General features: G+C 55.1%; 103 protein-coding genes, 2 pseudogenes and 1 riboswitch (2 of these 106 only partly in view). Of the genes and pseudogenes, 71 read left to right on the forward strand and 34 right to left on the reverse strand.

All coding sequences use genetic code 11. From position 1 onward, the window contains the following. On the forward strand, positions 1–819 hold the 3' portion of the coding sequence (locus tag SK3146_RS19505; RefSeq protein WP_249860389.1) for a creatininase family protein. 24 nt of this gene lie to the left of the window's left edge; the window shows 819 of its 843 coding nt (coding positions 25–843); its start codon lies beyond the left edge, outside the window; it ends in the stop codon at positions 817–819. Positions 820–909: 90 nt separating this feature from the next. On the opposite strand, the gene SK3146_RS19510 is transcribed toward SK3146_RS19505, so the two are convergent. Continuing rightward, positions 910–1,299, reverse strand: a complete 390-nt coding sequence (locus SK3146_RS19510; RefSeq protein WP_249860390.1) for a carboxymuconolactone decarboxylase family protein — start codon at positions 1,297–1,299, stop codon at positions 910–912. A 78-nt stretch (positions 1,300–1,377) separates the two neighbouring features. After that, positions 1,378–2,055 carry a Crp/Fnr family transcriptional regulator gene (locus tag SK3146_RS19515; RefSeq protein WP_249860391.1) on the reverse strand — a complete coding sequence of 226 codons (678 nt, stop codon included), beginning with the start codon at positions 2,053–2,055 and terminating at the stop codon, positions 1,378–1,380. A gap of 222 nt (positions 2,056–2,277) precedes the next feature. Here SK3146_RS19515 and selD point away from each other — a divergent pair, with 222 nt between their 5' ends. The 3 genes from selD (at position 2,278) to SK3146_RS19530 (ending at position 6,273) form a co-directional block, all read left to right on the forward strand. Beyond that, positions 2,278–3,327: a selenide, water dikinase SelD gene (gene selD / locus SK3146_RS19520; protein ID WP_249860392.1), complete on the forward strand. Its 1,050-nt coding sequence runs from the start codon at positions 2,278–2,280 to the stop codon at positions 3,325–3,327. Positions 3,328–3,362: 35 nt separating this feature from the next. After that, positions 3,363–4,418, forward strand: a complete 1,056-nt coding sequence (mnmH, locus tag SK3146_RS19525; RefSeq protein ID WP_249860393.1) for a tRNA 2-selenouridine(34) synthase MnmH — start codon at positions 3,363–3,365, stop codon at positions 4,416–4,418. 355 nt (positions 4,419–4,773) lie between these two features. After that, positions 4,774–6,273, forward strand: coding sequence for a malate:quinone oxidoreductase (locus SK3146_RS19530; protein WP_249866368.1), 1,500 nt, complete (start codon positions 4,774–4,776; stop codon positions 6,271–6,273). 71 nt (positions 6,274–6,344) lie between these two features. On the opposite strand, the gene SK3146_RS19535 is transcribed toward SK3146_RS19530, so the two are convergent. The 8 genes from SK3146_RS19535 to SK3146_RS19570 all read right to left on the reverse strand — a co-directional run bounded on the left by SK3146_RS19535 (position 6,345) and on the right by SK3146_RS19570 (position 16,049). Then, positions 6,345–7,655 (reverse strand): ABC transporter substrate-binding protein, encoded by a 1,311-nt coding sequence (locus SK3146_RS19535; protein WP_249860394.1) that lies wholly within the window; start codon positions 7,653–7,655, stop codon positions 6,345–6,347. 72 nt (positions 7,656–7,727) lie between these two features. Continuing rightward, positions 7,728–8,474 carry a Cof-type HAD-IIB family hydrolase gene (locus SK3146_RS19540; protein ID WP_249860395.1) on the reverse strand — a complete coding sequence of 249 codons (747 nt, stop codon included), beginning with the start codon at positions 8,472–8,474 and terminating at the stop codon, positions 7,728–7,730. A gap of 22 nt (positions 8,475–8,496) precedes the next feature. Next, the gene (locus SK3146_RS19545; protein WP_249860396.1) at positions 8,497–9,324 is read right to left on the reverse strand and encodes a carbohydrate ABC transporter permease; all 828 of its coding nucleotides are present in this window, start codon (positions 9,322–9,324) and stop codon (positions 8,497–8,499) included. Then, positions 9,321–10,235 carry a carbohydrate ABC transporter permease gene (locus SK3146_RS19550; RefSeq protein WP_249860397.1) on the reverse strand — a complete coding sequence of 305 codons (915 nt, stop codon included), beginning with the start codon at positions 10,233–10,235 and terminating at the stop codon, positions 9,321–9,323. Before SK3146_RS19550 ends, SK3146_RS19545 begins: the two co-directional genes overlap by 4 nt. Beyond that, positions 10,232–11,059: an endonuclease/exonuclease/phosphatase family protein gene (locus SK3146_RS19555; RefSeq protein ID WP_249860398.1), complete on the reverse strand. Its 828-nt coding sequence runs from the start codon at positions 11,057–11,059 to the stop codon at positions 10,232–10,234. The genes SK3146_RS19550 and SK3146_RS19555 overlap by 4 nt, the downstream gene beginning before the upstream one ends. Positions 11,060–11,074: 15 nt before the next feature. Then, positions 11,075–12,448, reverse strand: a complete 1,374-nt coding sequence (locus tag SK3146_RS19560; protein ID WP_249860399.1) for an ABC transporter substrate-binding protein — start codon at positions 12,446–12,448, stop codon at positions 11,075–11,077. 96 nt (positions 12,449–12,544) lie between these two features. Beyond that, positions 12,545–14,368 carry a sensor histidine kinase gene (locus SK3146_RS19565; RefSeq protein WP_249860400.1) on the reverse strand — a complete coding sequence of 608 codons (1,824 nt, stop codon included), beginning with the start codon at positions 14,366–14,368 and terminating at the stop codon, positions 12,545–12,547. A 46-nt stretch (positions 14,369–14,414) separates the two neighbouring features. Then, positions 14,415–16,049 carry a response regulator gene (locus tag SK3146_RS19570; RefSeq protein WP_249860401.1) on the reverse strand — a complete coding sequence of 545 codons (1,635 nt, stop codon included), beginning with the start codon at positions 16,047–16,049 and terminating at the stop codon, positions 14,415–14,417. 367 nt (positions 16,050–16,416) lie between these two features. On the opposite strand from SK3146_RS19570, the gene SK3146_RS19575 reads away from it, so the two are divergent. Beyond that, on the forward strand, positions 16,417–18,894 hold the full coding sequence (locus tag SK3146_RS19575; RefSeq protein WP_249860402.1) for an S-layer homology domain-containing protein: 2,478 nt from the start codon (positions 16,417–16,419) through the stop codon (positions 18,892–18,894). Positions 18,895–19,179: 285 nt separating this feature from the next. Further along, entirely contained in the window at positions 19,180–20,037 is an 858-nt protein-coding gene (locus tag SK3146_RS19580) for a class II fructose-bisphosphate aldolase (protein ID WP_249860403.1), read from the forward strand. Between the two features lie 137 nt (positions 20,038–20,174). Here SK3146_RS19580 and SK3146_RS19585 read toward each other — a convergent pair whose 3' ends face one another. Together SK3146_RS19585 and SK3146_RS19590 are read right to left on the reverse strand one after the other, a co-directional pair. Continuing rightward, the gene (locus SK3146_RS19585; protein WP_249860404.1) at positions 20,175–22,133 is read right to left on the reverse strand and encodes an FUSC family protein; all 1,959 of its coding nucleotides are present in this window, start codon (positions 22,131–22,133) and stop codon (positions 20,175–20,177) included. A gap of 218 nt (positions 22,134–22,351) precedes the next feature. Next, a complete protein-coding gene (locus SK3146_RS19590; RefSeq protein ID WP_249860405.1) occupies positions 22,352–23,419 on the reverse strand; it encodes an LLM class flavin-dependent oxidoreductase in 1,068 nt (355 codons plus the stop codon). A 158-nt stretch (positions 23,420–23,577) separates the two neighbouring features. Between SK3146_RS19590 and SK3146_RS19595 the strand changes: the two genes are divergently transcribed. Together SK3146_RS19595 and SK3146_RS19600 are read left to right on the forward strand one after the other, a co-directional pair. Next, entirely contained in the window at positions 23,578–23,946 is a 369-nt protein-coding gene (locus tag SK3146_RS19595) for a DUF4180 domain-containing protein (protein WP_249860406.1), read from the forward strand. 62 nt (positions 23,947–24,008) lie between these two features. Further along, positions 24,009–24,347, forward strand: coding sequence for an MGMT family protein (locus SK3146_RS19600; RefSeq protein ID WP_249860407.1), 339 nt, complete (start codon positions 24,009–24,011; stop codon positions 24,345–24,347). 109 nt (positions 24,348–24,456) lie between these two features. Here the strand turns inward: SK3146_RS19600 and SK3146_RS19605 are convergent, their stop codons facing one another. Further along, positions 24,457–25,329 (reverse strand): SDR family oxidoreductase, encoded by an 873-nt coding sequence (locus SK3146_RS19605; RefSeq protein WP_249860408.1) that lies wholly within the window; start codon positions 25,327–25,329, stop codon positions 24,457–24,459. A gap of 67 nt (positions 25,330–25,396) precedes the next feature. Beyond that, complete coding sequence (locus SK3146_RS19610; RefSeq protein WP_249860409.1) at positions 25,397–25,969, reverse strand: TetR/AcrR family transcriptional regulator; 573 nt, start codon at positions 25,967–25,969, stop codon at positions 25,397–25,399. A gap of 261 nt (positions 25,970–26,230) precedes the next feature. Here SK3146_RS19610 and SK3146_RS19615 point away from each other — a divergent pair, with 261 nt between their 5' ends. The 4 genes from SK3146_RS19615 to SK3146_RS19630 all read left to right on the forward strand — a co-directional run bounded on the left by SK3146_RS19615 (position 26,231) and on the right by SK3146_RS19630 (position 31,079). After that, the gene (locus tag SK3146_RS19615) at positions 26,231–28,282 is read left to right on the forward strand and encodes a multicopper oxidase domain-containing protein (RefSeq protein ID WP_249866369.1); all 2,052 of its coding nucleotides are present in this window, start codon (positions 26,231–26,233) and stop codon (positions 28,280–28,282) included. A gap of 160 nt (positions 28,283–28,442) precedes the next feature. Further along, a riboswitch (purine riboswitch) is annotated at positions 28,443–28,546 on the forward strand. Between the two features lie 167 nt (positions 28,547–28,713). Then, positions 28,714–29,328 (forward strand): xanthine phosphoribosyltransferase, encoded by a 615-nt coding sequence (locus SK3146_RS19620; RefSeq protein ID WP_249860410.1) that lies wholly within the window; start codon positions 28,714–28,716, stop codon positions 29,326–29,328. Beyond that, the gene (locus SK3146_RS19625) at positions 29,318–30,610 is read left to right on the forward strand and encodes a nucleobase:cation symporter-2 family protein (protein ID WP_249860411.1); all 1,293 of its coding nucleotides are present in this window, start codon (positions 29,318–29,320) and stop codon (positions 30,608–30,610) included. The genes SK3146_RS19620 and SK3146_RS19625 overlap by 11 nt, the downstream gene beginning before the upstream one ends. A gap of 190 nt (positions 30,611–30,800) precedes the next feature. Beyond that, entirely contained in the window at positions 30,801–31,079 is a 279-nt protein-coding gene (locus tag SK3146_RS19630) for a hypothetical protein (RefSeq protein WP_249860412.1), read from the forward strand. Positions 31,080–31,205: 126 nt separating this feature from the next. Here SK3146_RS19630 and SK3146_RS19635 read toward each other — a convergent pair. Continuing rightward, positions 31,206–31,382 (reverse strand): annotated as a pseudogene (locus tag SK3146_RS19635) (iron chelate uptake ABC transporter family permease subunit); the annotation flags it as partial. A 475-nt stretch (positions 31,383–31,857) separates the two neighbouring features. On the opposite strand from SK3146_RS19635, the gene SK3146_RS19640 reads away from it, so the two are divergent. From SK3146_RS19640 to SK3146_RS19675, 8 genes are all read left to right on the forward strand, one after another. Next, positions 31,858–33,294, forward strand: a complete 1,437-nt coding sequence (locus SK3146_RS19640) for a stalk domain-containing protein (RefSeq protein ID WP_249860413.1) — start codon at positions 31,858–31,860, stop codon at positions 33,292–33,294. Positions 33,295–33,530: 236 nt separating this feature from the next. Continuing rightward, a complete protein-coding gene (locus SK3146_RS19645) occupies positions 33,531–36,605 on the forward strand; it encodes a sensor histidine kinase (RefSeq protein ID WP_249860414.1) in 3,075 nt (1,024 codons plus the stop codon). Then, positions 36,602–37,741: a response regulator gene (locus SK3146_RS19650; protein WP_249860415.1), complete on the forward strand. Its 1,140-nt coding sequence runs from the start codon at positions 36,602–36,604 to the stop codon at positions 37,739–37,741. Before SK3146_RS19645 ends, SK3146_RS19650 begins: the two co-directional genes overlap by 4 nt. Positions 37,742–38,083: 342 nt before the next feature. Next, positions 38,084–39,196, forward strand: coding sequence for a LysM peptidoglycan-binding domain-containing protein (locus tag SK3146_RS19655; RefSeq protein WP_249860416.1), 1,113 nt, complete (start codon positions 38,084–38,086; stop codon positions 39,194–39,196). 38 nt (positions 39,197–39,234) lie between these two features. Further along, a complete protein-coding gene (locus SK3146_RS19660) occupies positions 39,235–39,426 on the forward strand; it encodes a hypothetical protein (RefSeq protein ID WP_249860417.1) in 192 nt (63 codons plus the stop codon). Positions 39,427–39,584: 158 nt separating this feature from the next. After that, the gene (locus tag SK3146_RS19665; RefSeq protein WP_249860418.1) at positions 39,585–41,348 is read left to right on the forward strand and encodes a methyl-accepting chemotaxis protein; all 1,764 of its coding nucleotides are present in this window, start codon (positions 39,585–39,587) and stop codon (positions 41,346–41,348) included. Positions 41,349–41,480: 132 nt separating this feature from the next. Next, complete coding sequence (locus SK3146_RS19670) at positions 41,481–41,987, forward strand: phosphotransferase-like protein (RefSeq protein ID WP_249866370.1); 507 nt, start codon at positions 41,481–41,483, stop codon at positions 41,985–41,987. A gap of 393 nt (positions 41,988–42,380) precedes the next feature. Further along, positions 42,381–42,554, forward strand: coding sequence for a hypothetical protein (locus SK3146_RS19675; RefSeq protein ID WP_249860419.1), 174 nt, complete (start codon positions 42,381–42,383; stop codon positions 42,552–42,554). A 90-nt stretch (positions 42,555–42,644) separates the two neighbouring features. Here the strand turns inward: SK3146_RS19675 and SK3146_RS19680 are convergent, their stop codons facing one another. Further along, entirely contained in the window at positions 42,645–43,694 is a 1,050-nt protein-coding gene (locus SK3146_RS19680; protein ID WP_249860420.1) for an LLM class flavin-dependent oxidoreductase, read from the reverse strand. 334 nt (positions 43,695–44,028) lie between these two features. Here SK3146_RS19680 and SK3146_RS19685 point away from each other — a divergent pair, with 334 nt between their 5' ends. Continuing rightward, positions 44,029–45,054 carry a Delta(5) desaturase DesA gene (locus tag SK3146_RS19685; protein WP_249860421.1) on the forward strand — a complete coding sequence of 342 codons (1,026 nt, stop codon included), beginning with the start codon at positions 44,029–44,031 and terminating at the stop codon, positions 45,052–45,054. Positions 45,055–45,147: 93 nt separating this feature from the next. Here the strand turns inward: SK3146_RS19685 and SK3146_RS19690 are convergent, their stop codons facing one another. Beyond that, positions 45,148–45,894, reverse strand: a complete 747-nt coding sequence (locus SK3146_RS19690) for a MerR family transcriptional regulator (RefSeq protein ID WP_249860422.1) — start codon at positions 45,892–45,894, stop codon at positions 45,148–45,150. A gap of 169 nt (positions 45,895–46,063) precedes the next feature. Here SK3146_RS19690 and SK3146_RS19695 point away from each other — a divergent pair, with 169 nt between their 5' ends. Both SK3146_RS19695 and SK3146_RS35140 read left to right on the forward strand, forming a co-directional pair. Next, positions 46,064–47,071, forward strand: a complete 1,008-nt coding sequence (locus SK3146_RS19695) for an MFS transporter (protein WP_349655152.1) — start codon at positions 46,064–46,066, stop codon at positions 47,069–47,071. Beyond that, a complete protein-coding gene (locus SK3146_RS35140; RefSeq protein WP_349655153.1) occupies positions 47,071–47,286 on the forward strand; it encodes a hypothetical protein in 216 nt (71 codons plus the stop codon). The genes SK3146_RS19695 and SK3146_RS35140 overlap by 1 nt, the downstream gene beginning before the upstream one ends. 398 nt (positions 47,287–47,684) lie before the next feature. Here the strand turns inward: SK3146_RS35140 and SK3146_RS19700 are convergent, their stop codons facing one another. Then, a complete protein-coding gene (locus tag SK3146_RS19700; protein WP_249860423.1) occupies positions 47,685–49,463 on the reverse strand; it encodes a dolichyl pyrophosphate Man9GlcNAc2 alpha-1,3-glucosyltransferase in 1,779 nt (592 codons plus the stop codon). 347 nt (positions 49,464–49,810) lie between these two features. On the opposite strand from SK3146_RS19700, the gene SK3146_RS19705 reads away from it, so the two are divergent. The 8 genes and pseudogenes from SK3146_RS19705 (at position 49,811) to SK3146_RS19740 (ending at position 58,231) form a co-directional block, all read left to right on the forward strand. Beyond that, positions 49,811–50,467, forward strand: a complete 657-nt coding sequence (locus SK3146_RS19705) for a DsbA family oxidoreductase (RefSeq protein ID WP_249860424.1) — start codon at positions 49,811–49,813, stop codon at positions 50,465–50,467. A gap of 140 nt (positions 50,468–50,607) precedes the next feature. Further along, positions 50,608–51,249 (forward strand): NAD(P)-dependent oxidoreductase, encoded by a 642-nt coding sequence (locus SK3146_RS19710; protein ID WP_249860425.1) that lies wholly within the window; start codon positions 50,608–50,610, stop codon positions 51,247–51,249. 514 nt (positions 51,250–51,763) lie between these two features. Then, positions 51,764–52,039 (forward strand): annotated as a pseudogene (locus tag SK3146_RS19715) (response regulator); the annotation flags it as partial. 486 nt (positions 52,040–52,525) lie between these two features. Next, positions 52,526–52,783, forward strand: a complete 258-nt coding sequence (locus tag SK3146_RS19720; protein ID WP_249866371.1) for a helix-turn-helix domain-containing protein — start codon at positions 52,526–52,528, stop codon at positions 52,781–52,783. After that, positions 52,783–54,591 (forward strand): cache domain-containing sensor histidine kinase, encoded by a 1,809-nt coding sequence (locus SK3146_RS19725; protein WP_249860426.1) that lies wholly within the window; start codon positions 52,783–52,785, stop codon positions 54,589–54,591. Before SK3146_RS19720 ends, SK3146_RS19725 begins: the two co-directional genes overlap by 1 nt. 96 nt (positions 54,592–54,687) lie before the next feature. Then, positions 54,688–55,665, forward strand: a complete 978-nt coding sequence (locus SK3146_RS19730) for an ABC transporter permease (protein WP_249860427.1) — start codon at positions 54,688–54,690, stop codon at positions 55,663–55,665. Between the two features lie 15 nt (positions 55,666–55,680). Continuing rightward, complete coding sequence (locus tag SK3146_RS19735) at positions 55,681–56,574, forward strand: carbohydrate ABC transporter permease (RefSeq protein ID WP_249860428.1); 894 nt, start codon at positions 55,681–55,683, stop codon at positions 56,572–56,574. A 13-nt stretch (positions 56,575–56,587) separates the two neighbouring features. Then, positions 56,588–58,231, forward strand: a complete 1,644-nt coding sequence (locus SK3146_RS19740) for an ABC transporter substrate-binding protein (RefSeq protein ID WP_249860429.1) — start codon at positions 56,588–56,590, stop codon at positions 58,229–58,231. A 141-nt stretch (positions 58,232–58,372) separates the two neighbouring features. Here the strand turns inward: SK3146_RS19740 and SK3146_RS19745 are convergent, their stop codons facing one another. Next, entirely contained in the window at positions 58,373–59,191 is an 819-nt protein-coding gene (locus tag SK3146_RS19745; protein ID WP_249860430.1) for a class I SAM-dependent methyltransferase, read from the reverse strand. A gap of 215 nt (positions 59,192–59,406) precedes the next feature. On the opposite strand from SK3146_RS19745, the gene SK3146_RS19750 reads away from it, so the two are divergent. The 4 genes from SK3146_RS19750 to SK3146_RS19765 all read left to right on the forward strand — a co-directional run bounded on the left by SK3146_RS19750 (position 59,407) and on the right by SK3146_RS19765 (position 64,186). Then, complete coding sequence (locus SK3146_RS19750) at positions 59,407–59,982, forward strand: TetR/AcrR family transcriptional regulator (RefSeq protein WP_249860431.1); 576 nt, start codon at positions 59,407–59,409, stop codon at positions 59,980–59,982. Positions 59,983–59,997: 15 nt separating this feature from the next. Beyond that, complete coding sequence (locus SK3146_RS19755) at positions 59,998–62,685, forward strand: phosphoenolpyruvate synthase (protein WP_249860432.1); 2,688 nt, start codon at positions 59,998–60,000, stop codon at positions 62,683–62,685. A gap of 126 nt (positions 62,686–62,811) precedes the next feature. Continuing rightward, positions 62,812–63,720, forward strand: a complete 909-nt coding sequence (locus tag SK3146_RS19760) for an AraC family transcriptional regulator (RefSeq protein WP_249860433.1) — start codon at positions 62,812–62,814, stop codon at positions 63,718–63,720. A 61-nt stretch (positions 63,721–63,781) separates the two neighbouring features. Further along, positions 63,782–64,186: an SRPBCC family protein gene (locus SK3146_RS19765; protein WP_249860434.1), complete on the forward strand. Its 405-nt coding sequence runs from the start codon at positions 63,782–63,784 to the stop codon at positions 64,184–64,186. A 433-nt stretch (positions 64,187–64,619) separates the two neighbouring features. On the opposite strand, the gene SK3146_RS19770 is transcribed toward SK3146_RS19765, so the two are convergent. Next, entirely contained in the window at positions 64,620–66,005 is a 1,386-nt protein-coding gene (locus tag SK3146_RS19770) for an MFS transporter (RefSeq protein ID WP_249860435.1), read from the reverse strand. A 392-nt stretch (positions 66,006–66,397) separates the two neighbouring features. Between SK3146_RS19770 and SK3146_RS19775 the strand changes: the two genes are divergently transcribed. The 7 genes from SK3146_RS19775 to SK3146_RS19800 all read left to right on the forward strand — a co-directional run bounded on the left by SK3146_RS19775 (position 66,398) and on the right by SK3146_RS19800 (position 72,811). Further along, positions 66,398–67,072 (forward strand): response regulator transcription factor, encoded by a 675-nt coding sequence (locus SK3146_RS19775; RefSeq protein ID WP_249860436.1) that lies wholly within the window; start codon positions 66,398–66,400, stop codon positions 67,070–67,072. Further along, positions 67,069–68,871 (forward strand): HAMP domain-containing sensor histidine kinase, encoded by a 1,803-nt coding sequence (locus SK3146_RS19780; protein ID WP_249860437.1) that lies wholly within the window; start codon positions 67,069–67,071, stop codon positions 68,869–68,871. The genes SK3146_RS19775 and SK3146_RS19780 overlap by 4 nt, the downstream gene beginning before the upstream one ends. Positions 68,872–68,974: 103 nt before the next feature. After that, complete coding sequence (locus tag SK3146_RS19785; protein ID WP_249860438.1) at positions 68,975–69,664, forward strand: GDSL-type esterase/lipase family protein; 690 nt, start codon at positions 68,975–68,977, stop codon at positions 69,662–69,664. A gap of 22 nt (positions 69,665–69,686) precedes the next feature. Then, entirely contained in the window at positions 69,687–71,093 is a 1,407-nt protein-coding gene (locus SK3146_RS19790; protein WP_249860439.1) for an MBOAT family O-acyltransferase, read from the forward strand. A gap of 38 nt (positions 71,094–71,131) precedes the next feature. Further along, positions 71,132–72,076 carry a DHHW family protein gene (locus SK3146_RS19795; protein ID WP_349655154.1) on the forward strand — a complete coding sequence of 315 codons (945 nt, stop codon included), beginning with the start codon at positions 71,132–71,134 and terminating at the stop codon, positions 72,074–72,076. After that, positions 72,073–72,273, forward strand: a complete 201-nt coding sequence (locus SK3146_RS35145) for a hypothetical protein (protein ID WP_349655155.1) — start codon at positions 72,073–72,075, stop codon at positions 72,271–72,273. The genes SK3146_RS19795 and SK3146_RS35145 overlap by 4 nt, the downstream gene beginning before the upstream one ends. A 22-nt stretch (positions 72,274–72,295) precedes the next feature. Next, positions 72,296–72,811 (forward strand): DUF4358 domain-containing protein, encoded by a 516-nt coding sequence (locus SK3146_RS19800; protein ID WP_249860440.1) that lies wholly within the window; start codon positions 72,296–72,298, stop codon positions 72,809–72,811. A 114-nt stretch (positions 72,812–72,925) separates the two neighbouring features. Here SK3146_RS19800 and SK3146_RS19805 read toward each other — a convergent pair whose 3' ends face one another. Continuing rightward, a complete protein-coding gene (locus tag SK3146_RS19805) occupies positions 72,926–73,069 on the reverse strand; it encodes a hypothetical protein (RefSeq protein ID WP_249860441.1) in 144 nt (47 codons plus the stop codon). 206 nt (positions 73,070–73,275) lie between these two features. Here SK3146_RS19805 and SK3146_RS19810 point away from each other — a divergent pair, with 206 nt between their 5' ends. From SK3146_RS19810 to SK3146_RS19890, 17 genes are all read left to right on the forward strand, one after another. Continuing rightward, on the forward strand, positions 73,276–73,608 hold the full coding sequence (locus tag SK3146_RS19810; RefSeq protein ID WP_249860442.1) for a darcynin family protein: 333 nt from the start codon (positions 73,276–73,278) through the stop codon (positions 73,606–73,608). Between the two features lie 116 nt (positions 73,609–73,724). Next, positions 73,725–74,516, forward strand: coding sequence for a TrmB family transcriptional regulator (locus tag SK3146_RS19815; RefSeq protein ID WP_249860443.1), 792 nt, complete (start codon positions 73,725–73,727; stop codon positions 74,514–74,516). A 231-nt stretch (positions 74,517–74,747) separates the two neighbouring features. After that, a complete protein-coding gene (locus SK3146_RS19820; RefSeq protein ID WP_249860444.1) occupies positions 74,748–75,461 on the forward strand; it encodes a glycerophosphodiester phosphodiesterase in 714 nt (237 codons plus the stop codon). 290 nt (positions 75,462–75,751) lie between these two features. After that, entirely contained in the window at positions 75,752–76,318 is a 567-nt protein-coding gene (locus SK3146_RS19825) for a nitroreductase family protein (RefSeq protein WP_249860445.1), read from the forward strand. A 14-nt stretch (positions 76,319–76,332) separates the two neighbouring features. After that, positions 76,333–77,286, forward strand: coding sequence for an ABC transporter permease (locus SK3146_RS19830; RefSeq protein ID WP_249860446.1), 954 nt, complete (start codon positions 76,333–76,335; stop codon positions 77,284–77,286). Then, a complete protein-coding gene (locus SK3146_RS19835) occupies positions 77,276–78,223 on the forward strand; it encodes an iron chelate uptake ABC transporter family permease subunit (protein ID WP_249860447.1) in 948 nt (315 codons plus the stop codon). Before SK3146_RS19830 ends, SK3146_RS19835 begins: the two co-directional genes overlap by 11 nt. Next, positions 78,220–78,978, forward strand: a complete 759-nt coding sequence (locus SK3146_RS19840; RefSeq protein ID WP_249860448.1) for an iron ABC transporter ATP-binding protein — start codon at positions 78,220–78,222, stop codon at positions 78,976–78,978. Before SK3146_RS19835 ends, SK3146_RS19840 begins: the two co-directional genes overlap by 4 nt. Positions 78,979–79,026: 48 nt before the next feature. After that, positions 79,027–80,019 carry a siderophore ABC transporter substrate-binding protein gene (locus tag SK3146_RS19845; RefSeq protein WP_249860449.1) on the forward strand — a complete coding sequence of 331 codons (993 nt, stop codon included), beginning with the start codon at positions 79,027–79,029 and terminating at the stop codon, positions 80,017–80,019. Between the two features lie 288 nt (positions 80,020–80,307). Continuing rightward, positions 80,308–80,799, forward strand: coding sequence for a hypothetical protein (locus SK3146_RS19850; RefSeq protein ID WP_249860450.1), 492 nt, complete (start codon positions 80,308–80,310; stop codon positions 80,797–80,799). After that, positions 80,789–82,513 carry a hypothetical protein gene (locus tag SK3146_RS19855; protein WP_249860451.1) on the forward strand — a complete coding sequence of 575 codons (1,725 nt, stop codon included), beginning with the start codon at positions 80,789–80,791 and terminating at the stop codon, positions 82,511–82,513. The genes SK3146_RS19850 and SK3146_RS19855 overlap by 11 nt, the downstream gene beginning before the upstream one ends. 18 nt (positions 82,514–82,531) lie before the next feature. Then, positions 82,532–82,729: a hypothetical protein gene (locus tag SK3146_RS19860; RefSeq protein WP_249860452.1), complete on the forward strand. Its 198-nt coding sequence runs from the start codon at positions 82,532–82,534 to the stop codon at positions 82,727–82,729. Beyond that, positions 82,726–83,271 (forward strand): hypothetical protein, encoded by a 546-nt coding sequence (locus SK3146_RS19865; RefSeq protein ID WP_249860453.1) that lies wholly within the window; start codon positions 82,726–82,728, stop codon positions 83,269–83,271. The genes SK3146_RS19860 and SK3146_RS19865 overlap by 4 nt, the downstream gene beginning before the upstream one ends. A gap of 1 nt (position 83,272) precedes the next feature. Further along, positions 83,273–84,835 (forward strand): AAA family ATPase, encoded by a 1,563-nt coding sequence (locus SK3146_RS19870; RefSeq protein WP_249860454.1) that lies wholly within the window; start codon positions 83,273–83,275, stop codon positions 84,833–84,835. Positions 84,836–85,228: 393 nt separating this feature from the next. Then, positions 85,229–86,152 carry a bile acid:sodium symporter family protein gene (locus SK3146_RS19875; protein WP_249860455.1) on the forward strand — a complete coding sequence of 308 codons (924 nt, stop codon included), beginning with the start codon at positions 85,229–85,231 and terminating at the stop codon, positions 86,150–86,152. Positions 86,153–86,550: 398 nt separating this feature from the next. Then, complete coding sequence (locus SK3146_RS19880; RefSeq protein WP_249860456.1) at positions 86,551–87,588, forward strand: LysR family transcriptional regulator; 1,038 nt, start codon at positions 86,551–86,553, stop codon at positions 87,586–87,588. Between the two features lie 429 nt (positions 87,589–88,017). Next, positions 88,018–89,226 (forward strand): M20 family metallopeptidase, encoded by a 1,209-nt coding sequence (locus SK3146_RS19885; RefSeq protein ID WP_249860457.1) that lies wholly within the window; start codon positions 88,018–88,020, stop codon positions 89,224–89,226. Beyond that, entirely contained in the window at positions 89,219–90,637 is a 1,419-nt protein-coding gene (locus SK3146_RS19890; protein WP_249860458.1) for a YfcC family protein, read from the forward strand. Before SK3146_RS19885 ends, SK3146_RS19890 begins: the two co-directional genes overlap by 8 nt. Positions 90,638–90,752: 115 nt before the next feature. On the opposite strand, the gene SK3146_RS19895 is transcribed toward SK3146_RS19890, so the two are convergent. Then, the gene (locus SK3146_RS19895; RefSeq protein ID WP_375295446.1) at positions 90,753–91,439 is read right to left on the reverse strand and encodes a cell wall hydrolase; all 687 of its coding nucleotides are present in this window, start codon (positions 91,437–91,439) and stop codon (positions 90,753–90,755) included. Between the two features lie 245 nt (positions 91,440–91,684). Between SK3146_RS19895 and SK3146_RS19900 the strand changes: the two genes are divergently transcribed. Together SK3146_RS19900 and SK3146_RS19905 are read left to right on the forward strand one after the other, a co-directional pair. After that, a complete protein-coding gene (locus SK3146_RS19900; RefSeq protein WP_249860459.1) occupies positions 91,685–93,412 on the forward strand; it encodes an ABC transporter ATP-binding protein in 1,728 nt (575 codons plus the stop codon). Continuing rightward, positions 93,409–95,316: an ABC transporter ATP-binding protein gene (locus SK3146_RS19905; RefSeq protein ID WP_249860460.1), complete on the forward strand. Its 1,908-nt coding sequence runs from the start codon at positions 93,409–93,411 to the stop codon at positions 95,314–95,316. The genes SK3146_RS19900 and SK3146_RS19905 overlap by 4 nt, the downstream gene beginning before the upstream one ends. A 322-nt stretch (positions 95,317–95,638) precedes the next feature. On the opposite strand, the gene SK3146_RS19910 is transcribed toward SK3146_RS19905, so the two are convergent. The 6 genes from SK3146_RS19910 to SK3146_RS19935 form a co-directional block, all read right to left on the reverse strand. Beyond that, the gene (locus SK3146_RS19910) at positions 95,639–96,256 is read right to left on the reverse strand and encodes an alpha/beta hydrolase (protein WP_249860461.1); all 618 of its coding nucleotides are present in this window, start codon (positions 96,254–96,256) and stop codon (positions 95,639–95,641) included. Next, a complete protein-coding gene (locus tag SK3146_RS19915; protein ID WP_249860462.1) occupies positions 96,253–97,203 on the reverse strand; it encodes a ring-cleaving dioxygenase in 951 nt (316 codons plus the stop codon). The genes SK3146_RS19910 and SK3146_RS19915 overlap by 4 nt, the downstream gene beginning before the upstream one ends. Positions 97,204–97,247: 44 nt before the next feature. Next, positions 97,248–97,877 (reverse strand): nitroreductase family protein, encoded by a 630-nt coding sequence (locus SK3146_RS19920; protein WP_249860463.1) that lies wholly within the window; start codon positions 97,875–97,877, stop codon positions 97,248–97,250. Between the two features lie 31 nt (positions 97,878–97,908). Continuing rightward, positions 97,909–98,310, reverse strand: coding sequence for a DoxX family protein (locus SK3146_RS19925; RefSeq protein WP_249860464.1), 402 nt, complete (start codon positions 98,308–98,310; stop codon positions 97,909–97,911). A 113-nt stretch (positions 98,311–98,423) separates the two neighbouring features. Further along, a complete protein-coding gene (locus tag SK3146_RS19930; RefSeq protein ID WP_249860465.1) occupies positions 98,424–98,873 on the reverse strand; it encodes a MarR family winged helix-turn-helix transcriptional regulator in 450 nt (149 codons plus the stop codon). Positions 98,874–99,169: 296 nt separating this feature from the next. Further along, entirely contained in the window at positions 99,170–100,105 is a 936-nt protein-coding gene (locus SK3146_RS19935; protein ID WP_249860466.1) for an AraC family transcriptional regulator, read from the reverse strand. A gap of 196 nt (positions 100,106–100,301) precedes the next feature. On the opposite strand from SK3146_RS19935, the gene SK3146_RS19940 reads away from it, so the two are divergent. Then, positions 100,302–101,039, forward strand: coding sequence for an SDR family oxidoreductase (locus SK3146_RS19940; RefSeq protein WP_249866373.1), 738 nt, complete (start codon positions 100,302–100,304; stop codon positions 101,037–101,039). 24 nt (positions 101,040–101,063) lie between these two features. Here the strand turns inward: SK3146_RS19940 and SK3146_RS19945 are convergent, their stop codons facing one another. After that, positions 101,064–101,744, reverse strand: a complete 681-nt coding sequence (locus SK3146_RS19945; protein WP_249860467.1) for an LrgB family protein — start codon at positions 101,742–101,744, stop codon at positions 101,064–101,066. Continuing rightward, complete coding sequence (locus SK3146_RS19950; protein WP_249860468.1) at positions 101,741–102,112, reverse strand: CidA/LrgA family protein; 372 nt, start codon at positions 102,110–102,112, stop codon at positions 101,741–101,743. The genes SK3146_RS19945 and SK3146_RS19950 overlap by 4 nt, the downstream gene beginning before the upstream one ends. A gap of 116 nt (positions 102,113–102,228) precedes the next feature. Between SK3146_RS19950 and cidR the strand changes: the two genes are divergently transcribed. Continuing rightward, positions 102,229–103,140, forward strand: coding sequence for a cidABC operon transcriptional activator CidR (cidR, locus tag SK3146_RS19955; RefSeq protein ID WP_249860469.1), 912 nt, complete (start codon positions 102,229–102,231; stop codon positions 103,138–103,140). Between the two features lie 53 nt (positions 103,141–103,193). Here the strand turns inward: cidR and SK3146_RS19960 are convergent, their stop codons facing one another. The 3 genes from SK3146_RS19960 to SK3146_RS19970 form a co-directional block, all read right to left on the reverse strand. Then, the gene (locus SK3146_RS19960) at positions 103,194–103,469 is read right to left on the reverse strand and encodes a hypothetical protein (protein ID WP_249860470.1); all 276 of its coding nucleotides are present in this window, start codon (positions 103,467–103,469) and stop codon (positions 103,194–103,196) included. A 133-nt stretch (positions 103,470–103,602) separates the two neighbouring features. After that, positions 103,603–104,403 (reverse strand): hybrid sensor histidine kinase/response regulator, encoded by an 801-nt coding sequence (locus SK3146_RS19965; RefSeq protein ID WP_434006804.1) that lies wholly within the window; start codon positions 104,401–104,403, stop codon positions 103,603–103,605. A gap of 496 nt (positions 104,404–104,899) precedes the next feature. After that, a complete protein-coding gene (locus tag SK3146_RS19970; protein ID WP_249860471.1) occupies positions 104,900–105,748 on the reverse strand; it encodes an ABC transporter ATP-binding protein in 849 nt (282 codons plus the stop codon). A gap of 193 nt (positions 105,749–105,941) precedes the next feature. Between SK3146_RS19970 and SK3146_RS19975 the strand changes: the two genes are divergently transcribed. From SK3146_RS19975 to pdaA, 5 genes are all read left to right on the forward strand, one after another. Further along, positions 105,942–107,531 carry an AraC family transcriptional regulator gene (locus SK3146_RS19975; RefSeq protein WP_249860472.1) on the forward strand — a complete coding sequence of 530 codons (1,590 nt, stop codon included), beginning with the start codon at positions 105,942–105,944 and terminating at the stop codon, positions 107,529–107,531. Between the two features lie 338 nt (positions 107,532–107,869). Continuing rightward, complete coding sequence (locus SK3146_RS19980; protein WP_249860473.1) at positions 107,870–109,006, forward strand: MGDG synthase family glycosyltransferase; 1,137 nt, start codon at positions 107,870–107,872, stop codon at positions 109,004–109,006. Positions 109,007–109,106: 100 nt separating this feature from the next. Continuing rightward, complete coding sequence (locus SK3146_RS19985) at positions 109,107–110,258, forward strand: MFS transporter (RefSeq protein ID WP_249860474.1); 1,152 nt, start codon at positions 109,107–109,109, stop codon at positions 110,256–110,258. Positions 110,259–110,273: 15 nt separating this feature from the next. Further along, the gene (locus tag SK3146_RS19990) at positions 110,274–111,581 is read left to right on the forward strand and encodes a polysaccharide deacetylase family protein (RefSeq protein WP_249860475.1); all 1,308 of its coding nucleotides are present in this window, start codon (positions 110,274–110,276) and stop codon (positions 111,579–111,581) included. A gap of 47 nt (positions 111,582–111,628) precedes the next feature. Continuing rightward, positions 111,629–112,417 (forward strand): delta-lactam-biosynthetic de-N-acetylase, encoded by a 789-nt coding sequence (gene pdaA / locus SK3146_RS19995; protein WP_249860476.1) that lies wholly within the window; start codon positions 111,629–111,631, stop codon positions 112,415–112,417. 106 nt (positions 112,418–112,523) lie between these two features. Here the strand turns inward: pdaA and SK3146_RS20000 are convergent, their stop codons facing one another. Then, complete coding sequence (locus SK3146_RS20000; RefSeq protein WP_249860477.1) at positions 112,524–113,204, reverse strand: TetR/AcrR family transcriptional regulator; 681 nt, start codon at positions 113,202–113,204, stop codon at positions 112,524–112,526. A gap of 256 nt (positions 113,205–113,460) precedes the next feature. Here SK3146_RS20000 and SK3146_RS20005 point away from each other — a divergent pair, with 256 nt between their 5' ends. The 3 genes from SK3146_RS20005 to SK3146_RS20015 all read left to right on the forward strand — a co-directional run. Further along, a complete protein-coding gene (locus tag SK3146_RS20005) occupies positions 113,461–114,219 on the forward strand; it encodes an SDR family NAD(P)-dependent oxidoreductase (RefSeq protein ID WP_249860478.1) in 759 nt (252 codons plus the stop codon). 267 nt (positions 114,220–114,486) lie between these two features. Beyond that, positions 114,487–115,326, forward strand: coding sequence for an electron transfer flavoprotein subunit beta/FixA family protein (locus SK3146_RS20010; protein WP_249860479.1), 840 nt, complete (start codon positions 114,487–114,489; stop codon positions 115,324–115,326). Continuing rightward, positions 115,316–115,343, forward strand: the start of a protein-coding gene (locus SK3146_RS20015) for an electron transfer flavoprotein subunit alpha/FixB family protein (RefSeq protein WP_249860480.1). It continues 1,007 nt past the right edge of the window; only the first 28 of its 1,035 coding nucleotides appear in the window; the start codon lies at positions 115,316–115,318; its stop codon lies beyond the right edge, outside the window. Before SK3146_RS20010 ends, SK3146_RS20015 begins: the two co-directional genes overlap by 11 nt.

A 115,343-nucleotide genomic window follows, 5' to 3' on the forward strand; every position in this document is an offset into this window, starting at 1 on the left:
ATGACGAATGGCGAAGCAGAGCAGTATTTAAACCGGAATGATGTGATATATGTTCCTGTCGGAGTCACGGAAACCCACGGAGCTTTGCCGCTGGATGCTGAGACTGTTCTGGCAGAAGCGGTGGCGTATACGATGGCTGAAGCCTCGGACGGGCTGGTGCTGCACAATCTGCCCTATTTCTTTCCTGGCGGAACGATAGTCGCTCGGGGTACGATTCAAATGAGTGTAAAAGACGGAATGTCTTATTTGGATAAGATTGCAAAGTCGCTATTGAAGCAAGGCTTTAGACGGCAAATCTATATTACGGCTCATGGTCCGGCTTATTTAACTGTAAGCGGTATGGCGCGTGACTTCTTTGATGAAACGAAAGTGCCGATCCTGTACATGGACCTGTTAAAAGCGGCAGAAAGCGTAAATTTCGATCTGATAGACCGATTCCACGATATGACGATCGGGGCGTATAAAATGCTGGGCAGATTGGAAGATGTGCCGTTAAATGTACCTGAATCTCATTCCGTTACTTATGATGTTCAACATATGCTGGCGGGAATGAATAAAAATCCGGGCAATGGATTAGGCAAGTATGCGTATCAATCCGGCGCAGTGGGTTCTTACTTTTATGAGCCGTCCGATCATATGGCGACACCGCTTCTGCAAACGCCCGAAGAAAGAGAAGCGCATGCGGACGCAGGGATTCAAGCGATTCATGAGCTTATTCAAGCGCTGGATATGCCAAACATTGTAGATTCGCTTCGTCAAGTAGACGATTATACGAAGGAGACTATTTTACCTAAGTACGGAACGCATCTGCCGGGCTGAGTGACATCATGAGGCTGCCTGCAAGCGTATGAAGACCCCTCACTGAAGGGGTCTTCGTGCGTTGCAAGACTCGAAGAAGGCTTCCTCAGTCTAACAAAAACACTCGGGAGCCGCGCGATCGTCTTCCCTCTTACCGGAATCGGGCAATGGGCCGCTGCGCTCGAAGGAAGCCAGAGCCTGCGTGGCATGGCTGAGCGCGGCTCCGGCTTCCGTAGAAGCTGCAACAAGGACGGCTTCGACGATTTCCTCGCGAGTTCCGCCTAATGCCTTGTATCTTTGTACATGGGTGTCGATACAGTAAGGGCAGCCGGTCACATGCGCGACCGCCACGGCGATAAGCTCTTTGGTCTTGAGCGGGATCGCTCCGGTCGACGTGTAGACCTCTTTTTCAAAGGCGAAAAAGGCCGCTGAAGCTTGCGGGGCCAATTTCACCAGCTCGGGGATTTTTTTCAGGTCGGCATAGCTGTAGTAATGACTCATTGGACATACCTCCTTAAGGCATATTCTGATCTTGCCTTCTCATTGTAGCGGCTTAAGAGGGAGGTTTCCGTGACAAAGTCACTTAAGCGAAAGGTAAGACGATAATCGATGAATATCGGCGACGGCGATTTTGCCTCTGCGCACGATAATCGCGCCTTCTTGTGCGAAGCTTCTCAGCATGCGGCTGACGACTTCGCGGGCGGTGCCGAGGTCCACAGCCATTTGTTCATGAGTCAGCTCGATCCATTCGGAATCACTATCCCGTTCTTCGTGACGCTGCAGAATATATGCGGCGATGCGTTCTTGCACGGAGCCGAAAGCGATTTGTTCCAGCAAGGCGGACACATGGATAAACCGATCCATAAATTGTCTGTAAATAAACTTCCGTACCGACGGATCGTCATGCATCCATTTTCTGAACGGCTCTACCGGAAATAGCGCAATGTCGGTTTCCGATTCGATCTGTACGGAGGCTTCGTAAGGCGTTTCTCCCAAAATGCTGGCCATCATGAGAACGCAGCATTCTCCCGATCGAACGCGGTAGAGCGTAACTTCTCTTCCCGAGGCGCCGATCTTATAAATGCGAATGCAGCCCGACAGGACGAAGATCGCATGCTTCAAATAATGGCCTTCCGCTATCGGGTGAAGAGTTGACGGTACTACGCGGATAATGTCGGCTTGGGCCCAGTCCTGGGCGGAGAGATATGAGAAACAGGGGAATAGACGAATGATCTCATCCACTTTATGAGGTTCCATGGTAACCCCCCTTTACTAGCAATTTGGCGGCATGGTTCTATCCTGATTTTACCATCCGTTGAACGGATTTCATAGGTTCGGTTTGTCTTGCGGGTCATGCGAGTCAGCCGCCGAAACTTTTTTACATCGATTCTTATCTTAAGGTAAAATAGACTTAGTAAAGAGAATCTTGGAAAAAATAGTATTCATATGACCTCATATCGATGGGAAGGGTGAAGTCTTGTGTCAAATACGGAAAAAATTAAACTGACCTCATTTTCAACCAAAGGAGGCTGCGGATGCAAGATCGGTCCCGGCGACCTGTCTCAAGTGATTCGCTCGCTCCCGGCTTCCACTCCCGACCCGAACTTGCTCGTAGGCATTGATACGAGCGACGACGCCGGCGTTTACAAGCTCAGCGAAGAGCTGGCGCTCGTTCAGACGGTCGACTTCTTTACCCCTATCGTCGACGATCCGTATGCATTCGGCCAAGTGGCGGCCGCCAACGCGATCAGCGATATTTATGCTATGGGCGGCAGACCGCTCACGGCTCTGAACATCGTCGCGTTTCCGATCCGCACGCTCGATAAGCAGGTGCTGGCGGAGATTTTGCGCGGGGCGGGAGACAAGATGAAGGAAGCGGGAATTACGCTGGTCGGCGGCCATTCCATCGACGATAATGAGCCCAAATTCGGGCTTGCCGTTACCGGCCTTGTTCATCCCGGCAAAGTGCGGACTAATGCAGGGTCCGTACCGGGAGATAAGCTGATTTTGACCAAGCCGATCGGCGTAGGGATTTTGACGACGTCGATTAAGAAGGACAAGCTGTCCGAGGAAGAGATCCGGCGCGTGACCGGAGTCATGGCCGCGCTCAATAAGACTGCGGCCGAGACGATGGAGCCGTACGAGGTTCATGCTTGCACGGACGTTACCGGCTTCGGACTCATGGGTCATGCGCTGGAAATGGCCGGAGGAAGCGGGGTAGGAATTCGGATTCAAGCCGACGCCGTTCCCGTGCTCCCGAGAGTCAGACAATTGGCCGAAGAAGGCTTCGTTCCGGGCGGGACGAAAAATAATTTCGCTCATGTTCAAGACGCCATTACGTTTCCCGACACGTTGGATCAGATCGGTCAGTGGATTTTATGCGATGCGGTGACGTCCGGAGGGCTGCTCATTTCCGTAGCGGGCCATCAGGCGGAAGAGCTGCTGAGCAAGCTGAAGCTGTCGGGTGTCGAAGCGGAAATCATCGGGGAGACGACAGGCGATCACCCTGGGCGCATCGTTGTCCTCTAGTTGAACTGGAACTTTTAGTAAAAGTAGCTTATACGTTGTTTGAGGACATTACACTAGACGAACTGTTAGCGCTGCGTAATCGCAAAGAAATCGTATTGATCGACGTGCGTTCCCCTTCCGAGTTTGCGGATTCGACGATACCGGGCAGTTTGAACATTCCGGTGTTCGATGATGCGGAGCGGGCCGAAGTGGGAACGATTTATAAGCAGGTCGGCGTGCAAGCGGCCAAAGAAAGAGGCCTGGAAATTTTCTCGGCGAAGCTGCCCCAATTCATTAAAACGTTCGGGCAAATTAAAGAGCCCAAAGCCGTATTTTGCTGGCGCGGCGGCATGCGCAGCAAGACGGCGGCGACGGTGCTTGCGTTAATGGGGATTCGGGCTTATCGGTTAACCGGAGGCTTCCGCACTTACCGCAAGTGGGTCGTCGAGACGCTGGAGCATATGGAGTTCAAGCCGCGGGCGGTTGCTTTATTGGGGCATACGGGGACGGGGAAGACCGCTATCCTCAGAGGGCTGAAGGGGGAAGGGTTTCCGGTACTCGATCTTGAAGGCATGGCGGGGCATAGAGGCTCTATTTTCGGACAAGTCGGGCTGGAAGCGAATAATCAGAAAACATTCGACTCTTTACTGGTCACCGATTTGCTGAGCATGCAGGACTCGCCTTATGTGCTGCTTGAGGGCGAAAGCAATCGGATCGGCAAAGTCGTGCTGCCCAAATTCGTCATTGAGAAGAAAGAAGCGGCGAAGCAAATCTGGATTCAATTGCCGATGGAAGAGAGAGTTCGGAATATTGTCAAAGAATATCGGCCGCGGGAACATAAAGAAGAGCTGATATTTGCGTACCGGAAAATAAACAGCCGCATTCACACTCCGATTGCCAATGAAATCATGACTTGCTTGACGGAAGAAAAGTTTGACCATGCGGTTCAGCTTCTGCTTGAGCACTATTACGACCCGCGCTATGAGCATGCCATGAAGTTATATGAACAGGAGCGGGTTGTGATCGAAGCGAATACGGTAGAAGAGGCGGCGCATAAGGTAAAGGATTACTTGGTCACCGGCGATGCGGACAGACAGCAAGCTTGCAGGTAGCGATATAAGAACATTTCAAGGCGCCCATAGGAATCGGGTGCCTTTTTATATCGGTTCAATGAGGCGCTTCGTAAAAAACGGATGAATAGTCTGCTTTTCATACCATTCCTAGGGTTTTGTGGGAGCTATACCGCTACTTCTCTGCAATTGGATGGTTATCACTTAATTTTCCGGCTTTCAAATACCATGTAACTATCATATAATAGTAAGTATCTTAATCTATCGTTAATAGTTTGGTATACTTGATTGATCTAGGGAAGGTGTGTGACTGCGTCCGCACCCTGGCTTGCTATGGAGCCGAAGCAGAAGCGCCTATATTATTTCTTCAAATATTAGCATGTAAGGACGGTTAATGATGAGCAACGGACAAACAAAAACAGACGTTATCTTAATTGGTGCCGGAATCATGAGCGCGACTTTAGGGTCACTGCTGAAAGAATTAGTGCCGGATTGGAAAATCACAGTATTCGAGAGACTTGCTAAGGCAGGAGAGGAAAGCTCTAACGAATGGAATAATGCGGGAACCGGGCATGCTTCCCTGTGCGAGCTGAACTACACCGTTGAGAAACCGGACGGTTCCATAGATATTAGCAAAGCGATCAAAGTCAATGAAGAGTATCAGCTTTCCAGACAGTTCTGGTCTTATCTGGTCGAAAGCAAGCTGATCCGCAATCCGCAAGATTTTATTATGCCGGTGCCTCACATGAGCTTTGTGCAAGGGGAACAGGACGTTAACTTTTTGAGAAAACGGTTTGAAACGATGTCCGCCAATCCTCTGTTTGAAGGGATGGAGTTTTCCGACGACCCGGACAAACTGAAGCAATGGATTCCGCTGATGATGAATGATCGGGTAAGCAATAAACCTATAGCGGCAACAAGAATTGAATCCGGAACGGATGTCAACTTTGGCGCTTTAACGCGCTTATTGTTTGCCCACTTAAAGAGTAAAAACGTCGACATAAAATTCAAACAAAATGTAGATGATATTAAACGTGCCGCAGACGGGTCGTGGGACCTGAAAGTGCGGAATGTCGACACCGGCGCCGTGGAACGCCATACGGCGAAATTCGTCTTTATCGGCGGCGGGGGCGGAAGCCTACATTTGCTGCAGAAATCCGGCATCCCTGAAGGAAAAGGCATCGGCGGCTTCCCGGTCAGCGGACTCTTTATGGTCTGCCAGAAGCCGGAAATCGTCGCCAAGCATCATGCCAAAGTATATGGCAAAGCTTCGGTAGGCGCGCCTCCAATGTCGGTTCCGCATCTGGATACGAGATTTATCGACAACAAACAATCGCTGTTATTCGGACCGTTTGCCGGCTTCTCGCCGAAGTTTTTGAAATTCGGTTCCATGATGGATTTGATCACGTCCGTCAAACCGCATAATCTCGTAACGATGATGGCGGCCGGCGTGAAGAACGCTTCGCTGACGACATACTTGATCAAGCAAGTGATGCTGTCGAAGGAACAGCGCATGGAAGAATTGCGGGAATTCGTCCCTGACGCGAAGAGCGAGGATTGGGATTTGCTGGTGGCCGGCCAGCGTGTGCAAATCATTAAAGATACGGCCGCGGGCAAAGGAATTCTTCAATTCGGTACGGAAGTTATCAACGCCGCCGACGGTTCGATCGCTGCCTTGCTCGGCGCTTCTCCGGGCGCTTCAACCGCCGTTTCCGTTATGCTGGAAGTCATCGGCAAATGCTTCCCGCAGCACATCAAGGCATGGGAACCGAAGATTAAAGAAATGATTCCTTCTTACGGTGAATCCTTATTGAATAACCCGGATCTTGTCCATCAAATTCATACGTCGACATCGCGGACGCTCGGTTTGAACCGGGAGCTGCAGCCCGCGAAATAGAGTGATAAAAAGGCCTTCCGTCCCGATTTCCACGGGACTAAGGCCTTTTCGTTTTGTCTGAAGGGTAACGCTTATTTTTCCTGCCTTTTTATTTTGGCAAGCTCGGCGCCGATGTTGTCCTTCGCTTCCTGCAGCAGCGCGGCGGGTCCGCCTTTTCCGTTAATAGCCAGATCGCGGATGCGGTACGTTTCGGCCCAATAGAACGAAGCCGCCGGCGAAACGGGCCTAATCTGTGAGGTGCTCATAAGATCGAGAAATACCCTCATGTTGTGGTCCTGCGATAGCCCGAGCCGCTCATTGACCGCGGGCATCGACGTCATCAAGCCTGTTCCGCCCGCATGCTCCGCCCATCGGAAATTACCGTCTTTTTGCGCCGCATACTTGATGAAGGACCAGGCCAATTCGCGCTGGACGGCGCCCTTCGGTATAATCATGGCGTTGCCTCCGATCCAAGAGGTCTGCGGGCTGCCATGGACAGACGGCATAGGAGCCACGCCCCACTCAAATTCCGGCCTGTATTTCTCCAGGTCCCGCAGAATCCAATTGCCTTCGAAGACAAAGCCGATCTTTCCCGTCCAAAACGGGCTGACTCCGATCTGGGCCGTCGTATCGCTAAATTCCGACAGGTTGGCAATATCGTATTTCTTGGCGTAAGAAGTCATCCATTTCAGCGCCTGCGCGGTTTGCGGCTCGCTAAGATCGAATTCGCCGTTCTTTCCGGCAAACCGGGCCCCGAAGTTAAGGCCATGGGTAAATAAAGAACCTTGGCCCATCCACGGCACGAATCCGACCTGCTCATACTTTCCTTTCTTGTTCTTAATAAATAATTTCTCCACCATATCGTCCAGTTCTTCTATCGTTCCGGGCGGTCGCTCCGGGTTCAACCCGGCGTTTCGCATTAACGTCTTGTTGTAATACATGGCGCGCGTATCGGCGAGAAAGGGCAATCCGTACACCTTGTTCTGATAACGGACTTCCTCCCAGGCCCCGGGATCGTAATCCGCCGACTGAATCCCGTCCCGACGGACAAGGTCGCTGATATCCTCAACGGCCCCTTTGGCGGCCATGGAGCCTATCGTAAACCGGTCGATGACGGCGACATCGGGAGAGCTTTTACCTGCAATAGCAGCCAGCAGCTTGTCCGAAATATGGGTTTTATCGGCGTCCTCGGCGATCGTCAGCTTGACCTTGATCCCCGGATGCGTCTTTTCGAATTCTTCAATGACGTATTTTTGGAAGTCCCTTTGAAATTCGCCGCCGATAGAAAACCAGAAATGAAGGGTCGTCACCTGCTGCTTCTTGTCTTTCCCCGCGCTTTTTGCCGCTGCCGTTTGTTCTAGGATGGCGCTATTGCATCCAGCAAGTACTAGTGGAATGAACATGAGTATGAGCATGACCGGTAAGAAGCTCTTCGGGCGACGTCTCATCATTCTGACCTCCCTCGGTTCAAACGCTTAGTCGGCTGCCTCCAAGACATACCGGCGGATCGCCTGCGCCACTCCATCCTCCAGGTTGCTGCCTGTGACCGCTTGCGCAAGCCGTTTCACCTCGTCCTGCGCATTGCCCATCGCCACGCCCATTCCTGCCGCGAGAAGCATCGCCTTGTCGTTCAAGCTGTCTCCTACGGCCATCACCTGAGACATCTCCAGGCCATACATCCCGCATACTTCCAGAATGCCGCTCGCCTTGGAGATGCCTGCGGGATTAATCTCAATATTGCTCGGGTGGGAATTGGTAATCTCGACCGAAGCCGCCTTCTCCGCTTTTGTACGTACCCGCTGCAGCAGGTCCGGATCTTTCGAGAAATAACCGAACTTCAGCCAAACGGACTCATCCGTAATGCCGCTCCAATTATCCGCAGTGATCATCCCCTCCGTCGTATAACCCCAGAAGGAGCAGCCCTCTTCCAATGAAATATCGTGAAGCTCCTTGATAATCGTGCCGTCCAGCGTATGACGTTTATGCAGCTCGCCGGAAGAGGTCCACACCTCGCTTCCGTTAGCCGTTACAAGCGGGGATTCGAGCTCCAGATCCCGCCAGTAGGGCATAGCGCTCTGCATTTCCCGTCCCGTCGCGACAATCACCGTCACCCCTTGAGCGCGCGCCTGCGCAATCGCTTTACGATTTTCATCCGACACGGCGGAATGCTTGTTAAGCAGCGTCCCGTCCAAATCGAGCGCAATCAATTTAATTCTGCCCATGCCTAAAGCCTCCTTCCATCATCTATCCTTTCAATCCCCCTAAGGTGATTCCGCGAACGAGCTGCTTCTGGAATATAAAAAAGATGAGAATGGAAGGGATCAGAATGACGGTGACACCCGCCATAATCGGACCGTAGATAACGCTCTCGGAAAATTGAAGCATCGTAATTCCCACCTGCACCGTTCGCATATGCTCCGAATTCGTAACGAGTAAAGGCCATAAATAGGTGTTCCACAAAGCGATAAACGACGCGATGAATATCGACGCCAGGATCGATCTGGACATCGGGACCAGCATGTTGGTGAAGAAGCGAAAATCGCCGCATCCGTCGATAAAGGCCGCATCCCGGTATTCTCTCGAAATGGTCAGGAAATGCTGGCGCAAGATGAACATATACGTCGCGGAAGCCATCATGACGATGATGACGCCGGAGTAAGTATTGATCAATTTCATATTGGCCACGGTAATATAGTTGGTAATGATGAGCATGTCACCGGGAATCATCATCGTGCCGAGGATAACTAAGAACCAGAACTTCTTCCCTTTAAACTCAAGGAACGAAAAGGCATAGGCCGCCAGGCTGCTCGTAATGAGCCGGCCCGCCGTGCCGACAATCGCAATCAGGAAGGAGTTCCATATAAAGCGGACCAGCGGCGTTGACGTAAAAACGGTCTTATAGTTGTCCAGAAACACATGGCTTGGAAACCACCTGGGAGGAAAGGCGCTTAAGTCGCCGGGACTCATGAAACTGGCGCTGACGCAATAAATCACCGGGGAAATGACGATGATGCCAATAATGACGCATAGTGTCGAAAATAGAAAGTTACGCATTGTTCCGGCAGTACTCATGAATAATGCACTCCTTTCTTTTCATACACAAAGGTAATCAGGGTAAAGATCATGACAATAATAAAGATCACGATAGCGACGGCGCTTCCGTAGCCGTATCGGGCATTTTCGAAGGCTTCAATGTACATCCGGTAGATCATCGTTTCGCTGGATCCCATAGGTCCGCCTTTCGTTAACACCATGACAGGCCCGAACACCATTAGAGAATGAATCAAATCGGTAATAATGAGAAAAAAGAGCGTGGGGGACATCAACGGCAGCTTGACGTGAAGCAGGGATTGAACGTAGCTGCTTCCTTCCATCTCCGCCGCTTCCAAGAGTTCCTCGGGAACGTTGCGGACCGCCGCGAGCAGAAACAGAAAGCTGAAGCCGATGCCCATCCAGATCGAAACGATGGCGATGCCGACCATCGCATATTTCTCGTCACCGAACCAGTTGATGCTAAGTCCGGTCATCGCGTTGAATACGCCTATCGACGGATTCAAGATCAATTGAAAGATCATAGCCGCCGAGGACATCGATACCGCCATCGGCAAAGCGAATAGCATTTGGTAGATGCCGATGCCTTTGCGTTTCTTTTCCGCCAACAAGGCCAGGACAAGACTGACGATCAACGTTCCCGGAACCGTAATGACGGTATATTTCAGAGTGTTGAAAAAGGTTTGCAGCAATCGATGGTCGCTGAAAATATTGATAAAGTTTTCGAACCATACGAATTCAATCGGGTTCCCGTTCAAATCGACCAAGGTAAAGCCCAAGTAGAACGTCTTGGCAAAGGGATAGTAGGTGAACAGGAAAACGAAGACAAGACACGGCAGCATAAATAAGTACGGTTTGACGGTTTCCTTCCATCTTTTCTTGCCGACATGATAGTTTAATCCCGTGCTTTTGGCGGGGGCGCTCACATTCATGCTTCCTGCTCCTTCCACAACGGCGCCGCAGGTATAACCAACTGCGCTACGACCGGATAATGATCGGAAGGATACCGTCCGCCGATTTTGCGGCGATCGATGAGCACGGATTCCACCCGCACATCCGGAGTGACAAAGATGTAGTCGATCGGCTGCCCCTCCTCGCGTCCGCAGTAGTTGTTATGGAATGTCGCGCCGATAGGCCCCTTCACGGCGGCATAGGCGTCCGTCATCTCTACCGGCTCCTCTTTCCCGGCGAGCTGTCCCCTCATAAAGCGGATCGCCGCATTGTCCGGCTCCGCATTGAAATCTCCCGTCAGAACGACGGGGAGCCGCCTCGCCGCCCGCATTTCCTTAATCCGGCTCCAGATAAGCCGGACTCCCTGTTCCCGCGCCAGCTGCCCCCGATGATCCAGGTGGGTGTTGAAGTACAGCAGCTCCGCGCCGGTTGCTTTATGCCGCACATGCGCCCATGTGCAGATGCGCGGCAGGGAGCTGTCCCAGCTGACGCTTGCCGGAACTTCCGGCTGCTCCGACAGCCAGAAGGTCCCGTGCTCCACCATGTCCGTCAAGCCAGGCTTGAAAAAAATAGCGCTAAGCTCGTCTTTGTCCTCTCCCAGGCGTCCTTCGCCGACCCATTGATAGTCAGTTAGCCGAAGATCCTCCAGCATGCCGACATGCCCTTCCTGCGTACCGAAAAGCAGCGGATCATGCTCCCTGATCATTTCGGCCGCTTGCTCGAAACGATACATCCACGCGTTATCTCCGTCCGGCGCGCGGCTGGTTCTCAGATTAAATGTCATCAAAGTCATATTCGTCGCCATGACTTACCTCCCGCGTTATTTAATATTGTTTACCCGGTTATAGTCCTTCAGCGCCTTATTGCTCGCGCTGGCCATATCGGTAATCGCCTGATCGATACTCTTCTTGCCTTGGATATAATTCAATGTCTCTTCCAAGATCGCTCTGCTGAACTCGGCGCTGACCGGTCCCATCGGCTCCTGGTTTTCCGGCGACGATGCGTGCAGCTGGTCGATAGCCGTAGTAAATAACGGATTTTTCGTCAAATGCTCTTTCATTTGAGGCAGATCGTACGTTTTGGTATTTACGGGGAAGTAGCCGGTTCCCGTGTGCCATACGAACTGGGATTCCGGTGTCGTTACGTATTTCAGGAACTGCCACGAGGCGTCGACAGCCGCCTGATCTTTCTTGTCCATGATATAGAGCGCCGAGCCTCCGACGGCAACTCCGCCCTTGTCGGACGCATTGACCTTCGGGAAGAAGGCCGTGCCCACTTCGAATTTGTCGGCGACCTTGGTCAGCGTGCCTCTGAGCGACGCGGTCGAGCCGACGAACATCGCCAGCTTGCCCGCCGCTAATTCTTCATCCGCTTTGACATCGGAGCCGGTCAGAATACCGCCGGCATCGACGGCTTTCTTCCACTCGGTCAAAAATTTCTTCATCGTCCCGTTCGTATCGTATTCGACGGCGGTCATGACATCGGCGCGGCCGTTTTTGTTGTTGCCGATGTACGCGCCCTGCATGCCGATCCAGCTGGACAGGTGATACTGGTCCGGATTGGCGGCAAAGCCCCATTGGGTAACCTGGCTGCCGGTCTTTTTGGTTAGCGCCGCTGCATATTTGCCTAATTCATCGATCGTTTGCGGCGGCTTGTCCGGGTCCAGGCCGTTTTCTTTAAATGCATTTTTATTGTAATAGAGCAGGATCGTCGAGTTCGCAAACGGAATACCGACTTGTCTGCCCTTGAAGCTGAAGCCTGCGAGCGTATTCGGCTCCAGGTCGGCCGCTTTGAACGAAGGGTCTTTCGTAATCAGGTCCTGCGCCCAGATGACGGAAGGCACATCCTTAATATACGAGGTGTCCGAGGCCGGAATTTGCACGATATCGGGGAAGTCCTTTTCGTTTTTCGCTTGGACGACAGCCTTCACTTTTTTCAGCAGATCCGCGTAGCTTCCCTGGAACACCGGAGTAATGGCGATGCCTTTCTCCTTGCCGACGGTTTCATTAAAGCTTTGAACCATCTTCTTGACAACTTCTTCATTGGTTCCCCCCATAGCATGCCAGAACGTCAGGTTCACCGGCCCTGCGCCTTTCGACTTTGCCGGCGTGCTTGCCGCCGGTTCGCTGCTGCAGCCTGCCAATGCCGTAGTCAAGGCGACCGCAGTCAGAATCGTTTTCAACGGTTTCTTCATTCCTAGAACCTCCTTAAAGGACTGTTGTGACAGCGCTTGCAAGCTGTCGTGACACAGGTTAGCGGGTCTAGGAATATTGTAAGAATTTTATGAAACTCAGGTAACGGGGCCCATTTTGTTTTTAGTGTTGTTATTTTTGGCATTTTGCGCGGCGTTTAGCGGAATCGTGACGGTTACCCGGGTTCCGGCTCCTTGCTCGCTTTCGATGTCCAATCCGTACGGATCGCCGTAGCCGAGCTTGATTTGGGAATTAATGTTTTTCAAGGCGAAGTTTCCTTCGCTGATGAATTCTCCGTTCTCCAGAACGCTTCTGATTTCCGACAATTTCGCCTCCGCGATGCCCGCTCCGTTGTCCTCAACCGAAAAAACAAGCGAATCGCCGTCTTGTTTCCAACAGATCCTTAAGTAACCTTTGCCTTTTTTCTTTTCGATGCCGTGGTAGATGGCGTTTTCCACAAGCGGCTGAAAAATATGCTTAAGCACCATGCAGTCATACACGTCGGAAGCGGTATCGATTTGCACGTCGAATTTATCTTGATACCGCACCTTCTGAATTGAAATGTAGCTTTCGACCAGTTCAATTACTTCCCGAACGGTGGCAATATCCCGGCCTTCATTCAGGGACAGGCGCAAATATTTGGATAAATGAAAGATCATGGAGCTGATCTCGTCGGCTTTATAAACCCGCGCAATCCAATGGATCGAATCCAGCGTGTTGTACAGAAAATGCGCATTGATTTGCGATACCATCATTTTCATCTGGATGTCCTTTTTTAACAGCTGCTGAATATACAGCTCTTCAATCAGGTTTTTCATATGAGCGACCATCAGGTTGAAATGCTCAAACAAAAGGCCGAATTCATCTTTCCGGCGATCCGTAATTTGCGCTTTCATCTCCCCGTCTCTGACCTTATTCATAAATTGCAGCAGCAAGTAAATCGGTTTATTCATATGACGTACCAGAGCGAAAGCCAGCAGGGTTCCAGCGACCGCAAACGTGATGATTAAATAAACCGTGTACATGCCGATGTGTCGTGAGTCTTCCAGCAATTCGTCGATGGAGGCAATCTTGACGGTTTTGAAATCGGTATTCGTTATGCTGTCGTAAACAACCAGCTGCTCCTTGCCGTCAAGCTGGACGGTTTCCATCCCGCTCTCGTCATCCGGAAGCTTGATCGGTAGCATCTGCTTGTACTGCGTTCCGTCGGAATCGCCGATAATGACGCCGTCTTTGTTAATGATGAAGGACTGTCCGGGAGAATGAACGCTAATATCGCTTAAAATTTGGACGATTTCCTCCATGTTGACGTCATATAAGAAAATACCGATGATATCCATATTGCCCGACAAATCTTTGATGGCCCGTCCAAAAGTAAATACCGGCATTTCATTTCCGTCATGCGGAGCGAATGGAGCTTGTTGGCCCAGCCAAACAACGGCTCCGTCGGCATCGCGCACTTGCTTGTACCACGGCTCGTCCTGAAATATATTAATGATCGGCATGGAGATCGTCGTTGATACCGTGGAATAGCGCATCGAGCTGCCGTATTCTCCGAAAATATAAAGATTGACCGTATCGTTCTGGGAATTAATAAAGTCGCTGAAAAACTTATTGATATAATCGACATTCCGAATATGACTGTAATTATCATCGAACTGATTTTTGATTTCCATCTGCAGTTCTTTAAGACTGAATATGAGCGCCGCACGGTTTTCATAATCTTTCAAAAGCATATTCAGCCGGTAATTCGCCTGTTTCACGCTGTCCAGCGCAAAGCCGCCGACCTTGGATTCGATCGTTTCTTTCGATTTATTGTAAGATAACATCCCTATGATCGGCAGGGAAATGACGATGCTTCCGAAATAGACGATAAATAGCTTGAATCCGACGGACTTCCAGTTTAACTTCCACTTGAACATGACTTACCGCTCCCTTGCCGGGAAGTGCCGGGTTCGGGGCTATCCCTCAACCTTTATCCCGATATTGGGAAGGCGTGATACCTTCCGATTCCTTAAAAATTCGGACGAAATGCCGTAAGTCCGTATAACCGATTTGCGCCGCGATCTCATACACTTTCATGGTCGTCAGCTTCAGCAGTTTTTTGGCTCTGGCGATTTTTTGGCGCATGATGAATTTGCTGAAGGTTTCGCCCGTCTCATCGTGGAATGCTTTGCTGAAATACGACGGATTCAAGTGGACGTGGCCTGCGACCTCGTTCATCGAGATATCCTGCAGATCATGCCGGCAAATATATTCGATCGCTAATTGAATATTTCTCTTGAGGGAGTCCTTGTGGCCGATCTGTGCGCTCGCTTGGATGAAAAAGGGCAGCAGAAGCTCCTTGATGAGGGGCAATTGCAGCCGCAAAGCCGCCGCCTCCTTCTTCAGCCTAGCCAGTGTTTCCCGCGCGGCGGCATCCTCCGCTCCGGTTAGGTCGAGCTTGTCCGTCACTTGTTTGACAAGTGACGTTAATCCGCGGCTTAACTGCAGCGGCTTCGTGGAGGGGACCGAGGAATGGAGATGATGTTCAAGTTCCTCCAGCTGTTCCTTCATTTTCTCCTGGTCGCCCAGCTTGATCGCATTGATGAACCGGTTCATCCAGACATCGCCGGGACCGGTATAATCCGGGGCGCCGCCCTCATCGATGAACGGCAGCTTGGCGGCTTCATACACGCGGCCGCTGCCTTCGAGAAAACCGCAGCTTAACGCATGCAGCGCTTCATGGCACGATACGGATACATTCGATACGTCCCGGGGGCGGCTGGTTCCGACATTGACATCGACGCCCAGGTAGCGCTTGGCGGCTTCGACAAACTGCAATAAGCCGGAAAACAGCGGATCGCTGCAGGCTTGCGATTCCGGCGCGGAGCAAGTTCGGCGAGATAAGAGCAAAATAACATCGATCTCGTGGTGATCAAGCGGGCAGCCGAGGACGCTTCCCCAGCTTCCGCCGATCTCTTCGCCAATATTGGCTAACCCGATACGTACCAACGAGCGCGACTTCTCGCTCGTCCCTTTCTCCCTCCAGCATTGCACGGCTACGGCCAGCACTTGAATGCCGCTTGGGTCCAGCTTGATGCCGAGCGTCTCCCACTTCGGCAATAAATCGATCGGAGCCTGCGACTCGTTAAACAGCAGCATTTCGAGCAGGCGCTGCCGGGCTAACGGCAAGCATTCCCGCATACTTTCCGCCATCCGTTCAAGCCGCTGGTTCTGTTCCCGCTCTTGAGCGAGGTCTGCCGTACACCTGCGGACCACATCGAGCAAAACGTCTTCTTCTATCGGCTTAACGACATAATCATAAGCGCCCAGCTTGACGGCGTGCTTGGCATAGCTGAAATCGGTATACCCGCTGATGAAAATGACTTTGGTTTTTATATTCCGTTGCTTCAAGTTGGCCATAAGCTCCAGACCGTCCATCCCCGGCATTTTAATATCCGTTACCAGGATGTCCGGCGTATAAGCGGTGATGAAATCAAACGCTTCCAATCCATCCTCGGCTTCCCCTATAGGCTCGATCCCTTCAGAGTGCCAATCGATCGTTGAGCGTAAGCCCTGCCGAACCCATCTTTCATCATCCGCTATATACAATGAAAACATATAACGACCGCGCTCCTTTCAACGGTATGTGCTACCCGGTCTGCTATTATCGGCGCAACAATTTACCGGTAGGTAATTATTCGCCTCTAACCCACAATTTACCTGCATGGGCGGCTGGCCGAGTCAAGAGCAGGATTCTCCGCACTCGGTATAAATGATACGGTAGCCCTATGATTTTGATTGATATCGCTTACATTTCTCGTTCGATTCCCCGTTATACTTGTTAGCATGCTTATGCTGAGTCGTTCAGGGAAGGAGGCGGCAATCCGGTCTTTTCCTAAGTTGCAGACGGAAACTCCAATCTCGAAAAAGCGAAGGATGTGCACGAAATATGAAACGGTTATCGTCGTTAGTTTTGTTGAGCTCTATGGTTCTCTCCTTAGCTCCTGCTGCGTATGCGGACTATGCCGCCGTCACCTCGGGTTCTGCTCCGGTCTCGGATGAAGGCGCCGTAACGAAATCGTCAGCCGGTTTCCAAGATACCGCCGGCTTGCCGCAAGACGTAAAAAATAAATTGGACGCGTTAATCCGCGGCGGCGTGCTCGACGGGGTATCGGACGACACATTCGGTGTGGACGATCCGATGAACCGGGCGCAATTCGCCAAGGTCGCGGCCATCATTTTCTCGTTACCTGTTGATAAAACGCTTACTCAATCAACGTTTACCGATGTGAATGCGGATGATCCGGCCAACGGCTACGCGCTGCCTTACATCGAAGCGCTGAGAACGGCGGGTCTTACGAACGGCGTCGATGCCGAAGGGAAGCAGTATCAACCGGCGGGCGCCGTGACGAAGCAGGAGCTCGCCGCGTTCCTGATTCGCGGGCTTGGGTGGGAGGCATCCGCCAAGAAGTCGGCTCCGATCGCCGATGCCACCGTGGACGATTGGGCGAACGGCTATGTCGCGCTGGCGAAGGACAAGAAGCTGATGGACGGCTCCGCGGACGGAAGCTTCGGAGGCGGGCAGCAGGCCAGCCGTCTTATGCTGGCGTTGGCCGCCTATAATGCGAAGCAGGCTGTGCCCGGCGCTGGGGACGGCGGCGGCGCCGCGGACCCCGGGCTGCCTGCCGGTATCCCGGTGGCGCCTACGGGCATCGAGCTGAACATGAAGGACCCCAATCTGAGCGCAGGGGATACTTACTATGACGCTGACGGGAGAATTACGACGACGGGCCAGCAGCCGGTCATTTCCTTGAAAGTGACGGGGCCGAACCGTTACGAGTTTACGCCGAGCCAGATCGAAACGTTATACAGCAGCGGGTTCATCGATGTCGCCGCAGCGGGCGGAATTGTGCTCGATACCCCGGCCATCGGGCAGAGCGACAGCGGGCTCGGCAAAATAGTCTTCAAAGAAGTGAAATCCGCTGGAGATGCTACCATCGCCGTCAAGCTGCCTTACTCTTCGGAGGATAACGCCGTCGTCAGCCAAACGTTCCAGGTATCGTCGATGCGCATTCCGGCAAGCATCGAAGTCAGCTCGAAGGACATGGCCATGCTGGTTGAGAACGAGCAGCCGCTCGGCTTCACCTTCACGGTCAAGGATCAGTACGGCAAAGTGTTCAAAGCGCCGTCTTCGCAGGATACGGACCATTACGTCATCAAGTATGCGCTGGAACGGCTGTCCGGTGGCCCCAGTCTGCAAAGCGCAGGGGGGATTTTCGATACGCCGTGGGACGAAGGGCAAGCTGACTCCGGAACGGAAGGGCGTTTGCATACTTGGGAGCTGCCCATCGGAAAAAGCGGAGATTTCTACAAATTTATGATCAAATCCAACCATACGCCGGTAGATCCGGAAGGCTCCAATTATAAAGTGTCCGCCGTCGTCGTCAACCAAGATACGGGGCAGGAGATCGCTTCGGCGGCGGCCAATCTGGATGTGTACAATTGGAAAGACCATGATGCGGTTATGAAATACGAGGTGGATATGCTGTCGACGCATTTTGCCGCGGGCAAGTATTTGTCCGAACAAAAGCTTATCGCAAGCCCGACGGATATTGACGCGATAAATGCCGGCTATCCGTACTACGGCAAAGAAGTCAACATTATCGCCACCGACGATAAAAAGCGCAGAGTCGATATTACGAAAGTGCTCAAGGACGATTCCGGCAAGCCGGTCTCCGTCGTGCAAGGAATCGCCGCTACGCAAGACGGCGTGCTGATGGGCGCTCCCGGCGTGAATTCCAACGGCATCCCCGTCTATAGAGCGTACGGCATCGAGCCGTCGTCCGATCTGTTCGACGTCAATGTTACGTTCCATACGCCGAGCGGCGAGAAAACGTTGAAGAAGCAGCAGGTCGAAGCGGTTTATGAGGAGCCGGTAGCCAAAGCGGTAGCGATCAAAAACCCGACGATGAATTTCAATCTGAACACCGTTTACAAAATCCGCAAGCTGGACGGAACGGTCGAAGAAATCAAAGGCGCGGATTATTTGGCCGGCAACCCGACCATCTGGGAATTCCTCAGGTTCTGCGATTTTAACGGCCAGGATCTGAAGGACGAGAGCAATTTCTTCAAATATTTTATCCAAACGACGGATCAATTCGGGCATAAATACCAAAATACCAGCGACAATAAAATCGCCGATTTTACCAAGGTCAACAGCGCGTTTAAAATCAAAGCGGTCATCGACACGGATAATAAATATCCGCCCAAATGGAGCGTTATGGATGAAGCGGACAAGGATAAAATCTGGATAGACGATCAAATGCGTCTTCATTATGAGCCGCACGCCAAGCTGGCAGACGGTGCCTTCGACTATTCGAAGCGGAACCTGCAAAGCTTCGGCATCGAGCTGATTACGCCATCCGACCAGCGTACATGGTGCAACGTGACTTTAAACGATTGATAGATAGACGCAGTGAAAGCAGCCATCGCCGAGCTAACGGCCTTGGCTGCTTTTTATATGGGCGGACCGATTCGAGTGGCGGTTTTTCGCGGCATAATGGAGTTTGCCGACGTAACGCAAGGTATATACGGCAAAATGATCCGTTAGCGCGAAATCGCCCGCCGTTCGGCGGTTAGCCGGCTGCAAATTCGGTCATTATAATGAAACAAAGGTTGCACAACCCGTGTTTGGAGAGTAAAGTAATAAGAAGAAGTAATACATTATGTAAAAGGTGGTTAATCCTCTATGGCATTGGTATCAATGAAGGAAATGTTAAACAAAGCTTTGCAAGAAGGTTATGCGGTTGGTCAGTTCAACATCAATAACTTGGAATGGACGCAAGCCATTCTGGCCGCTGCTCAAGAAGAGCAATCGCCGGTTATCCTTGGTGTTTCCGAGGGTGCCGCTCGCTATATGGGAGGATTCACTGTCGTTACCGCTATTGTAAAAGCTCTTGTAGAAGAGATGAAAGTTACGGTTCCGGTAGCTATCCATCTGGATCATGGCTCCAGCGTGGAAAAATGTAAAGCGGCTATCGACGCAGGCTTCACTTCCGTTATGATCGACGCCTCGCACGATCCGTTCGATATCAACGTGAAAACGACGAAGGCAGTAGTTGAATACGCTCATGCGCGCGGCGTTTCGGTCGAAGCCGAGCTGGGTACGGTCGGCGGACAAGAAGACGACGTCATAGCTAATGGCGTTATTTATGCAGATCCCGGCGAGTGCGTCGAGCTGGTAAAACAAACGGGCATCGACTGTCTGGCACCTGCGTTGGGTTCCGTTCACGGTCCTTACAAAGGCGAACCGAACCTTGGTTTCAAAGAAATGGAAGAAATTTGCAAGCGCACAAGCTTGCCGCTCGTATTGCACGGCGGTACAGGCATTCCTACGGATCAAATCAAAAAATCGATTTCGCTCGGAACGGCTAAAATCAACGTAAATACCGAAAACCAAATCGAATTTACGAAAGTAGCCCGTCAAATTTTGACGACCGATCTGGAAGTGTTCGATCCTCGTAAGTTCTTGGCTCCGGGCCGCGACGCGATCAAGAAAACGGTTATCGGAAAAATGCGCGAATTCGGTTCTTCCAACAAAGCTTAATTCGCTTCGGCATAGCTTCAGCCGGCAGCTGGACAAGCAGTTCTATGGGAGGTTAGCCGTCCACGGCTCCTCACCGCTAAGAAGGGCACCCTCACTCGGGGTGCCCTTCTTATATTTGGAGGGATTCCTCATCTTCCTTATGTGACCCATCCTTTTTGAAGCGCATGCTGCAAATCGCTCAATTCCTTCGTGATATTGGCGAACCCTTCAATCTCAGGGACGGGCTTTGCGGAGGGAGGGCGTTTTTGCTCGGCGGCGCCGGCCATCGATTCAAAAACAAGCAGCAATTGAGCAAGATTCTTATCCTCGAGAACCGGGCGGTCCATTTGTTTAAGACCCGATTCAAGCAAGTACCCGAGCTGCTCAATGGCAAACATAGCAGGCCATAGAAGCTCCAAGGATCTGGCGTCTGATGGAATCTCCCCCAATGCGGTTGTATATACGATTTTCAAATTCGTTATATTGGTCCGCATTTTGCTTCGCTCTATCGAGCGCGCATCGGCAGGCCAGGTCGCTCGTTCACCTGAGAAGAGGGCGAACAGAAGCTGCTGCTCGCTGCGAATGGTTTTGGCTATAAGATGGGGAAGCAGATTTGACGCTTGTCTTGAGCCTATCAATAGAACGCCGACCAAGCCGATGGCTGCTCCGATCACGACATCTACGATTCGCGCCGTTGCAAAATAGGCGAAATCATACAAGGAAGAGGTACTTTCCGCCATCAGCAAGGAGTTGGAGGTGATAAAGAGCGCAGCGATTCCGTAATTGAAAACTATGGCGAACTCCGTCAGAGCCGTAAATATCATTAATGCAATCACGATGATCATCCCTTCGGGCTTAACGGACAGAATAAGGGTTGCGATAACGACTCCCGCGATCGTTCCGATTGAACGCTGGATGGCGCGGTGAAAGGTGGCGACGATAGTCGAACCGGACATCACGGCTGCGCAGGATAAAGGCACCCAATAAGCATGACGAAAGTGGAGGGAACCGGCGATCACGGCAGCGGCGGCGAGGACGACTCCGTATCTTATGGCTGTAAGGAACACGATGGAGTTTTTATCGAAGGCTCCTCCCAGCAGAGTCCGCGCAGACGGCTTGGATAGGAAAATGTCCGGATCAAGCTTGGATGAAGGCTTCGTCAAAATGGCTTCGGTGGAAGTCAACAACTCAAACAGCCGTTGAGCGTCTTCGTCTTCCGGCTTTAGCGGTCGGATTGCGCCGACGGCACGGTCATCATTGCGTTCTAACGAGGCCGCGATCGACCGGGCATAAGCTCCCAGCGACTGCGGAAGTTTATCCGTTCGCTGTTCCCCGCGCTCAAGGATGTACAAAAATATCGTATGAGCTTGATCATTTAACCGTACCAGCCTTTTGAACCGATGGGGGATATACCAAGATAGATGCCCCGCCGATAAAGTATTTCCCGCTGCATTCAGCGTAGAGAGCAATCGTTGCCTCGCTTCGTTGAAACGCTCGGTGCCTGCTGAGTCCATCAGGTCGGCCAATATCGTATACACCCTTCGAACAGCCGCGGTCTCAGGACCGTGAGGCCGCACGAACCAGCCGGTCATGGCCAGCATCCAGGAGAACGCCCCTCCCAGAAAAACAAGCCCCGCGCGCAGAGGAGCTAACTGAGGCGCTTCCGGCATGCCGGACGACATGAGAAATCCCAGCACGAAAAAAATGGCCGAAGGTCCTGCGATTTGAAAAGCGCCGAAGACGAATACGGCTGCCGCTCCGATCAACCCCACGGCCGCGGCAGCGGCTAGCGGGAAGGGGGAGAGCAAAGTCCCGAGTCCAACGGCCAGGGACATCGCGAGAAACGTGAAGAACAGTTTCTTGGCTCGATGGGCATAAGGAACGTTAAAGGTGTACAGATAGGTGAAGCTTCCGATTCCCGCTGTCAGTCCGTATTGCAAATGTCCAAGCAGCAATCCTGCTAAGACCGGACAGCCGGAAGCTATTGCGGCGCAGATGGCTTTTTCCCAAGGGAGAGGGCTTTGGGTAATTGAAAAAGCTTGCTTGACCGTCGCAGCGAATGTGGAGCTGGAACCGGAGCTGGAGCCGGACAGCCGCCTACCTTTCTTATTATTCATACGGAGTTCGCCTTTCCTAAACGATAAAATAATTGGTAAAGGTATTATTCCACGAGGCGTTTTCTTTAAAACTTGAGGGAGGAGCGCTACGGCACAATGTGTGGTGTCCGTCCGCATGGGGAAGCCGGGCAAGCGTTATACGGCAAAAAAATAGCGCGAAGCGCTCCGAAGCCTTTGTTTAGGCTTGCGGAAACGCTCCGCACAAATACTCAGGCACCTTATTCCGAGCTTCGTGCCAGCTCCTTGCGCACGATTGGCGCAACCCGGGTGCCCAGCAGCTCGATGGAGCGCAGCACGTCTTTGTGCGGCATCGTACCGACGTTGACGTGCAGGAAGAAGCGGGTTACCCCCAGATTTTTGCGCAGCAATACGATTTTCTCCGCCACGTACTCGGGATCGCCGACGTACAGAGCGCCGCGCAGGCTGCGTGCGGCGTCGAAGGTAGAGCGGCTGTACGGCTGCCCCCAGCCCCGCTCGCGCCCGATGACGTTCATCTGCGCCTGTGTCGGAGGGAAGAAGAGGTCGGCGGCCTGCTCGCTCGTATCCCCCACGAAGCCGTGCGAATGCGTGGCGATCTGCAGCTTGGCCGGATCGTGGCCGGCGCGCGCGGCCGCTTCCTTATACAGGGCGACCAGCGGCGCGAAGCTCTGCGGCACGCCCCCGATAATGGCGAAGGCGATCGGAAGCCCCAGCATGCCCGCCCTGACCGCGGACTGCGGATTGCCGCCGCTGGCGATCCATACGGGCAGCGGGTCTTGGACGGAGCGAGGGTACACGCCGAGATTGCGGATAGCCGGGCGATGGCCGCCTCGCCATGTGACCTTCTCCGAAGCGCGGATTGCGAGCAGCAGCTCCAGCTTTTCCTCGAACAGCTCGTCGTAATCGTCGAGACTGTAGCCGAAGAGCGGGAACGATTCGATGAACGAGCCGCGGCCCGCCATAATCTCCGCCCGGCCGTTCGATATGCCGTCGAGCGTCGAGAACGATTGGTACACGCGGACAGGGTCGTCCGACGATAAGACCGTAACCGCGCTCGTCAGTCGGATGTTCTTGGTCATGGCCGCCGCAGCGGCGAGCACGACCGCGGGCGAACTGCCCGCATAATCGGGACGGTGATGCTCTCCGATGCCGTAGACGTCGAGCCCGACCTGGTCGGCCAAGACAATTTCCTCCACCGCATGGCGCAGCCGCTCCGCTTGGCTGATCACCTCTCCTGTCACCGGGTCCGGTGTCGTCTCCAAAAATGTGCTGATGCCAATTTCCATATGGTTTGCCGAATCGGCCATTGGATTTCGCCTCCTTGTCGTACTTCTAGTTTACTCATTTTTCGGGCGTATAGGAAATGCCGGCGCCGGCATGTTTTTTTCGCGTGCGGGACGTTTATGTTAAAATAGAGCAAACGCTCAATTTTACAAAAAATTGAAACGAGAGAGGGGGGGCAAAAATGGACATTCGCGTCGATCGGCAAGGCGATTCGAAGGTCGCTGTCGTCATAAGCAAGGACGTGCTTATCAAGGACACGCAAGATGCCCTGGATCTGATGTCTACAGTGAGTTATACGGAGCAGTGCGACAAGATGGTCATCGAGAAAGGCTGCATCACGGAGACGTTCTTCGACTTAAGCACCAAACTGGCCGGAGAGATTTTGCAAAAGTATACGCAGTACCAATTCAAAATTGCGATAATCGGGGATTTTTCCGGTTACAAGAGCAAGAGCCTCAAAGATTTTATTTATGAGTGCAACCAAGGCAAGCAGGTGTTTTTTCTGCCGGATGAAGCGGCCGGTTTGCAGGCTCTGCACCGCTTGCCGTAACAATTGCGCCGGGAAGCGGCGCGATGGACTGCGGTATGTCGAGACAATGAGGAGGCGCGGCGATGCAGCCCTTTACGAAGAGAGTTATTGAGATTATTCAGGCGATTCCTGAAGGGTACGTGATGACCTACGGGCAAATTGCGGAGCTGGCGGGAAGCCGCCGAGGGGCCAGACAAGTCGTGCGGATACTGCATTCGCTTAGCCAAGCCCATAGGCTGCCGTGGCACCGGGTCGTCAACGCCAAAGGGGAGATCGCCATTCAAGATGAAGAGGGCCGGTTTCTGCAGACGCTGCACCTGAGCGGTGAAGGGGTTCCGGTGAACGGGGAAGGGAAGATCGATCTGGAGGCGTACCGCTATGTGCCGAAGCAGGGGCCGGGAGCGGCAGCTTGGCCTGATTGACGGCTTGCGGAACTTCGGAATACGGTAGCTATAACGCGGGAGGCGAATGGCAGACGTCGGCCGCCGCCCCGTATGAAGCCGGAGCAGCGGCTGCTGTCTTCGCGCCGATTTATTTGAGTAGCTGCTTCCAGCCGTCCGAAGCGGCTCCTGCATGTTCAGTGTCCGTGGATAAAGTCAGCACCTTCTCGGCTTCCAATTGCTCCAGACGTTTCGGCAAAATTTGCTGCAATAACGTATAGGCGTCGCTGCCGAGCGTAAGCCGCAGCGGGGCATCGTCGCGAAGCGTCAGGCCGGCGATCACGCGGGCCATCTTGTCCGGATCTCCGGAAGGGACGAGCTCCTCTCGCATTTGGCGTATTTGGGCGATAGGAGTGCCTTCGTAAGCGGCGAGGATGTCGCCGTGATCCATGCTCCGGCCCGCCCAATCGGTGCGGATACCGCCCGGCTCGACGATCGTCACTTTGATGCCGAAGGCGGCGACTTCTCCCGCCAGGCTTTCGCAGAAGCCTTCGATTCCCCATTTGGTGGCGTGATAGATGCTCAGACCCGGGGTGGCCAGCTGCCCGCCGACGCTGGAAATTTGAATGATATGCCCCGATCTTTGCTCGCGCATCCGAGGCAAAACTTCCTTGGTCATCAGGATCGAGCCGGTCAAGTTCGTCTCCAGCTGTCTGCGTATTTGCTCCTCCGTAATTTCCTCGACGGCTCCGAACAGGCCGTAGCCTGCGTTATTGACGAGAACGTCGATTCTCCCGAAGGCGCGGTAGGCTTCCTGAACGCACGAGCGGATAGCCGCGGCGTCGGTGACGTCCATCGTGACGACTTTGACGCGGTCCGGAGCCAGCTCCGTCAGCTCTCGGCCAGCCCCTTGATTGCGTACCGTAGCGACCAGCATATCGCCCCGGGCGATGACGGTTTCGGCCAAGCTGCGCCCCAAACCGGTAGAAGTACCTGTAATTAACCATACTTTTTGTGCAGACATAGATAAAAGCTCCTCTCCGAGTTAAAATTAATGAATGTTCGTTTATTTATGGATAAAAAACAAGTTGTTATGCTTTGATAGCATCCCAACTCATTTGAATCACCGTAGACATCTTGCTGCGGTCGAAAGGAAAGGTTCCGTTGTAGTGGTCTTTGGCCAGCTGGGCCAGCGGGAACATGGCGTAAGTAATGAGCAGCCGCGTATCCTCTTGTTTAAACAGTCCCTGCCGCTTTCCTTGCTCGAACAGCTCATAAATCGGGTTAAACAACGACCCGCTCTCCTCCAGACAAAGATTTTGCAGAAGCGGAGAGTTGGTGAACTGCTCAATGAATAGAAATTCATCCTTGTTGTTCAAAATAAACTCCAAATAGTTCCGCACGACAAGCTCAAAGCCTTCCTGAACGGGAGCGGTGTCGGCAAAGCCCTGAAACATCCGGCGGCTCATCTTCTGCTTCACATTCAAGTACAGCTTGCCGAGCATATCCTCTTTGTTCTGAAAATAAACGTAGATGGTCGCCGCCGATACGCCGGCTCGCTTGGCGATCTTGGACATGGAGGTTTCGGCGAAGCCGATCTCGTTCAGAAGCTGAATCGTAGCTTCGAAAATTGCTTCGGTTTTGTTATCGTCTTTTAGTCTCATGCGTTAATATTAAACGATCATTCGTTTATTTTCAAACATAAAGAATGCCCGTCCCTCGTGATGGAACGGCGTCTTCCCGCGGCGCAGGAAGCCTGATGATTCGATTCCGCCGTACCAAAGACTGGAGCTCATCCTCGCCTTAAGTCCAGGTTGGGCTCCAACCTGGGGTGGTTTTGGCGCTTTGCGTATACAGTTACAATAATGACAGGAATAGATGAACGTAAGCGTTGGCATAAGAAAGGGGATTTATCTTTGAATACGATGATTATGCAGGCGGAGCCGGGGGGCCTGCTCATAGTACTGCTCTTAAGCTGGATAGCCGCAAGCAAAGCGTACCGTCTCGTATACGGCGCCACCGGACTTGAGCTGCACCGCAAGGCAGGCGGGCTCATGATATGGGCCGCCGTTATTGTGCTTGCCGCCTCCGGCGTTCTGGCGGCCGTCGGCTGGGCTATGCAGACGATGCTGCCGGAATTTTGGCAGGACCGGGTGTATCTGCATGCGCCGTTAATCGGCATACCGGCGCTGTCGATTCTTTTCATCGCGCTGCCGATGCTCTGGCGCGTCCGGAGGCAGGCTAAGCCGGCGCCGGAGGAAGCGCCTCAGCCCGGCTTGCGCGGGCTGGCCGCGGCCCCCGGCATCGTCCTGCCCTTTCAGGCGGCGGCGCTCGGGGCGTTGACCGCGCTTTATATGGCCTTTACGGCGCCGGTCCCGTTCGAGTGGACGGATGCGATTCCGCTGGCCGTATATGTTCTGCTTGTCGCCGCGCTCGCCGTACGCCATGGCAGCCGCTCGCGCAGCGCAAGCCGGGAGGAAGCGGAGTTTCGCTTCCGCCCCTGGCTGCATGGGCTGAAGGCACTGGGCATGACGACCGTCGCGGCGGCGGCCGCAGCGGGGCTGCTCTATCTGGCGATGCTAAACAGTCTACTGCCCGAGCGCTTCAATATGATGGCCGGGCCCGCCCATTATGCCGCTACGTCGGGAAACGCCGCCTTCGCGGGGACGGTGTCCGTCACCGGGCTTACCGGACCGCGAACCGGCGAGCCCGACCGCAAGTTCACCCTGACCGCGGAGAAAAAGAAGGTCAGGCTCAGTTCAGGACAGACGGTGGAAGCTTGGACCTACAACGGCCAAATTCCCGGCCCGGAGCTGCGGGTGAAGCAAGGGGAGCTCGTTGAAGTTACGCTGGTGAACAAAAATATCGAGCAGGGGGCAACGATCCATTGGCACGGGCTCGATGTTCCGAATGCCGAGGACGGCGTGGCCGGAGTGACGCAGGATGCGGTTATGCCGGGGCAGACGCATACGTACCGGTTTGTCGCGGAGCAAGCGGGTACTTTCTGGTATCATTCGCATCAGCAGTCCAAGGAAGCGGTGCAGAAGGGACTGTTCGGTTCCTTGATCGTCGAGCCGAGTGCGGGCGCCGATCCCAAAGTATATGATTTTACGGTGATGACCCATCGATGGGATCAGACGTTAGCCGTAGGCGCGTCGGATACGGTTGAGCGGGTAAGCGTGCTGCCGGGGACGCCCGTGCGTCTCAGGCTGATCAATACCGACGATTGGACGAGGCAGCGGTTCGTGCTTGCGGGAACGCCGTTCCAGGTCGCTTCTATCGACGGCACCGACCTGTACCGGCCCGGCCTGATGGAGAATGTGCTCCTGACGCTGACGACAGGCGGCCGGTACGATGTCACCTTCACGATGCCGGATCATCCGGTGTTTTTGGACGCGGGGGCCAAAGGAAAGGTCGGGCTGTTCCTGAGCCCGGACGGGCAAGGCGCCGTTCCGGATACGGCGGCAAGCGCCTCTACGATGCCCGTATTCGATCCGTCCGATTACGGCGATAAGGCTGTGACGCCGTTTGATGCGAACAGTCATTTTGACCGGCAGTTCACGATGATTTTGGATAATAAGCTCGGCTTCTACAACGGGCAGTTCGACATGCTGTATACGATGAACGGAGAAGTGTTCCCGAATACGCCCGCATTTATGGTGAGCGAAGGCGATCTGGTGAAGACGACCTTGATCAATCGAAGCGCGGTCGATCACCCGATGCATCTGCACGGCCATCGTATGCTGGTGCTCTCGCATAACGGCAGGCCTGTGAAGGGGACTTGGTGGTCGGATACGCTGGACGTGCGGCCCGGGGATGTCTATGAAGTGGCGTTTCGCGCCGATAACCCCGGCATCTGGATGGATCACTGCCACAATCTCGCTCACGCCGCGTCGGGTATGACGATGCATCTGATGTACGAGAATGTGACGACGCCTTTCCTCACCGGAAGCGGGACGGCGAACCGTCCCGAATAGGCCGGAGACCGGCCGCTGGCCGCGCTGCGGCCGGTGCGTATTCGCCGCTTGGACAGCGCGCGGAGCGAAACTTTCGGAGTCAACGGGCGATAAAGCGCGAATATTGTCGGAATAACGATAATTTCCTCTTGAAACGGTGCTGAAGAGTGTGTACTATACATGTATATAACTTCAAACGACTCGTATAATTTTGGGGATATGGCCCATAAGTTTCTACCGGACGACCACTGCAATTGTCCGACTATGAGTGACAGCGCATCCGGGACTTTCGTTTCTTCCTCTTCGGGAAGAAAGGCGGGTCCGAGCGATGCAGGCACCTTGCCGTGCCACACCATAAGGGATAAAAGCCCGGAGGGACAGGCTTCACTTGAGAGAAACAGCTCAAGGAGCCTGTCCCTTTTTGCATGAGGAAAAGGAGCGGTATACGGACAATGAAATTGCTGGAAGAACGCATTCGCAAGGAAGGGTTGATTCTCTCCGATACGGTGCTGAAGGTCGACTCGTTTTTGAACCATCAAGTGGATACGCAGCTGGCGCTGGAGATCGGGCGCGAGTTTGCGCGGATTTTCGCAGACAAGCCGATCACCAAGGTGCTCACGATTGAAGCGAGCGGCATTCAGTTCGCCATGGCGGCTGGAATCGCGCTGAACGTTCCCTTCGTGTATGCCAAGAAGAAGAAAGCCGTTACGCTCGCCGAGCAGGTGTATTCGGCGCCGGTGCATTCTTTTACCCGCGGAGAAACGTATCAGGTGAGCATTTCGCAGAAGTATTTGGGCCCGGGGGATCAAGTGCTGATCGTGGACGATTTTCTCGCTACCGGCGCAGCGCTGGTCGGACTGGTCGACATCGTGAGGGAAGCGGGGGCTGAGCTGATGGGAGTCGGTTGCGTGATCGAGAAGAGCTTCCAGGAAGGACGCAGCCTGCTGGAACGCCGGGGCGTGCGCGTCCATTCGCTGGCCCGAATCGCTTCGATGGCGCCGGGCGAGGTTCATTTCATCGAGGAAGACAGCGCCGATCGGCTCAAGGAGAATGCGGATGTTAAATAAACGAAAAGTGCTTACGCTGGGCTTCCAGCACGTGCTGGCGATGTATGCGGGCGCGGTGATCGTGCCCCTTATCGTCGGGGGAGCGCTCAAGCTGAGCGATGCCCAGATGGCTTATTTGATCGCAGCGGATTTGTTCACCTGCGGCATCGCGACGATCCTGCAGGTGCTCGGGACCCGATATTTCGGCAGCAGGCTGCCGGTGATCCTGGGCTGTACGTTTACGGCGGTAGGGCCGATCATCGCGGTCGCATCCGCTTCGAATCTGGCTACCGCTTACGGAGCCATCATCATTTCCGGGCTGTTCGTCGTGTTGGCGGCGCCTCTGTACGGCAAGCTGATCCGGTTTTTTCCGACGATCGTCACCGGCTCTGTGGTCACGATTATCGGGCTGTCGCTCATTCCGGTTGCGATGAACAACGCCGCAGGCGGTCAAGGAGCCCCGGACTTCGGCCAGCTTCATAACCTGCTGCTTGCGTTCGGAACGCTGGTCGTCATTCTGCTCGTCAACCGTCTGGCCAAAGGCTTCCTGCGCTCGATCTCGGTGCTCGTCGGTCTGGTCGCCGGAACCGTCGCCGGCTACGCGATGGGCATCGTCCATTTCTCTTCGGTATCGCAGGCGTCCTGGGTCAGCATCGCCCAGCCGTTTTACTTCGGGGTTCCGCAAATTAGCATTACCGCGATATTCACGATGATTATCGTCAACATCGTCAGCATGGTCGAGTCGACGGGCGTCTATTTTGCGGTCGGCAAAGCGACGGATCAGAAGGTCGAGCCGAAGCAGATCGTCAGCGGCCTTCGTTCCGAAGGGCTTGCCATTATGCTCGGCGGGATCTTTAATGCATTTCCTTATACCGCATTCTCCCAGAATGTCGGGCTGATCTCGCTGACGAAGGTCAAAACGCGCGACGTGATCTTCGCCGCCGGCGGCATCATGGTCGTTCTCGGCCTGCTGCCCAAGCTGGCGGCGCTCACGACGGTCATTCCGAACGCCGTGCTGGGCGGGGCGATGATCGTTATGTTCGGCTCCGTAGCGGCTTCCGGCATCTCGATCTTGTCCGAGGTCGATCTGCGCAAGGAAAGCAATCTGCTTATCGCCGCTTGCAGCATTGCCGTCGGACTCGGCTCGGCCACGCTGCCGCAAATGTTCGATCAGCTGCCGGACTTCGCCAAAATGCTGCTGCAAAACGGCATCGTATCCGGCTCGCTAACGGCGATTGCGCTGAACCTGATCTTGTCGAGAAGCAAGGACGGGCAGCCGTCAGCGGCCCGTGAGGCGGCTTGAATCGGTTTGTTCTCTATTCCGCGTCTGCCAGGGAGGCGCCGCCGAATCTTAGCTTAGCGGGCGGAGCCTCCGTATGATACAATGATGACGCCGAGCGGAATACGACGAAGTGTGCAATACCGCCCGCAGGTCACGGTTTCAGCCGCATGCAAATAGAAGCCAAGCTTATAAGCAGGAAGGGGAGTCACCCATGAGCGAAACGTTTAACGAGCAGGAGCTCTTGCAATTTCTGGCCCAAAAAACGAAGGTCGACGTCAAGGCCATCAAGCTCGTTCTGAAGCACGAGCAAGCCTTTATCGACAAGGCCAAGGCGAACGCCAGAGGCGAGGTCGACATCGATAGCGACGATATCGTCGATTATGTCATGTCCCGTCCCGATGTGAAGCTGGACGAGCTGACCGTCGATACGATTCTTAATCTGGAGATGGATTACTTGATGGAACACGGCATCGTCACGGATGCCGATTAAGGCGGAGCACGAAGAGGCTCATGCCCCCGAATCGTCACGGGCGGCATGGGCCTTTTGCTTGCGGGTCCCGGGGCGGATACGTACCCGTCCCGAGCCCGCTCTTATGGCTGGCGGACGAGGCTTCGTCTACCGGAGCCGCCGCATGCGTTCCCGGCGCAGCAGATAGACGAAGTAAGGAGCGCCGATGACGGCGGTCATGACGCCGACGGGAACCTCGCGCGGGATGATCAGAATGCGGCCGAGGCAGTCGCCCAGCAGCATCAGATCGGCTCCGATCAGAGCCGCAAGCGGAATCAGCCAGTCCCGATGATACTGCGGGCCGTGCAGCGACCATTCGCTGTTCTCCGGCAGCACGCGGTAGAAGATGACGGCATATTCGGCTTCTTTGGTTTTGGGCACTTGAACGGTGTGCGGGCCGTAATCCGGACGGCAGGCATAGCCTTGCGTAAAGACGGAGGGCTCCCGGCCGCGGGAAGCGATAGTAACGTGTCCGCGGAGCACGACGATCAGCACATGGGTATCCGGCGGGCTTTCGATGGTTGCGGAGGCGCGGAGAGTTTCGATTCGTTCGAAAACGGGAATGACGGCGACAAGCTGTTGAAAATTCATGGGTCCTAACCCCTTCTGGTAACCTGATAGTATTGATATTGACATAACCGCGAGTCTTATGACAAGCCGAATCTACCGGGAAAGGCGCACGGCTGCAATACTTTTTTCGACACAATCTGTAGAATATTGTAAAATAGTAGCCAAAGGAACAATATGGGAGGGAATTGACATGAAGCTCAGGTATGCCTTGCTGTCCGCTTGCTTATTATCGGGAGCGTTGCTATTGCCGAAGCCGGGAGCGGCCGCGGCGGCGGACAAGCCGATCCGTGTGTTTCTCGACAACAAGCAAATTAATTTTGAAGTCGATCCGGTGCTGGAAAACGGCACGACGCTGGTTCCGTTCCGGCCGATTTTCGAGAAGCTGGGGCTGGAGGTCGGCTGGGATGAGGAGACGCAGACGGTAACGGGAACGAAGGAGGGGCTGACCATCCGGCTTGTGATCGACGATACGGAGGCTTCGGTGAACGACGTTACGAGCACGCTGGAGCTGGCGCCCCGGTTGGTGGAAGGCAATACGCTGGTGCCCTTGCGATTCGTCAGCGAGGCGAGCGGCAAGGATGTGAATTGGGTTCAAAGCAGCTCCACCGCCTATTTGAAAAGCCGCAAAGGTTCGAGCAGCACCAGCTCCGGTTCGGTCGACGGAGGTCCTTCAAGCACGAGCTCGGGAGGGGTCGGAGGAACGGATTCCGCGAAGACGGAGAAAGGGGATTACGAGTATCCGAATGGCGATAAGTATACGGGGCAGCTGGTCGGCGGCGTACCTGAAGGCAAAGGGAAGGTCGTCGGCGCGGACGGCAGCGTGATCTTCTCCGGAACCTTCTCGAACGGCGAGCGTGTGAACGGCACTTTATATTATGCTAACGGCGACAAGTATACCGGCTCCTTCGCAAGCGACCTGCCGAGCGGCAGCGGCAAACTGGTTTATAAAAACGGCGATGCCTATGAGGGCGATTTTGCAGGGGGCGTCCGGGAAGGCAAAGGAACCTTCACAACCTCTAAGGGGGAGACCGTCGTCGGCGATTTTAAAAACGATATGAAAAACGGCATGATCAATTATTACGATAAGAAGGGCACGCTGCTCTCGGTCAGCGAATACACGAACGATGTGTTGGTAAGCAAAGTCGAAATGACCGACGAAACCAGCGTGCTGCCCAATACGAATCCTTCTTCGCCGACCGATCCGCGCAATAAGGAGAACGAGCGTCACGATCAGTCGGTCAACGACATCAAGGAGCGCTATAATCAAAGCAAGAAGGAACTGGACGATCAGGTTGCTCAGCTCCGCAAGAATAACCCGGGAGCTTACTCCAGCCAGGCCACCTATGATAAGGCTTTGGCTGAGGCGCGGGACAAGGAGACGGAGATTTTAAACAAAATCAACGCTCTCACCTCCAGCAGCTCCAAGGCCGCGGAGACGGCCATGGCCGAGCTGGAGAAGCAGCTAACGGACAATCAGGCGGAGATCGACCGGATTTACGCCAAGGGAGTGGCTCAGCAGCAGCTGGAATCGCTGAAGGAGCAGCTCTCCCGGCTGAAAGAGGATTACAACGCCGAGCTAAAGAAGGAGAACGACCGGCATACTTACGCTATGAAACAGTTGAAATAGGTATAAAGTCCCGAAACAACCCGTATTCCTGAGGAATACGGGTTGTTTCTATGGGAATACCGGGATTTTGTGAGAATTTTGGGAGTGTTGTTCGGTACAATGAGGTAAGTATCGCCCTTTTGACGGTTGTGACTTGCTTCTATTTATGAAATGATACAATCACAATCACTACTGCTGTCAAGCAAGGAAGGGAATCGACGTTGAACATTTGGAGTAATCGCAGACTCTTCGGTATTATGCTTCTTTTCACCCTGTCCATTTTAGTATTTATTAGCATTTATGTCGAATCAATGCCGAATCGGCAAGCGATGCCGGCTAAGAAAGGAGTTCTCGATCTCACCGGATGGGATTTTCAAAGTCAGGGCCGTGTCACACTTGACGGAGAATGGGAGTTTTACGAAGGCGAGCTGTTGGAGCCGTCCAGCTTTAACGGGAAGGTGCGTCCGGAAGCGGCCTATTTGACCGTGCCGGGTACATGGAGGGGCCAAACGCCCGAAGGAGGAATGAGCCGAAAAGGCTTCGGAACCTATAGGTTAACCGTCAAGCTGGATGATTCGGTGGACATGCTGGGGTTGAAAGTAGCGAGCGTGCGAATGTCGCACCGGTTATATATCGATGGCCGCCTGCTGGGGAGCAGCGGAGTTCCTGCGGCGGACCCGGCTGCGCATCGCCCGGCCAATACCCCGTACAGCACTTTTTTTCATACCGAAAATCACGATCTCGAAATCATGATTCAAGCAGCCAACTACGACTATGTAACCGGGGGAATCGTCAATTCCATCCAACTCGGTTTGCCTGCGGATATAGCGCAGCTTGCCGCGATTCAGCTTGGCGCCGATATTGCCGCGATCCTTGTTCTCGGTATGTTCGGGGCTTACCATCTCAGCTTTTACTTCCTCGGGAGAAGGGAGAAGACGTATCTGCTCAGCGGCTTGTATCTGCTCTCCCTGCTGCTCTGCCAGCTTCTGTTCGGCGAAAAGCTGCTGCAAAGAACATTCCCGGAGCTCCCGTTCGGTTTTTTTTACAAGCTGCTGGAAATCGGCGAATTTCTCAGCGGAATCTTCAGCACGATGTTTTTTTGCACGATTGATACCCGGTTGATGTCGCCGCGCCAAATGAAATGGATGATAGCCCCGATGGTCGTCTACGTGGCTGCCGCGATTTTGCTCCCTTATGACGTGATTACGGAAGTGAAATACGTTTGCGTTCTGTACTTGGGGGTTGTAGGTCTTTATATGATCGGGAGAATGGTCTATTTGTACGGGGTTAAGCGTCAAGATTCGCTGGAACGAAGCGAGCTGGCGCTGTTCTTCGGGGCGATCTTCGGATTGATATGTTTTCTGGTAGATGGAATATTGTATTCGGAAAATGTGCTGAAATCCGACATCATGGGCAAGCTCGGCATTATCGGTTTTATTATTTGCATGAATGTGCTGCTGGCGCTTCGCTTCGCTAACGCCTACGAGAAGAGCAAGACGCTGTCCCGGCAAATGACGGCTCTGAATGAACGAAAGGACGAGTTTTTGACGCAAACCTCTCACGAAATCAAAACGCCGCTGCACGGGATCATGAACATTGTATCGCATCTGTTAGAAGAAGAGGGCAGCCCGCTGTCATCCCATCAAAGACAGAATTTGCTGTTGGTTAAGGATATTTCGGTCAAGCTGTCCATGCTGATCCACGACTTGATCGATGTGTCCCGTCTGAAGCACGGGGAGCTCCGGCTGCAGCCCGCCGCGGTCGATATGAAACCTTTGGTGCAAATCGTCTTCGATGTGCTCCGGTTCGAGCTGGAGGGCAAGCAGGTGCAGCTGGACAATCGGGTCGGCGACGATATTTGGGTGCAGGCGGACGAGAACAGGCTGCGCCAAGTTATGTACAATCTGGTGCATAATGCAATGAAGCATACGAGCAAAGGCCGGATTCAAGTCCGTTCGAGGGTTGATGGGGAGAAGATCATTATTTTCGTCGAAGACACGGGCACGGGAATCAGAGCGGAGAAGCTCGAGTCGATATTTCTGGAGCAGCATGATGAGCACCGATTCAGCGACAGCTATTCAGGTATGGGAGTCGGCTTGTACATTAGCCGAAGCCTTATTGAGCGAATGCAAGGGGAAATTTGGGTCGATTGGTCGGAAGAGGGCCGCGGGGCCCGTATTGCCTTTAGCTTGCCCGCTGCGCAGCAGCCCGCGGGTTGTTCCGATGCCGCTCGCGCCGGTATGCTCCGTTATGGCGAGGAGCGGGTAGAACAGCCGCAAGCCGTACAAGATGCGCTGGGGCAGCAGGGGCACACCATTCTGGTGGTCGATGACGAAGCCGCGAATGTCCACATCTTGTTCAACATTCTGAGGCGGCATCATTATAACGTCGTCGTCGCTTTTTCCGCCAAGGAAGCTCTGGAGAAGGTACATAAGCATTCGGCTGTCATCGACCTGATTCTTCTCGACGTCATGATGCCGGAGATTTCCGGTATCGAGCTGTGCCGCATGCTGCGCAAGCAGTATTCCGTACTCGATTTGCCGATTATATTCGCTACGGTCAAAGATTCTCCTCAGGATATCGCTCTCGGGTACAGGGCGGGAGCCAACGATTATATTACCAAGCCCTTTGATGCGCAGACATTAACGGCGAGAATACAGACGCTCATCTCAAGGAAAATTTCTTTGCAGGAAGCCGTCCGCCATGAGCAGGCATTTCATCAGGCGCAAATAAAACCGCATTTTCTGTATAACGCGCTGAGCAGCGTGATCTCGTTTTGCTATACCGACGGAGAAAAAGCGGCTCATCTGTTAACGATGCTCAGCCAATATTTGCGTTATATTCTGGATGCCGGCCGTCCGACCTCTTTTGTACCGTTGCACCGGGAACTGGAGCTGGTTGAAGCTTACGTTGAAATTGAGAAAGCCCGTTTCGGGGAGCGGTTTGACTTTTTTATTGTCGTGGAGGACGGGGTGGAGATGCATAGCGTGCCCTCCCTCTGTATTCAGCCGTTCGTGGAAAACGCCATTCGCCACGGCTTGTTCGAGAAAGAAGAGCATGGAACGGTCCTGCTTCAGATCGAGACGGTCGGCGAAACGATGGTCATTATAATAGAGGATGATGGGGTCGGTATGACAGACCAGCCGGCGGAGCCTGTGAGCGAGACGCGGCATCGGAGGCGGGGTATCGGCATTCCCAATATTCGCAAGAGGTTCGAAGGGATTCCCGGCGCGACGCTCCAAATCAGCTCGGAGCCCGGCAGAGGGACCAAGGTTAGAATGCAGCTGCCTTTAACCGATTTCGGTGAGTTAGAGGGAGCCGCCATATCATGAAGGGAAGAGGGAGAAAGCTGTTTAGTGTCGTTATTGTGGAGGACGAGAAGCCCATATTGGATTTGATGAAGCATATCATCTCTCAGAATGGGTTTTACTCGATTGTCGGAGTCTTTACCAACCCGGCGGAGGCTCTTGCCCAGTGGGAGAGCTTGAGACCGGACGTCGCTTTTCTTGATGTGGAAATTCCGAAAATGAGCGGCTTGGAGCTTGCCGGTAAAATTAACGAAATATCCGATCAAACGGAGATTATCTTTACAACGGCGTATAAACAGTATGCGCTGGATGCGTTTGGAGTGAACGCCTTCGACTATTTATTAAAGCCGGTTACCCCTGCAGCCATCGATAAGGTTGCTCAAAGGCTGGCGAAGAAGAGGGGTTTGCTGCAGACCGGCGAAATGAAGCGTTCCGTATCGATCCAATGCTTCGGAGGGTTCGAGGTTGTCAATGCCGACGGGATTCCCGTTCGCTGGCCTACAAGGAAAACGGAGGAGCTATTCGCCTATTTCCTGTGCCATCCGGGGCAGATTTTAAACAAATGGCATCTGGCCGATCTGCTGTGGGGGGATATGGACGAAGAAAGGGCATCCCATAACTTGCACAATACGATATACCGTTTGAAAAAGATACTACGTGAGCATGAGATTGAAATGGTGATTCAAAAGAAAAATACCGGATATATGCTGCATACGGGAACGTATCTGTACGACCTGCTGGAATTCCAGCAGTACGGGGACGGCTGTCTGAAAGAGGGGGAAGCGAATCCGTTGATGGAGCGGTTGTACTCTATGTATAAGGGCCCTCTGTTCGATAAGAAAGGGTACTTCTGGAAGTCGCGAATGGAAGAAGCCTACGGCGAATTATATATCGCTTTTGTGCGGGCATTGGTGAAGCGCGATTTGTCCGCGGGCGATCTCAAGCAGGCAGAGAAGAGGATACAGGCTTGCTTGTACAATTATCCTCTGCATGAGGAAATCAATCAGGAGATGGTGGAGCTTTACCTAAGGCTGGGCAGGACAGACCGAGCCGAGAAGCATTACAAACGTTTTAAAGCGGCTTACATTCAGGAATTGGGGATTGAACCGCCGTATCTGCTGAAGGATCGTCTGGCCGATGCTTGGAATCAAAAGACGTAGATCCTAATGGCTACTCGATTTTTGTCTAAATATAGGACGTTGGAATTATAAAACGGGCTGTTTTTTTGTTAAATTTGACACAAAATGTCGGTTTTTGAGATTTCTTTAAGATTTATTTGTTATAATCAATAAAAGAATAGATCGTAAGTCCTGTATGAGCGTCGAACCGGTCTCCAATTGCAGGATGATGGTAAAGCAGGTTAGGGGGATGAGGTCCTTGAGCAATAGTGAGTTTCTTTGGATCATGACAGGCGTTGTTTTGTTTGTCGGTGCCTTGGCAGCCGCTTTGTGGGGCCTTCTGCGGGATTAACGCTCGGTCAGCTACGATAATGGAGGTAGGGAATGATGGAGAATAATCACAAACATTCGGCAGTCGAATCCTTAACGGAAGAAAAGGCGCTTCTTTCGGATCAAAGCCGAACCGTGCTGCATGCCAAAAAGAAATCGAGACGGTTATATACGGTGGTCTCCGTACTGCTTGGAACCGCGATTGTCGGTGGGGCTATTGCGATGGTTTCCGCAGAATCGGGCCTGACGAAGACGGAAGCCGCCGAGCAAGCCCCCGTCAAGACCGGAACGAAGACATTGGCCGGTTCCTCGCTGGCGTACGCCGCTTCTGCCGAATCGGAGCAGCCGGGTACCGCAGATTACCAGCCGACGAGAGTGCAGGCGGAAGCGGACGCAGCGGATGTTCAGACCGTCGGCAGCGCGCAGGAAGCGGGATCGACCGTCCGCTCGGCAGAAGGCGGGAGCAAATCCTCCGCGGTTGTCCGCGACCTGTCTCAGGCGAAGCCGAAGCAGGTTCAAAGCGATAAGCCCGCTAAAGACACCGTCGTTACGGAAGGGGCTTCCGGTAATAAATCCAAGGAGGCCAAGAGCAAGAGCGCCGAGAAGGCAGCTCCGGCATCGCCTTCCCCGTCACCATCGCCATCGTCCTCATTGCAGGCTCCGCTTAAGGCAGAGGGGCTTTCGAAGGAATCGCTCCAGACCTCCGACACGGCCAAAGCGGATAATCCCGGCAGCGCCGATAACGCAGAGAAAACGGACAGTGCGTCCAAATCCGATAAAGCGGTTCAGCTGCCTGCGAGCTATATCGTCAAGGCAGGCGATACTTTATTCAGTCTGTCGGTCCAGTTTTATCGTTCGCCTCAATACGTTTCTTTGATCGCAGACAGCAATCACATCAAAAAAACGGCCGATCTGAAGGCCGGAGACAAGCTGACGATTCCTCAGCTTCCCATAGAGAAAACGATCAAGCTGCCGGACTATGATTTCTCGGTGCACGATCATACCGTCAAGAAGGGCGAGACACTGTCAAGCATCTCCAAGGAATATTATCAATCTGCCAAGCATGCGTCGTTTATTGCGAGCTTCAATCATTTGGACGAAAATAATCCGCTTAAGGAAGGCAGTGTACTGAAAATTCCACTGTCGTCAGCTATCGACTATAACTAAGACGAATTTATTGTCACAACATGAGGGAGTTAACATACATGATGAAAACGATGGATCATGTTAACCAGCAGTTTTACAAAGAGCTTCAGCAGCTCAGCTACCAGGATGAAATGAGGCCGAAGCTGCTTATTTACGGAGTCAAGCGGATTTTGGAACAGAAGCAGAAGCAGAGCTTTTTACGTAAAATGAGGGTGCCCAAAGTGCATACGAAGCCGGTAAGCTGGCTGTAGAAGGAATAATGAGGAGCGCCGGGAGAGGCCGTAATCGGAGAGAAGACCGATAACGGTCTTTTTTGTTGTATTGGGAAGGGGATTGGAAGATGATGTCGAATTGAATCGAAGCGATGAAAATGGTAGTCATATCGACCTAGAAGGAGCGTAAAAAACTAATGAAATGGTTTGCTTCGATTAGAAAAAGGCTGGCATTGCGGATCGCCGCTGCGGTGATGGCAGTCATGATCGTATTATCGGCGGGATACTTGTATATGCAAGTCCGTAATACCGAAACGGCAGCCGAGAAGGTTATTGCCAGTTACGGCATCCGGATGGCAGACAGCTATTCCAAGCAACTGGATGCAGCTAGACTGGAGCAGTTTATGAAGAATCCCGAGGAAAATGATACATATTGGTCGATCCGTCAGGAAATGGATCTGTTCCGCAAGGAGATTGGAGCGCTATACGTTTATGTCGTTCGTATCGACGAAAGCCGGCGCCCGCTCATTATGATTGACGGACAACCGAAGGATTCGGACGCCGCTTCTCCGATTAACGAAGTTACCGATATTTCCCCTGAATCCGTAGACGTTCTGCTGAAGGGAGAGACGACCAGCTCCCCGATTATCGATAATCCGCAGTACGGCAAATATATATCGTCCTATGCCCCTATTGTCCGCGCCGACGGAAGCGTTATCGGGGTGCTCGGTATCGATACGGACGCTGCCGTTGTCGATTCGATTGCTGCCAGCGTAATTAAGGACGGCATCCCGTATTATGTACTGCTTATCTTGATGACGCTAGCGGGCCTTGGCTTGGTCGCATGGGTGCTGGTTCGCGCGCTCAGCCCGTTGAAATGGATCGTATCCGGCGCCGAGAGCATTGCCGTAGGGGAGCTGGGACGGGCGAGCCAGCTGCTGCAGGATCATCCGGTTCGTTCCTCCGATGAGATTGGAGCGGTCTATCAGGCGATGACGCAGATGTCTTCCGGCCTGAACGCCATCATCGGCAAGATCGTATCGAACATCTCGCAGACGTCCGAGCAGTTGGTTCTCTCCTCGGACCGCTTTACCGCGGAAGCGCAGCAGGTGCTGGAGATGAACACACGCGTCAATAAAGCCGTAGGCCGGGTAGCCGACGGAGCGCAAGCCCAGAGCTTAAGCTCGGATGAAAGCAGCCGCTCCATGGAGGAAATGGCGACAGCCATCCAGCGTATATCGGAAGCTTCGCTAACAGTGTCCGATGCTTCCCTGAAAGCGCTTGAGAACGCCGAGACGGGCAGAGAGACGATCCGGCAGATGAATCGGCAAATTCATACGATTGCCTCCGCTGCCGAAGAAACGGTGGGTCGGGTTACCGTGCTGCGCGACCACTCGCGCGAAATCGAAGGCGTTCTCACGGCCATTTCGGATATTGCCAATCAGACAAAGCTGCTGGCGCTGAACGCTTCCATCGAAGCGGCAAGGGCCGGCGAGCACGGGGCTGGCTTCGCCGTTGTGGCGGGAGAGGTGAGGAAGCTGGCGGAGGATGCGTCCGATTCGGCGCAGCTGATCTCCACGCTGCTGCACAATGTACAGAACGAATCGCTTCGAATCAGCGAAGCGATGGAAAGCGGGGCCCGCGAAATAAAGGCGGGTACCGAATTGTCCGGGGCGGCGGAAGAATCGCTTACCCGGGTGGTGGAAATGTTCCGATTCGTCTCGGAGCAGATTCACGATATATCCGCCGCCACGGAGCAGATGTACGCCGGATCGGAGGAGGTCGCCGCGTCGGTCGTCGGCATTGCCGATATCGCCAAAGCCTCATCCGATCAGACGCGTGAAATTCGCGCATTGACCGATACGCAGTTGGATGTCGTCAAGCAGATCGCCGATTCGGCGGCGGCTTTAAGCGGGATGACGCACGATATGCGGGAGGCCGTCAAGCAGATTAAGGTGTAAACGAGGACTTGACTACAAGGAAACTTTCCCTTCTACGACGGCAGATACGAGTTACAATGAAGTAAAGTGACGGTCAGAAGGGAAGGTGATTGGACCGTGGATCAACCTTGCATCATTATCGTAACCGGAATTATGGCGAGCGGTAAATCGACGGTAGCGCAGCTGTTGGCGGAGCGGTTCGAGAAGTCGGTCCATCTGCGCGGCGATACATTCCGCAAGATGATTGTCAACAACCGCCAGGAGGTGCGCCCGGATTCGGCCGACGCCGATCTTGCGCAGCTGCGCTTGCGATACCGGCTGGCCGCGCAGGCGGCCGATGCTTATGCAGCCGACGGCTTTACCGTCATCGTTCAGGATGTGATCGTCGGCCGGCTGCTGAGCGAGTTTGTCCGGCTTGTGGCGCATCGGCCGCTGTACACGGCCGTGCTTTGCCCGCGGCCGGAGGTCGTGGCGCAGAGAGAAGCGGGCCGGGAGAAAAAGGGCTACGGCATATGGACCGTCCAGGAGCTGGACGATGTGCTGCGGGGCGAAACCCCGCGGATCGGGCTGTGGCTGGATACTTCGGAGCAAACTCCGGAGGAAACGGCTTTGGATATTATGCGGCGCATATGGACGGAGGGCGCGATTGAGTCGAAGTGAATCAAGGGCGACGCTTCTACAGTGGCGCAGTGCACTCGCAACGGACACAGCGGCCGTTATATAAACCATATCGGCCATTTTGGATTCCTAACGGACACAGCTGCAGCTATTTGTTGGCAAAGCCTCCATAGAAAGCAGCTCGGAGCTATGTAAGCGCCGTGATGTCCGTTTGCGATTAACAAACGTCTGTTTACGATGAATTTAGCTCCCTGGTGTCCGTAAAACTTAGAAACGGTTCGATGCTAGGTTCCGGGGGCTGCACCTCCTGCAGCTCCCTTCCAGACCGCTTGAGCACCCCTCTCGAGAAAGATGGTTGGGGGAAGTGTTTGAAAGTGCTATTTGCGCGATAAAATCCTCGCCTGAAGCCAAGCTATTGTCTAAACAGACACGTTAATGGAGCATGAAGAGGGAATAGGACATCGAATTTCAACAAACGAGCATCCTGCGATCGATAGAGCGTTGGAGCAGCGCAAGCGGGAACCACTTTCGACCGCAGGACACGACGAAATCACCGCCTTTTTAGAAAAAAACGCCAAAAAACCGGTTGCCGCCCGGGATCGGGCGTAACCGGCTGCTGCGAGCGGGCAGGCAGGTAGAGGCAGGAAGGCGCTAGATTGCTTGCCCCGCTCGGGCTTAAGGCTTCGGATTGCGGCAGCTTCAGGAGGCCGAGCTCTCCCGGGCAATTTCCGCGATAAGCTCATACGAGCGCAGACGCGCCTGATGGTCGTAGATTTGTGCGGAAATAATGAATTCGTCGGCGCCGGTTAATTCGAGCACGGACTGCAGCTTCTCCCGGACCGTGCTTTTGCTTCCGGCGATCGTGTAGCTGAGCTGTCTGCGAACCGTTTCTTTCTCGTGCGGGGTCCACAATTCGTCCATATTGTCTACGGGAGGCTTGAGCGGACCGGTTCCGCCGCGGATCAGGTTCAAAAACTGCTGTTCCTGCGACGTGGCCAGTCTTCGTCCTTCCTCGTCCGTATCCGCGGCGAAGACGTTCAATCCGATCATTGCATACGGCTTATCCAGCACTTCCGAAGGCTGGAAGTGGCTGCGGTACAGCTCGAGCGCTTGCAGGACGAAGTCGGGAGCGAAATGGCTGGCGAAAGCGAACGGAAGCCCGAGCTGCGCGGCCAGCTGGGCGCTGAATCCGCTGGAGCCGAGCAGCCAGATCGGGATGTCGAGACCTTCCCCGGGAACGGCTCGCAGGCCGGTTGGCCGCCCTTCCTGATGCGGCTCGAGATAAGAGCGCAGCTCGTCCAGCAGGTCGGGGAACTCATGACCGGTCGTGCCGAGACCGCGGCGCAGCGCGCGCGCCGTTAACTGGTCGGAACCGGGCGCCCGGCCCAGACCCAGATCGATACGGCCGGGATACATCGATTCCAGCGTGCCGAATTGCTCGGCGATGACGAGAGGGGCGTGGTTAGGCAGCATAATGCCGCCGGAGCCTACGCGGATCGTCGAAGTGCCGGCGGCTACGTAGCCGATCACCAGCGAGGTGGCCGAGCTGGCGATCCCGGGCATATTATGGTGCTCCGCCAGCCAGTAGCGGTGATAGCCCCACTCTTCGGCATGCCGGGCTAAATCAAGCGTATTGCGAAAGGAATCTGCCGGCGTACCGTCTGAGACGATCGGCGCCAGATCCAGTACGGATAAGGGAATGCGTTGAAAGGTGCTTTTTACTACCGGTACAGAATGGCTTTCGGACATCGGAATCAGCCTCCTTTAATCGGTCTGGAAAGTAAAGCAAAGCGTCATGGAACTTTGTATGACATATTAGTTATTATTCGTTATTAGATAATAAAAAGCAAGCGGCGACTTTTTTGTAATATAGTATCTTTATGACACTTTCGCTGCAGGACTGGCCGGAATGGTTACAGAAGGGCACAAATTTGGGGCTTCGCCGGGACCGTTTATCGAAGCCCAATAAATCCCTCCGCCCGCAGCCGGTCGCGGGAGAAACCTTTTCCTCGAATCTACGTACTACTTGCGTTGGGCACAAATGAGTTCCGATTGAATTCGGGGAGAGGAAGATCGACAACAAATGATTCATGAGGAACAGGGTGGATGGAAATCCAGCATCGCACCCTACGAGCGGCCGCATATCAAGCACAGTATGTGGCAGATGATCAATACGCTAGTGCCCTTTTTTGCGCTATGGTATTTGGCTTACTTGAGCTTGACGGTTTCGTACTGGCTCACACTGGCATTTGCCGTAGTTGCAGGCGGATTTCTGATCCGAATCTTTATTATTTTCCATGATTGTTGTCACAAGTCATTTTTTCGAAATCGGACGGCGAATGAGGTCGTAGGGACGATTACCGGTATATTGACCTGCTGCCCTTATGATCAATGGCGCCACAGCCACTCGGTGCATCACGCCACCAGCGGCAATTTGAGCAAGCGGGGAACAGGGGATATTTGGACGCTAACGGTAGAGGAGTATGTAGCGCTTCCGTTATGGAAACGATTCGTGTACCGGATGTACCGCAATCCGCTGATGATGTTCGGGATCGGGCCGATCTACATTTTTTTGATCGACTACCGGTTTAATCGCAGAAAGGCAAGTACCAAGGAACGTATCAACACGTACGTGACGAACCTGGGAATCGCCGGAGGAGCGGGACTGCTGTGCTGGCTCATCGGCTGGCAGCAGTATTTGCTCGTGCAGGGTCCGATTTTTCTCGTCTCGGGCATCGCGGGAATATGGCTTTTTTACGTGCAGCATCAATTCGAGGATACCTACTACGAGCAGGAGGGAGAATGGGACTACGTCAAGGCTGCTCTGCAGGGAAGCTCCTTCTATAAGCTGCCGAAACTGTTGCACTGGATTACCGGTAACATTGGCTTCCACCATATTCATCACTTAAGTCCGCGGATACCGAATTATTACTTGGAAACGGTTCATAATCAGAACCCGGTACTGCAAGATGTGCAGGCGATTACGCTGGGAAGCAGCTTGAAGTCGCTGCAATTCCGCGTATGGAACGAGCAGAGCAAGAAGTTCGTAGGGTTTAGAGATATAAAGCGTCGGCAGAAGATACCGGTCGTGAAGCGGGCTGTAAAATAAAATCAAAAGAACGGCTTCCTTACCGGTGACGGAAGGAGAGCCGTTCTTTGTCGTATAGCCGTTGAGGGATTGTTCCACATGAAACATTACGAATCAAATGTCTTGGGCGAATGCCTCCGCCGCGAGGCAAAGATAATAGGCGAGTCCGGTTTGCTGCGATTCCAGCATGGACCGGTGAAAGTCGTCGCCGAGGAAGAAGCGGCACTGAGCGGCAAAATCCGCTTTGCCGATCGCATGGCCATGGCGATTCAAGAAGGCCAAATGATCTTCTATAAGTGCTTGAAGCTGCTCATCGTCCACTCTGCGCCCGCTGCGCAGCGCTTCGGCCATCCCGTCCATAAACCGCTTCGCCTCCGCCGCTTGCTCATTCATCTCGGCGACGTCTACCGGATATTGCTCGGCGAGATCGTAGTCGTACGTCTCCTGCAGATACTGACGCTGTTCCTCCAGAGCCTCGGTCCACTGCTCCTCCGTCGCAAAGCCTGCGAACATCTCGTCTTGGCTCATCTTCTCTCCCTTGCGGGCGTGATCGATCGACAGCCGGAGCGTCTCAAGCAGACGCTGCAGCCGCTCCATCCGCGCGGTCAGCAGCAGCTGCTGGGCGGACAATATCGCCAGCCGTTCCGGTTCTTGGTCCAGAAGCTGTTGAATTTGTTCGAGAGGGAAGTCGAGCTCCCGGTAGAATAAAATTTGCTGCAGCCTTTCGAGCTCCTTCATACCGTACAGCCGGTAGCCGGCTTCGCTGATTTGGCAAGGCTCAAGCAGGCCGATTTTATGATAATGATGCAGCGTCTTTACCGTAATATTGGTCATGCCGGCAACTTCTTTTACCGTATACATATCGGATCACCTCATTGTTTTTCCTCATTGTAAAGGCTCCCCTAAGAGGAGTGTCAACATCCCGGCACAAAGTAAAATTGGCGGTTGACTCTGACCTTAGGGCAGGGATTATGCTGTGAACCGGCATCAAATCCAATCTGTCGCAATATAAGGAAGGAGCCGTGTCATCTTGTCCTATACCGTTCTATGGCGTCACCGTTTCATTCGGGCCGTATTGATTTCCAATGTATTGTCCCAAATCGGCATTTGGGTGCGCAATCTTGCCGTGTTATTGTTCGTCATGGAAAAGACGGGCGCCGATGCGCCTTCCGTATCGCTGATCTCGGTGGCGGAGTACGCGCCGATCTTCCTCTTTTCCTTGATCGGGGGCGTTTTGGCCGACCGTTGGAGGAGGCCGAAACGGATGATTATCGGCTGCGACGTTTGGAGTGCGGTCTCGATCGCCGGGGTCGCCGCCGCGATAGGGCTCGGCTCGTGGCAAGCGGTATTCGCGGCGACCTTCGTGTCAGCCGTCTTGTCGCAGTTGGCGCAGCCTGCGGGAATGAAGCTGTTCAAGCAGCAAGTATCGGACGAGCTGGCGCAGCCGTGCATCGCGCTGCTGCAGATGTTATTCGCCGTGTTCATGGTCGCCGGTCCGGTTCTCGGCACCTTCGTTTACGCTCACTGGGGCATCGAGGCGTCGCTGGCGCTGACGGGGGCGGCGTTTCTGGGCTCTGCTGCGGTGATGGCCTTCGTGCCGCGCGATGCGGCCCTTCCCGCAGATGAAGAAGGCTCGGGCGGCGCCTCCTTGCTTCGCGATATGGCGGAAGGGATTCGCTATACGGCGAAGAAGCCGGTGCTGCTCTATACGAGCTTATCGTTTATGGCGGTGGGGCTTGGCGTTGGGCTTATCTCGCCGCTCGGCGTCTTCGTTATTACCGAGCGGCTCGGCTTGCCTGCGGACGATTTGCAGTGGACGATGATCCCTTACGGGATCGGAGAGGTGCTGGGGGGCTGGCGGCGTTCAGGCTGGCTTCCCGCTGGACGCCGCAGAAGCTGCTCGCGGCCGGGCTGGCCGTCAATGCGGCGGGAATTGCCGCAATGGGCATGTCGACCGCGTTGTGGAGCGCGATGCTCGCGCAGTTTGCTATCGCGCTTCTCCAGCCGGCTATTTTTATCGGAAGCGGCGCGCTGGTAATGAAGCATACGGAGGAACGCTTCATTGGAAGGGTTACAGGCATCCGGACGCCTCTGATGACCGGAGCGATGGTCGCGATGATGAGCGCCGCCGGGCCGCTGAAGGAGGCGTTCTCGCTTCCGGCGCTGTACGGCGCGGCGGGCGGCATGTTTGTACTCGGGCTGCTGCTGCTTCTTCCCGTGTTTCGCGTTTCCGGGGAAGCTGCTGAGCAATAAGGGCTAATCATGCAAAAAAAGGCCGTTAGATGGCGTTATGCGCATACTAACGGCTTTTTATTTTTGTTTAGGAAATGATGCGCAGCAATGTCCTGTGGATATCCGGGTGCTCCCCGAAAGGAAAGTCTACCCATAGAACGATCCCTAGACGCCGATCCAGCTTAGGCTGGATGCGGACGCAATAAGCTTCAGAGCATCACGTCACTACCCTGGAAATTACTCTTGGTACCCCATTTCCATTGTCTGTGGTGCCGCGTAGCGGCATGGATGGCTTTTGGGGGATTTGTTCCCGAAGACATGATACTGATCCGCTTTGCCGGGATCGTGGGGATGTTTCCGGCCGGGAGGGGGCGCCGATTGCCGAGGCGGTCGAGCCGGGGGCCCCAACGAAGCCGCCTTTACCTGTCAATCGATTCATCGCGGCGCGGCGATGGCCCGGTTCTAGGCGGGGTGATCGGGGGCCCGGCGGATAGCGCGGGCTGCTCGAGTTCGCTGCGGCGGCGGCCGCGGTCCCATAGGATGATGGCCAGATAGATGCAGAGGCCGATATTGGCCGCGGCGGTAACGAACATCGTGAAGCTGTAGGAAGCCTCGCGGCCTCCGGCATGGTACAAAATATCGTACGTATTGACGAAGGACGTCGTGCTGAAGCCGGCGGCCAGCCACAGGAGCCTGCGGTCACGCAGCAGCGCATAGGCAAGCAGGGCGATCGCGGCCGCGTGGAACAAGTACCGTTCATGCATGCTGGAGGCGAAGGTGAACACGCCGGCAATTAGCAGCAGAGCGGCTGCCGGGCCGAGCTTGGTTCCGCCGCCCTTCGCATAGGACAGCCAGGAATACAGCGTCACGATCACAATCATAGCCATGCCCCATGTATGGTAATCGAACCAGAGGAGCGTCGTCGTGTCCTTCGTATAATTTGCGCCCAGCAGGGCAAAGAAATTATATGCATTGACGGAAGCGTAAGGATACTCATTGACGGTGCCGGTATACAGCTTCAGCAGCCAGAGCGGGCTTTGCCCTGCCGAGAAAGGGAGCACGACGGGCAACGCGACCGCCAAAGCCGAGCCTGCGGCGATCAGCCAAGGCTTGAGCCGTTTCTGCCGAATCAGCTCAAAGAACAACACGGGCAAATAGATGATGCCTTGGGGCTTCATCAGCACGGCGGCGGCCAGGAGAGCGGAAGCCCGGCCGATGTTGCGGTTCGCCAGCATCCACAGCCCTCCGACAACGATCAAGGTGAAAAAGGAATCGACCTGCCCCCAAAACGTGGAGTTGATCAGGATGGCCGGATTCCAAATATAAAAGGCGGCGATCAGCCAGCCGGCTTCGAAGGACAGCAGCTTCCGGCCGATCCGGTACAGCACATAGGCGGTAGCAATGTCCGCGGCTATCGACGGAAGCTTAAGCAGCAGCGCGCTGTAAGGACTTAGCGCCGTCAGCGAGGCCAGCTTGCCGATCAAATACAAAACATACATATACAAAGGCGGATAATCGCTTGAGCCGTGCAGGTAGAAACCGCTCAAATCGCGGGCTGCGGACATCGCCCAATTTCTGAACAAGTTCAGGTCCGTATGGCCGGGAATCCAAGGAGCGGCGGCAATGCGCAGCAGCAATCCGGCTCCGAGCAAGGACGCCAGCAGCAGGACGCGGCGCTCCCGGGGAAGCTGGAGCGGGCGGCGCTGCAGCCGGTAAGCGGCCCATCCCGCCGCTGCGATAAATATCGCCGCATACAAGGCGAGCCCCGCGGCATACTTGGAGGAGGAGCTTGCTGCGCCTCCGGGCCGTCCGCCGCCCGCCGCGGGCATCGTTCTGCGGCTATCGGCCTGGCCGCTGACGGAGCCTCCCGGGCCGGAGCCGCTGCCGCTGCCGCTGCCGTCCTGCAGCTGCCCCGGGCGCTGTCTGCGGCCGCCGCCGGGGTTCTGCTGCGGCTGCGCGCCGTCACCCGGAGCGGCTTGAATGCCGCCTCCTCTTGCAGCCCCGGCGTTCGGCGCGCTTCCGAAGCCGCTTGCACCCGGAGCGTCGCGGAAGCTCGCTCCTCCCGGCTGGAATGCGCCTGACGGAAGCGACGACGCCGGGCGCTGGCCATAGCTCCACAGAGAATACACGGTAAGCCCGAGCGAGAGCACAAGCAGAACAATAAGGGTGAGAGAAAGCTTTGATTTCGGAACGGACATGCGGCGCTGCGCCCCTTTCTATTCGGTGCCGGATATTATTTTTCCATTATGGATGAGCAAACTGAAAACGAGCTTAAACGAAACTGATCGTTCGCTTAATGTTGGGGCGTGCAAGAAGGCACAATCATATCAAGGGTTGACAACAGGAATGACTTGTAACTATAATTGTTACAGGAATTAAAGGAAATGGAGTGTCCCGCGAACTATCAATGTAGTCTGGGGGAACGTAACGTTGGAAAAGGGATCTGCCTGCGGCAGGCCGGCAGGCCGCCGCCATACAATGATTTTATACGCTTTCTTGTAACAATTATGGTTACAAAATGAGTGAAAGGAGCTGAACATCAATCGTGACTTTGCGTATTCAAGCTTATTCGGATTTTATATGTCCGTTCTGTTTTTTGGCCAAAACGCCGCTGGACGAGGCCGTGCAAGGCAAAGACGTCGAGATCGAATGGATGCCTTTCGAGCTGCGTCCGAGTCCGGCGCCGAAGATCGACCCATGGGAGGACCCTTCCAAGCTTCGCGGCTGGGAGTCGTATATTACTCCAATGGCGGAACAATGGGGAGTTCGTATGAAGCTTCCGCACATCTCTCCGCATCCGTATACCGGCCTGGCTTTCGAAGGCTACCATTATGCGAAGGATCAGGGGAGGGGCAACGCCTACATGAGCCGCGTGTTCGCCGCTTTTTTCCAGGAAGAGCAGGATATCGGGCAACTGGATGTGTTAGCGAAGCTGGCCGCGGAGATCGGCTTGGAAGAAGCCGGCTTCCACGAGGCGCTGCAGTCCGGCAAGTATCGGGACATACAGGCGCAAGCGGTGCGCCATGCTTATGAGGAGGCCGGGATTACGGCGGTGCCTACGTTTATTATCGGCAGCGAGCGCGTGCAGGGCGCGGTTAGCCGCGAAGCGCTGGAGAGCGTCATTATGCAGCAGCTGGAGCGGGAAGCGGTCGGTAAGACGCAAGGGCTGCAGTGCGATGCGTCAGGAGATTGCGCACCGTAAGCAAAGCTTGTCGGCGTCTCCTCTTTAGCTGCGGACGATGAACGGTTAGCCGAACGCAGAGCCTAAGCGAAGCCAATCGGCGAATTGCCGCAAGTTGGATTGACTATAACGACAAAATGAAAATAATGGAGGGTATGATCATGAAAATTGCAGTTATCGGAGCCAGCGGAAAAGCAGGAAGCCTTATCGTGAAAGAAGCGGTCAGCCGCGGGCATGAAGTGACGTCGATCGTTCGGGACGCGTCCAAGCTTGCGAGCCGGGATACGGCCGTATTGGAGAAAGACGTCTTCGCGCTGACCTCGGACAATCTGCGGGCATTCGACGTTGTCGTGAATGCGTTCGGCGCGGCTCCCGGCCAGGAGCATTTGCATGTGGAAGCGGGCCAAGCTTTGATTCAGGCTTTGAAGGGAGCTCCGCAAACGAGACTGATCGTTGTCGGAGGCGCAGGCAGCCTGTTCGTGGACGAGCAGAAGACGACCCGCTTGTACAATACTCCGGAGTTCCCGCGCGAATATTACGCCACCGCTTCGAATCAAGGTAAAAACCTGGAGGATCTGCAAAACAGCGAAGGCATTCAGTGGACGTTCGTCAGCCCCGCCGCCTTCTTCGATCCTGCAGGCCAAAGAACCGGTTCTTATCAAAAAGGGAAAGATCATTTGATGGTCAATTCGCAGGGCAACAGCTATATCAGCTACGCCGATTTCGCCCTTGCGGTCGTCGATGAGATCGAGAAGCCGGAACACAAGAACGAACGGTTTACGCTGGTTGGAGAAGCGGAATAATCGTTGACAGCCCTAGGCACATAAGCATCGAAAACTCGGAAGAGTCTTCGATGCTTATTTTTTTGCCGATAAAGCCGGCCCGTCACTGACGCTCCGTAAATTCCCGCCGACCCGTCCGCGAAACGCCGCTGTTATCGTCATTCACAGTCTTTCGCTTCGTCAGGGACGTCTCTCTCGTTAGCAGGCAAGCCGCACAAAAAACGTCATACTACAGCAAATAAACGCAATGTTCCGGCCGCCGGCGCGAATGTATATTGAACATGAATCGCCAAATGCCGATCGATTGGGAGCATTACTTACCGTTATATACCTTGATAGACCAATCGGCAGCTGCGCCGAGCGGTCTTTCTTCATTTTACCCGCCCGGTTGGCGTATGAAAGGAAGAGAATTTGCAATTTTGATTAGGCGGTTCAGGTTTTGATGAGTGCAGGCCGGAGGGGAGCGTACCATAATGAAAGGTAAGGAACCGAAAGACGATCCAAGGACATCATGTTTAAACAAGGGGGTAAGCGAATGGCCAGAATCTGTATCGTGGATGACGAGCCGATCATCGGCATCGGGCTCAAAACGTTAATTGGAGACTATGGACGCTTTAGTGAGATCGATACGTTTACAGACGGTGAGTCCGCCTTGTCGCACATCACGGCTAATCCTCCCGACATTGTGCTCACCGATATTTGAATGCCTCGTATGGACGGTTTGGAGCTATGCCGAAATATTCAGCAGCGAAAAATTTTTACCAAAGTCATTGTGCTTTCGGGTTACGGGGATTTTGCGTATGCGCAAAAATGTATGACCTACGGGGTACAGGAATATTTATTGAAGCCGGTGACCGAAATTGAGCTGTTTCCTGTGCTGGATAAATTGCTCGACATGCGGGAAGCCGCGCTGATGTCGTTCTCCCATTTTGAGCAGTGGATCGATCAAATGGAGGAAGCGATTTGGATGATGGATAAGGCGCGGGCCGACGAACTGCTTGAGGATGGCAAGAAAACGCTATTCGCCGTGGAAACGAACATTCAGCTGCATCAGCGGATCGACGACGCGATCAAGCTGCTTCGCAGAAAGCTGCATAGCAGAGAGGGCTGCAGGATGGAACCGCCGCCGGCAGAGGAAGATGCGGGCATGACAAGCACCTATGAATGGTTTCAGGCCGAAATCGAACGATGGATACAGCAATTGAGCATGTACCGCAATCATGAAAGAATCAATGTGCTGGAGGCGGCCCTGCAATACATCGACGAGCATCTCTTCGAGGAGGAGCTCACCCTGGACATGGTGGCAGGAAAGTTAGGCGTGACGCCGACCTATTTCAGCCATTATTTCAAGAAACAGACAAGCGAGACGTTCGTGCAGTACCGGATGCGCAAAAGAATCGAGAAAGCCAAGCAGCTTCTCGCCGTGCCGCACTTTAAAATCATCGACATTGTCGCCGAGGTCGGCTATGAAAGCTATCCCCATTTCTCCAGGGTGTTCAAAAAGGCCACGGGATATTCCCCCACCGAATACCGCGGCCTGCTGGGGATCAAATAATGAACAACGGCTTGGTACGCAAGGTGTACATCTACTTTGTCATACTCATCACACTGGCGCTGGTGACGGTGGGGGTCACCGCTTATTGGCGGTCATCCAACGAATTGGAGAACCAGTACGAAGGGCTGCTGACCCAAATCGTGGATAACGTGCTGAATGAAACCGATTTGTTTCTCAAGAGCTACGAAAGAGCTACGGTCTCTATTATGATCTCTCCTGTCGTGAAGGAGGCGCTTGATCTTCCGAGCAATTCAGCTGCCGGTTTCTATGCATCCGAGGTGGCCATGAAGGGAGTATTTCAGCCTGTGCTCATCAATAATCCGGAAATATCGATGGCCTATATTATCGGGTATAACGGGTTTCAGGCCACGGATTTTAATGCGCATATTGTTCCCTTCAATTACAAAGGATTTGAAGAATATGTCGAACAGATTAAAGAAGACGACGATATTAACGGCCAGCTGAAGATTCAGGATTCCGGATTTCTGGACGGTCATCTCACCGTCATTCGCAAATTGGGGGATCGGACCTCGGCCAAATCATTTAAAGGCATCATGGGCTTCGAACTGCGGATAGGGGAGCTGAACACGCTCTGGAAGGGCATCAAGCTCGGGCAATCGGGGTATTTTTTCATCGTGAACGATCGCGGAAAAATACTGTATCATCCCGATCCGGAGCGGATCGGCAAACAACTGGACGGCATCCATTTCAATACGGTGGAGGCCAAGAAAGACCAGGTCTTCGAGCTGCCCGGAGAACCGGGGCGCATATTTTTTAGCCGAAAGTCGGACTACTCCGGATGGACGCTCGTGGCGAGCATATCGGTCGCCGAACAGCGCAAGCCGATTTCCGATTTGCGTCAAACTACGCTCATTGTCGGCATCGGCACCTTGATTGCGGCCTTGTTTTTGGCGTATCGTTTCGGCCAATCCATCATCCGCCCCATTCGGCTATTGGAGAACGGGATGCGCCGGACGGCCAAAGGGCAGTGGACAAGAGTTCCTCTGACCGGAAGCCGCGACGAGATGGATCAGCTGATTATCAGCTACAATACGATGGTCACCCGGCTGGAGGAGCTTGTGGAACGGGTCTACGAGACCGAGCTGCGCAACCAGGACAATTTAATGAAACGGCAGCTGGCCGAATTTCAATCGCTCCAACTGCAGATTAATCCGCATTTCTTGTACAACACGCTGGAAATTATTATTTGCTACGCCGTTATTCAGAAATCGAGCGAAATCAAAGACATTGTTCGCTCTTTGTCGTATATGCTGCGCTATTCCATCCGCACCGATTTGGAGAAAATTACGGTGGCTAACGAGCTGAAGCATATTTTGTATTTTATGTCGATTATGAAATACCGCAATCAGCGCGAATTTGAAATCGATGTTCGCATCAGCACGGATTATTTGCTGGAAAGCATGGTTCGGCTGACGCTGCAGCCGCTGGTCGAAAATGTGTTTAAGCACGCGTTTCCGTACGGGATTGAGGATGAGCACACCATTATTATTGACGCCTGGAAGGACGGGGGGGATTTCTACGTCACGGTAGAGGATAACGGCTGCGGGATTGAAGCGGAAGCGCTTCGGCAATTAAACAGCCGGCTCATGAACAGTCGGGAGCGTCTGCCGGATGCACAACCGCAACCGACGCCGCAAGGCAGTATCGGGCTGCTTAACGTGCATAACCGGATTCAGATGGTGTTCGGTCCGCAGTACGGGCTTTCCGTACAGAGCGAGCCGGGCGCGGGTACGACGGTGACCATTCGCATGCCGTCATCCGGCGCAAAAAAAGTCATGCCGGTATAAAACAACGCAATGCCCGGCGCTTTTCTCTATTATATGCTAAAGATAGAAAGCGATGAAAACACACCAAGTCGCGGTCATGGAAATGGGAGGGATCAGATGGAAATTTCCGCTAACAAGAGCAGCGCATTACCTGCCGTTGCAGGCAAAAAAAAGGAAAGCTATTTATCCAGATTAAAGAAAAATGCAATCAGCCATTGGCAGCTCTATCTGTTTATGCTGCTGCCGATTATTTATTTGGTCATATTCAAGTACGTGCCGATGTACGGAGCCTTAATTGCGTTCAAAAATTATATTCCGACCAAAGGCGTATGGGGCAGCGAATGGGTGGGACTTAAGCATTTCGACCGGTTTTTCCATTCGTACGAATTCGTTCGGGTGATGAAAAATACGGTGCTGCTCAGCTTATACAGTTTAGTTGCCGGGTTTCCGTTTCCGATTCTGCTGGCGCTGTCGCTGAATTACGTAAATGCGCGCTTCTTTAAGAAAACGGTGCAGATGGTCACGTACGCGCCGCATTTTATTTCCGTCGTCGTCATGGTCGGCATCATTTTGCAAATGCTGGACCCGCGGATCGGTCTGGTGCAAACGATCATGAAATTTTTCGGAATGTCCGCGATCAACTTCATGGGCGTACCGGAATGGTTCTCGCATGTGTTTGTCTGGTCGGGCATTTGGCAAAATGTCGGTTTCTCCTGCATCATCTATTTGGCAGCGCTTGCAGCCGTCGATCCTTCGCTGCATGAAGCGGCTGTCGTGGACGGCGCCAGCAAGCTGCGGCGCATGTGGCATGTCGATTTGCCGGGGATTATGCCGGTTGCCGTTATTTTGCTGATCATGAACACCGGCCATGTGCTGGACATCGGCTTTGAAAAAGTATTGCTGATGCAAAATCCGCTGAATTTAAGTTCAGCCGAGGTGATCGATACGTTCGTGTACAAAGTCGGTCTGGCCTCGACGGCGATCAATTATTCCTATTCGTCGGCGATCGGATTGTTTAAATCGGTTATTAATCTGGCCCTGCTGGTTATTGTCAATCGGATAGCCAGAAAATTAGGGGAAACCAGTTTATGGTAATAAGGAGGCGCGCCCATGACGGGAAGCATCAAAGAAAGTGCGGATGACAGGCTGTTTACTATTGCAAATTATATCATTCTGTCTCTATTTACGGTTACGATTCTCTATCCTCTAATTTATATTGTTAGCGCTTCCTTTAGCTCCTCCGCCGCGGTGATTTCCGGAAAAGTCTGGCTGTACCCGGTCGATCCGACGCTGGCAGGCTATGAAGCGGTATTCAAGCATCGTTTAATTATGTCGAGCTTTTTGAATTCGGTATTTTATACCGTGGTGGGAACGACGATCAATGTGCTGTTTACGCTCATTGCCGCGTATCCGCTTTCAAGGAAAGATTTTATGCCCCGCCATGCGATTATGGCTTTGTTCGTCTTCACCATGATGTTCTCGGGCGGACTGATTCCGTCTTATCTCGTCGTGAAAGGGCTGGGCATGATCGACACCAGATGGTCTCTCATTATTCCGGGAGCGCTTGCCGTGATGAATGTGATCATCGCCCGCACGTATTTTCAAACGACGATCCCCGACGAATTGCTCGAGGCCGCCCAGATGGACGGCTGCAGCGATTTTACGTTTGTGCAAAAAATCGTCATTCCTTTATCCGGTCCGATCATTGCGGTCATCGCCTTGTTTTATGCAGTCGGCCACTGGAATCAATATTTTAACGCGCTGCTCTATTTAAAGCATCAGGAGCTGTACCCGATTCAACTGGTTTTACGGGATATATTGGTGCAGAACGAGGTCGATGCGTCGATGATCACCGACGTTGCCGATCAGGCGGCCAGAGACGGTTTGCGGGAGCTGTTGAAGTATTCCCTGATCGTTGTGTCCACGCTGCCCGTGCTCATCATTTATCCCTTCTTGCAAAGGCATTTTGTCAAAGGCATGATGATAGGCTCATTAAAAGGCTAAAGGGGAGTTTTACATGAAGAAAGGTTTAGCGGTTGTAGTGGCATTGACGACATCTGTGGCATTGTTAAGCGCATGCGCGGACAGCGCGCCCAAGGAAGCGGCTCCGGCGGCGCCGGCAAGCGGCGACGATCAGGTGACGCCGGCGGGCGAGTTCCCGATCACGAAGGAAAAGACGACGCTCAAGGTTATGGTCAAGGGCTCCAGCATTGTTGAAAACTTTGCAACGAATGAGTTTACGAAGTGGCTGGAGGAGAAAACGAACATTCATATCGATTGGGAAGTCGCTCCGGAAAAAACGTTTGACGAGAAGCTCAACGTGTCGCTGGCCAGCGGCGATTATCCCGATGTGCTGCTGGGTATGAACGTATCGCCCATTCAGCAGTCGATTTACGGGAAGGACGGCGTATTTGTCCCGCTCAATCCGTATATCGACAAATATGGCGTAGAAATGAAAAAGATGTTCGAGCAGGTTTCTTATGTCAAAGATATGATTACCCTGCCCGACGGCAAAATTTATTCGGTACCGCAGGTCAATGAGTGTTACCACTGCTCGATCGGCCAAAAAATGTGGATTTATCAGCCGTGGCTCGATAAGCTCGGGTTGAAAATGCCGGAGACGACGGAAGAGTTTTATCAGGTGCTCAAAGCGTTCAAGGAGAAAGACCCGAACGGCAACGGCAAGGCGGACGAAATTCCGCTTGTCGGCGCGACCAACGGCCCGTCCTCGACGCTCGATTTGTTTCTGACCAGCGCGTTTATCGAGAAGGATTTCAACCTGCGGTTCGTCAAGGACGGCAAAGTGCAGGTCGCCTACAATCAGCCGGAGTGGAAAGAGGCGCTCAAGTATCTTCATAAACTATATGCTGACGGCTTAATCTCGCCGCAATCGTTTACGCAGGACCGCAACCAGCTGAAACAGATGGGGATGAACCCCGAGGTTCCGATTATCGGGGCGGTCGCTTCACAAAACCAAACGGTGTTTGTCGATGTCGACAATCCGAGATTCAAAGATTTCGTGGCGGTGCCGCCGCTGAAAGGGCCGGCAGGCATACGTTCGACGGCTTACAATCCTTACGCGGTATCCACCGGGCAATTCGTGATCACCAATAAGGCGAAAAATCCCGCCGCCGCTTTCCGTATGGCCGATCTGCTGCTTTCGGAAGAAGCGACGCTGCGCAGCACGCAGGGCCGTCCGGGACAGGAGTGGGTGCGACCGGAGGCGGGCGAACTGGGCATAAACGGAAAACCGGCGGTATGGAAGCCGATCGCGACGTTCGGCAAGCTGCAAAACGTCCACTGGGCGCAAATCGGGCCGTCCCTGCGAACGAACGATCTGCGTTTAAGCGTGGCATCCGATCCGAAAAATTCGCTTGAGCTGATTTTGTACAATGAAACGAAAAAATACGAGCCCTACAAAACAGATCCAAGCAAAATTGTGCCGCCATTGTTCTTTACCAACGAGCAGGCGGAGGAGCTGGCATCGCTGGAGAAGACGATCACGGACTACAGAACCGAGTTTTTTGCAAAGGCGGTTACCGGCTCGCTGGACATCGATAAGGAATGGGACAACTACTTGAGCACGCTCGATAAAATGAACTTGAAGCGCTGCCTGGAAATTTATCAGCAAGCCTACGACCAGTTTAAATCGAAAAAATAGAAACAAGAACGAACGGCGTATGCCGGTTGGAGAAGCGGTATGACCGTATGCGCCCCGTAACAAACAAGCATCGAAAACTCGGAGGAGTCTTCGATGCTTGTTTGGCTTGCTTTGTGGAGCCGCCTGGCGCCGACGCTCCGTTTATTTCACGCCGACCCGCATCCGGTAATTGAACATCACTTCAAGCGTTCTGCCTTGGAAATAGTCCTCGACCTGCCGGCGGAACGCCTCGATGTCGTCATTCAGAGCCGTCGATCCGAGCTTCAGCACCGTCTGCAATCCGCCTTGGCTTATGGCGAGACCGACGTAGCGTTCGGCATCGCAGGACTCCATATTGTGGAAGACGATTTCCTTGGCGAAACGGAAATGACCGCTTTGCCGGATATGCTGCAAATGCGCGTTTTTATCGCGTTTGACCGCCTGATCGTCTTTCGGAACGAGCTGAGCGAGCAGCGCGTCCGATTTCGCCAGCAGCCGGTTATAGCTGTCCTCGAGAGTCCACATCAGCGTCGGCGGCCAATCGCAATCATAGGCGGCGAACACGCCTCCGTCGCGCAGCACGCGCGCGAACTCTTTCAGCGTGCTCTCCGGCTCCATCCAGTGAAACGACTGCGAGCAGGTGACCACGTCAACCGAGCCGTTCGCAAGGCTAAGCTGATTGGAATAGCCGGGGATAAACGAGATCGCGCCGCTGCCGACCGCGGCGGCTTTTTGCTCGGCTTTGCCGCGCATGTCGTCGTTAGGCTCGATGCCGACAATTTGTTCCGCCTTTCCCAGCCAGACGAAGGAAGACAGCCCGGTTCCGCAGCCTACATCGGCTACAAGCCGCGGCTTTCCTCCGGCATAAGCCGTTACGATCTCCACGGCTTGTCCGGGCGCCTCCGGCCGGTATTGGTCGTAATAATCCTGATACCCCGAAAAGCGATCGACATTACTTTTTAAATTTCCTTCCGGTATCATCTCTTATCCTCCCGTTCATTAAGGAATCATTGCAGCTGCCAATCCGCTGCGCTCCAGCGAGTCATGTTCATTGTACAAGTATGCGGAAGCGGGTTCAATAGGAAGCGCGCTCTCTTGACAGCCTGATGAATGGTTTGTAGTATGGAAACCATAGTATTCTTTGTTGGTTTCCTTGGTTTCCAAGGTTTTTTGTTAAAAGAAAGGATCTAAAGCGAATGGAAAATGGGATCAAATCACGAATTGTACAGTCTGCCGCGGAGCTGTTCGGCACGAAGGGGTACCGCAGCGTGACGCTGAGCGAACTGGCGTCCCGGCTCGGCATGAGCAAAAAAACGCTCTACTTGCATTTCAGCGGCAAGGAGGAAATCGCGGAGGCGGTATTGGAACGAACGATGGACGCGGTCGCCGCAGCCATTGCGGACATCCGCGGCCGCGAAGGGGAGCCGCTGGACATGTTCGCCGACATTGTCAGAGGAATCAAGCGAGAGATCGTCAAGCTCAGTCCCTTGTTCATCGAGGATGTACAAAAGTACCTTCCCTCGCTATGGGAGCGGCTGGAGACGTTTCGCGCCCGGCAGCTTGCTTTCATGGAAAGTCTGCTGCGGCAGGCGCAGGAGCGGGGACTCATTCGCGAGCTGGACCCGAAGCTGACCGCATCCATCATGCTGGAGAGCGTGCAGCATTTTGTCCGCCCGGACTTTGCCGCAAAGCACGGCCATACGATGGTTGAAGTCGTAGATACTTTGTTTACGCTGTTTATTGAGGGCTTGCGGGCAAGCGACAACAAATAGAGGAGCGTGAAGGCGATGAGCGGCTATGTACTGGAGTTCCGGCATATCGACAGGACCAGTCTGCCCCTAGTGGGTGGGAAAGGGGCCAATCTCGGAGAAATGACGCAGGCGGGCTTTCCCGTTCCCCCGGGATTTTGCGTGACGACGGAAGCTTACCGCGCTTTCATAGAACGAAGCGGCGCTATGGAAGGATATTTTCGCAGGCTCGAAGGCGTCGGGGCGGATCAGCTGAAGGCGATAGCCGAGCTGGGCGGCGACATCCGCGGCTATTTGCAGACGGTAGCTATTCCGGAGGAAGTTAGCGAACGCGTCGTCGAATGCTGGAGCCGGTTAGGGGAAGTGCAGGCTTATGCCGTTCGGTCCAGCGCCACCGCGGAGGATCTGCCGACCGCTTCCTTCGCGGGACAGCAGGATACGTATTTGAACGTCTGCGGCAAGGAGCAGCTGCTTCAGGCGATCCGCCGCTGCTGGGCGTCCCTGTTCACGGACCGGGCCATCTCGTACCGGGCGAAGAACGGCTTCGATCACCGCTCCGTGCTGCTCTCCGTCGTCGTGCAGCAGATGGTATTCCCGGAAGTGTCCGGCATTATGTTCACCGCCGATCCTGTCAGCGGCCACCGGGGCACCGTATCGATCGACGCCAGCTTCGGTCTAGGCGAAGCGCTCGTATCCGGCTTGGTATCGGCCGACTTGTACCAGGTTCGCTCGGGAGGCATCCTAACGAAGAAGATCGCCCGCAAGAAGCTGGCGATTTACGCTTTGCCGGGAGGAGGCACGCAGACGCAGGAGCTTCCCGAGGCGATGCAGGAGCGGCAGGCGCTGAGCGACGAGCGAATCGAGGAGCTGGCCGGCCTGGGAGAGCGGATCAAGCGGCACTACGGCGCGGATCAAGATATCGAATGGTGCTGGGCGGACGGCAGGCTGTATATCGTCCAGAGCCGGCCGATCACCTCGCTGTATCCGCTGCCGGACATCGACATCGCGGAGGGAGAATCGCCTCATGTGCTGCTGTCGTTCGGTCATCAGCAGATGATGACCGATGCGATGAAGCCGCTGGCGATTGACGTGCTGCGCACGATGCTCCCCTTCGGCAAGCCTGCCTTGCGGGAGCCGAGCCGCCTGGCCTACAGCGCCGGAGGCCGGATATTTCTGGATATGACGCCGCTGTTCTCGCTGCGTTCGGCCAGGCGGCTGCTGCCGAAGCTGCTGACCGCCATCGACGAGCAGATGGCTAGCGGCATCGCGGAATACATTCGGCAGGACGATTTTGTCCGCGGCCTGCCGAAGCAGAAGGGGCTGCCGCTCACGGTGCTGCGCTTTATGCGGCCGATTGCCTTCCGCTTGGCGCGCAATCTGATCGCGGCGCGGCCCGAACAGGCCGCTGCGGAGCTTAATGATTGGATGGAGACGTTCATTCGGGAGAGCGAACAGCGGCTCGCCGGCACGCGCGGAGAGCCGCGGATTGTAGGGCTGCAGGAACGGACGGGAGCCGTGCTGCGCAAGCTGTTCACCGAGGTGATGGCGTATCCGATGGCCGGCATTGTATCTTCGCGGCTGATCGCCCGCCTTGCCGAGCGGTGGCTCGGCGAAACGGACATGATGCCGATCCTGAACAAGTCGCTGCCGGGCAACGTCACCAGCGAGCTCGGGCTGATGATCGGCGATTTGGCCGACGCGGCCCGGCGCAGCCCGGAGGTGACGAGACTCCTGCAAGACGGGGATGCGGGCCGGCTGCGCAGCCGGCTCGGGCTGGCGAAGGACGGCGGGGAATTCGTCGCGCTCTGGGACCGCTTTATGGAGCTGTACGGGATGCGCTGCCCGGGCGAGATCGATATTACGAGACCGCGCTGGCGGGACGATGCGGGCACGCTGCTGCCGTCCATCGTCAGCCATATGCGGACGATGGAGCCCGGCAAGCACCGCGAGCGGTTCGCCCAGGGAGCCCGCGAGGCCGAACGGGCCGCCGAGGAGCTGACGGCCCGCGTTCGCGCGCTGCCCTTCGGCCGGCTGAAGGCGAAGCTGATGTCCAGGCTGCTGCGGGTATACCGGCATACGATGGGGCTGAGGGAGCATCCTAAGTATACGATGATCCGCTGGTTCGGCATGATGCGCGGCGCGCTGCTCGAAGAAGCGCAGGAGCTCGTCCGGGCGGGGACGCTGGACGCCGCCGAAGACGCGTTCTACTTGACGCTGGAGGAGCTGCGTCAAGCGGTGCAGGGCCAGCCGGACGTGCGGCTGGCCGAGATCATCGCCGAGCGGAAGCGCGAGTACGAGCGCTTCCGCGGGCTGACTCCGCCGCGCGCCATGACGAGCGACGGCGAGATGCTAACCGGCCGGCGCAAACGGCAGGACGCGCCGGAGGGGGCCTTGCTCGGCACGCCGGTATCCGCCGGCGTCGTGGAGGGCATCGCGCGGGTCGTGCTGCAGCCGAGCGAGGCCCGGTTGAATAAGGGCGAGATTATGATCGCCCCGTTTACGGACCCCGGCTGGACGCCGCTGTTTCATTCCGCGATCGGCCTGGTGATGGAGGTCGGCGGTCTGATGACGCACGGCGCCATCGTCGCCCGCGAATACGGCTTGCCGGCCGTCGTAGGGATCGACGGCGCGACGCGGCGGATTCGCGACGGGGACTATATCCGTGTCGACGGGACCCGCGGTTATGTGCTTATTTTGCCGAAGCCCGAAGGCGAAGATTCGCCGTGAAGGGCAAGGGCCGAAGCCTTCACGGCGGCGGCATGGTTCGCCGGGAGAATGTATAGTAACATAAGCGGCATACTGCGGTAACGGCGGGGCGCTGCCGCGTCCCCGGCCGCCGGAGAGGAGGAAGCTATGACACTAAATCTGCACACGTTATTCCGTCCGGTTCAAGGCAACGGCCGCATCGCTTTCCAGCGGTATGTGGAGCTGCCTCCCTCCCTCGCGCTGCGGCCCTACGTATCCTGCTATTGGGCATCGGAGCCGGCGTTAGCAGAGGCCGGGTCTAACGCAACGATCCGGGCAGGTAACGCCGATACGGCGGAGACCGCGCCGAAGGACCGCGTGCTGCCCGACGGCTGCGCCGATGTCCTGTTCGAGTGCGATACGGCGGAAGGCTGCGGCTCCGTGAGGTTTTGCGGCATCTTGGAGCGGCCGTTCCCGATCAGCTATGACGAGGCGAAGCCGGTGCGCAAATTCGGCATCCGTTTTTTGCCGGGAGGCGCTTATCCCTTTATCCGGGATCATCTGTCCGGGTTTACGAACCGGCATGTCGCGCTGGGCTGCATTTGGCGGCCCGCGGCGGCTGCCGAATGGGGCGAGCGGGTGATGCGGGAGCCGTCGCTTGCCGGTAAAGTGCGCGTCGCGGAGCAATATTTGCTCGCTCTGCTGCACCGGACGAGCCCGGCGCCGGATGCGGCGTTAAGCAATTTGCTGCATCGGATGTTTACGTCCAAGGGGACTATTGCGATCGTTCAGCTGGCCGAAGCCGAAGTCATCGGGGTCAGACGGATGAACCGTCTGTTCGAGCGCCATATCGGCCTCAGTCCCAAGAAATTCGCCGGGATCGTCCGGTTTCAGTCTATGCTGCGGACGATTGAGGCCCGCAGTGCGGCCGACGGATTGTCGCTGGCGTTCGACCACGGTTTTTTCGACCAATCGCATATGATTCGCGATTTCCAGCGTTATTACGGCGCATCGCCGCTCACGGCCGTCCAGGAATTCGGCGGAGTGTCCGATTTTTACAATCCGCCTTCCGGGTAAGCGAGTATAATCGACTTATACCGATAACCACCATTTTACAGGCGAGAGAGGAGCCGAAGCGATGACGGCAACGATGAAATCCATTCATGTCAGCGTAACGATCGAGAAACCGGCGCAGCAGGTATACGACTATGTGTCCGATCTGAACCGATTCCCGGATTGGGCGACCAGCTTTTGTCTGGCTGTCGCGCCTGCCGCGGACGGCTGGTGGGAGATGCTAACTCCGGAGGGGCCCATGAACATCCGTTTCGTGGAGCGAAACGATTACGGCGTGCTGGACCATTACGTAGATACGGGCCGGGGGGAGCCGGTGCTTAACCCGATGCGCGTGATTGCCAACGGCTCGGGGGCGGAGGTCGTGTTCGCCGTGTTTCAGCAGCCGGGGGTGCCCGATGACAGCTTTGAACGGGACGTTGCTATGATCCGGCGCGATTTGGAAACGCTGAAGAGCGTACTGGAGCGATAAGCGAGGGCGTCTTAGCGGGAGTTATGCCGGACAGGCTTGAGAGAGCGGAACAGACCGGAACCAACCGGCTCGTTATGGGCGAGCGGTTGGTTTTTTGTTGTTTAGGAAATGATGCGCAGCAATGTCCTGTGGATATCCGGGTGCTCCCCGAAAGTAAAGTCTACCCATAGAACGATCCCAGAGGAAGGGTTAGACCGCCGATCCAGCTTAGGCTGGATGCGGACGGAATAAGCTTCAGAGCATCACGTCATTTTGGGGGATTTGTTCCCGTTTTGGCTCCGGCGATTCACTTGACGCACAGCGGCGCGGCGAAGATGAAGTCAGCAGCCCGCTCATCGACGCAGACGACAAACCGGCCGGGAGCGAATCACTCCCGGCCGGTTCTTTATGCGCTTCACGCCGAGCGGCGCAGCGCGTCAGCCTGCACGCCATGTCACTGCGCGTGCAGCTTATTATTGCCGAACGCTTTGGCATACAGCCAGCTGCCGACGACGATCAGCACGCTCAGCAGAAGCAGCAGATTGCTGTAAGGGAAAGCCGCATCGCTTCGCACGGTAGGCAGCAGCGGTAGCGCGAGCGCGCTTTGCTCCAGCAGCTTGCCGGCTAATGCCGCGCCTACGGTCTCGGCGAAGAAGCAGGCGAGACTGAGCAGCCCCATCCCGATGCCGGCCTCTTGCTCGCCGAGCGTCATGGAGACGCTCCCGGACAAGGAGGTTTTCACGAAGGAGATACCGCTATAGGAAAGCAGCAGCGCTCCGGCCGGCACCCACGGCGTCAAATCGGCGAACAAGGCCATAATCAGCAAGCTGCTTAGAAACAGTCCCGCGCCCGAATAGAATACGAGGGTGTTGCCCTTGCGGTCGGCCAGATTGCCGCCGATCACGCCGAACGCGATGACGCCGATCGAACCGGGGAACAGCACCCAGCCGATTCCGTCCGCGGCCAGATGATGCACATGGCTTAGCATGAGCGGCATCATGAAGATAAGGCCCATTCCGGCGGCCAGCATTACGCTTCCCGCCAGCATGCCGACGACGAACGGGCGGTTGCGCAGCAGGCGCGGCTCGATGAACGGCTCTTCCGTGCGTACGATATGCAGCGCGAAGACGGCCAGCAGCGCCGCGCTGAGCAGCAACCATATCCATTTCAAATACGTGAGGAATAAGATGAGGCAGGCCAGGCCGCCAGCCAGCGCCAGCGCGCCGGGTATATCCAGCTTGCCGGGTTTGCGCGGCTCGTTCGGAAGCCTCCGCAGCAAATAAGGCAGAGCTGCCAGCGACAGCACCGGAATAAGAAACAGCAGCGACCAATGGTAGCGGCCTGCGACGAAGCCGCCGACGACCGGTCCGATCCCTTCGCTGAAGGCGACGGTCGAGCCGATGATGCCGAACATCTTGCCGCGGTCCTTCGGCGCGAAATACCGGACGACCATCACCATGATGATTCCGGCCATCGAAGAGGCCCCGGCCCCTTGAACGACGCGCGCGGCGATCACGGCGGGATACCACTCGTGCGCGGCGAACCCGAACAGCGATCCGCCGCTGTAAATGGACAGGCCGATCAGAATAAGCCTGCGCAAGCTGTATATATCGGCCAATCTGCCGTAGACGACCGATCCGACGCCGAAGACGACGGAGAAGCCGGTAAGCACCATGCTGATCGCGGACGGCTGAAGAGCGAACTGCCGGGCGATGCCGGGCGTCGCTACATTAAACACCGTTTCGTTCAGCACGCTGAAGAATATAAGCCAAATCAGCCACGGCACCGACTTTTTGACGTCGAGCGCGGGCGAAGGTTGTTGCTGCTTATCGTAATCCAAGAAGATACCCCTTCCGTTATTCGAAGGGAATCACGCAGTTTATAGGGTGTATGATGCGGTTCCCCCTAGAATGTGAAGCAGTACCCGAATGACCTTTGTTTTTTGCCGCATGGCTTTCCGCCTCCTAAGTCATATTCCATGCCAGCTTATCATAGAGGGGACCTGAGCGAATACGGAAAAATTCGTTTGAATAAAACGCTCCGTGGGGCAGGGTCCGGCAGCCTCTGCGGCACCCGCTTGTTTGTGCGCCGCTCTCAAACATGGTAGACTTTTTTCTATAGCCGCCCTTGTGAAGCATCCGGATTTTGCATACAGGCGGTTTTTCCTTTGCCTGCTTTACACACGGATGTTCCAAGGCGTTTCGATTCAAATCGGAGGAAGGAGAGCGCGCTGTGCCCAACACGATTCTCATTGTCGAAGACGAGCAGATTTTGCGCGAGGTGATCAAAGATTACTTGCTGCATGCGGGCTATCTTGTGCTGGAGGCTGAGGACGGAAAAGAAGCGCTGTCCCTCGTTCAAGAGCAAGAGGTGCATCTGGTCATTCTCGATATTATGCTTCCCCGGCTCGACGGATGGTCGGTATGCCGGCGCATCCGCAAGACGTCCCGGATTCCGATCGTTATGCTGACGGCCCGCGCCGATGAAGAGGACACCCTGCTCGGGTTCGAGCTGGGGGCCGACGATTATATCACCAAGCCGTTCAGCCCGCCGATCTTGCTGGCGCGAGTCAAGCGGCTCCTTGAACATGGCGGCTCCGGGCCCGCCTCCGACACGTTGTCCGCTGGCGGCATTAAGGTGCATTTTCCATCCAGAACGGTCGCTGTAGACGGAGTTCCGAGCAGTCTGACGCATACCGAATTCGAAATTCTCACTTACTTGATGAGAAATCAAGGAATGATCGTCACGAGAGAGCAGCTGCTCGAAAAAATCTGGGGCTATGATTTTGCAGGCGACGATCGAACCGTCAACAGCCATATCCGCAATCTTCGTTCCAAGCTGGGAGAGCGGGCGGATTGCATTGTTACGGTGGTGCGTTCCGGTTATAAATTCGAGGACCGGGCATGAACAGAAGCATTACATGGAAGCTGTTTCTCTTGACGACGGCGCTGTGCATGTTGATTTTGGCGGCGATTTTTGCCGGTCAGACGATTTTTTTCAAGCAATTCTATGTGACCCAGAAAGTAAACGATATTCAGGCCAGCCTGCAGGAGTACGAACAGAAATATCGGGAAGCCGAGGGCGGCGCAGAAGCGGTGCGGAGGCTGGAACAGGAGTTCTATCAGAAGCACGGCACCTGGGTGACGACGCTGGATGCGCTTGGCAATTTGAAGTATACCGGCGATTTTTATCTGGAAGTGAAGCTGGAGAAATCCAAGGGCGAAGCCGAGGCTTTTTCCAACCAAACGATAACTGTTCCGCTGTACGGCCTTGCGAATGCAGAAGAATTGATTCCGAGCAACTCCTTCTTGCGTCCGGGAAGCCGCGTCGTCGTGCAGGGAATCAAGCAAGGCTCTGCGGTCGTGCCCTATCGACTCGGCGTTGAATTCAATGTCGCCTGGGAAAATGACCAAATCGCCAAAAAAGAGCACGAAATTGTCCCTACCTTCGAGGACCCCTCCAAGTGGCATGAGGAGTTTCCCTCCGTCTGGCTGAATGGATGGATTACGAAGGCGCAGCTGCCCGGCAGCGGTTCCGGCCGGCTGATTTATACGAATCGCTGGTTTATCGACCGGATCAAGGCGTTTCAGGCTGATCTGCTGTTAGATCCGGCGCAGGAGAAGCCCCGCGCTATGACAGTGATGAATGCGGAGGATAACGATATTCCATACAAGCTGTTCATCGATCCAATTACGGATCAAGACGGCGCTCCGGCTTACTTGTTCGCCATGGCCTCGCTGCAGCCGGTCGATGAAGCGGTTGGAATGATTCGAAGCTACTATGTTTATATCATCGCCGCCGCTCTGCTGCTCATTGTGCTGCTGTCTTTCTATTATTCCAGGCAAATTGCGCGTCCGCTGCTGCGGATGAACCGGACGACGAAGAAGATGGCCAGCCTCGACTTCTCCGAGACGCTTCCCGTTACTTCCCGGGACGAGCTGGGGGCGTTGTCGCATAACATTAACGAGATGTCGGAAGCGCTCCACTCTCATATCAGGCAGCTCCGGCAGGACATTGAGAAGGAAAAGCGGCTGGAGAGAACGAGGAAGGAATTCATCGCCGGCGTATCCCACGAGCTGAAAACCCCTCTTAGCGTGATCCAAAGCTGCATTTCGATCTTAAAGGATGGCATCGCCGAGCAAAAAAGAGAGCATTATTTCGCCGCGGTGGAGAACGAAGTGCGCAAGATGGATCTCCTGATCGTCGAGATGCTGGAGCTGGCCAAGTTCGAGTCGGGCACGTACCGGATGGAGACGGATGCTTTCTCCATTCGCGAAGCGATACAATCGGTATGCGGGCAGCTGGCGCTGAATATGGAGGAGAAGCGGCTGCAGCTTCATACCCGTCTGGACGATGCCGCAGTGACGGCCAACCGAAATCGGATCGGGCAGGTGCTCACCAACTTTATGACCAACGCCATTCGCCATACGCCGGAGAACGGCTCGATCCGAATCGCCGCCGTTATGGAGGAAGGCCTTGTGAAGGTCAGCGTTGAAAATCAGGGCGCACCGATTCCCCCGGAGCTGCTGGACCGGATATGGGACCGGTTTTACCGGGGGGAGCCTTCCCGGCAGCGGTCCGCCGGAGGCACGGGGCTCGGGCTCGCCATCTGCAAGAACATTCTGGAGCTGCATGGGGCGCCTTACGGGGTCGAGAATACGGAATGCGGCGTCATGTTTTATTTCTATTTGCCGCTCCAAGCGTAGAACTTCGGTTCTGCGCTTTTTTTTCATTTCATCTGCACTTTATCTTTACATGCCGCTGGTAATCTATTCGCTGTACGAAAAGCAATAGAAAGGAAGATTCGAAATGATCAAACGTATGACGGCCCTAGTATTGGCAGGCAGCCTGGTTTTATCGCTGGCCGCCTGCGGCCAAAAGGAGCCTGCTGCGGCAGCGAACGGACAAGCCTCGACATCCGCTGCTTCCGGGGAAGGCGCCGGCGCAGCGGCCGCGGCGGATAAGCCGAAGTATGCGGATCTTTTCAGCCAAAGCGTATTTTTGGGAGATTCCATCACCGAGGGCTTGTCTTACCATGAGCTTCTGGATGAAGCCAATGTCCAAGCGGGCGCGGGGAAAACGGCGGAATTCGCCCTGGCCTCGAACGATGTGGAGGAGCTGGCGGCGAGGAAGCCGCAGCATGTGTTCATTCAACTGGGCTCGGACGATATCTTGTGGCCTACGGACGATCCGAAGGCGTACTCGCTTAAGTTCTACGGCCAGTTGATCGACCAAATCAGGAGCAAGCTTCCGGATGCGCAGATCACGATCCTCACCGTCACTCCGGTCACGGCGGAAGCGGAGAAGGAGGAACCCCGGTACCGCAATATCGCCGACTATAACGGGGGATTGAAGGAGCTGGCCGCGAAGAAGCAGACGGCGTTCACCGATTTATCCCCGATCTTCGCGGGGCATCCGAATCTGCATGATGCGGACGGCATTCATTTCAACGCGGAATATTACTCGCTGCTGCTGGATTTCCTGAAGGATCAGGTCTGATCCCGGGGAGGTAGGCGTTAGCGTGGTATTCAGCAGTCTCATCTTTTTGTTCTTGTTTCTGCCGCTGGCGCTCGGCTTGTATTATTCGGTTCCGCACGGCTGGCGCAATATGATGCTGCTGGCGGCGAGCCTGGTGTTTTATGCCTGGGGCGAGCCCGTGTATGTGTTCCTGATGATCTTCTCGACTGTATTCGACTATGCCAACGGCCTGTTGATCGATAAATTCAGAGAACGCGCAGCGGCGGCGCGGTTGATCTTTATCGGCTCCATCGCCGTCAATATCGGGGTGCTCTGCTTTTTCAAATACGCCGGGTTTCTGGCCGAAAATCTTCATCGGCTGACAGGCTTATCGCTGCAGGTGTCCGACCTTCCGCTTCCGGTAGGCATTTCCTTTTACACGTTTCAAACGATGTCTTATGTGATCGACGTGTACCGGAACCAGGTGCCCGTACAGCGAAACCTTATTTCCTTCGGCGCTTACGTCGCGATGTTCCCGCAGCTTGTGGCCGGCCCGATTGTCAAATACGGGGATATCGCCGGGCAGCTGGGCATGCGGAAGATCACCTTGGCGCGCTTCGGCGAAGGAGCCGAGCTGTTCATCCGGGGATTGGCCAAGAAGGCGCTGCTCGCCAATAACATCGGGCTATTGTGGGCGGAAGTGAAGGCGACGCCTGCGGAGGACCTTAGCGCACTGTCCGCTTGGCTTGGCATCATCGCCTTTACGTTTCAGATTTATTTTGACTTCAGCGGATATTCGGATATGGCGCGGGGACTCGGGCGAATGTTCGGGTTCGAATTCCCCCTTAACTTCCATTATCCCTATACGGCCCGGAGCATTACGGAATTTTGGCGGCGCTGGCACATCTCGCTCGGCTCCTGGTTCCGGGAATATGTATATATTCCGCTCGGGGGCAACCGCGCGGGACCGTGGAAGCGGCTGCGCAACCTGCTTGTCGTCTGGCTGCTGACGGGACTATGGCACGGCGCGAGCTGGAATTTTGTCTTATGGGGGCTGTACTTCGGCGTTTTCATTGCGCTGGAGAAGCGGCTTCTGCTGCCTTGGCTCGCCGGCAAGCCGAGAGCGGTAAGCCATGTTTACACGATGCTGGTCGTCATCATTGGATGGGTATGGTTCGAATTCGGGCATCTGACCGCCGCAGGCGGCTTCCTGGCCGCGATGTTCGGCTTGGGCGGGCACGGCTGGGCCGACCGTCAGTCCTGGTACGACCTTTCGATGTATGGAATGCTGTTTCTTATCCTGGCGCTGTGCGCAACGCCGCTTCCCGGGCAGGCGCTGCTGCGGCTCCGAGGGAAGCTCGGCCGTATCGGCGCCGCGGCGGTTCCGCTTCTGTACGGAGGCTGCCTGTTTGTATCGACGGCTTATTTGGTCAACGCGACGTACAATCCGTTTCTTTATTTCCGGTTTTGACGAACGGGCGGATTGGAAAAAGAAGGGGGACCGGATTTATGGGCAGGCAAGACGAGCCTTATTATCGGAGAATCGCCTGGATTATGCTGTTGTTTCTCGGCGCGTTGTTCCTTCTGAGCCGTGCCGTACCCGCCAAGACGTTCTCCGAATCGGAGAACCGGATGTTGGCGCAGCTTCCGGCGTTTTCGCTCGACTCCCTTGTCCGCGGACGGTTCACGTCCGGTTATGAAGCGTATTTGGCCGATCAATTCGCGGCGAGGGATATGTGGATCGGCGTGAAATCCGATGTCGACAGGCTGCTGGGGAAAAAGGAAAATGGCGGCGTTTATCTGGGCAAAGACGGCTATTTGATTCAAAAGTTCAGCGAGCCGAAGGACGAGGAGGTGCAGAAGCGAATCGGGGCGATCCGGGCGTTCGGACAGGCGACGCCGAATGTGCGCAAGTTCGTCATGCTGGTGCCGACCGCCGCGGAGCTGCTGCGAGACAAGCTTCCCCGCTTTGCTCCTGCGAGCGACGAGCGGAAGGTTATGGAGCAGGTGAAGCGTTCGCTGGGGGAGTCGGCGGCCTGGGTCGACGTCTATGACGCATTGGATTCCCGGAAGGATGAGCCCTTATTTTATAAAACAGACCATCACTGGACGACCCGGGCGGCGTATTACGGGTACCGCGAATTGGGTCGGGCGATGGGATTCGCCGCGAAGGCGGAGCAGGACTACAGCGTACAGGAAGCGACCGGCGCCTTCTATGGCTCGCTTTATTCCAGGAGCGGATTTCGGCATCTGCAGCCCGACCGCATAGAGATCTATATGCCGAAGGAGGCGGAGCACGTCCAGGTGGAGTATGCGGAGGAGGGGCTGAGCGCGGACTCCTATTACGAGCCCGGCAATCTCGGGAAGAAGGATAAGTACGCGGTGTTTCTGAACGGCAATCATCCATGGGTCCGTATCCGGACGGGCTTTGCGGGGGCCGGCTGCTTATCGTGAAGGATTCGTACGCGAACTGTCTGATTCCGTTTTTAACGGAGCATTTCAGCGAAATCGACGTCATCGATCCGAGGTACTATTCCGATTCCATCGTACGGTTCACGAAGGAGCATGCGATCAGCGACATGCTGCTGCTGTACAATGCAAATACGTTTTTTGAAGATGCGTCGGTCGTACGCTTGGGCGATGAGGAATAAACGGGAAGGGAGGAAATGCGTGATGATTCAGTATAACAGCTTCATGCGCTGCTTGATGCGGCATATGAAAACGGCCGTCGTGCTCTGCGCATTATGGGCAGCCGCGGCGGTATGGCTAACGGCCTGCACTAACGAGGATCAGGCTGGCGACAAGCTCTCGGCGGCGGATGTCGGCGCGGCAATCCGGCAGGCCGTGAAGCTGGATGAGCTGAAGGAAGGAGATCTCGCCAAGCTGAACAAGCTGTATCATCTGGATGCCGGGGACGTCGACAGCTTCATGCTGCTCACGTCTTTGTCCAACGTGCGGGCCGATGAGGTAGCGGTGATCAAGGTGAAGGACCCGGCCCGGATCGAGGCCGTAAAGGCTGCGGCGGCCCGGCGAATCGAGGAGCAGATTCCGAAGTTCAGAGACTATGTTCCGGAGCAGTACCAACTGTTGGAGCGGCATGTGATCGCAGAGAAAGGCCGCTTCCTGCTTCTGGCGGTATCCGGGGAAGCGGACGAGATCGAAAGGGCGTTCTTCGAAGCGCTGAAATAGCGGCAACATTCACGGAGATGGAGTCTCATCCCCGTCATTTCTCACCTTAGATAGTGTGGGTGTACACTCGGTGGAGAAGGACCTGGGGCGAAGCCGCAGGTCCTTCTCAGCGCTTTAGCCGTAGAATGGACGTTCGTTTCCGAGCAAATAGTTAATGATGAAATAGACCAGCGGGCAAAGAATAATGACGCTGAACAGCGTAATGATAAATCCGAGACCGTTAAAAGAGTTTTGCGTCGTGTTTTTTGCGGTTTCCATGGCAAATCCCCCATTTCACTGAATTGCTTTCTTTAAGAATCATTATAGGAGGGGCGGTTATAAAAGTATGTGATGAAAATCACAACCGCGAAATGTAATCCCGGCTTGCGGATATTGTTTTTTTACGGCCTGTGCATTATAGTAGTACCATAAAATACTACTAATAGGTCGAAGGCGGTGTTGTGATGAACCATTGTTTTGTTGTAATGTTAGAGGTGGATGCCGCTTGGCTCGCGCTGTCCAGAGAGAAGCGCAGAGAATATGCAGCCGAACTGTATGAGATCATCGGGCGGTATGCCGATCATGTGAGGGTGAAATATTTTGACGCCGACGCCTTCAGCGGCCGATGCAGCGATTTCGTCCTCTGCGAGACGGGCGACACGGCGGCTTATCATAGAATGTGGGAAGGACTGAAGGATTCGGCGGCATTCAGCAGAGGGTACTACCGGATTAAGGATGTGCTGTACGGCATTCAAAATGCGTATCAGGATTATGAAACGCAGGTTCTCGGCATGGAGCCGGAAGCTTATACGACTTGAAGCGGGCGGCTGCCGAAACCGTACTGTTAGGTTTCGGCCGGTCCTTCTGGCATTAACGAGCGTCTAATATGAGAACGGGTTAAGCAGTTACCCTGGAAAGAGGAAGAGGCAGCAAGATGGAGGGCATCCTACAACAGCATCTCAAACATCTCGGGTTCACGGAGCTGGAAGCCAAATGCTTATTCGTGCTCTCGGACTCCGGCACGCTGACGGGCTACGAGATCGCCAAGCGTCTCGGCGTCTCGCGCTCCAACGTCTACGCGGCGCTGCAGAAGCTCGCGGAGCAAGGGGTCGTGCTCGCCAGCAAGGGCGAGCCGACGCACTACCACTGCGTGCCGATCGACGAGATCGGCAATAAGATCGAGGCGGATCTGCAGGCGTCGATCCGCTATGTGAAGGCGCATATGCCGAAGCAGGAGACGGAGCGCACCGAGTACTTCAGCCTGGAGGGCGACGCCAAGGTGCTCGAGCGCTTGCGATGCGAGCTGAAGCTGGTGAAGCGCGAGGCGCTCTGCGACCTGTGGTCGGAAGAAGCGGAGCTTCTGCGGGGCGAATTGCAGTACGCCCATGACCAGGGCGTGCGCATCCTCGTCTCGGCAGTCGGCGGGGCCGATTTGCCCGAAGGCATGCTCTCCTTCCCGCATGAGCGCGAGGAGGCGTGGCAGGAGCGCAGCGGCCGCAAGTTCGCGCTGCTGCTCGACCGCAAGCTGGCCATCGTCGGCACGCGCGGCGGCGGGCAGCCGGCCAAGGCGATGCTGACCGAGCATCCGGCGATGGTGGAGCTATTGCTCAACAACTTTTTTCACGATGTCGTCATGCATGAGCTGCAGCGGGATATGGGGGAGGAGTTGGCCCGCAGGTACGGCCAAGGCTTTAGCAAGATCGTGCGCAAGTATACGCAAGATTGAGGAACGGGCGCATCATCGCGGCTGCTGCTGTCGATGGTGCGCTTAGCCGCTTTCACGAGACTAAAACCGGCACCTTGCAGGGCGGTTCTATTCAAGCGCATGCCTCGGCAAAAAAAGCGATTGTCAGTGCGGGAAGCGTATAGTATAATTTGTTTTTGATTATAGAGTAAGCGCTTACCCGAACCGTTTGTTTGCATCTGCCAAACCAAATTTACGCCGGAGGGATTGCTAGTGCAGAAGTTTCCTTGGATTGCCGCGCATACGGGCTGCGACGGAACGCCCGACAATACGATAGAGTCGTTTATGGAAGGAATCCGGCTGGGAGCGGATATCGTCGAGATCGATATCCGAATCGCCCGCGACGGGACGCTCGTCCTGCTCCATGACGATCATCCCAGTCTGCACGAGTGCACGTATGAGCAGCTGAACGACGCGAAGGTGAGGCGCGGGATCAGCCCGGCGTATGAAGCGCGCGACATCGTCAGGCTCGGCGATCTGCTGCCGCTTGCCCGCGAGCGGCAAATTCAGCTGAATCTGGATATCAAGACGCCCGCGGCGATCGAGGCTGTAATCCGGACCGTACGGCAGCAGGGGATGACGGATCAAGTGTTTATAACGGGCTGCAGCGAGGGGATCACGGAGCGTCACCCGGATATCCGGGTCGTTCTCAATACCCCGACGAGGCTGACGGCGGAGCATTACATGCTGTTTGCCAAGCGCGTATGCAAGGCAGGGACGGAGGGCCGCTGCTACGGACTGAATATGAAGTATGAAACTTGCCGCCGGGAGCTGGTCGAGCTGGCGCATGAGCGGGGGCTGGCCGTATGGGTGTATACGCTGAAGGAGCGGGAGGATATGCTGCGGTTGATTCATGCGGGGGTCGACGCGATAACGGCCAAGGAAGTGGCCCGGCTCGGCGGGCTTAAACGGGAGCTGGGGCAGTGAAACCGATAGCAAGATGTTTTCGATGGCGCAGCAGGCGTTGTTATGCGAATGGAAACCTCTATCGACCGCAGGACACGATTAAATCACCGCGCGTTGAAACAGGAGAGAGCCTTGAGACAAGGCTCTCTTTTTTACGCATTTTTTCCTCGAATCAAGAAAAGTCCAACCCCAAAAACGAATTGTCCATTCCAGTGCGAAGCAATTCGTGTAAAATATTGTGAAGGTGATAATGATTATCACTTTCGCTTGAGTCATGTTCATGCACGTTGTTGAGAGACAGGGGGAACGTTATGGAATTGGCCCGGTTAATAAAAGAAAGACGCTCCGTACATCAATTCGAGGACCGTCCCGTCGCTATCGAGCTGATCAAGGAGCTGCTGGATACGGCGGTATGGGTGCCCAATCATAAAATGACCCAGCCATGGCGCTTCGTCATTGTCCAAGGCGAAGGCCGCCGGAGACTGGCGGATGTGGCCCGCGCCGGAGCGGAGAAGCGGGAGAAAGACCCGGCGAAGAGCCGGGAGCTGGGACAAAAGTTTCACGACCGGTTTATGTCCGTTCCGCTGTTCGTCGCCGCCATCATGACAGAGAATACGCATCCCGTCGTGCGGGAAGAAGACTACGCTTCGATGAGCTGCATTATTCACAACTTCAGCCTGCTGGCGTGGGAGCGCGAGCTCGGGCTCGTCTGGGAGACGTATCCGCTGCTGCATGTGCCGGAATTCCGCGAAGCGCTCGGCGTCCGGCCCGGCGAGAAAATAATCGGCAGCCTGCATGTCGGCTATCCGTCCAAGGTGCCTCCGGCCCAGCCGAGAATACCGGCGGAACAACTGATTACGGTGATCGATGAGGCTTAGGTGGGATTGTTCCGATGAAGCTTAAAGTGATGATTCCGCTGCTGCTCCTTCTGTCGATCCTGTCCGTCTTCGTAGGGGTCAAGGAGATTAAGCCGTGGGAAGTGTTCCAGCTGACCGAGGATCAGCTGCATGTGCTTGTCATTAGCCGCGTGCCGCGCCTGATCAGCATTTTGATTGCCGGCGTCAGCATGGGCGTCGTCGGGCTGATTATGCAGCAGCTGAGCCGCAACAAATTCGTGTCGCCGACGACAGGCGGTACCGACGATTCGGCCCGGCTCGGCATTCTGGTGTCGCTATTGCTGTTCAGCTCAGCCACTTCGATGCAGAAGATGCTCGTAGCCTTCGTCTTCGCTTTGCTGGGAACGTTCGTTTTTATGAAAATACTGGATAAAGTGAAATACAAGGATGCGATATTCATCCCGCTCGTCGGGCTGATGTTCGGTAACATTATTACTTCGTTTTCTACGTTTTTTGCCTATAAATACGATTTGATTCAGAACCTTTCCTCTTGGCTTCAGGGGAATTTCGCGCTGACGATGAAGGGCCGGTACGAGCTGCTCTATATCAGCATCCCGGTCGTAATTATCGCCTATTTGTACGCCAACCGGTTTACGATTGCCGGCATGGGCGAAGAGTTCTCCATTAATTTGGGGCTCAATTATAAGCAGGTGGTTAACCTGGGGCTTGTCATCGTGGCGCTCGTCTCCTCGGTCGTGATGCTGACGGTAGGCACCATTCCGTTCCTTGGGCTGATCATTCCGAACATCGTCACCATCTATCAGGGCGACAACCTGAAGAAAAATTTGCCCCACACCGCCGTACTGGGCGCGCTGTTCGTTCTGGTATGCGACATCTTGGGCAGGGTTATCATTTATCCGTTCGAGATTCCAATCGGCCTGACGGTCGGAGTGCTGGGAAGCGCAATTTTTCTTTATTTACTGTTGAGGAGAAAGGCATATGACTTATAAGGCAAAGCTCGGCATTTTATCCGTACTCGCGCTTGCGGCCGTTGCGGTGTTTATGTTCATCCAGATCGGGGACAACTGGAGCTACGTGCTGGAGCGAAGAGGCTGGAAAGTCGCCTCCATGGTGCTCACCGGCGCCTGCATCGCCTTCTCGACGGTCATCTTCCAGACGATAACGAACAACCGTATCCTGACGCCGAACATTATCGGACTGGATTCCATGTATATGCTCGCGCAAACCGCGGTCGTCTACTTTTTCGGGTCCACTACGAAGCTGCTGGTTGACAACAATCTGAACTTCGCCATGACCTTGGTGCTGATGATGCTGTTCGCCGGGCTGTTATACAAGCTGATGTTCAAGCGGGAAGGCAGCAACATTTATTTCCTGTTATTGATCGGGATTGTGCTGGGGACGCTGCTAGGCAGCTTGACGACCTTTATGCAGGTGCTGATCGATCCCAATGAATTTTTGGTGCTGCAGGGTAAAATGTTCGCCAGCTACAACAAAGTGCAGGGGCAGCTGATTACGATCTGCCTCATCGTCGCGGTGCTCGTCACCTTGTATTATTCCCGGTTCGCCAAGCATATGGATGTCATCTCGCTGGGTAAGGATCACGCGACCAATCTGGGCGTCGATTACCATTACGTCGTCAAGCGGCTCTTGATTATCATCGCTGCGCTGATTTCCGTAGCTACCGCCTTGGTAGGGCCGATTACGTTCCTGGGCCTGCTGGTCGCTAACGTGACCTACCAGTTCATGAAAACGTACCGGCACGCGCTGCTAATCCCGGCCTCGATCTTGATCAGTATCGTGGCGCTGGTCGGCGGACAGCTCATTGTGGAAAGAGTGTTCACATTCACCACGACGCTAGCCGTTGTCGTCAATCTCGTCGGCGGCGTGTACTTTCTATATCTTCTGCTGAGGGAGAACAAATCATGATCGAAGTAAGGCAGCTAACCAAACAATACGGCGGAAAACAAGTCGTCGACAACGTCTCTATCCGTATCGGCAAGGGGCGGATCACCTCGTTCATCGGTCCTAACGGAGCCGGCAAAAGCACGCTGCTCTCCATGATCAGCCGCCTGACTTCGAAGGACGCCGGCGAGGTGCTGATCGAAGGCAAAGAAATCAGCCAATACAAGAGCACGGAGCTGGCCAAGTTAATTTCGATTCTGAAGCAGTCGAATCATATTCAAGTCCGTCTTACTGTGCGCGAGCTGGTCTCGTTCGGGCGGTTTCCCTATTCGCAGGGCAAGCTGACGCCGGAGGATTGGAAGCATGTCGACGAGGCGATCGCTTATATGGAGCTTCAGGATATGCAGCACAAATATTTGGATCAGCTGAGCGGCGGCCAAAATCAGCGGGCGTACATAGCGATGGTCATCGCGCAGAACACCGAATATATCTTGCTAGACGAGCCGCTCAACAATCTGGATATGCGGCATTCCGTTCAGATCATGAAGGTGCTGCGGCGGCTGGTCGACGAGCTCGGCAAGACGGTCGTGATCGTCATTCACGATATCAATTTCGCTTCCTGCTATTCCGACTACATTGTAGCGCTGAAGAACGGGGCCGTCGTCAAAGAAGGCGCCACCGGGCACATCATCGATTCGGCGGTTTTGAAGGAAGTATACGATATGGAGATTCCGATCGAAACGATCAACGGCAACAAGATCGGCGTGTACTTTACCTAGGAATGCTTAAGTTGTATTTCAACAAAAATAAAAGGTGGTTGAGAAAAAATGAAAAGAAGATTGCCCGTACTGATCCTTATCCTTTGCCTGGCTGTGTTTGCGGCGGCCTGCGGAACCAGCGGTTCCAATCCATCGAACGGAGCGGCTCCGGCATCGTCGACCGACTCCGGTTCTGCTGCCACGACTCCGGCGGTTTCTGACGAGCTTACGCTCAAGCATCAGCTGGGCGAAACCAAAGTGAAGAAAAACCCTAAGAAAGTCATTGCTTTCGACTACGGCGCGCTTGACACCCTGGACAAACTGGGTATCGAAGTAACCGGCGTCGCACAGAAGAACCTGCCTCCGTATCTGGCCAAATACAAAGACAGCAAGTACCAAAACATCGGCACGCTTCAGGAGCCGGACTATGAGAAAATCAGCTCGATCAAACCGGATCTGATCCTGATCTCCGGCAGACAACAAACGGCTTATCCTGAGCTGAGCAAGCTGGCTCCGACGATCTATGTCGGCGTAGACAACAAAAACTTCATGGAATCGTTCAAAACGAATATGAAAATGATCGGTCAAATTTTCAGCAAAGAATCCGAAGTCGACGCGGAAGTAGCCAAGATCGAGAAACAGATTAATGATGTCAAAACGAAAGCGGCATCCGTCAACAAAAACGCTTTGATTATTTTGGCTAACGAAGGCGCGATCAGCGCATACGGCCCGGGCTCCCGGTTCGGTCTGATTCACGATGTGCTCGGCGTGCCGGCTGTAGAGAAAAACCTGGAAGTATCCACTCACGGTCAAAGCATCTCCTTCGAATTCATCGCCGAGAAAAATCCGGATTACTTGTTCGTCGTAGACCGCGGTGCAGCTGTAGGCGGGACTGCTCAGACAGGCGCCAAATCGCTGGTTGAAAACGAGCTGGTGAAGAAAACGAAAGCATTCACTAACAACAATATCGTCTATTTGGATCAAAACTACTGGTATTTGTCCGGCGGCGGACTGGAATCCGTAGCGGAGATGGTCGGCGAGATTGCCAAAGATTATAAATAAAGACGCTGTTTGAGGCCCGCCCCGGGAATAACCCGGGGCGGGTTTTTGCTGCCCGAAAGCTATTAAGCTGTTCATGAATCTATCCGTGGTCTCATACGATGATAGCGAAGAATTCTCATTTGGAAGCCCCGTTTTTTTGTGGAAATAGAAGGAACCGTATCAAGAAATGTCGAATATGAGAAGTTGACATTGAAATCTAATTTTGGCAGCCGCGCCCCAATTTAACGGACATCAAGCCTCCGGGCGGAACGCTGCCTCATTTCCATTCGATAAGGAGGGGATTGCCGCTTGCGCAGACCTATTCTAAACCAACAACCGAAGGTTGACTTGAAACTGAACGCGGAGACGGTGTCGCGGACTACGGTGGAGCTCAACGGCTTGGCGCTGGAAAAACGGCTCAAACAGCAGCGTTCGCAGGCTTATATCGAAGCGATGACCCGTCTGGATGCGGCCGGAGCCGTCTGCGACCGCTCCAAGGTTCAGGAGCTGATTCAGTCGATTCAGAATGAATTCGGCGAGCTGAAGCCGCATCAGTTTCTTATCGGCATTGTAGCCAAATGTTATTTGGGTGCCCCGTATGAGGTGCATACGTTAGATATGAGGCAGGAGATCGTGCAGCATTATAAAGCGGGTCAGCCTTTGCCGTCCGGCATGGAGCGGGCGCGCGGGCTGGCGATGCATCCGAGCTATTCGTTCGTAGAAGTATATTCGGATTCCATTTGCGCCGTTGCGGCGAAAGGTTATGTCGCATTTACAAGGGGGGGCGGAAATGTCCAGTGAACGGGTTATCGACAGGGCCGATCTGCGGGCTATCGAGAGCAATCTCAGTAATCTGCGGGGAGAGATTCAATATGTCTCCAATCAGGTGCAATCGGTAGGGGAATATGTAGAGAACGTCGGCCAGGAAGTGCAGAAGGCGCAGGCGAGAATCGATGCGCTTGCCCGGGATTTTCACGAATTCGTCCAGCGCGACCAAATGGCCAAAAATTTGCAGCTGGCCGAAACCCGGCTGGTGAAGGTGCGCCAGGAGCTGGAGACGAATTTCGGCCATTACGGCGAAGTGCGCAGGCGCGTCACCGGTATATTGCAGGCGGTCGACGTGCGGCTGGTCAAGAAGGAGACGATCGAGAACACGACGGAGGAGCATATGCTGGCGGCGCCGCGGTACTGGCTCGCGCCGTGTCTGATCGCGCTGGCGGCCTGGCTGAACGATAACAAGGAGCTGGCCGAGCGGGCGATGATGGAAGCGCTGCGCCGCGATGACGAGAAGACGTCGCTGTTCTTCGCGCTGGTAACGCGCAGAGGCTCAAGGTACAAGGCGAGCCGGGAATGGCTCGACCGCTACTTCGCGCTGCAAAATCCGCATGAGCTGGAGCGGGAGATCATTATCCTGATCGACGGGTTTACGAACGGCATATTCGGGCCGGAAGCGCGGACCAAATGCGCCAAGCATGTCGAAGCCTGGATCGAGGAGCTGGCGCAAAAGGTAGGCTTCGTCGAAGAACAGCAGCGGCGATGGAAGGAAGCTCTGCTGTCCAAAGTGCAGAAGCTGGATGGGACCGCTTATCCGTATTTGCGGCAGTACAGCGGCACATGGTCCGATCTGGAGCAGTCGCTTCAGGGAGCCAAGCTGCATGACATCATTCATGATTATTTCCACAATATATTCAATAAAGAGATCGTTCCCGCCAAGAGCATTGCCGTCGCCGTTGACGCGATGCTCGATACGCTCGTTTCCAAATTCGACGACGAGGAATTGCCGCTTCGCCGGGAAGAGCGGCTGAACTCGCTGATTGTGGAGGAGAACGGCGATCGCGGCGCGGCCCAGCACCGCTTCGACTCCGAGAAGACGCTGGAGGAGCGGGTCGATTTCACGCAGCTGCTGACGAATTTCGCCATGCATCCGGAGACGTCCTACGCTTCTTTGGCTACACAGAAGTTTTCGATTGCGCTGTCGAAGGAATGGATTCGCCAGGCTCATGACGATCTGACCTTGGACAATCGCGCGGCGGTTCCCCGGGATATCGAGATGAGCATCGAGCACTGGTCGGGAACGACGCAGGACGGAACCAACGAGCATGAGCTGATCGAATCGCTCACCCGGCACATTCACGACCGCAGAGACGCCGAGCTGGATGAGATGCGGCTCGGGCTGAAGCATTGGCTCGGCCTCATCGCCGGGGTCCTCTTCCTGCTAATGAGCATCACTACGCCGTTCCTGCTCGTGCTCGGAGCTCTCGGCGTCATTTATTTCTTCTGGTCGCGGCTCAATCTGGCCAAGGCGAAGCTGCGGGTAACCGAAGATTACGAGAAGCTGCTGCAAAGCTGCAAAGATATTTTGCGGGCGGTGCTGTCGGATGTGGTGGACTGGCGTCAGGAGTATGCCCGGGAAGACGGCAAGGCGGGGAGGGTTACGGAGTTCCTCGACAGCGTCGCTGCCGAGCGCTATACGTTCTCGAGCTTTGACAGCGCCCGAAGCATCATTTCATCGTAAGCAAAGGAGAGGGAGACCATGAACGGAGAAACGGAATCGAAGCCGATGCTCGTGCAGCGCGGCAAAGGCCCGCAGCCAGCGAAGCAAGGGGAAGAGACAATGCAGCCGGAAGGCGTGCAGAAGGTCAACACCAACGATGCCTTAGCCAGCCAATTTCCGGAGTGGGATTTAAAACCGCCCGCTCAGCTGATTCGAAGGAGGAGTACCAGACGATGAGCGGGTTTCCGGCGACTTATGCCGATTGGGTGCGCTGCTTTGACGCCCTGCAGGAGGGCGGGCAAGACGACGAGGTACTGCTGAGCATGGAACGGGGCGCGATTGAATGGACGGGCGGTGTCGCCGATAAGATAACCCGGAGAATGTACGAGGTGCTGGAGCTTCGGCTGCAGCAGGTTTCCCGGCAGATGACCGCGGAGCTGTCGCGCGCCCGTGCAGCGGATACCGATGTCGTTACGGCGCTCTTGAACGCACGGAGACGATTCGCCGTCGTGAAGCGGTTCGCTTCTATAGCTGCCTTCCCGGAGCCGGTGCGAAAGACGATGACCGATATCGTGGCTGCGTATGTGCGCGACACTCAGTCTTCGCTGGAGGACAGCGCCAAGAACGACCGTACCGGCCAGCTGCGCATGGTGATCAAGAACAATTCCTTGCTTCGCTACGAGGAGCTGCAGGTGAAGCATGACGGAGTGCTTCCGTCCTCCCCGGCAGCGCAGCCGGCGGCAGGACCCAATTCACGAAAAAGAAGGGTTATATTGTAATATGAACGATTTTAAACGGTGTTTGGAAACGTTGGAACGTTACTTGAAGGCGCGCATTCCGTTCATTTCGATCCGCACTTCGGAGCGGGCCCGCGCGCTGGACGCGCTAGGGCAAATCGCGCATAAGCTGAACATCCCGATTTTCTACCATACGATTTCTCAGGGAACGCGCGACATCGGCTCGAACCGGCTAGCGAACGACGACCGCTCGGTGATCGGGGGACTGGATTTTGCCAGTCAAAAAATCGGGCAGCAGCAGAACTTGTCGTTTATTTTCACGGAGGTTCAGGATATTGAGGACGATACGCCTACGGCAAGGCAATTTCAGGATGTCGTCATGCTGTCTACGGAGACCGGCGGCAGCATTATCGCCATCACCAACAAGCCGGTCTGGGGTCCGCTGCAGAGGCACGGGATGTCGATTACGCTAGATCCGCCCAATGAAGACGAGATGCTGGAGATTATCCAGAGCCAGCTGGAGCCGTATCGCGGAGAAATTCCGATCGAGTGGGGACCGGAGGAAGAGAAGCAGGCCGCTGCCATTCTGGCCGGGATTAGCCAGATCGAGGGCGAGAATGTGATCGCCACGCTGCTTGCCAACGGCTCCATCTCCAACGAGGACTTGAAGGAGCTGACCTATGCGAAGGATCGGATCTTCGCCGATATCTCGGGAATCGAGCGCGTCCAGGTAAGGGAGGATTACCAGATCGGCGGACTGGAAGGGCTGAAGCTCTGGCTGGACGCCAATGAGAAGCTGCTGACCGCCGATTTGCGCGATCGCGGTATTCGCCCTCCGCGCGGTATTCTGCTCGTCGGCGTGCCGGGCTGCGGGAAATCGCTGTCGGCCAAGGCGATTGCCGCCGCGTGGAAGCTGCCGCTATATCGCCTGGATCTATCTACGATCCAGGGACAGTATTTGGGCCAGAGCGAGGCGCGGCTCAAAGAGGCTCTGTCCACGGCCGATCATGTCGCTCCTTGCGTGCTATGGATCGACGAGATCGAGAAAGGCTTGGCCGGCGCGCTCGGCAGCGGAGACGGAGGAACGTCGACGCGAATGGTCGGCCAGTTCCTGTTCTGGCTGCAGGAGAGCTTGGCGCGGGTATTCGTGGTGGCTACGGCCAACGATGTATCCAAGCTGCCACCCGAGCTGCTGCGCCGCGGACGCTTCGACGAGCTGTTCTTCGTCGATCTGCCGACGCCGAAGGAGCGGGAGGAGATCATCCGCATCTATGTGAAGAAAGGGCTCAAGCAGGAGCTGAGTCCTTCCTTGATGGAACGGTTGGTCCGCCTATCCGAAGGCTTTGCCGGGGCGGATCTGGAGGCGGCGGTTCGCGACGTCGTCAAGCAAGCGGTAGTGCGCGGGGACGACTCGATCACCGATGAAACGTATCTTCGTTTCTTTGAGAATGTGGTTCCTCTCTCGCAGACGAGTCCCGAACAAATCGACCAGATTCGCGCCTGGGGACGCGAGCGAGCGGTGCCGGCGGGCAAGTCGTTCGAGGAAGCGTCCGCCGTCATCGATGCCAGCCCGCGCAAGAAAGGCTTCCGCAACGTATTGGTATAATCGAATCGCACATTCGTCCCTCGGGCAGGCAGTGATCAAAGCCCGGGGGTTTTTCTTTTGAGCGACCGTTTATTTGTTTCTTGTGCCGTTCTTCGGGGCTATGTCCGGCTGACTCCTGCTGGGCAAGCCTATCGCCGGGTACGTATGGTGCGCGGCGGTGTGCATCGGCTGCAGCATTTATTTGGTAAATCCGCAGCGCCTGAAGCTTCCTCCGCCCAAGCATGATGCGGAGTAAAAATGCCAAAAAGTGCGAATGATGATAATAATGCGATCATGTTTCGGGAAAACGGCTTCTGACGGGCGTTAATCGGCCTTAATCCGATCTGGCGGGATCGGGCAAGCTTGTAGTAAGATGAGTCTCATCATTAAAAAGGCAAGTAGGAGAGAACGTCAATGAACACAATTGAAAAAATCAGCAAGTTCGTCGGAGGCACTTTTTCCGTCTGGGTCATCCTGTTCGCTTGTCTCGGATTTTTCGCGCCGCAAGCGTTCGTCGGCATGAAGGGAGACATTTCCCTGCTGCTCGGCATCGTAATGTTCGGCATGGGGCTCACGCTGTCTTCGGCCGATTTCCGCGAAGTATTCCGCCGGCCGGGCGAGGTGGCGATCGGCGTCGTAGGCCATTTCCTGATCATGCCGACGCTGGCCTTCGTATTGGCCTATGCGCTCAAGCTGCCGCCCGATATCGCCGTCGGCGTCATCTTGGTCGGCTGCTGTCCCAGCGGCACGGCGTCGAACGTCATGACCTTCCTCGCCAAGGGCGACGTCGCTTTAGGCGTGTCGATCGCCTCGGTATCGACCTTGATTGCGCCGTTCGCCACGCCTGCGATCATCTCGCTGCTGGCGCACAAATGGATGAATATCGACGCCAAGTCGCTGTTTATGGACATCATTCAGGTCGTGATCGTTCCGATTGTACTGGGCGTCATTGTCAAAGCGCTGTTCCGCAAGCCTGCGGAAGCGAGCGTCAAGGCGCTCCCGCTCGTATCGACGATCGCTATCGTACTGATCGTAGCCATTGTGGTAGCGGTTAACAAAGGGAAGATTATTGAGACGGGACCGCTTATTTTTGCCGTCGTCATCTTGCATAACCTGCTCGGCTTTGGCCTTGGCTATTGGTTTGCCAAGCTGTTCGGCCTCAATCTGGCGAAGCGCAAAGCCATTACCCTCGAAACCGGCATGCAGAACTCGGGCCTCGGCGCGGCATTGGCTGCGGCGCATTTTAATCCGATTGCCGCGGTTCCAAGCGCGATCTTCAGCGTCTGGCACAATATTTCGGGCTCGGTGCTGGCCACCTGGTTTTCCAAAAGAGAATAGCGCCCCCCTTGGGCTGCTGGGAGTATGCGCCGCTGACACGTTGTCGGCGGCGTATTTGTTGTTGGCGGACACGCTGACAAGGACAACGGTCGCCGATGATACGCGGGGAGCGAGGCGGTGAAGAAGCTGCTGTCGTTCGGGAAAAACGCAGTGCTTCTTCGGCATGTTAAATAAAATGTCATAAAACATAACAATTTAAAATAAAATAGAGAATTTGTGTAATATATATTGACGTTACAATTACATTTGGTTTAAAGTTAATAAAAATTATAGTCTTGCCGATGCTCGGATTTTGATATATTTAAAGAGTGTGTCTCCTGCGTCGGCCATCGCCTGGACGAGAATGGCCCGAAGCTTGGAGCTGACGAAGACTTACGGCATTTCGCAATATTTCGGATTTGTATTCAATTACTGTGTTTCTGCCGGGCCTGGCTTTCGAGCTTCCTGTCGTCGTCATGTATTTGAGGAAATTGGGGATATTGAATCCTGGACGGCTGCATGCGATGCGCCGTTACGCCGCCTATGCAGGGAGAAGGGGTGGATCGATGAATGAGAAAGACTGCATTATGCTGCAATATGTCGCCGAGGAGCAGAGCTTAACGAAGGCCGCCGAGCGGCTCTACATTACCCAGCCGGCCCTGACCTATCGCCTTCATCAGATGGAGAAGGAATTCGGGGTTCCGATTATCGTGAAAAACGCTAAAGGCACCAGGCTGACGCCGGAGGGCGAATATTTGGCGCAGTACTCGAAGAAAATGCTGGACGAACTCGGCAGAATGAAAGAATATATCGCCAATATGCGCAATGAAGTCAAAGGAAATCTGAGAATCGGCGTGGCCAGCTACTTCGGCTTGTATAAGCTTCCGCCGCTGCTGAAGCAGTTTCGCGACATGTACTCGGAGGTGCAGATGAACGTTACCTGCGGGCTGAGCACGGAGATAATCGAGCTGCTGATCCGCGAAGAAATTCAAGTCGGTGTGGTTCGCGGGGAGTATCCGTGGTTTGAAGGCAAGCATCTGCTGCACGATGAGCATATTTGCCTTGTCTCGCAAAAGGAACTGGCGATGGAGGAGCTGCCTTCTCTGCCGCAAATATGCTACAAACAGCCCCGGTTTTACGCGGGCAGCTACGCTCCGCTGCCGTTCGGCGAAACGGTGAGCGCCTGGTGGCATGAGCGATTCCATGAGCCGCCGCTGGTCACGATGCAGGTGGACAGCTACGAGACGTGCAAGGAAATGGTCAAGCACGGGCTCGGTTATACGATTATCCCCGGCATATTCGTATCGCCGGAGGATCGGCTGCATAAGGTGGAGCTGTTCCGTAAAAACGGCCAGCCGATGAAACGCCATACCTGGATGCTCTATAAGGAGCATTCGCTTCAATTGGCGACTGTGGACCGATTCGTCTCGTTTATGAAGGAACAGCATAGACAATAAGGCTGCGCAATGCTCTTCGGGAGTGTTGCGCTTTTTTTGCGTTACAGCGCGCGCTTATGGGAATGCTGCGGCCTAACGGTCGGATCATAGGCGATCCGCGTGGTGTGCTGTGCATAAATATTCCGTCCCGCTGTGTCTTTGTCGGCAGCGGAGACGGCGACGAGGGTCTCGGTCTCTACGATATGACGAACGCCGAGTGGCCTTGCATTTTACCGGTATATAATTGTAATATGCGGATTTGTAACGGTTTTTCCAATCGTTGGTCATAAAATAATTTTAAGTTCAGAGCAAAAAACTATTCATTTTACTTATCCCCGAGGGCGTCTTACAATAATGCAATAAAGATGCATAAATATTCGGTCGGCTCGCATTCGGTTCGGGATGATGTCCTGGCCGAAGCGTACTTTTTATGGACAGGTGGGGATTGTATTGCATAAGAACGACGGGAACGATCCAAAGCGGCGGCTTGAGCAAGCCGTCGACGCGCGCGACAAGCAGCTTCGCGACATCTCGATGCGCATTCACAGCCATCCGGAGCTGAGCTTCCATGAGCATCAAGCGCAGCAGTGGCTGACGGAACCGCTGGAAGAAGCGGGCTTTATTGTAGAAAAAGGGATCGCGGGGCTGGAGACTTCCTTCCGTGCGACATGGCAGGGGGCTCCCGGGGGCCCGAAGATCGCATTGCTGGCGGAATACGACGCGCTTCCGGCCATCGGCCATGCGTGCGGTCATAATTTGATCGGCACGGCCTCGGTTGGAGCGGCGCTGGCGCTCAAGGACGCGAATCCCGAGCTTCCGGGCACCGTCGTCGTGCTGGGCACGCCTGCGGAAGAAGAGGGCGGCGGCAAAATTATTATGTGCAACGAAGGTGTGTTCGATGACATCGATGCCGTCATGATGGTGCATCCTCAGAACAAGACGATGGTGCTGCGCGGCGCGCTCGCCTGTGTCGATGCGACCTTTACGTTTCACGGGAGACAGGCGCACGCTTCGTCGTCTCCGGAGAAGGGAATCAGCGCGCTGGATGCGATGATTAACGCCTTTGTGGCGATCAACTCGATTCGCCAGTTTGTCAAGGAGGATGTGCGCATCCACGGGATCATCACCAAAGGCGGGGACGCCCCCAATGTCGTCCCTGAGCTGTGCGAAGCGGTCTTTATTCTGCGCGCGGCCGATGTGAGCGAGCTGGAAACCGTGCGGGAGAAAGTATACCGCGCTGTCCGCCATGCGGCGGAAGGAGTGGGGGCGACCGTCGATATTGCCGAAGGGCTTATCTATGCGGAGCGAAACAACAATAAGGCGCTGGCCGCTTTATTCCGGAGCAATCTCGAACGGATGGGGATTGAAGTTGTCGAGCCTCCGGCCAAGGGCGGGATCGGCTCCTCCGATATCGGCAACGTCGGACAGGTTACGGCGACGATTCATCCGTATATCCGGATCGGCGACGCGACGACGCATACGCCGGAATTTTGCCGGCTCGCCGGGTCGGAGGAAGGGATGACTGAACTGAACCAGGCGGCCAAAGCGCTGGCGATGACGGTCTACGATCTGTGTGCGGACGCGGAAGCGCTAAAAGGCGTACGCAGCGAGTTTGAGCAGTGGAAACAACAGCGGAATGGAGGACAACATCATGGCTAATGGACAAGCTGCGCAGGCCGGACCGCGCAAATGGCTGAAGATGCCGCACACGTTCGTTATATTGGTTATTCTTATTTTTGTGGCGGCCGCGCTGACGTACGCGATTCCGGCGGGCAAGTTCGACCGGATTAAAGACCAAGCGACAGGCAAATCGCTGCTTGTCACTGGGTCTTACCATCATGTCGAAGCCAGCCCGATCGGGCTCACGGACATTCCGAAGTCGATCGTTCACGGCTTGATCGATTCGGCCGATGTCGTCTTCTTCATCTTCATTATCGGCGGCGCGTTCCAGATCATCTCCTCGACCGGAACGATCGAGGCCGTTACGGGCAGGGTAGCCAAAGCTTTTGCCAATAAGGGAATGTGGGTCATCCCGGTGTTCCTCACCTTATTCTCGGTCGGCGGCTTCACGATGGGGATGTCGACGGAGGTCATGGTCTTCGTGCCGATCGGCATAGCGATTGCCCGGGCGCTCGGCTACGACGCCTTGACGGGGACGGCGATGATCTCGCTCGGGGCGTCCTGCGGCTTCACCGCGGGTATCCTGAATCCGTTTAATGTCGGGCTGGCTCAAGCGATCGCTCAAGTTCCGATGTTTTCGGGCATGTGGCTGCGCATTATTTTGCTGATTTGTCTGATTGCGGTAACGAGCTTCTATATTATGCGCTATGCCGTCAAAGTCAAGAAGGACCCGTCTAAAGGGCTCGTGCAGGACCTGGAGGCGCAGGCCGACGGCGTCAAAGTCGACTTCTCGCAGCTGCCTTCGATGCAGTTGAAGCACTATTTGACCATCATCACTGTCGTATGCGGATTCGCTTTGCTCATTTGGGGCGTGTCCAAAAAAGGCTGGTGGATGGAGGAACTGGCCGCCTTGTTCCTGACGATGGGGGTCGTCTCCGGCTTCTGCTCGGGCTACGGCCCGAGCCGTGTCGCCAAGGAATTCGTGAAGGGTGCGAGCGCCATCACGTACGGCGCGTTCATTATCGGTATCGCCAGAGCGATTATGGTTGTGCTGGAGCACGGCAATATCATCGATTCGATCGTGTACAGTCTGTCCATTCTGGTGGGCGAGCTGCCGAGCTCAGTGCAGGTGCTCGGAATGTATCTTTTCCAAAATGTGATGAACGTCTTCATCACGTCCGGTACGGGCATGGCCGTTACGACGATGCCGATTATGGTGCCGCTGTCGGATTTGCTCGGCGTGACGAGACAAACCTCGGTGCTGGCGTTTCAGTTGGGCGACGGCTTCACCAATATGATTTTGCCGACGTCGTCGGCGCTTATGGGCAGTCTCGCGGTTTCCGGAATCGCTTATCAGAAGTGGGTCCGGTTCTTTTGGCCGCTGATGGCGACATGGATTGTGATCGGCGCAATTTTCATCGTCGTGGCCGATATTATCAAGTACAGTTGATTGCATGGTAAAAACAACAAAGGCATCCTCCGCGGTTTCCCCGGCGCAGGATGCCTTCTTGGCGTTGTTTCGCAACGCTTGCGTTGTGAATATAGAAAAGCTTATGCCACCTGAATTATTTAGCGAAAATATGATTGCCGATTTGGACTGTTTGCGGTCTCGACCAAATCCATTTGCTCGTAGCCGTCTTCGGATTGAAGTAGTAGAGCGCGTCGCCGGTCGGGTCCCAGCCGCGCACGGCGTCCTGAGCGGCCCAATAAGCGGTGCTGTCGGGCGTCAGGTTATATTGCCCGTCGGCTACCGCCGTAAAGGCTCCAGGCTGGAATACGATGTCCTCGATGGAGTCCCCGTACAGACCGGACTGCAGCCGATTCATCACGACGGCTCCTACGGCGACTTGACCTTCATAGGACTCGCCGCGGGCTTCGCTGTATATGACTTTGGCCAGAATGTCCAGCTCATGCTGGTTCAACGAATATTTTTTGAGCGCCGTCCATGTTTGGGCGCCGACTTTGCCGTCCGCGGTCAGACCGTAGTTAGCCTGAAACCGGCTGACCGCCGCTGTCGTGTTGGCGCCGTACAGGCCGTCGAGCGGCATTTGGTAAAAGCCCGCCAGCCTCAGACGAAACTGCAAATCCCATACGTCGCCGTTCGCGCTTCCTTGCTGAAGTGCCGGAGCCGCAGCGGCTTGTGCGGCAGGATGATTTCCATTTATAAGGATGAGACTGAATAGGATTAGGAAGGTGGCTGTTTTCCAAAATGCAGATTTCACAATGCATCTCCCCTTTCGGGTACTGATTATAGAGGGAGTACGAAACATGTGGCAACCAGTATATATTGGAATATATCAAAAAATCCTTACGCCGCGCCGCTTTATCCAAGCTTTTTGCTGGGGATGAGAAAACGGTCCGAAGCGGCTTTTTTTCCATCATTATGCAGCGTACGCGTCGCCGCCCGGCTGGTTCGTTTTTGCATAATGCAGGAATCATAGGAGAACGCTACAGAAAAGCGGATCGTTCCTATGATGTTGAAGGAGTTGATATTCCCATGGCCAAGATGATGGCATTCCTTAAGCCGTATAAGTGGTTCATCACCGGCGTATTGATTCTTATTTTCCTGCAATCGTTATCCGATTTGTATCTTCCGACGCTGATGGCGGACATCGTAAACAGGGGGATTGTCGAAGGCGATATTCCTTACATATTCCGGATCGGCGCTTTCATGCTGGTCGTCGCCGCGGCCGGCGCCGTCTGTTCCGTGGCGGCGAGCTACATGTCGTCCCGAATTGCCGCCGGTTTCGGCCGGGCGGTTCGCAGCCGGGTGTTCTCTCATGTGGAAAATTTCTCGCTGCAGGAATTCGACAAGATCGGCACGGCCTCGCTGATTACGAGAACGACCAACGACATTACCCAGGTGCAGCAAGTGCTTACGCTGATGCTGCGGCTGATGATCAGCGCCCCGATGATGTGCATCGGCGGCATTATTATGGCCGTGTCCAAGGATGCCCGGCTGTCGCTCGTGCTCGTCGTCGTCATCCCCGTCCTGGCGCTGGCCATATGGCTTATTGCGAGCAGAGGCATGCCGCTGTTCAAAGCGCTGCAGAAAAAGCTGGATCACTTGAATCTCGTGCTTCGGGAGGGGCTGACCGGCATTCGGGTCATTCGCTCGTTCAATCGCACGGAGCACGAGGGGCGCCGGTTTCAGGAGGCGAACCGCAGCTTGACCGACACGGCGACCAAGGTGAACCGGATTATGGCGGCGATGATGCCGGTCATGATGCTGGTGATGAACTTTTCGTCGATGGCGATCATTTGGTTCGGCAGCATCCGAATCAGCCGCGGCCATATGCAGGTCGGCGATCTGATGGCGTTTTTGCAATATGCGATGCAGATTATGTTCTCGCTAATTATGGTATCGATGATGTTCGTGATGATTCCGAGGGCTTCGGTATCGGCGGGGCGGATTAACGAGGTGCTGGATATGACGGCCGACATGAAGGACCCGGACCTGGAGCGGCCGACCGGCACGAGAAAAGGCTATATTGAATTCGACGACGTGTCGTTCAGTTATCCCGGAGCGGAGGAACCGGCCTTATCGGGCATTTCGTTCAGCGCCGCGCCGGGCGAAGTGACGGCGATTATCGGCGGCACCGGTTCGGGCAAGTCGACGCTGATCAGCCTGATCCCGCGGTTTTACGATGTCGAGGGCGGCAGCATTCGCATCGACGGAGTCGACGTGCGGGAGATGAAGCAGGAGACGCTGCGGGCCAAGATCGGGTATGTGCCGCAGAAGGCGGTGCTGTTCTCCGGCACGATCGCCGAGAACATCCGGTACGGCAAGGAGGACGCCACGGATGAAGAAATGCGGCATGCGGCGGCGATCGCGCAAGCCGACGGTTTCATTGCGGCGATGCCGAACGGATACGAATCGGTTATCGCCCAGGGCGGAACGAATGTGTCCGGAGGGCAGAAGCAGAGGCTGTCGATTGCCAGGGCGCTGGTGCGAAGACCGGAGATTTATGTGTTCGACGACAGCTTCTCGGCTCTCGATTTCAAGACCGACGCCAAGCTGAGAGCAGCCTTGCGAGGCGAGACCGCAGACGCTACCGTGATCATCGTAGCCCAGCGGGTCACCACGGTTATCGACGCGGACCGGATCATCGTATTGGATGAAGGCCGGATAGCCGGGATCGACAGCCATCGCGAGCTGATGGATTCCTGTGAAGTGTACCGTGAGATTGTCGCTTCGCAGCTTTCGGAGGATGAGATAGCATGAGCGAACAGCGTAAAGGAGCGCCGGGGCCTGGGGGCTTCGGCGGCGGCAGGCCGGGAGGTGGTCCTGGAGGAGGACCCGGAGGACCGCGGATGGGGATGCCCGTGCAGAAGGCCAAAGATTTCAAAGGAACGCTGAGGAGGCTTGCCGGTTTTTTGAAGCCGCATCGCTATGCGCTTTTGACCGTGCTGCTGGCTGCTGTGCTGAGCACCTTATTCGGCATCGTCAGCCCGAAGATTATGGGGAAGGCGACGACCAAAATTTTCGAAGGCGTGATGCAAAAAATAAAGGGAGTGCCGGGGGCTGAGGTTGACTTCGGCTATGTCGCGGACATCCTTCTCCTCTTGGCCGTGCTGTACGTGCTGAGCGCGGCGTTCAGCTATGTGCAGCAGTACGTGATGGCAGGGGTAGCCCAGAAGACGGTGTACGGCTTAAGGCAGCGGGTGAACGAGAAGCTGGCGCGCCTGCCGCTGTCGTTTTTCGACTCGCGCACGCACGGCGAAATATTAAGCCGGGCCGTCAACGACGTCGACAACATCAGCAGCACGCTGCAGCAGAGCTTGACGCAGCTGATTACGTCGGTCGTGACGCTGGTCGGCGTCATCGTCATGATGCTCACGATCAGCGGCTGGATGACGCTCATCGTATTTCTGACGCTGCCGCTCAGCTTTCTGGTGACGAAGGCGGTCGCTTCGCGGTCGCAGGCTTTTTTTGCCGGTCAACAAAAAGCGCTTGGCGAACTGAACGGGCATGTCGAGGAAATGTATACCGGGCACCGCATAGTCAAGGCGTTCGGGCATGAAGCCAAATCGGTCGCCGCGTTCGACGACATTAACGAGAGGCTGTATCGATCGGGCTGGAAGGCGCAGTTTATCTCGGGCATTATTATGCCGCTGATGAGCTTCGTCAGCAATATCGGTTATGTGCTGGTCAGCGTCGTCGGCGGTATTCTCGTAACGCGCCGGGCCATCGAAATCGGCGATATTCAGGCATTTATCCAATATACGCGGCAGTTCTCCCAACCGATTACCCAGCTGGCGAATATCGCCAACATTATTCAATCGACGATCGCCTCGGCGGAGCGGGTGTTCGAGCTGCTGGACGAGCCGGAGGAGGTGCCGGAGACGGCGCAGCCCGTCATGCCGGAGCGGGTCAACGGCGAGGTGCACTTCCGCGACGTGACGTTCGGTTACGGAGAGGGGGCCGTTCTGATCCGGAATATGAACATCGACGTGAAGGCGGGGCAGATGATAGCCATCGTCGGACCGACCGGTGCGGGCAAGACGACGCTGATCAATCTGCTGATGCGGTTCTATGAGCTTAAGGGAGGCCGAATTACGATTGACGGCACAGATATTACCGAGATGAAGCGGGGGCATCTGCGCAGCCTGTTCGGTATGGTGCTGCAGGACACGTGGCTGTTCAATGGAACGATCCGCGACAATATCGGTTACGGGCGCGAGGGGGCGACCGAGGAGGAGATTGTGCAGGCGGCCAGGGCGGCCCATGCCGATCATTTCATCCGCACGCTGCCGGAAGGCTACGATACCGTGCTCAATGAAGAAGCCTCGAATATTTCACAAGGGCAAAAACAGCTGCTCACCATCGCCCGCGCTATATTGGCCGATCCGGCGATCCTTATTCTCGACGAGGCGACCAGCAGCGTCGACACGCGTACGGAAATATTCATTCAGCGGGCGATGAACGAGCTGATGAAAGGCCGCACCAGCTTCGTTATCGCGCACAGGCTGTCCACGATCCGCGATGCCGACTTGATTCTCGTTATGGATAAAGGCGCGGTGATCGAACAGGGGAATCATGAAGAGCTGCTCGCCAAAGGCGGGTTTTATGCCGATCTGTATAACAGCCAGTTTACCGGCAGAAGCGCGCGGACGGATATGGGTTGAAGCTTGGGTGGGGCGAAAGGGAGTCTTCCTTGAAAGTCGACATTCGCAAGGCGCAAATTGCAGCATAAAGATAAAGCACAGCCCCGCCGTCATGCGAAAACGGCGGGGCTGTGCTGGCTGCGGCCGCGGAGGAGACGATGCTGCTTTAAGGCCTCTCCAGAGCGAATGTTTCGCCGAGGATCGTGGAGAATTGGCCTGCGAGCCGGTCGACGCAGCCGATCGGCTGCAGTATAATGCTGCCGATGAGCAGCTTGTAGTTTATTCCGTTCCGATTGGTGGCTGGCAGGATCGATCATATCATCACGGCTGCGCTGCTCCTTCCTTAACGACGGTCCGCGAAGGCTTCGCGGTACCATTCCTCGGCGGCTTCCGCTTCGGAAGCGGTGAGCTGATGGCCGAACCGTTCCCAATGAACGGTAACTTCGGCTCCTGCGCCCTTGAGCAGGGCGCTCAGCTCTTCGGTCTCCTCGGGCGAGCAGATCGGGTCGTTCATCCCGGCGCCGATGAAGCAGCGGACGCCGCTCAAATCCGGCAGCCCGATCCCGCGGCGCGGCACCATCGGATGGTGCAGGATGGCCCCCTTGAATACGCCGGGGCAGTGAAACAAGAGGCTGCCGGCGATATTCGCGCCGTTGGAATAGCCTACGGCGACCAAGTTATCGCGGTCGAATCCGTGGCTTACCGCCGCCTGATCGAGGAAATCCGCCGCTTCCTTCGTGCGGAAGACGAGGTCCTCCTCGTCGAATACGCCTTCGGCCAGCCGCCGGAAGAAACGGGGCATCCCGTTCTCCAGCACATTGCCCCTTAAGCTGAGCACGGACGAAGAGGGCGATACGACTTTGGCGAGCGGCAGCAGATCGCGCTCCGTGCCGCCTGTGCCGTGGAATAGGACGAGGACCGGGGCTGCCGGGTCCGTGCCTTGCTGATAAATATATTTCATCGCTGATCTTCCTCCAATACTCGGACCTCGATCGGGTCCAAATGCTGTTCGATTAACGTGCGCTGTTCTTCGTACCATGCCGGCAGCATGAGCTGTTCGCCAAGATGCTCAGGCGCTTCGTCCCGTGCAAAGCCCGGAGGATCTGTAGCGATTTCGAACAGGATGCCGCCTTCTTCCCGGAAGTAGATCGCATTGAAATACTGCCGGTCTACGATCGGAGTAGGCTGAAAGCCGCTGCTCTCGACGAGCTGTCTCCACTGCGCATGCTCGGCGTCGTCCTGAGCCCGCCAGGCGATATGATGCACGGTGCCGGCCCCGACCGCGCCGTAAGGCATTGGAGTGACGTTCACATCGATAATGTTGCCGATCGGTCCTCTGGCCCGGAAGCGGGCGTAGGAACCTTCCTGGCCGACTTTTTGCAAGCCCATCACTTTCTCCAGCGTTTGGGCGGTCCTCTCCGGGGCCGTACTGTAGAGCACCGCGCCGCCGAAGCCTTTGATCGCTTTGTCTGCCGGGATGCCGCCGAACGACCACTCGCTGTGCGTGCCTTCCTCGCGCTCTACGATCTCCAGGCGCAATCCGTCCTTATCCGCGAATTGCAAATACGATTCCGAGAAGCGCTCTGCCTTCATCACGGATATGCCGAACTTGCGAAGCCGCTCCTCCCAGAAGCCGAGCGAGCCTACCGGTACGACATAGGTCGTGATGCCGACCTGGCCGCCGCCGATCCGGCCTTTGCGGGAACCGGCCCAAGGGAAGAAGGTGATAATCGTACCGGGGCTGCCGATTTGGTCGCCGAAGTACAGATGATACACTTCCGGCGCGTCGAAGTTGATCGTCTTCTTCACCAAGCGAAGGCCGAGCACTCCCGAATAAAAATCGACGGTCTCCTGAGCATTGCGGACAAAATCGGTAATATGATGAATTCCTGCTGTCGGTTGCGGCATAAATACCATCTCCTCGTATGAGTTATCGGATACAAGTTCCGTTGTTATTGAAATCGGTTATAGGTGACGAATTCTCCGACCGGCTTGCGGTAGCCGCGCGGTCTTTGGCGCGACGTATCCTCTCTGCCTATGGCGATCAGCAGCGCGGGAACGTAGCGGTCGGGAACGGAGAGCGCCTTGCGCAGCGCCTCCGCATCGAAGCCGATCATCGGGCAAGTATCCCAGCCGGCGTCCTTGGCCGCCAGCATGAAGAGCATGGACGAGAGGCTGGCGTTGCGGACCGCTTCCTCGTGCATAAACGCCGCGCCGCGATTTTCGTAGAAGCTGACGACCGATTCGACTTCCTGATCGAATTCCTGCTTGCTGTAGACTCCCAGATTCAGCAGCCCTTCGTTGATTTTAGCGGCTTCTTGATATGCGCGAAGGTCGCCGAGGACGACGATGACAGCCGAGGCGCTCTGTACCTTATATTGCTTGTAGGCGGCTTCGTAGACGCCGTGCTTCAGGGACGGGTCTTTCACGACGACATAATGCGTATGCTGCAAATTAAAGGCGGACGGAGCGAATTTGACCAGATTGAATATTTCGTCGAGTTCTTTATCCAGTATCTCCACACCGGGAATAAACTTATTAGCCGATCTGCGGGCTTTCAATAAGGCTGTAAAATCGCTCATAACTGATTTCCTCCTTCAGGGAAATGAACCATTAACGGATTAGTGCGTCAAGCGAATACGCTCCGGCGCCGGTTAAGGCAACGCCAACGGCGATAGCGATAAGAATGACGTTATATTCAATACCGCCCGATGTTACCCAAAAACCGTTTTTGCCGTGCACCGTCGCAATGGCGCCGATCATTGTCAGCACAATCAGCGCGGCGGCGACAGGCGTGAACAGCCCGGCGGCAAGCAGCAAGCCTCCGATCAGCTCCATCAATCCGGCGGCGACCGCCATAGGAACGCCGGGTTTAATGCCGATCGATTCCATCCAGCCTCCGGTTCCTTTGGGCCCGTGGCCTCCGAACCAGCCGAACAGCTTCTGGGAGCCGTGCCCCGCGAAAATCAAACCTACAACCAGCCGAACGATCAGTAATCCTAATGCAATAGACATTGTAAATCCCTCCGTTTAAGTTTGAGTTTTTAAAAATCTATAAATAAAGAATCTTAAATTTAAGATATATGGCGAAAAAGAGGCTATACGCGTTACACTTGAACTCCGTATAGCTATTTGAAATGCTCCTGGGCGAATTTGCCGAGTTTTTTGAGCAGCTGAGCCGCCGTCCGTTTCTCTTCGGGGGTCAGACCGCCAACTGCTTTATCGATAACCTCCGCATGGCGGGGGAATACGTCCTCGATAAACTGCCTGCCTTGCTCGGTAATGTCCGCGTAGATCAAGCGCCGGTCCTCGGTGGAGGCTCTGCGGCACACGAACTGCTTCTTCTCCAGCTTATCGACGACATAGGTGATGTTGCCGCTGCTCATAAGCACCTTTTCGCCAATCTGCTGAATCGGCTGAGCGCCTTTATGGTACAGCAGCTCCAGCACGCCGAACTCGGTTCGGTTCAGGCCGCTTTGGCGAATGTCGCGGTCGGCGTGGGCATTCACCCATTGACTGGCCCGCGATAGCGCGATATACAGATCGAGTGACTCTTCATAGGAGCGTTTCTCCGTCATCGCTTGCTCCTCCTTCCGCTGGTGAAATCTCAAAATCGAATATCTCAAATTAAAGATAATACAATTTAAGAAAAACGTCAACCCCTTCTATCGACTCTTCGGCCACTTTTTCACCGCGCTTTTAGAAGGGTGGTGAAAAAGTCCGCTGCGGCGTCCATTTGCTCCTCCAATCGCTGTTGAAAACGGATTCTTCGGATTGTTTTTTCGTTTTTCTGTGGAGAGAATCCGCTTTCAAAGGCGAACGCTTACGCTTTTCCAGATTCAAATGGCCCCTACGCTCGTTTTTCACCAGGCTTTTAGATGTCCGCATCGGGGTCTGCGATCGAACTGCGCCGTTCCCGGATGTCCTGCAGCGGCGGCCGGCCGTACATGCGGGCGTATTCCCGGCTGAACTGGGACGGGCTTTCGTAGCCGACGCGAAAGGCCGCATCGGAGACTTGCACGGACTCCGTCAGCATGAGGCGGCGGGCTTCCTGCAGACGCACCGTTTTCTGGTATTGCAGCGGGCTCATCGCCGTGACGCGCTTGAAATGCTTGTGAAACGCCGAAGCGCTCATATTCACGGACTTGGCAAGCTGGTCGACCGCAAGCGGGCGGTCGTATTGCCGGTTCATCAGCCGGAGCGCTTGCGCGATGCTGTGCGCATGACTGCCGATCATGGTGAACGAATGGAGGAGCGCGCCCTGCTCGCTTTGGAGCACGCGATACAAAATTTCGCGGATCACGAGCGGCGCGAGAGCAGGGATGTCCTCAGGCTCGTCCAGCAGCTGCAGGAGCCGCACGATCGCTTCGAGCAATGCGGGAGACGTCCGGTTTACGGTGATGCCCCGAAAGCTTTCGGCGGCAGCGGACCCGGGGCGGTTCGCTTCCTTCACGATGTCGAGGATGACGTCGGCGTCAAAGCTGAGCTTCAAGCTCAAATACGGGATTTCGGGCGAAGCTTCGACAATGCTGCCGACGATCGGCAGTTCAACGGAAGTGACCAGGTAAGTCGACGGATCGTACCGGTACGTTTCATTGGCCAGCGAGGCCGTCTTCGCCCCTTGGGCCACGACGCAAATCGACGGCTTGTATACGGATTCCATCGGATGCGAAGGCTGTACGGCATGCATCAGCGTCAACGAGGGTACGCTTGTCCGAAACGTGCCGTGCGACGGGGCGTGGCGGCGTATGAAGAGCGCCAGCTGCCGCAGAGCTTGCTCCATACGCGGCGAATCGTTCGTTATGCTCATCGCTGCGGGCTCCTTTCCGGGAGGATGTCAGTCCTTTTATTATATCGATTATATCGGGACCGAAGAGAATCAGGCAAGAATCAGCCAGGTATGGTCTAACGGCCCGGTACAAACATTACTATAATGAAATCATCGGGATAAAGCGCGGCGGCTGTAACGGCCGGCCGCAAATCCAAGGCGGAGGGAGAGCATGAATATGCGTTTAAGCGGAAAAGTTGCCATAATTACCGGGGCTTCCCGAGGGATCGGAAGGCAAGCGGCCATTCAATTGGCGCAAGCCGGAGCGAAGGTCGTCGTCAATTATTCCTCCAATTCGGCAAAAGCCGAGGAAGTCGTAAAGACGATTGAGCAAGCGGGCGGCGCAGCCGCGGCCATCCGCGCCGACGTCAGCAAGGTAAGCGAGGTCGAAGCGCTGTTCGCAGATACGCTTGAACGGTTCGGACGCGTAGATATTGTGGTCAATAATGCCGGTATTATGGAGTGCAAGGCGATTGAGGACGTGACGGAGGACCTATTCGACCGCCACTTCGCGATCAATGTGAAGGGAACTTATTTTGCCTGCCAGCAAGCGATGAAGCATATGGCACGCGGCGGCACGATCATCAACTTCTCGACGTCCGTGTCCGGCGCGATGCTTCCCGCGTACAGCGTCTATGCCGCAACGAAGGGAGCGGTGGAGCAACTGACCCGCCAACTGGCGAAGGAGTTCGGGCCCAAGGACATCGTCATCAACTGCATCGCCCCCGGCCAAGTGGCGACCGAATTGTTTCTGAACGGAAAGACGCCGGAGCTGGTCGATTCCTACCGCCGGATGAACGCGTTCGGAAGGCTCGGCGAACCGGAGGATATCGCCAACGCGATCGAATTGCTCGTCAGCGGCAAGGCGCGCTGGATAACGGGGCAGACGATTCGGGTCAACGGAGGGTTTAATTAACATCGCTCAGGGAACTTATTTGACTTAGAACACGGCGGCCAACATCCATGGAGCGACCAGCAGAGTAATGACGGCCGCAAGAATCATCGAGATGCTGGACACCGTGCCGGAGACGCTGCTGAACTCGAACGCCTTGGACGTGCCCGCGCCGTGAGAGCTCGTGCCAAGCAGGACACCTCTGGCGATATCGTTATGGATACGGCACATCCGGATCACGGTCGGCCCGATGATCGATCCGAAAATGCCCGTCATCATAACCGCCACGGCCGTGATCGTCGGTATGCCTCCGATCGTCTGCGAGACGCTCATCGCGATCGGCGTCGTAACCGAGTGGGGCAGCAGGCTGTAAATGAGCTGATCGTTCATATGCAGCGCCTCCGCCATCCATAGGGAGGAGGCGACCGCCACGGCTGATCCGGCCAAAACGCTGACCAAAATCTCGGCGGCATGTTTCTTGATCAGGTTGAAATGCTTCGACAGCGGGATCGCAAAGGCGATGGTCGCGGGCTGGAGCATATCCGACAACCAGTGGGCTCCGGAATTATAGGAATCGAACGTCGTGCCGGTAGAGACGAGAACGACGACCAGCACCGCGGGAGTAACGATCAGCGGAGACAGCAGCAGCACCGGTTTATACCGGTACAGCCGTTTGGACAGCATATATAGGAGTATCGTCCCGACGAGACTCAGTGCTGCGATCATCATGGACGGGCACGCTCCTTTCTCCTTGCGATCAGTTGGGCGACTAGGCCGCTGCAGACCATGACGACGACGGTGCCGAGTGCGACGACGAGCACGATCTGCAAACCGTCGTTCATAAGCAAGCTGCGATACGATATGATGCCGACGGCAGGGGAGATGAAAAACAGCAGCAGCTCGGCAATCAGCCAGCTGGACCCCGCCTCCAGCCATTCGCGGCGCAGCATCTTTGTCTGAAGCAGCAGGAACACGACGATCATGCCGAGAATGCTGCTAGGAATCGGCAGATGGAGCCATGCGACGAGTTGATTCATGATATAAGAAATGAAAATGAAGAATATAATCTGGGTCATAATTTTCCATGCGGATTTCATCGCTGCTAGCTCCTTTCAATTGAAAGTGTACAGCAGCTTCTTTCATAGGTAAAATACATATACAGAATGTTTTTCATTCCATTTGTCTATGAATGGCGCATGAGGGGGATCGCGGTATGGATATGCGGCATCTGCAATATTTTTTGGAGGTAGCCCGGTGGAAAAGCTTCACGAAGGCGGCGCAATCGCTGTATATTACTCAGCCTACGATCAGTAAAATGGTCAAAAATCTGGAGGAAGAGCTCGGGGTCGTCCTGTTTGACCGGATCGGCAAACGAATCGAGCTGACGGATGCGGGGACGGTGCTGCTGACGCAAGCGCAGCATATCGTGACCTCTTTCGAGGAGATGACCTCCCATTTGGACGAATTAATGAAGGTAAAGCGGGGACGCATCCGCATCGGCCTGCCGCCGATGGTCGGGGCGAGCTTCTTCCCCAAGGTGATCGGGGAGTTCAGAGAACAGTATCCGGAAATAACATTGCAGCTGTACGAGCACGGCTCGAAGAAGGTAGAGGCGGAAGTCGGCGCGGGCGAGCTGGATATCGGGGTGATTTTGCTGCCGACCGATGAGGAGGTGTTCGATTCGTTTTCCTTCGTCAAACAGCGTTTGATGCTTGTCGTGCATCCTTCCCACCGGCTGGCCGGCCATAAGGAAGCGGCGCTTATAGAGCTGAAGGATGAGCCGTTCCTGATGTTCCATGAGGATTTTGCTCTCCATGACCGGATTATCGCGGAGTGCGGGAGGCTGGGGTTCGAGCCGTTGATCGTCTACAAAAGCTCCCAGTGGGATTTCATCAGCGAGATGGCGGCGGCCAACCTGGGAATCGCCCTGCTGCCGGAGACGATCTGCCGCGAGCTGGACGAGGAGCGGCTGCGGATGATTCCGCTGACGAAGCCGACGATTCCTTGGCATTTGGCGATGATTTGGCGCAAGAACAGCTATTTGTCGTACGCCGCCAAAGAATGGATCGCATTTACCCAGCGAATGCTGCGGCAAGCTCCGCATTGGTATGCGGACAGCGATTAAGCGGCAGGAGAGGCCGAATCGGCCGTGCGCCCGGCTTGGCTTCGGCTGCGCTATTACTCTACCCAGAGCGCAGCCCAAACGAACAGGATAAAGAGCAGAGGAACCGTCAGGACGCCCAACGTCACGGAAATCCAAAATCCTTTTGTCCGCAAAAAGTTTTTAACGACTTCCAGCTTCGCTGCCGGCTCGCGCTCCAGCGACTTAAGACCGTCCTCCAGCATACGGACGGCCAACTCTTCGTCCTGCTCTTGCAGCTTGTCCCACAGCTCGGCGTGCAGAGCCTGAAGCTGATCTTTGCGCGGACTGTCCTTCAAAGGAATGATAGCCATCGGGAAATAACCGCCTTTCGGAAAAGATGGTGTCATTCCCTTTATTATAGCGTAACCACCCAAATATTGGAATGATGGGGCGGTGCTGTGCGAAAAAGCCCCTTCCTCGGTTGGCGAGGAAAAGGGCTGGTGTTCAAAGAAGCGCGGCGGCGGTCGTACCTGCGCAATGATCGGAACCAGAGGCGGCCCCTGCGGTGCTCGCGTTTTTAGGCCATGTGACGGTTGCCTTGAAGCAATCGCCGTCGATTTCGATCTGCAGCCGCCCTTCTTGCAGCTCGACGATGCTTCTGGCGATCGCCAGGCCGAGTCCCGAGCCTTCCGTATGCCGCGATGCGTCGCCTCGCTTAAATCGTTCAAACAGCTCCTCGACCTCAAAATCGATCTCGTAAGCAGAGATATTGTTGATCGTCAAAACGACATGGTTATCGTCTTCGGTCAGAGCAACATAGACACGTGAGCCGGGCAAGGAATATTTTAAAGCGTTGCTGAGCAAATTTTCGAGCACGCGCCACGTTTTTTTGCCGTCCAGCCGAGTACGGATATGCGGATGCGCAATGAGTACCCGAAAGGTCAGGGGAGCAGCTTCGATTTTATCGCTATACTCGGCTAATGCTTGACCGAGCAGAGCGGACACATTGACGTCCTCCAGCGTCAGCTCGACCGCGCCGCTGGCCATCTTGGAGGCCTCGAACAAGTCGTTGATCAGTACTTTCAACCGCTGCGACTTGCGGTCGAGAATGCCGTCCAGCTCGGGCATCATGATGTCCAGAATAATCAGGTGAATGTCCTCCCGGCCGATCAGCTCCAGCGCTTCCAGGCCGTTCCCCGCCTTGTATACGTTCATATGTTCATGCCGCAAATAGATTTCAATGGCATCCTGAATCTCCGCTTCGTCGTCCACTACCAGCACATTATAGGCTTGCATCGTTATCATCAGCTTCTCCACCTTGCTATGTATAAGTTGCCGGGCTGGCATCCGCGGCTGTATCTCTATAGTAAAGGGCAATTTTAACAAAAGCCCGGTAAAAAGTCTTACAAATTTCTTACGATAACAAAAAAGAGATGGCGGCGGACTGTTGCTCCGCATCGCAATCTCTAAAGGGTCTTGCTGCACTTTCTCTCTCTCTGCCTTGGAGGCGCGGCCGGCGGTTCCTGTGCGCCCGCCGGGTCGGCGTAAAGTCTAAACCTTGTTTCATATCTCTTGGATAATCTCTCTAAATGTCTGTATCTATTAGGGGAAGGATGCTCTTTCTGCAACAACATGCCGACATGAGTATAGACGGAGCGGCGTTTCATTATGTTGCGAGGGAATAAGTGGAAAAAGGGCGCCGACGCAAACAGCCCCGAAACGCCGCTCTTGCCGGAGAGGACGATTCGGGGCGTTCGATTCCGGCCGTTCGGCGGACGCGGCACAGCGCGGCGCCGGCTGCTTAGCGGGTGGCGGCGACAAGCTCCTTCTGCGCCGGAGCGGAAGCCGATCCCAGGCGGTCGTGAGCCAGCTCGTACGGCAGGCAAAGCGGAACGCCGGTACGCGGGTCGCGGATAATGTCGGCTTCGATGCCGAATACTTCGCGCAGCACATCCAGCGTCATGACCTCTTCCGGGGTGCCGCTGCTGATCACCTGACCGCTCTTGATGGCGACCATATGATGCGCGTAGCGCGTGGCATGGTTCAGGTCGTGAACGACCATAACGACGGTGCGCCGCTGCTCGCCGTTTAGCTTCTGCAGCAGCTTCAGCACCTCCAGCTGATGCGCCATATCGAGGAACGTGGTCGGCTCGTCGAGGAACAAGATGTCCGTTCCTTGCGCCAAGGCCATGGCGATCCAGGCGCGCTGGCGCTGGCCGCCCGACAGCTGATCGACGGGGCGGTCGTAAAATTCGTTCATGCCGGTCATTTCGATAGCCCAGCGGACGATATCCTTATCTTCCTTGGACAGCGATCCGAAGCCCTTCTGATGCGGGAAACGTCCGTAGGTGACAAGCTCCGACACGGTCAGCCCTTCCGGGGCGACCGGATTTTGCGGCAGGATGGCGAGCTGCTTCGCCACTTCCTTGGTCGATTGCTGATGGATCGACTTCCCGTCCAGGAATACGCCGCCGCTGGAAGGCTTCATAATTCTGGCCATCGTCTTGAGAATCGTCGATTTGCCGGACCCGTTAGAGCCGACCAAGGCGGTAATTTTTCCCGAAGGGATGCTGATATTTAAGTTGTTGACAATGGAACGTTCCCCGTAAGAAATATCCAATTGATTCGTGTATAAGCGCTCCTGCACCATGAGTCCACTCCTTTTGGCAAGCCTGATTGATCATGTGTTGAACACTGTGCCGTCATCCGATAATAATGAGAATCATTATCAAGATTATAAAGCAAAACGACCCCCGATTTCAATATAAATTTATTTGACATTGAGAATCATTTTCATTTAATATTGAAATGAATGCCATTTTTATGGGAGGATGTGAAAACCGATGCTATACAGGTCCGATTCCATACGTCATCTGCAGCTGGAATATGCTCAAACCGAGGAATTCAAGCTTCAGCCCGGGCTGAGCCAAGAGCTGTCTACTCGGGATGAGCATGCCTTCGGCTTCGTATTGCAGGAAAAATTAAAAGTAACCTTGACCGGTCAAGACCGCAGACGCTCCGGTAAAGCGCTGTGCGGAGAGCTATTTCTCGTCCCGCCGGACAGCCGGTGCGCGCTTGAAAATATATCGGAAGCGCCCGTTCAGCTACTTTTCATTCGCTTCCATTGCGCTCAGATCCAATGGGCGGATAAGACGCCGGGACCGCTGTACGCGGCGAAGGCCGAGCTGATCGACGATTACCAGCTGTATTGCTTCCGTACGCCGCAAATCCGCAGCTGGATTCAAGATTTCTTAAGCGATTGCGGCAGTCCGGAGCCCGCGCTGTACTATCAGCTGCAATCGCATTTGTACGCCATGGTGGCCGCGTTGATGATGGTCGTGCAAAATCCGCGCGAAATGGAACAGGACCTGGTCGCCTACGTGGAACGGACCCGGCAGTACATGGAGCAGCGCTATCATGAAGCGATGGACATGGAGGACATCGCCCGGCTGTCGGGAGCGAGCCCGAGCCGGTTTTACCAAGCTTTCCGCAGGCAGACCGGGCTGAGCCCGAATAAATTCATTACGAAGATCCGGCTCGACGCTTCGCTTTCCATGCTCGCCAATACGCTCTCCCCGGTCATTGATGTGGCGCATTCCGTCGGGTATCCGGACGAATATTATTTCAGCCGGCTTTTCAAGAAGCATATGGGGATCACCCCTACGGAATACGCCGCCCGGACGAAGAAAAAGATTGCCTGTCTGTCCCCCGTATTGTGCGGCGATCTGAGCGTGCTCGGCATTGCGCCCCAGCTGTCTCTGGACAGAGGCTGGATGGACGACGAGCCGGTCAAGGAGAAGGCGCTCCGGCGGATCGAACGATTCGAGCCCGAGCTCATCATTGCGCCGCCTCTGCCCGACGATGTGCACGAAACGTTGTCGGCCATCGCTCCCGTCGTCGTGATCGCCTGGAAGCAGTATCCCTGGAAAGAGCGGCTGCTCGACATCGGCGAGCTGTTCGGCTTGTCCAGCGTAGCCGAGAGATGGCTCTCGTATTTCGATATGAAGGTGGAGAATGCGCGGATTCATATTCGCCAGCATTTGGGCGACGAGCCGATGCTGCTCGTGCATGCCTCCGGAGAGGAGCGGTTCCGCGTCTTCGGCATGAAGATGAAGAAGATGAAGGATCTGTTCTACGACGATCTGCAAGTCATGCCTCCCTCGGGGCCGGCGCAGCATATCGGAGCGCTGGACGTCACTTCGCTAAGCGATGTTGCGAAGCTCGATTGCGATAACGTGCTGTTTCTGGTCGGTGCGGCCAAGCCGCAATCGTTCTGCGAGCAGCTCGCCGACCGTTGGAAGGGCTTGAAGCAGAGCCGCGGCAAGAAGCGCTGTCTGTTCGTGCGCCATGACGACCCGCTGCTGTATAATGCCGCGGCTCACGAAGGCTTGGTCGACCAGACGGTCCGTCTGCTGATGCAGTCGGGAAGTTAGCGGCTGCCGTTTACCGCAAATTGAAGGGATGGGCTTCATTCTGTTCGTCTAATCAGCGATTCGCGTGAATGGCTGACCAAAGCGTGATACAATAAGTTTGCTGCAAAACGCAGTCGGCTCGGCCGGGGCGTTTTGTGCGGCAAACTTTTTTTATTTGGCAAAGTAAAAACAAACTTCTTTATGCCGGGATGCCGGAATGGGGCATGCTTTCATGCGGAGTTACGTAGATATGTATGTGGAGTGAATTATTGATGAATCGATGACGGAGTGGTTTATTTTCAACAGGGAAATAACTATCATAATCAGTATATTTGGTTTTGTAGAAAGGGGGGGCTGCCATGAACCATAAACCTAAGATCTTGATCCTGACGGCGAGTTATGGAGACGGACATTTACAGGCTGCGCGGGCGCTGAAACAATCCTTTCTGAACCAGGGAGTGGAATGTGTTCGGGTCGTCGATCTCATGAGAGAAGCGCATCCTTTTTTAAATACAATTACAACGACTTTATACTTGACCAGCACCCAGACATCCAAATTCGGACTGGATTATTACGGCTGGAGCTATTATATGACGCGGGAGACGAAGCCGGATCTCGCCTGGAACCGTTATTTTAAAATTATCGGCAAGAAGAAGCTGAAGGAAATTATCGCCGAGGAGCGGCCGGACGCCATCATCAATACGTTTCCATTCGGAGCGACGCCGGAGCTGTGCCGCGGCCTTGGCATCCCGTGCTTTACGGTATTGACGGACTTCGCTCTGCATTCGCGCTGGATTCACCCGGATATCGACAAGTATTACGTAGCGGCGGAAGAGCTGAAGGAGCAGCTCGTCTCCATAGGCTGTGCCCCGCGGCAGGTTGAAGTAAGCGGCATTCCGATTCGCAGCGATTTTATCCGTTACGATTACAGCCAGCCTAACGAGTTTGCCATGCAAGTGGACCCTTGGCGCAAAAGCGTGCTGATTCTGGCCGGATCTTACGGCGTTCTCGGCAATGTCGACGAGATGATTCGCGAGCTGCTGGCGATCGATGACTGCCAGGTGGCCGTCGTCTGCGGGCGCAACCGGAAGCTGGAGCAGAAGCTGCTGGCGCAATACGCGGATCAGCCGGACGTGCATATTTTCGGTTTTTTGGAAAACATTCATCAATTGATGTCGATCTCCTCCTGCATCGTATCAAAGGCGGGCGGGCTGACTTTATCCGAGTCGCTGGCGCTGAGAATACCGCTGTTTATTTACAAGCCGTTCGCCGGACAAGAGAAAGAAAACGCGCTGTTTCTTGCCAACAAAGGAGTGGCTGCGATTTCTAACCATACCGAGGAGCTTGTGAGCCAAATCCGTTCGTTCTTCTCCGACGAGAAGCTGGCGGCCGACATTAAAGCGCGGATGACCAAGCTGCAGCCGAAATGCGCCGCGGAGTTTATTGCGGAGGATGTGCTTCGCACTGTGAACCGGACGGTCGGCGCGCATAAATAATCATGTCGGAGTCAGGGTATAATGCAGGTTAACGTATTATGCAGGAAGAAGGTGGGGCGAATTGTCCGAAGTTTCTCATAAACAAGCCTTTGCTGCACATATGATGTTATACGGTATTATTTTATTCCTTGTAGAATTTGTCCGCGGAGCTTTTCTCGTATCGTTCCTGCCGACGTATGCGGTGAAAGCGTTGGGCTTTTCCGTTACGGCGGTAGGTTGGGCGGTTTCCATTCATTACATAACGGATACGCTGATCAAATGCTTCGCAGGCTACTTGCTCGACCGGTTTCCGCTGCGGTTTATCGTGCCGCTGGGGCTCGCCGTATCGATGGGCGGTCTTTGGCTGATGTACAGCGTACATTCGCTCTGGCTGCTTATCGCCGCCTCGGCATTGTTCGGCATCGGGTTGTCGCCGATCTGGCTTGTCTGCCTGAGCAAGGTGAGGCCCGAGCATAGGGCGGAGCATATGGGAATGCTGTATACGTGCTGGCTCGCCGGTCTGGGCTCAGGGCCCATCGTGCTTAATTTTATTATGGATAAGAGCTATTCCTTGTCTTTCTGGATCATGCTGGTCTTATGGGGAATCGGTCTGGCCTTATCGTTACTCATCACCAATACGAAGTTATCCGCTCCTGAACCTATTCCCCTTCAACAACAAATCGCCATGCTCTGGGAACGGCTTCGCTCGATGAAGAAGCTGGTTCCCGGCATGACCCTGCAAACGATGGCGGCAGGCATGCTCGTTCCCGTGCTTCCCGGCTTCACCACCAATTATTTAGGCTTCAATTATTCCCAATATTCCTACCTGCTTATTGCCGGCGGTCTGTTAACCGTCGGGGCGCTCATACCTATGGGGCGGCTGTCCGATCGATTCGGTAAAAAATGGTTTCTGGTCTTAGGCTTCGCGGCCTTCGCTTTGACCCTGTTTTCTTTGACGCTTGCCTTTCATCTCTGGGTCGCCATGCTGCTTGCCGCGGTGCTCGGGATTTCCTATGCCGCCGTACTGCCGGCCTGGAACGCTCTGATCGCTCATTACGTCCCCAAAAATCATGAGGGAATGGGATGGGGGTTGTTCTCCAGCGTCGAAGGCATAGGCGTCATTATCGGTCCTGTGCTGGGAGGATGGATAGCGGATACATTCAGCGAAAGCATGACCGTATTGGCCAGCGCCGTCCTGCTGGGAGCCATCGCCGTGTATTACTTTCTGTCCCCGCCGGAAAGCTCCGCTTCACAGGCCGCAGTTGAACATTAGGAAGGAGGAATGGCCATGGGGCCTGTATTCTGGTTCATCCTGATTGCGCTCTGCATTTATACGGTAATCCCCACTTTGCTGGTGCGGCTGCTCGGATGGGGAGTGTACCGGAGGGGAGAGATGCGGCGGACGGCGTATTTGACGTTCGACGACGGCCCGGACCCCGAATATACGCCGAAGCTGCTTGATCTGCTGCGGCAGTACGGCGTCAAGGCGACGTTCTTCGTGCTCGGAGCCAAGGCGCAGGAGCATCCCGAGCTGATCCGGCGAATGCGCGGCGAAGGGCATCTGATCGGCATCCATAACTACTCCCACTGGGCCAACGCCCTGATGTCGCCCGGGAAAGTGCGGCGGCAGATTGCGGCGGCGGCCAGGGTGATCGAAGAAATTACCGGGGAGCGGCCTGTGTATTACCGGCCTCCTTGGGGGATCATCAACCTGTTTGACTTCGGGCTGCTCCGGGAATTCCGCATGGTGCTCTGGTCGCTGATTCCGGGGGATTGGCGCAGCCGCGGAGGCAAAGCGAGAATTCAGCGCAGGCTGGAGTCGCGGTTTAGGGACGGAGCGGTGATCGTGCTTCACGACAGCGGACAGACGCTGGGGGCGGACGAGGACGCTCCGCAGTACATGCTGCAGGCGCTGGAGGAGTTCATCGGCGGCATGCGCGAGCGGCAGTATACGTTCCTTAGGGTAGACGAGCTGAACCGGGAGAAGGGGAAGCCGTCCGGTCTCGCCTGGTATCGCAGACTCCCCGTTGCGCTGTGGCTGAAGTGGGAAGCGGTTTATCATGCGCTGTTCGCGCTGGAGCCGGTCGATCCCGACAATCGGCTGCTGTATTACCGGGTGTGCACTTATCACGGACGCAGCATTTTGCTGCCGGACGGCGAGGAAATCCGCAAGGGCGACCGCGTGATCGAGCTGCATTTCAACAATGAAATGATCTTCCATATCGCAGGGGGGACCCGGTCGATGATGCAGCTGGCCGTTCAGCTCATCCGGGCGGTGCAGGAGCTTCTCCCCAAGATGGCGGAGCGGCTTATGAGCGACGCCGTGACGCGCGACATTAAGGGGATCTACGGCATTACCATGATTAACCGCGGTCCCAAGCAGTTCGGATTCACCGTCACCGATCTGCCCAAAGGGTTGTTCTATATCGTCAGCAAGCTGTACTTGCGGCTGCTGCTGCTGGTCATTCATCCCCAGGGGAAACAGCGGCTGGAGGTGAAGAAGGAGCTGCTGACGCCCAAAGTGCTCGCCATATCGGCCAAGGAGCTGCAGCGGCGGTATTCCGCTTCCCCCGAGTACATAACCGTTTCCGAATAGGGCATATTATCCCTGAGCTTATTTTAACGCCAAGGGGTGAATCGCTTTTGAAACGAGTCGCTGTACTTGCCGTTTCACTGCTGCTGCTTGCCTTGACGATTCCGTTCTCTGTGCAAGCCGGCGAAGCGGCGACGGGCAACCCGTATCATTTCGGGTTCAAAAAAAGCAAGAACCAGCAGCTGGCCTCTATCAATGAAGAAGGCTTCAAGGACATTATTCAGAAAAACGAAGCCATTTTTCTCGGGGACGTCTCCCGCAAGGAGCTTTATCTCACCTTCGACAACGGCTATGAGAACGGATATACTCCGAAAATTTTGGACGTTTTGAAGGAGCATAAGGTTCCGGCGATTTTTTTCGTCACCGGGCATTTCGTGAAGGAGCAGCCGGAGCTGGTGAAGCGGATGGTCGCTGAAGGCCATTTGATCGGCAACCACTCGTGGAGTCATCCGGATATGAGTCAAATTTCCAACGCCCGCCTGCAGGAGGAACTGGCGAAGGTACAGACCGCCGTCAGCAGCTTGACCAGCCAGAAGGAGATGCATTACTTGCGGCCGCCCCGCGGCATCTTCAACGACCGTATTCTGGCGGCCAGCAAGGAGCTCGGGTATACGAGCGTCTTTTGGTCGGTCGCCTACCGGGATTGGGAGCCGAAAGCGCAAAAAGGCTGGAAGTACGCTTACGATAACGTGATGGGCCAGCTGCATCCGGGCGCCGTCATTTTGCTCCATTCCGTCTCCAGCGATAACGCCGAAGCGCTCGGACGCATCATTACCGCTGCGCGGGAACAGGGCTATGAGTTCAAAAGCCTGGATCAGATGGAGAAGAGAACCTATTAGCTGTAAGGGAAGGCGCCGCGCTGCGGCGCTTTTTTGCACTAAAGAAAAAGCCCTGCCCCAAAAGGCAGAGCCTGCAACGCTACCGGCAACAGCCGATATTGGCGTTCTATGCATCCGAAGCAGATCCGGAGCCGCGCGGCCCCCGCAAATACTCCAAAAATATGCTTTTCATAAGCAGCAGCTGGGTTCCGGCATCCATATCGGATTCCAGCATGACGATGTTTTTTTGCAAGGACAGCTTCTGCGCAAATATGCCGAACGCGTTGGCCATAGTCGACAGCGTCTCTTGGATCGGAATATCCGAACGGATCGAGCCGTCGCGGATGCCTTCTTCGATAATACGACGGTAGATCGCCGAAATCCGGTGATATACGGCGTTATATTTGTCGATATCCTCCAGAGGCTCCGGCGATTGGGCGGCATAGCTTTGGAAGGCTTCCAACAGCTTCGTCCGCTCTTCGCGGCTTTCTCTGCTGAAGGAGACGAAATAATCGAACACGCGCTCAAGCTTGCTTAGGCAGCTTTCTTGTCTCTGGGCGATTTCCTCGAAGACAGGGGCTTCAGATTCCATAAGCTTCGTAGCGACCGCGACGATTAATTTATCTTTTTTGGGAAAATAGCGAAACAAGGTGGCGATGCCTACGTTATCTTCCTTGGCTACATCCTGCATGGTGGCTTTCTCCAAGCCTTTGCGCAGAAACACGCGTTCCGCGGACGCGATAATGCTGCTGAGTCGCTGCTGCTTGCCTTCAAGCCGTTCCTGTTCCCATCTGCTTTTGGGGTCCATTTGCGCTTCAACTCCTCAACCAAGTCATGTCATAATCGATGCCATGCTATCAAAAGGACCAATCGTTGTCAATGTTGGAAGGCATTCTCTCGCTTGAATGCGGGGAGGCGGGATTGAAAAGAAAAATAAGCGGTGATATAATGAGTATTGCAATGATATTATTACTATCATGATGATTGTTGATATATCATACCTCATTATTTTATCTTATCTTCCGAGGATAGAACACCCATACTGCTAAAGGAGCTGGATGAACGTGGAAAATACGAACCCGATTGCAGTCATTACCGGAGCAGGAAGCGGCATAGGCAGAGCAAGCAGCTTGAAGCTCGCCAAGAACGGAGCCAAGGTGGTGTTGGTCGATTACAATAAAGAAGCCGGAGAAGAAACCTTGAAGCTCGTGCAGGAGCAAGGAGGCGAAGGAATCTTCGTGCAGGCTAACGTCGCCAAGAGCGAGGATGTCCAATATTATGTGAACGAAGCCATGAAGACATACGGACGGATCGATGTCTTTTTCAATAACGCGGGAATTATTCAACCGTTCTCGATGCTTGCGGATACCGAGGAAGCGGAATTCGACCGCATCATGTCGGTCAACGTCAAAGGGGTGTTCCTCGGCTTGAAATATGTGTTGAAAGTGATGGAGAGCCAAGGCGGCGGCACGATCATTAATACGGCCTCCACGGCGGGAATTCGCAGCGAGCATAGCGCGGGCGTGTACTCGGCAAGCAAGCATGCGGTAATCGGATTGACCAAATCGGCGGCGCTGGAATATGTGAAAAAAGGCATTCGCGTCAACGCCATTTGTCCGGGAGGCGTAAAAACGGCTCTGACGGACAGCGTTCCCGTGACCATGCAGCAAACCGGCTATGTGCCGGAGGAAGTGTCGGTTATGAGAATGGGACGCTTCGCGCAGCCGGATGAGATCGCCGGCATGGTGGCGTTCCTCGCTTCCGACGAGTCCAGCTATATGACCGGCTCGATTGTGCTTGTCGACGGCGGGTTGACTCTGTAAAGGCCGCTTAAGCGATAGGCAGGAGCAGATTGTAAAGGAACATTGAGACACACGACCGATGGCCGTGTGTCTTTTTGGCGTCGACGCGCCCGGTCAGGGCGGGTTTACTGCATGTTCCCGGCCGTGCGGAAATAAAAGCGCGGCCGGACGCTGCGGCCCGGTTCTGTTATGCATTTTATCCCGCCGCGGCTTATATATTAAAGTATTGGGTGTTCATAGCAAGGCAAGCTTTGCGATTGATGCCGATCATGGAGAGGGGCTGCGTCTATGCTTCATATTGTCGCCTGTATTAAGCAGGTGCCGGATACGAAGATCATCAAGATGAACCCGAAGACGAATACGATGGACCGGGCGAGCGCGCCGGCGATTTTGAACCCGTACGACGCCCACGCGGTAGAGGAAGCGGTGCGGCTTAAGCGCAGATACGGGGGGACTGTGTCCGTGCTGACGATGGGGCCGCCGCCTGCCGTCAAGGCGATTAAGAAATGCATCGAGATCGGAGCGGATGAGGGGTATTTGATCACCGACCGCGCTTTTGCCGGGGCCGATACGCTGGCTACGAGCTATTCGCTGACCAAGGCGCTGGAGAAGATCGCGCAAAGCGCGCCGATCGATCTGATCATCTGCGGTAAAATGACGATCGACGGGGATACGGGCCAAGTCGGCCCGGGCATAGCCCGCCGGCTGGACATCCCGCCGCTCACCTCGGTGAACAAGGTTGCGGAAGTCAACCGGGAGGAGGGATACGCCATCGTACACCGCAAGCTGGAGGACGGCTATGAGGTCGTCCGGTCCAAGCTGCCGTGCCTCTTGTCGGTGGAGAAGGAGATCAACGAGGTGCCTTATTCGGCCATGCCCGACGTCATTCGAGCCGCCCGTTACCAGCCGCATATTTGGTCGGTTAACGATTTGGAGGGCGTAGACCGGACCCAGCTGGGCCTTAAGGGCTCTCCTACGATCGTTTCCTCGGTGTGGGCTCCGCCGAAGCCGCAGGGCGGCGAACTATTACAGGGAACGCCCCAAGAGCAAATCGACCGGCTCATCGGCATCCTGCTTACGAAGCGGGAGCTGTTCCAAACGGGAGGCGGTGCTGCGGATGAGCTTTGACGATTATCGCGGCGTAT

It is taken from the genome of Paenibacillus konkukensis (genome assembly GCF_023523925.1).
In the GTDB taxonomy this organism is placed as follows: Bacteria; Bacillota; Bacilli; order Paenibacillales; family NBRC-103111; genus Paenibacillus_S; species Paenibacillus_S doosanensis.

What these genes read in the sequence shown, in the direction of transcription:
- SK3146_RS19585 (WP_249860404.1), bottom strand. Translation starts at nt 22,133, where the DNA reads ATGAATAATAAGAAAGGTAGGCGGCTGTCCGGCTCCAGCTCCGGTTCC.
- SK3146_RS19755 (WP_249860432.1), top strand. Translation starts at nt 59,998, where the DNA reads ATGAGCGGCTATGTACTGGAGTTCCGGCATATCGACAGGACCAGTCTG.
- SK3146_RS19685 (WP_249860421.1), top strand. Translation starts at nt 44,029, where the DNA reads ATGATTCATGAGGAACAGGGTGGATGGAAATCCAGCATCGCACCCTAC.
- SK3146_RS19905 (WP_249860460.1), top strand. Translation starts at nt 93,409, where the DNA reads ATGAGCGAACAGCGTAAAGGAGCGCCGGGGCCTGGGGGCTTCGGCGGC.
- SK3146_RS19510 (WP_249860390.1), bottom strand. Translation starts at nt 1,299, where the DNA reads ATGAGTCATTACTACAGCTATGCCGACCTGAAAAAAATCCCCGAGCTG.
- SK3146_RS19655 (WP_249860416.1), top strand. Translation starts at nt 38,084, where the DNA reads ATGATGGAGAATAATCACAAACATTCGGCAGTCGAATCCTTAACGGAA.
- SK3146_RS19935 (WP_249860466.1), bottom strand. Translation starts at nt 100,105, where the DNA reads ATGAGCATAACGAACGATTCGCCGCGTATGGAGCAAGCTCTGCGGCAG.
- SK3146_RS19625 (WP_249860411.1), top strand. Translation starts at nt 29,318, where the DNA reads ATGTTAAATAAACGAAAAGTGCTTACGCTGGGCTTCCAGCACGTGCTG.
- SK3146_RS19570 (WP_249860401.1), bottom strand. Translation starts at nt 16,049, where the DNA reads ATGTTTTCATTGTATATAGCGGATGATGAAAGATGGGTTCGGCAGGGC.
- SK3146_RS19645 (WP_249860414.1), top strand. Translation starts at nt 33,531, where the DNA reads ATGCTTCTTTTCACCCTGTCCATTTTAGTATTTATTAGCATTTATGTC.
- SK3146_RS19580 (WP_249860403.1), top strand. Translation starts at nt 19,180, where the DNA reads ATGGCATTGGTATCAATGAAGGAAATGTTAAACAAAGCTTTGCAAGAA.
- cidR (WP_249860469.1), top strand. Translation starts at nt 102,229, where the DNA reads ATGGATATGCGGCATCTGCAATATTTTTTGGAGGTAGCCCGGTGGAAA.
- SK3146_RS19535 (WP_249860394.1), bottom strand. Translation starts at nt 7,655, where the DNA reads ATGTTCATTCCACTAGTACTTGCTGGATGCAATAGCGCCATCCTAGAA.
- SK3146_RS19810 (WP_249860442.1), top strand. Translation starts at nt 73,276, where the DNA reads ATGTTAGAGGTGGATGCCGCTTGGCTCGCGCTGTCCAGAGAGAAGCGC.
- SK3146_RS19890 (WP_249860458.1), top strand. Translation starts at nt 89,219, where the DNA reads ATGGCTAATGGACAAGCTGCGCAGGCCGGACCGCGCAAATGGCTGAAG.
- SK3146_RS19640 (WP_249860413.1), top strand. Translation starts at nt 31,858, where the DNA reads ATGAAGCTCAGGTATGCCTTGCTGTCCGCTTGCTTATTATCGGGAGCG.
- SK3146_RS19965 (WP_434006804.1), bottom strand. Translation starts at nt 104,403, where the DNA reads ATGATAACGATGCAAGCCTATAATGTGCTGGTAGTGGACGACGAAGCG.
- SK3146_RS19710 (WP_249860425.1), top strand. Translation starts at nt 50,608, where the DNA reads ATGAAAATTGCAGTTATCGGAGCCAGCGGAAAAGCAGGAAGCCTTATC.
- SK3146_RS19620 (WP_249860410.1), top strand. Translation starts at nt 28,714, where the DNA reads ATGAAATTGCTGGAAGAACGCATTCGCAAGGAAGGGTTGATTCTCTCC.
- SK3146_RS19575 (WP_249860402.1), top strand. Translation starts at nt 16,417, where the DNA reads ATGGTTCTCTCCTTAGCTCCTGCTGCGTATGCGGACTATGCCGCCGTC.
- SK3146_RS19845 (WP_249860449.1), top strand. Translation starts at nt 79,027, where the DNA reads ATGAAAAGAAGATTGCCCGTACTGATCCTTATCCTTTGCCTGGCTGTG.
- SK3146_RS19615 (WP_249866369.1), top strand. Translation starts at nt 26,231, where the DNA reads ATGATTATGCAGGCGGAGCCGGGGGGCCTGCTCATAGTACTGCTCTTA.
- SK3146_RS19555 (WP_249860398.1), bottom strand. Translation starts at nt 11,059, where the DNA reads ATGGCGACGAATATGACTTTGATGACATTTAATCTGAGAACCAGCCGC.
- SK3146_RS19975 (WP_249860472.1), top strand. Translation starts at nt 105,942, where the DNA reads ATGCTATACAGGTCCGATTCCATACGTCATCTGCAGCTGGAATATGCT.
- SK3146_RS19735 (WP_249860428.1), top strand. Translation starts at nt 55,681, where the DNA reads ATGACGGGAAGCATCAAAGAAAGTGCGGATGACAGGCTGTTTACTATT.
- SK3146_RS19530 (WP_249866368.1), top strand. Translation starts at nt 4,774, where the DNA reads ATGAGCAACGGACAAACAAAAACAGACGTTATCTTAATTGGTGCCGGA.
- SK3146_RS19700 (WP_249860423.1), bottom strand. Translation starts at nt 49,463, where the DNA reads ATGTCCGTTCCGAAATCAAAGCTTTCTCTCACCCTTATTGTTCTGCTT.
- SK3146_RS19840 (WP_249860448.1), top strand. Translation starts at nt 78,220, where the DNA reads ATGATCGAAGTAAGGCAGCTAACCAAACAATACGGCGGAAAACAAGTC.
- SK3146_RS19660 (WP_249860417.1), top strand. Translation starts at nt 39,235, where the DNA reads ATGATGAAAACGATGGATCATGTTAACCAGCAGTTTTACAAAGAGCTT.
- SK3146_RS19745 (WP_249860430.1), bottom strand. Translation starts at nt 59,191, where the DNA reads ATGATACCGGAAGGAAATTTAAAAAGTAATGTCGATCGCTTTTCGGGG.
- SK3146_RS19950 (WP_249860468.1), bottom strand. Translation starts at nt 102,112, where the DNA reads ATGAAATCCGCATGGAAAATTATGACCCAGATTATATTCTTCATTTTC.
- SK3146_RS19800 (WP_249860440.1), top strand. Translation starts at nt 72,296, where the DNA reads ATGATTCAGTATAACAGCTTCATGCGCTGCTTGATGCGGCATATGAAA.
- SK3146_RS19725 (WP_249860426.1), top strand. Translation starts at nt 52,783, where the DNA reads ATGAACAACGGCTTGGTACGCAAGGTGTACATCTACTTTGTCATACTC.
- SK3146_RS19605 (WP_249860408.1), bottom strand. Translation starts at nt 25,329, where the DNA reads ATGTCTGCACAAAAAGTATGGTTAATTACAGGTACTTCTACCGGTTTG.
- SK3146_RS19945 (WP_249860467.1), bottom strand. Translation starts at nt 101,744, where the DNA reads ATGATGATCGCAGCACTGAGTCTCGTCGGGACGATACTCCTATATATG.
- SK3146_RS19980 (WP_249860473.1), top strand. Translation starts at nt 107,870, where the DNA reads ATGAACCATAAACCTAAGATCTTGATCCTGACGGCGAGTTATGGAGAC.
- SK3146_RS19920 (WP_249860463.1), bottom strand. Translation starts at nt 97,877, where the DNA reads ATGAGCGATTTTACAGCCTTATTGAAAGCCCGCAGATCGGCTAATAAG.
- SK3146_RS19860 (WP_249860452.1), top strand. Translation starts at nt 82,532, where the DNA reads ATGAACGGAGAAACGGAATCGAAGCCGATGCTCGTGCAGCGCGGCAAA.
- SK3146_RS20010 (WP_249860479.1), top strand. Translation starts at nt 114,487, where the DNA reads ATGCTTCATATTGTCGCCTGTATTAAGCAGGTGCCGGATACGAAGATC.
- SK3146_RS35140 (WP_349655153.1), top strand. Translation starts at nt 47,071, where the DNA reads ATGAAGCATACGGAGGAACGCTTCATTGGAAGGGTTACAGGCATCCGG.
- SK3146_RS19960 (WP_249860470.1), bottom strand. Translation starts at nt 103,469, where the DNA reads ATGGCTATCATTCCTTTGAAGGACAGTCCGCGCAAAGATCAGCTTCAG.
- SK3146_RS19610 (WP_249860409.1), bottom strand. Translation starts at nt 25,969, where the DNA reads ATGAGACTAAAAGACGATAACAAAACCGAAGCAATTTTCGAAGCTACG.
- SK3146_RS19765 (WP_249860434.1), top strand. Translation starts at nt 63,782, where the DNA reads ATGACGGCAACGATGAAATCCATTCATGTCAGCGTAACGATCGAGAAA.
- SK3146_RS19680 (WP_249860420.1), bottom strand. Translation starts at nt 43,694, where the DNA reads ATGTCCGAAAGCCATTCTGTACCGGTAGTAAAAAGCACCTTTCAACGC.
- SK3146_RS19900 (WP_249860459.1), top strand. Translation starts at nt 91,685, where the DNA reads ATGGCCAAGATGATGGCATTCCTTAAGCCGTATAAGTGGTTCATCACC.
- SK3146_RS19675 (WP_249860419.1), top strand. Translation starts at nt 42,381, where the DNA reads ATGGAGCATGAAGAGGGAATAGGACATCGAATTTCAACAAACGAGCAT.
- SK3146_RS19780 (WP_249860437.1), top strand. Translation starts at nt 67,069, where the DNA reads ATGAACAGAAGCATTACATGGAAGCTGTTTCTCTTGACGACGGCGCTG.
- SK3146_RS19990 (WP_249860475.1), top strand. Translation starts at nt 110,274, where the DNA reads ATGGGGCCTGTATTCTGGTTCATCCTGATTGCGCTCTGCATTTATACG.
- SK3146_RS19740 (WP_249860429.1), top strand. Translation starts at nt 56,588, where the DNA reads ATGAAGAAAGGTTTAGCGGTTGTAGTGGCATTGACGACATCTGTGGCA.
- SK3146_RS19825 (WP_249860445.1), top strand. Translation starts at nt 75,752, where the DNA reads ATGGAATTGGCCCGGTTAATAAAAGAAAGACGCTCCGTACATCAATTC.
- SK3146_RS19670 (WP_249866370.1), top strand. Translation starts at nt 41,481, where the DNA reads ATGGCGAGCGGTAAATCGACGGTAGCGCAGCTGTTGGCGGAGCGGTTC.
- SK3146_RS19690 (WP_249860422.1), bottom strand. Translation starts at nt 45,894, where the DNA reads ATGTATACGGTAAAAGAAGTTGCCGGCATGACCAATATTACGGTAAAG.
- SK3146_RS19910 (WP_249860461.1), bottom strand. Translation starts at nt 96,256, where the DNA reads ATGAAATATATTTATCAGCAAGGCACGGACCCGGCAGCCCCGGTCCTC.
- SK3146_RS19830 (WP_249860446.1), top strand. Translation starts at nt 76,333, where the DNA reads ATGAAGCTTAAAGTGATGATTCCGCTGCTGCTCCTTCTGTCGATCCTG.
- SK3146_RS20000 (WP_249860477.1), bottom strand. Translation starts at nt 113,204, where the DNA reads ATGGACCCCAAAAGCAGATGGGAACAGGAACGGCTTGAAGGCAAGCAG.
- SK3146_RS19855 (WP_249860451.1), top strand. Translation starts at nt 80,789, where the DNA reads ATGTCCAGTGAACGGGTTATCGACAGGGCCGATCTGCGGGCTATCGAG.
- SK3146_RS19865 (WP_249860453.1), top strand. Translation starts at nt 82,726, where the DNA reads ATGAGCGGGTTTCCGGCGACTTATGCCGATTGGGTGCGCTGCTTTGAC.
- SK3146_RS19565 (WP_249860400.1), bottom strand. Translation starts at nt 14,368, where the DNA reads ATGTTCAAGTGGAAGTTAAACTGGAAGTCCGTCGGATTCAAGCTATTT.
- SK3146_RS19815 (WP_249860443.1), top strand. Translation starts at nt 73,725, where the DNA reads ATGGAGGGCATCCTACAACAGCATCTCAAACATCTCGGGTTCACGGAG.
- SK3146_RS19590 (WP_249860405.1), bottom strand. Translation starts at nt 23,419, where the DNA reads ATGGCCGATTCGGCAAACCATATGGAAATTGGCATCAGCACATTTTTG.
- SK3146_RS19930 (WP_249860465.1), bottom strand. Translation starts at nt 98,873, where the DNA reads ATGACGGAGAAACGCTCCTATGAAGAGTCACTCGATCTGTATATCGCG.
- SK3146_RS19600 (WP_249860407.1), top strand. Translation starts at nt 24,009, where the DNA reads ATGCAGCCCTTTACGAAGAGAGTTATTGAGATTATTCAGGCGATTCCT.
- SK3146_RS19785 (WP_249860438.1), top strand. Translation starts at nt 68,975, where the DNA reads ATGATCAAACGTATGACGGCCCTAGTATTGGCAGGCAGCCTGGTTTTA.
- SK3146_RS19665 (WP_249860418.1), top strand. Translation starts at nt 39,585, where the DNA reads ATGAAATGGTTTGCTTCGATTAGAAAAAGGCTGGCATTGCGGATCGCC.
- SK3146_RS19835 (WP_249860447.1), top strand. Translation starts at nt 77,276, where the DNA reads ATGACTTATAAGGCAAAGCTCGGCATTTTATCCGTACTCGCGCTTGCG.
- SK3146_RS19560 (WP_249860399.1), bottom strand. Translation starts at nt 12,448, where the DNA reads ATGAAGAAACCGTTGAAAACGATTCTGACTGCGGTCGCCTTGACTACG.
- SK3146_RS19985 (WP_249860474.1), top strand. Translation starts at nt 109,107, where the DNA reads ATGATGTTATACGGTATTATTTTATTCCTTGTAGAATTTGTCCGCGGA.
- SK3146_RS19875 (WP_249860455.1), top strand. Translation starts at nt 85,229, where the DNA reads ATGAACACAATTGAAAAAATCAGCAAGTTCGTCGGAGGCACTTTTTCC.
- SK3146_RS19630 (WP_249860412.1), top strand. Translation starts at nt 30,801, where the DNA reads ATGAGCGAAACGTTTAACGAGCAGGAGCTCTTGCAATTTCTGGCCCAA.
- SK3146_RS19805 (WP_249860441.1), bottom strand. Translation starts at nt 73,069, where the DNA reads ATGGAAACCGCAAAAAACACGACGCAAAACTCTTTTAACGGTCTCGGA.
- SK3146_RS19595 (WP_249860406.1), top strand. Translation starts at nt 23,578, where the DNA reads ATGGACATTCGCGTCGATCGGCAAGGCGATTCGAAGGTCGCTGTCGTC.
- SK3146_RS19940 (WP_249866373.1), top strand. Translation starts at nt 100,302, where the DNA reads ATGCGTTTAAGCGGAAAAGTTGCCATAATTACCGGGGCTTCCCGAGGG.
- SK3146_RS19970 (WP_249860471.1), bottom strand. Translation starts at nt 105,748, where the DNA reads ATGGTGCAGGAGCGCTTATACACGAATCAATTGGATATTTCTTACGGG.
- SK3146_RS19540 (WP_249860395.1), bottom strand. Translation starts at nt 8,474, where the DNA reads ATGGGCAGAATTAAATTGATTGCGCTCGATTTGGACGGGACGCTGCTT.
- SK3146_RS19515 (WP_249860391.1), bottom strand. Translation starts at nt 2,055, where the DNA reads ATGGAACCTCATAAAGTGGATGAGATCATTCGTCTATTCCCCTGTTTC.
- SK3146_RS19720 (WP_249866371.1), top strand. Translation starts at nt 52,526, where the DNA reads ATGGTGGCAGGAAAGTTAGGCGTGACGCCGACCTATTTCAGCCATTAT.
- SK3146_RS19650 (WP_249860415.1), top strand. Translation starts at nt 36,602, where the DNA reads ATGAAGGGAAGAGGGAGAAAGCTGTTTAGTGTCGTTATTGTGGAGGAC.
- SK3146_RS19925 (WP_249860464.1), bottom strand. Translation starts at nt 98,310, where the DNA reads ATGTCTATTGCATTAGGATTACTGATCGTTCGGCTGGTTGTAGGTTTG.
- SK3146_RS19730 (WP_249860427.1), top strand. Translation starts at nt 54,688, where the DNA reads ATGGAAATTTCCGCTAACAAGAGCAGCGCATTACCTGCCGTTGCAGGC.
- SK3146_RS19915 (WP_249860462.1), bottom strand. Translation starts at nt 97,203, where the DNA reads ATGCCGCAACCGACAGCAGGAATTCATCATATTACCGATTTTGTCCGC.
- SK3146_RS19870 (WP_249860454.1), top strand. Translation starts at nt 83,273, where the DNA reads ATGAACGATTTTAAACGGTGTTTGGAAACGTTGGAACGTTACTTGAAG.
- SK3146_RS19760 (WP_249860433.1), top strand. Translation starts at nt 62,812, where the DNA reads ATGACACTAAATCTGCACACGTTATTCCGTCCGGTTCAAGGCAACGGC.
- SK3146_RS19550 (WP_249860397.1), bottom strand. Translation starts at nt 10,235, where the DNA reads ATGAATGTGAGCGCCCCCGCCAAAAGCACGGGATTAAACTATCATGTC.
- SK3146_RS19795 (WP_349655154.1), top strand. Translation starts at nt 71,132, where the DNA reads ATGGGCAGGCAAGACGAGCCTTATTATCGGAGAATCGCCTGGATTATG.
- SK3146_RS19545 (WP_249860396.1), bottom strand. Translation starts at nt 9,324, where the DNA reads ATGAGTACTGCCGGAACAATGCGTAACTTTCTATTTTCGACACTATGC.
- SK3146_RS19750 (WP_249860431.1), top strand. Translation starts at nt 59,407, where the DNA reads ATGGAAAATGGGATCAAATCACGAATTGTACAGTCTGCCGCGGAGCTG.